Here is a 113875-nt window from a genome sequence, read left to right as displayed (position 1 = left end):
CTGCAGATGTACCCCCAGCGCAACCTGCTGGACCGCGAGACCGCGCTGCGCATGTGGACCGAGAACGTGGCCTGGTTCTCCAACGAGGAAGGCCTGCGCGGCCGCATCCAGGTGGGCCAGCTGGCCGACATGATCGTGCCCAGCAAGGACTACTTCGCCGTGCCCGAGGACGAGATCTCCTTTCTCACCTCCGAGCTCACCGTGGTGGGCGGCCGCGTGGTCTATGGCGCAGGCCCCTTCCAGCAGCATGACGACAACCCGCTGCCGCCGGCCATGCCCGACTGGTCGCCCGTGCGGCGCTTCGGCGGCTACGGCGCCTGGGGCGAGCCCGAGGGCGCGGGCAGGAACTCGCTCAACCCCGCGCGCTACCGCAGCCTGGCGGCGGCCTGCGGCTGCGGCACCAGCTGCGGCATGCACGGCCACCGCCATGCCGACGCCTGGGCATCGAACGTGCCGACCTCGGACCCCCGAAGCTTCTTCGGCGCGCTGGGCTGCTCCTGCTGGATGGCCTGAGGAGCAAGGCCATGTCCATCGATTCCAAGCCGTCTGCCCCAGCTGTTGCCGGCAGTTCCTCCGGCAGCTTCGCGCCGCTGCGACAGCCCGTGTTCGCCGTGCTGTGGGCGGCAACGGTGCTGGGCAACATCGGCAGCTTCATGCGCGATGTGGCCAGCTCCTGGATGGTGACCGAGCTGTCGGCCAGCCCGGCCGCCGTGGCCCTGATCCAGACGGCGGCCACGCTGCCCATCTTCCTGCTGGCGATTCCGGCCGGCGTGCTGTCGGACATCCTGGACCGCCGACGCTTCCTGATCGGCATCCAGATCCTGCTGGCCGCCGTCAGCGCCAGCCTGCTGCTGCTGGCCCGCACCAACACGCTGACCGTGGAGTACCTGGTGGCGCTGACCTTCGTGGGCGGCATAGGCGCGGCGCTGATGGGGCCGACCTGGCAGTCCATCGTGCCCGAGCTGGTGCCGCGCAGCGACCTCAAGAACGCGGTGGCGCTGAACTCGCTGGGCATCAACATCGCACGCGCCCTGGGCCCTGCGGCCGGCGGCCTGCTGCTGGCCAGCTTCGGCGCGGCGGCGGCCTATGGTGCGGACGTGGTCAGCTATGTGTTCGTGATCGCCGCGCTGGTCTGGTGGAAGCGCCCCAAGGCCGAGGCATCGGCGCTGAACGAGCAGTTCTTCGGCGCATTCCGCGCAGGCCTGCGCTATGCCCGCTCCAGCCGCGAGCTGCATGTGGTGCTGCTGCGCGCCGCCGTGTTCTTCCTCTTCGCCAGCTCGGTCTGGGCCCTGCTGCCGCTGGTGGCGCGGCGCATGCTGGGCGGCTCGGCAGGCTTTTACGGCGTGATGCTGGGCGCCGTGGGCGCAGGCGCCATCCTGGGCGCCCTGCTGCTGCCGCGCCTGCGCAAAAGGCTGGATGCCGATGGCCTGGTGCTGCTGTCCTCCGTGCTCAGCGCCGCCGTGATGGCCGCGCTGTCCACCGCGCCGCCGCAATGGGCCGCCGTGCTGCTGATGCTGGTGCTGGGCCTGGGCTGGATCATTGCGCTGACCACGCTCAACGGCGTGGCCCAGGCGGTGCTGCCCAACTGGGTGCGCGGCCGGGGACTGGCCATCTACCTGATGGTGTTCAACGGCGCCATGGCGGGCGGCAGCCTGGCCTGGGGGCTGTTTGCACAGGGCGTGGGCATTCCCACGGCGCTGCTGATCGGCGCGGCGGGCCTGGTGGCGATCTCGCTGGTGTTCCACCGCATCAAGCTGCCCACGGGCGAGGCGGACCTGCAGGCCTCCAACCACTGGCCCGAGCCGCTGCTGGCCGAACCCGTGGCCCATGACCGTGGCCCGGTGATGATCCAGGTGGAGTACCAGGTGCGCCGCGACGACCTGCCAGCCTTCATCGAGGCCATGCAGCATGTGGCGCGCGAGCGGCGGCGCGACGGCGCCTATGCCTGGGGCATTGCCGAGCACACGGGCGAGCCGGGCCGGGTGATCGAGTGGTTCCTGGTGGAGTCCTGGGCCGAGCATCTGCGCCAGCACCAGCGCGTGTCCAGGGCCGATGCCGATCTGCAGGCCCAGGCGCTGCGCTTTCATATCGGCCCCGAGCGGCCCGTGGTCCACCACTTCCTGGCGCTGGATGCCGCCAGTGCCGCGAGCGGGCCTGCGCAGGCACCGGCGCACGGCCACGCCCACTGAAGCGTTGCGGCAGGCCTGCCCCTGGCCTGCGCCCGGCCTGCCAGGACACCTCAGCGGATATCCAGCCGCTCCAGCGCACGCACCAGGTCGGCCAGCGTGCGCACCTGCATCTTGCGCATGGCCTGGCCACGCCGCACCTTCACCGTGATTTCGCTCACGCCCAGGTCTGCCGCGATCTGCTTGTTCAGCAGGCCGCGCACCACGCCCACGACCACTTCCTGCTCGCCGGGCGACAGCGACTGCCAGCAGGCGCGCAGCGCCTGTTCGCCGGCGTCCAGCGCACGGCGCTGGCGGTCCAGGGCAATGCCCTGCTGGATGGCGTCGAGCAGGTCCTGGTCGCGGAAGGGCTTGGTCAGGAACTCGATGGCGCCGGTCTTCATGGCCTCCACGCTCATGGGAATGTCGCCATGGCCGGTGATGAAGATGGTGGGCAGCTTCAGGCCCAGCTCCAGCATCTGGCGCCGGAAGTCCATGCCGCTTTGCCCAGGCATGCGGATGTCCAGCACCAGGCAGGCCGGTCCCTGCGGCGGCTGCCGCTGCCAGTGGTCCAGAAACTCGCGCGTGGCGCCGAAGGCGCGCACGCACAGGCCCACCGAGGCCAGCAGGTCCTCGATGGCTGCGCGCACCGAGGGGTCGTCATCGACGATGTAGACCAGTGCCTCGGCTTCGGCGGTGGAGGGTTCAGCCATGGCGCAATCCCGTGGAAGGCCTGGCGCCCGTGGCCGGGGCGCAGGCGATGGTGACGTGAAAAGCCGTGCCCCCGCGCCCGTCCTCGCGGTCCGTGGCCCAGATGCGGCCGCCGTTGGCCTCGGCCATGTGGCGGCAGATGTTCAGGCCCAGGCCCATGCCGTCGGGCTTGGTGGTCCAGAAGGCATCGAACAGGTGGGTGCGGGCCAGCGGCGACAGGCCTTCGCCCGCATCGGCCACGGTCAGCACCAGCTGCTGGCCCAGGGCCTGCGTGGCGATAGCGATGCGCCGCTGCGCGGCCGGTGTGTGCTGCATGGCGTCCATGGCATTGAGCAGCAGGTTGGCCAGCACCTGCTGGATCTGCACGCGGTCGGCCCAGGCCGGCTGCAGCGCGGTCGCCAGCTGCAGGTCCAGGGCCACGCCGCGCCGGTCCAGCTCTGCGACGGACAGGCGGGCCATTTCGCGCACGGCCTCGTTGAGGTCGAAGGACTGCCGGCTGGGTGCGTCTCCGCGTGCCATGCTGCGGATGCGGGCGATGACATCGCTGGCGCGCTGCGCATCGCCCAGGATGCGCTCCAGCGCCTGGCCGGCCTTGGCGAGGTTGGGCGGCTCCTGGGCCAGCCAGCGCTGGCAGGCGTTGCCGCTGGTGACGATGGCCCCCAGCGGCTGGTTGACCTCATGGGCGATGGAAGCCGTCAACTGCCCCAGGCTGGTGGTCTGGGTGATGCGCATCAGCTGGGTGCGCGCCGCATGGGCCGCGTTCTGGGCCGCCACCATCTTCAGGCCCAGATAGGCCGTGATGGCAATGGCCAGGATGCTGATCACCATGTTGATCAGTCCGGTGCGATAGGCACCGGCAGGCGTGAGCGCAAAGCTGGCCAGGGTCAGCACGATGCACAGCGCCGTGAGGCCGATGACCACGCGCGGGCTGAACCAGCGCACCGCCACCAGGATGATGGCGGTGTGGAACACGGCGGCCGCCACGGCGTAGTCGGTCAGCGTGTCCAGCGCGAAGATCGCGGCCATGGCGACGCCCATGGCCGCCAGGATCAGGGCCCGGGGCCAATGGGGAAAGCGGCGCAGAGCGGTGGTCATGGCGTGCAGGGAAAAGGAATGGACTGTCAGCTGCCAATTCTCATTCAAGAAGCCGCTGCACCTGAATGCAAGCTATACCCGAACCGTACGATACTGGCGCGACCCAAAACAAGGGACACCGAGGAAGGGACGCCCCGCACCGAAGGTGTCGTCCCCCTCCCGCGCAGCGAGAGAGGGGGAAGCCGCGCAGCGGCTCAGGGGGTTCACAACACTGGCCGGCGGCCCACGCTCAGCTGCAGCTCCACCGTGGCCTTGGCCAGCTCGGTCTCTGCCTCCAGCGATCCCAGGTAGGCCTCGTCGGCCGAGCGCTGGGCGGACAGCAGCTCCAGCAGCGAAGCCTCGCCATGCCGGTAGGACAGGCGTATGCCGTCCAGCACGCGCTGCGCATCGCGCAGCACGCCGTCGCGGTAGCGCTGCACGTTCTCGCGCGCGGCGCTCAGGCGAAAGCGGGCGGCGCGCACATCGGCCTCGGCCCGGTTCTGGGCCTGCTGCAGGGCCAGCATGGCCTGGGTGACGGCCGCCTCGGCCTGCACCAGGTCGCCCCGGTCCAGGCGCGACAGCGGCAGCGGCACGCTGACCGAGACCGACAGCGTGCGCGAGCGCCCGCCGCCATCGAAGGGATTGCCCTGGGCGTCCGTGCCACCGGCCGTGGCGGGCACGGCGGCCATGCCCACGGCCAGCGTGGGATTGACCCAGCGGTTGGCCCGGGCCAGGCCCGCGTTGTCGCGCGCATGCTCGAGCGCCGCCTGGGCGATGCGCACCTCGGCGCGCGACTGCAGCGCCTGGGCGACCAGGGCATCGGCATCCTCCAGCCCCGAGTCTTCGGCCAATTGCATGAAGCCGCATTGCAGCGTGTCGCTGGCAAAGACTTCGGACAGGCGGCGCCCCAGCGGGACGGACAGCGCCAGCCGTGCGGTCTGCGCCTCGGCGCGCGCCTGCACCACCTCGGCCTGGAAGCGGTCGCGCTCCACGCGCGACTGCAGCCATTCCACGCCGCCGATGTCGCCGGCCTTGCGCCGCAGCTCGTTGGCCTGCACCACGTCGCCCAGCGCCTTCAGCGTCTGCTGCTTGCGCTCCAGCGCCAGCGAGTCGCGGCAGGCCTGGGTGTAGTCCTGGGCGGCATCGGAGAACAGCTGGCTGCGCACGCCTTCAAGGCCGGCCTCGGACAGGCGCACCTGGCTGCGTGCGGACTGGATGCGCGCGGCGCGCTTGCCGCCCGTCTCCAGCTCCATGCTGATCTCGTAGTTGCGCGTGGTGGGCCGGGGCTGGCCGGTGCGCACCTGTTCGCGCGAGGCGCCCAGCGTGAGGCTGGGGTCGGGGCGTATGCCGGCGATGCCGATGCCGGCACGCGCGGATTCCACGCCCTGCTCCTCCGAGCGCAGCAGCGGGCTGTGCTGCTCCACGGCGTTGAGGTAGTCGGAAAAGCGCAGGCCGGCGGACGGCGCCGTCTGCGCCTGGGCTGCGGCGCCAAGGCACAGCAGCAGGGCCAGGGCCTGCCTGGGGAAGAAAGGGGTCGTTTGCATGGCGACTCGCATCAATGGGGTTGGCTCGTTGCGGTGCGATGCCCGCCCTCGTGCTCGGCGGCATCCGGATCGCCGCTCTCACCGCGTTCAGCGGCACGGCGCTGGCGGCGCTCGGCCGCGCGGGCGGCACGGGCCTCGATCACGTAGTAGAGGTTGGGCAGCAGCAGCAGGGTCAGCAAGGTGGCGCTGAACAGGCCGCAGACCACGACCGTGGCCAGGGGCCGCTGCACGTCGCTGCCCAGGCCCGTGGCCAGCATGGCCGGCGTGAGGCCGAAGGCCGCGACGGTGGCCGTCATCAGCACGGGGCGCATGCGGCTGGAGGCGCCTTCGAGCACGGCTTCGCGCAGGCCCAGGCCGTCCTCGCGGCGCAGCCGGTTGATCTGCGAGACCATGAGCACGCCCGAGAGCACGGCCACGCCGAACAGCGCGATGAAGCCCACGGCGCTGGAGACGTTGAGCGTCATGCCGCGCAGGTGCAGGCCCGCAAAGCCGCCGATCATGGCCAGCGGCACCACGCCCAGCACCAGCAGCGGCTGGCGCAGGTTGCCGAACTCGCCGAACAGCAGCACCAGCATGATGCCCAGCGTCAGCGGCAGGATCATGAGCAGCCGCGCCTCGGCACGCTGCAGGTTCTCGAACTGGCCGCCCCACTCGATGTGCAGCTTCTGGCGGTCGTAGTCCAGGTGCTGGTCGATGGCGGTGTGCGCATCCTTGAGGAAGCCCGCCAGGTCGCGGCCACGCACATTGAGCTTGACGAGGATGTGGCGCTCGCCGCCCTCGCGCACGATGACGCTCTGGCCCACGGTGGTCGTGATGCGCGCCACGTCGGCCAGCGGCACCTGGGCGCCATTGGCCGCCGACAGGCGCAGCGCGCCGATGGCCTCGGGGCTGCTGCGCGTGTCGGGCGTGAAGCGCACGGCCATGTCGTAGCTGCGCTCGCCCACGTAGAGCTGGCCGATGGAGGCCCCGCCCACGCCGGTGGAGATGAGCTGCGCCACCTCGGAGGCATTGATGCCGTAGCGCGCGGCAGCGGCGCGGTCCAGCGCAATGCGCAGGTTGGGCAGCGGCGGCTCCACGTCCACGGCCACGTCGGCCGCGCCGGGCACTTTCTCCAGCACGGCCACCAGGGCATCGGCCACGCGCCGGTCCTCGGCCAGATCCTGGCCGAAGACCTTCACCGTGAGATCGCTGTGCGCGCCGGACAGCTTGTCCTGCACGCCGTCGATCATGGGCTGCATGAAGCCCACGGAATAGCCGGGCAGCTGGTCGAAGCGCGCGGCCATCTTCGCGATCAGCTGCTGCTTGGTCAGGCCCGACTTCCATTCGCCATAGGGATGCAGGCCCACGCTGGCCTCGATGTGCGAGGGCGTCCAGTAGTCCGTGCCGTCATCGTTGCGCCCGGTCTGGGTGACGATGTAGGAGACCTCGGGGAACTCCAGCGCGGCGCTGCGCAGCGCGTCGGCCATGTCGCGCGCCTTGTCCAGCGTGATGCCGGGCGGCATCTGCACCTGCAGCCAGATGGAGCCTTCGTCCAGGTACGGCAGGAAGTCGCGGCCCATGGTGCCGGCCAGCACGCCCAGCGCCAGAAGCGAGGCCACCACCGCCCCCGCCAGCCAGCGCACGCGGCCCACGGCCGCGCCCAGGAAGCGGTCATAGCCCACGCCCAGCCGGTGCAGCACGGGGTTGTGGAAGATCCTGCGCGGCCTGCGGAAGGCCAGCCAGGCCAGGGCCGGCGTGAGCAGCAGGGCCACGGCCAGCGCCCCCACCAGGGCCGCGCCCACGGCGCTGGCCATGGGCGAGAACAGCTTGTACTCGATGCGCTCGAAGGCGAACAGCGGCAGGTAGGCGGCCGCGATCACGCACATGCCGAAGAAGATGGGCCGCGCCACCTGCAGCGTGGCCGTGATGGCGTCCCTGGGCGTGAGCGGCCGGTTCTGGTCGGCCTCGCGGCGCCGCAGGATGTTCTCGACCACGACCACGGCCCCGTCCACCAGGATGCCGAAGTCGATGGCGCCCAGCGACAGCAGGTTGGCCGGAATCTTCGCGTGGTGCATGAAGATGAAGGCCAGCAGCAGCGCCATGGGAATGGTCAGCGCCACGATCAGCGCCGCGCGCGGGCTGCCCAGGAAGACCAGCAGCACCAGGGTGACGACGATCAGGCCTTCGGCCAGGGTCTTGCCCACGGTGTGGGTGGTGCGCTCGATCAGCGTGGTGCGGTCCAGGTAGGGCACGACCTTCACGTCGGGCGGCAGCAGCTTGCCGTTGAGCTCCTCCACGGCGGCGTGGATGCCCTCCAGCGCCTGCGAGGGGTTGGAGCCCTTGAGCAGCAGCACGATGCCCTGCAGGGTGTCGGAGTTGCCGTCCTTGCCCAGGATGCCGCGCCGCTCCACGTTGCCGTAGGTCAGCCGCCCCAGGTCCTTGACCAGCACGGGCGTGCCGCTGTCCGTGGTCTTGACGACCACGTTGCCCATGTCGTCCAGCGAGCCCAGCAGGCCCACGCCGCGCACCACATAGGAGACATCGCCCCGGTCGATGACGCTGCCGCCGCCGCTGGCGTTGTTGGCATTGATGGCCTCGATCACCTGGGACAGCGTCAGCCCGTACTGCAGCAGCCGCGCCGGGTCCAGCTCCAGCATGAACTGCGTGGTCAGGCCGCCGAAGTTGGTCACGTCCACCACGGACTGGGCCTTCTTCAGGCGCGGGATCACCACCCATTGCTGCAGCTCGGACAGCTCGCGCAGGCTGCGCACCGGGCTTTCCAGCGTGTAGCGGTAGACCTCGCCCGTGGGCGAGCTGTAGGGGTCCAGCCCGGCGCGGGCGCCATAGGGCAGCGTGACCTCGTCGATGCGCTCCTTCAGGCGCTGGCGCGCCCAGTAGCCGTCCACGCCGTCCTCGAAGACCACGGTGATCAGCGACAGCGCGAACAGGCTGCGCGAGCGCAGCACGTGCATGCCGGGCGTGGCCAGCAGGGCGCGCTCCAGCGGAATGGTGATCTGCTGCTCTATCTCCTCGGCCGCCAGGCCTGGCACCTGGGTGACGATCTGCGAGGTCACGTCGGCAATGTCGGGATAGGCCTCCAGCGGCAGCTGCTTCCAGCTGAACACGCCATACAGGGCCGCGAAGCAAAAGACCAGCCAGACCACGCCGCGGCGGGAAAAGCCGATGTTGACGATGCGCTCGATCATTGCAGCAGCACTCCCCCGTTGACCACCACGCGCTCGCCGGCCGCCAGGCCCGAGAGGATCTCGGCCTGGCCGTCCTGCTGCGCGCCGACCTGCACGTCGCGCGGCTCGAAGCGCCATGCGCCCTTGTCCACGAACACGCGCGTGCTGACCTGGCCCTGCAGCAGGGCCGCGGCCGGCACCATCACGGCCTGGCGCGCCGGGGCGTCGAAGCCCACGCGCGCAAACATGCCGGGGCGCAGCCGCCCTTCGGGGTTGTCCACGGCCACGCGCACCTTGACGCTGCGCGTGGCGGTGTCCACCAGCTCGCCCACGTACTGCACGCGGCCCTGCAGTTGCAGGTCGGGATAGGCGGCCAGCGCGATGTGGGCCTGCTGGCCCACGTCCACATGGGCCAGGTCGCGCTCGCTGACGCTGGCGCTGAGCCAGACCTTGCGCAGGTCGGCCACGGTCATGACGGAGGCATTCACATCGTTCCAGTAGCCGCCCTGCGAGCCCGCCATCTCCACCACGCGGCCGCTGATGGGCGACTTGACCACGTAGCTGCCGCGCGAGCCTTCCTGCACGGCTGCGCCCAGCTGGGACAGGTGGTCGGAGGCGGCGCGCGCGTCGGCACCTGCTGCGGCCAGCGACTGCTGCGCGGCCTCGTAGTCCTTGCGCGCGGCGATCTCGGCATCGAACAGCAGCTTCTGGCGGTCGAATTCCTGGCGCGCGTGCAGCAGCGCGGCCTGGGACTTGGCGTGCTCGGCACGCACGCTGGAGATCTCGGAGGAGTCCATGGTGATCAGCGCATCGCCGGCCTTCACCGCATCGCCCAACTGGTGGTGCAGGCGCACCAGGCGGCCCGCCACGGGCGGCGTGATGCGGACCAGCTTTTCAGGCTCGGCCTCGATGGTGGCGGGGGCCGACAGGCGAGTCTGCAGCGGCTGCAGCGCGATCTCGGCCACCTGCAGGCGCTCGCGCAGCGGCGAGCCTTCGGGCACCACGATGAGGTTGCCTTCGCGGCGCACGGGAGCCGGCTGCGGAGCGGTGGTGGCTGCATGCGTGGCTGCCGTGGGCTCGGCCGGCCCGTTGCACGCGGCCATGGCCACGCTGATCAGCAACCCACCCACAGGCCAGGCGGCCGCCAGCAAGGGATGGCGCTGGTGCAGGCCATGGGGTCGGCCTGATCGTTCAGAAGCGAGAAAGCGGGTCATCCTGAGGTCTCCGGGTGCCACGGACCCGCGCAGACCTCTCGCCCCTTCAGGCGATCACAGGCCTCCGCCCGGGTCCGGGCAGATCAAGAAATGGAAGAAGGGAAAGACGGAAGGGGGCGGCGCGGCAGCGCCTGGCAGGATCGGGATCGGAATCAGGATCGGGGTCCATGGGGTACTCCTTTGCGTGTGGGTGGCGCAGTCCCCGTGCAGGCCGGGAGCCCTGTTTGCTGCAGTGCAATATGTGCCCGGAATTATCAAAGGCGAAAGTGCCTGCGGCCAGCCTTTGTTGGGAAGGCTGGCCTGTTCATTGGTGGATGCGGGATATACCTTCGTATAGAAGATGGCCGGCACAAGCCCCCCTCGGCCCGGCCCAGCCCGGCCCGGAAAGCAAAAAGCCGCCAGCGCGGAGCGGGCGGCTTGCGGGCGATGGCCTGCGGGAAAGCTCAGTCCACTTTCAGGCCGATGGCTTTCACCAGTTCGCCAAAGCGCTCGCGCTCGGTAGCGTGGTGGTCGATGAAGGCCTTGCGGCTCAGGGGCGCGGGCGTGGCGCCCAGGGTGAGGATGACGTCGTTGACGTTCTTTTGCTCCAGCGCCTTGGCCACGGCAGTGCGAACGGCCTCGATCACCGATTCGGGCGTGCCCGTGGGCGCGTAGATGCCGAACAGCGTGTCCGCATCAAAGCCCGGCAGGCCGCTTTCGGCCAGCGTGGGCACGTTGGGGTACTGCGGCGAGCGGTGCGGGCTGCCGATGGCCAGCAGGCGCAGCTTGCCGGCCTCGACCTGCTTGAGGCCCGGACCCGGGTCGAACCAGAACTGCAGCTGCCCGCTGAGCACGTCGCTGAGCGCCGGGCCCGCGCCCTTGTAGGGGGCGTGCACGGCATCGACGCCGGCCATGCGCTTGAACATCTCGCCGGCCAGGTGCGGCGAGCTGCCCTGGCCCGGCGAGCCGTAGGACAGCTTGCCGGGGTTGGCCTTCAGGTGCTTGATGAACTCGGCCACGTTGGTGGCGGGCACGGCGGGATTGGTCTCCAGGAACACATGCACGCGCGCCACGGCAGCCACGGGCGTCAAATCCTTTTCGGGATTGAAGGCCAGCTTGCTGTAGATCATCGGATTGATGGTGATGGCCCCGCCCGAGCTGAGCAGCAGCGTGTAGCCATCCTTGGGCGCGCGCACGGTTTCGCTGATGCCGATGTTGCCGCCCGCGCCGGGCTTGTTGTCCACCACCACCGACTGGCCCAGCACCTGGGACATGGTGGGCGTGATGGCGCGCGCCAGCACATCGGCCGCACCGCCGGGCGCGAAGTTCACGACCAGGCGCACGGGACGCTCGGGCCATTTGTCGCCGGCCTTCTGCGCCAGCGCAGGGACCGAGGCCGTCGCGCCCAGCAGGGCCAGCAGGCCCAGGCGGCGCCAGCGGCTGAAGGGATTTGTCTTGTGCATGAGCTATGTCTCCTTGGGTTATGAGTTCTTGAAAACGGTGAGGGCGCCTGAAGCAGCAGCGGCGCTACGGTCAATCCAGCCGAATGCCCGCCGACTCGATGACCTGGCCCCAGCGCCGGCTTTCGCTGCGCCAGTAGTCACGCATCTGCGCAGGCGTGCCGGGCAGCGGCTCCAGCGACAGCGCCTCGAAACGCGCCAGCACGGCAGGCGAGCGCAGCGCCTGCTGCAGCGCCACGGACCAGGCCTGTACGGTGGCGTCGTCCGTGCCTGCGGGTGCGACCAGGCCCTGCCATGCATGGGCCTCGAAATCCTTCACGCCCTGCTCGGCCAGCGTGGGCACGCCCGGGTGGCTCTTGAGCCGCTCGGCGCTGGCCACGCCGATGACGCGCAGCTTGCCGGCCGCAATGTGCTGGGCCGCCGCCGCGCTGTCGGCCAGCATGAAGGGGATCTGGCCGCCGATCACATCGATCAGGGCCGGCCCCGCGCCACGATAGGGCACATGGGACATCTTCACGCCCAGGCGCTGGGCCAGCAGTTCGGTGGCCAGGTGGTGCGGCGTGCCCAGGCCCGGGCTGCCATAGCTGACGGGGCCGGGCTGGGCCTTCACCCACTGCGTGAACTCCTGCAGGTTGTGCACCGGCAACGGGTTGCCGACCACGAGGAACAGCGGAAAGCGCGCCAGCAGGCCGATGGGCACGAAGTCCTTCTCGGCGTTGTAGGCCAGCTTGCGAAACAGGTGGGGGTTGGCCGCCAGCGTGGCGAAGTCGGCCGTGAAGACCAGGCTGCCCAGCTCGCGCGTGCGCGCCGCGTATTCGGCGGCGATGTTGGTGCCTGCACCGGGCTTGTTCATGACGACCACGGTGCGGCCCAGGGCCTTGCCAAAGGACTCGCCCACGCCGCGCGCCACGGCGTCCGAGCCGCCGCCTGCGGCAAAGCCCACCACCCATTCGATGGGCTTGCCGGTCTGGGCGTGTGCCGTGCCCATGCCCAGCAGGGGCGGCGCGCCTATGGCCAGTGCGGCCTTGAGTGCTTGTCTGCGCAGCATCTTGTCTCCTTCTTGTAGTGGTTCGTTTTGCCTTGAGCGTTCAGCGCGGCGCGACGGCGCCCGCGTTCTCGGACAGGCTGACCAGTGCATGCAGCGTGCGCGTCACGGGCACGGCAATGCCCAGCCGGTCGGCCACCTGCAGCACGGCGCCATGGATGGCGCCCGTCTCGGTGGCACGGCCGGCCAGCAGGTCCTGCAGCATCGAGGGCTGGTGGCCCCGGTGATGGTCCAGCGCATCGCGCACGGCCGCGCCCACGCGCTCGGCGCTGGCGGCGACGCCATGGGCATGGGCGACGGACAGCACCTCGTCCAGCACGCGCTGCAGCAGGGCCTCGCCCTGCGGATTGGCCAGTCCGTCCACGGTCTGGCGCGTCACGGCGCACACGCCGTTGAAGGCGGCATTGAAGGCCAGCTTCTCCCAGATGGCCTCCTGCACCTGCGGGTCGATGCTGCAATGCATGCCTGCGCGGTTGAGGTCTTCCGCCAGCATGTCGAAGACCGCGCTGCGCTGGCCGTCGCAAGGCATGAAGCGGATACCGCCCTGCCCCATGGAACTGACCTCGCCCGGCGACACCACGCGCGCAGGCCAGGTGGTCACGCCCACGGCGATGCGCTCGGCCGGCACCCGCTCGCGCAGCACGTCGGCATGGCCTATGCCGTTTTGCAGGCTCAGGAAATGCGTGTCCGGCCCGATGAGATGGGCAATGCCCTGCAGCGCGGCCCGCGTATGGGCCGACTTGGTGAAGACCAGCCACATCGCGGGCCCTGCCGTGAGCTGCTCGGCCCGCGCGGCATGCACGCGGGCCTGCAGCAGCCCCTCATCGGTGTGGCAGCGCGCGCCATCGCGGTTCAGGGCCTGCAGCAGTTCGTCGTTCACATCGACCAGGGTCACGTCCAGGCCGATGCGGGCCAGCCGCGCACCGAACAGGGTGCCCATGGCGCCTGCGCCGAGGATGCCTATGCTTCTTGTGTTTTCCATGGCTTTGTCTCCTGTCCCGGGGCCTGCGCTCAGGCGACCTCGACCTCGACCACGATGGGCTTGGGATGGGCCAGCGCGCGGGCCAGCACATCGGCCAGCTCGGCCGCGTTCTCCACATGCACGCCGTCGCAGCCCTGGCCACGGGCCAGCGCCACAAAGTCGATGTCGGGCAGTTCCGTGCCCTCGACCTTCTCGCCCTCGCGGTAGCCGAAGACATGGGCGAAGTCCTGCAGCGCCGCATAGCGGCGGTTCTTGAGGATCACGAAGCTGATGGGCAGGCGCAGCTGGGCTGCACTCCAGAGGGCCTGGATGGCGTACATGGCCGAGCCGTCGCCGATGACGGCGACCACCTTGGCCTCGGGCTTTGCCAGCGCCACGCCCACGGCGGCCGGCATGCTGTGGCCCAGGCCGCCGCTGCACATGGTGTAGAAGGTGCCCGAGTGGAAGATGGGCAGGTAGGTCTGGATGGTGGAGCGCGAGCTGGGCGCCTCTTCCACGACGATGCTGCGCCGGTCACGCACCTGGGCCAGGGTGTGCATGGCAAAGGCCACCGACATGCGCTCGCCTGCGGCGGGCGCGGCCGGCACGGGCGCTGCGGGCCGGGGTGCGGGCGCCTGGCGCGGTGCGGGTGCAGGGCGCTGCAGCAGCTCCTCCACGCCCATGCGCACATTGCCCACGGCGGCCGTGCCCACGGGGGCCCAGGCGGCAATGGCCGGGTCCTCGATCAACTGGTAGAGCGCCGTGCCTTCGGGGATGTGCGGGCCCTCGCCTTCCACGTGGTAGGTGAAGGCGGCCGCGCCCACGGCGAAGACCACGTCATGGCCGGACAGCAGCTGCACGATGCGCTCGCGCATGGCGGGCAGGAAGCCGGCGAACAGCGGATGGTCCTCGGGGAAGCTGCAGCGCCCGCTCATGGGGGCCACGAAGACGCGGGCCTGGTGGCGCTCGGCCAGCGCGACCACGGCATCCCAGCCCTGGGCCCGGTCCACGGCCGCGCCCACGACCAGGGCTGGGGCACGCGCGGCGTCCAGCGCCTGGCCGATGAGGTCCAGCGTGCGCGGATCGGGCCGCGTCTCGAAGCCCACATGGCGCAGCGTGACGGGCTCGGCCGGCTTGTCCCAGTCATCGGCGGGAATGGAGACCAGCACGGGGCCGCGCGGCTCCTGCATGGCGATGTAGTAGGCGCGCGCCAGCGCCTGGGGCACGTCTTCGGCGCGCGCGGGCTCGCAGCTCCACTTCACATAGGGCTTGGGCAGCTCGGCGGCCTGGCTGGAGTGCAGGAAGGGGTCGAACTGCAGCAGCGAGCGCGCCTGCTGGCCCGCCGTGATCACCAGGGGCGTGCGGTTCTTGAAGGCCGTGAAGATGTTGGCCATGGCATGACCCACGCCCGCGGCCGAATGCAGGTTCACGAAGCTGGCATTGCGCGTGGCCTGGGCATGGCCGTCGGCCATGCCCACGACGACGGTTTCCTGCAGGCCCAGCACATAGGAGAAGTCTTCGGGGTAGTCGCGGAACAGCGGCAGCTCGGTCGAGCCCGGGTTGCCGAAGATACGCGTCATGCCCAGCTCGCGCAGCATGGCGATCACGGCATGGCGCACGGTGTAGGTCGCGGTGGAGGTCGCGGTGGAAGAAGATGCCTCGGCGGGCTGGCTGCGCGGTGTGGTGGGTGCTTGCAAGATGGGGTCTCCTGGGAAATGGGCCGGCCGCCCGGTGCGTGCCGCGCGGTGGCCATGGAAGTCGGTGCCCATGGTGCAGGCGCTTATGATTTCCAGCAATTGAATAAACTATCTAAGAGATATTCACCAAATGGATATCAAGAACCTGGACCTCAACCTGCTGCGCGTCTTTGACGCCGTGTACCGCCACTGCAGCGTCAGCCGCGCGGCCGAGGAGCTGGGCATGTCCCAGCCCGCCGCCAGCCAGGCCGTAACGCGGCTGCGCCTGCTGCTGGGCAATCCGCTGTTCGAGCGCGCGCACGCAGGCGTGCGCCCCACGCCGCGTGCCGAGCGCCTGGCGCTGGCCGTGCGCCAGGCGCTGGAGGTGCTCGAAGTCGCCATGTCCGAGGCCCAGAGCTTCGAGCCACTGCAGGCGCGCCAGCGCTTTCGCATCCACCTGAGCGACATCGGCGAGGCGCGCTTTCTGCCGCCGCTGATGCAGGCGCTGCACCAGCGCGCCCCGCATGTGCAGCTGGAGACCCTGCCCATGCCGCTGGACGGCATTGCCGATGCGCTGGACCGGGGCACGCTGGACATCGCCATCGGCTTTCTGCCGGGTGGCACGCGGACCCGGCAGACCGTGCTGCTGTCCGACCACTACGGCGTGCTGCTGCGCAGCGGCCACCCCGCGCTGGCGCACCTGCCCGAAGACGCGCCACTGGCTCTGGCCACGCTGCGCCAGCTGGATTTCGCGGCGGTGCGCTCGCATTCGGAGACGCTGCGCATCCTGCAGGCGCTGCGGCTCGATGAGCGCATCCGCCTGTCGGCCGCACATTTCATGGCCGTGCCCTCCATCGTGGGCAAGACCGACCTGGCGGTGATCATGCCGGCCGAGATTGCGGCCGGCTTTGTCGAGCGCGGCGGCTATGCGGTGCGCGACGCCGACCTGCCCGATCACCGCTTCGACGTGTCGCTGCACTGGAGCTGGCGCTTCGAGCAGGAACCGGCCAAGCGCTGGCTGCGCGAACTGGTCTGCGAGCTGTTCCAGCAGCCCCGGCACCGCGAGGCCGCCGCGCACTGAAGGGCCGGCCGTCACGGCCATGACTTGCGGGCCTGCCGACTCAGTTTCGTCTAAGAAACCGGCGCCAGACTGGTACCTGCGCCGACAAGGGCACGCGGCCGGCCGCGCCGAAGATGGGCACCGGCCTGTTTCATCCACTCTCCAGGAAAGACTCACCATGCAACTCAAGGACAAGGTCGCCTTCATCACCGGCTCGGCCAGCGGCATCGGCAAGGAGATCGCCACGCTGTTCGCCAGCGAGGGCGCGCGCATCGTCATTGCCGACCTCAACAAGGAGGCAGCCGACGCCACGGCGGCCGAGCTGCGCGCCACGGGAGCGCAGGCCATGGGCGTGGCCGTGGACGTGACCGACGAGGCCCAGGTCAACGCCTCGGTCGAGGAGGCCGCCCGGGCCTTCGGCGGCATCGACATCCTGGTCAGCAATGCCGGGATACAGATCGTGCATCCGGTGGAGGAATTCAGCTTTGCCGACTGGAAGAAGATGCTGGCCATCCACCTGGACGGCGCCTTCCTCACCACGCGCGCCTGCCTCAAGCACATGTATGCGCAGGGCCGCGGCGGCAGCGTGATCTACATGGGATCGGTGCACTCCAAGGAGGCCTCGCTGCTCAAGGCGCCCTATGTCACGGCCAAGCACGGCCTGATCGGGCTGGCCAAGACCGTGGCCAAGGAAGGCGCCAAGCACGGCGTGCGCGCCAATGTGATCTGCCCGGGCTTCGTGCGCACGCCGCTGGTGGACAAGCAGATTCCCGAGCAGGCCCGCACGCTGGGCATCAGCGAGGACGAGGTCATCAGGAACGTGATGCTCAAGGAAACCGTGGACGGCGAGTTCACCACCACCGAGGACGTGGCCCGCGTGGCCCTGCTGTTCGCGGGCTTCCCCAGCAATGCGCTGACCGGCCAGTCGCTGGTGGTCAGCCACGGCTGGTTCATGCAGTAAGTCGCCAATCGGCCACTCAATCGGCCTTCAGGCCCAGCGCACGCGTCACGGCGGCATAGCGGTCGATGTCGGCCGCGATCAGCGCCTGGAATTGGCCCGGTGTCTGCCGCGCCAGGGTGTAGCCCTGGTCGCGCAAGCCAGCGCTGACGGCGGGATCGGCCAGCGCCTGCTCCAGCGTGTCATGCAATGCCTGCACCGTGGCCCGGGGCGTGGCGGCAGGTGCCAGCAGGCCATGCCACTGCTCCACCGCAAAGCCCGGCAGGCCGCGCTCGGCCACCGTGGGAACGCCGGCCAGCTGCGGCAGTCGCTGCGGCGCCGTGACGGCCAGGGCGCGCACGCGGCCTGCAGCGATCATGGCCGCAGCACTGCTGGCCGTGACCATGCCCGCCGCCACCTGGCCTGCCGCCACGGCCGTGATGGCCGGGCCGCAGCCCTTGTAGGGCACATGCTGGACAAATCGCTTCGCGTCGCGGGCCAGCATCTCGCCGGCCAGGTGCTGGGGCGTGCCGTTGCCGCAGGAGGCGAACAGCAGCGGCCGTTCCTGGCGCGCCTGGGCCAGCGCATCCTCCAGCGTCTGCAGCGCGCTGTCCGCAGGCACGACCAGCACCGAGGCGATGGAGCCGGCGTTGAACACCGCCGTGAAGTCCTTGCGCGGGTCGAAGTCCAGGCGTTCGTAGACACCGGGGTTGATGGCGAACGAGCTGTTGGCCATCAGCAAGGTGCTGCCGTCCGCTGCGGCCTGGGCCACGGCATGGGCGCCGATGTTGCCGCTGGCGCCGGGACGGTTCTCCACCACCACGGTCTGGCCCAGGCGCTGCTGCAGCTGCTCGCCCAGGCGCCGCGCCAGCAGGTCCGTGCCGCCGCCCGGCGGAAACGTCACGACGATGGTGATGGGCCGCTCCAGGCGCGTGCCGGCCTTGCCCGGCGCCGCCAGCCACAGCCCCGATGCGCCCGCCAGCAGCGCGCAGGCCGCCAGCGTCCAGAGTCTCCGTCGCTTCAAGGTACACCCTTCAAAAAACATGGCAACTGCTCCACTGGGCTAGGTGCAAAAAACCGGCGCAGCCCAACTCAGGGACACCGAGCAAGGGCCTAAGCCGGCCGCGCCGCCCCGCAGCCAGGGTGTCGCCGGTTGCCCGGACGCCCCCCTCCCGCGCAGCGAGAGAGGGCGCCGTGCACACGGGGGAAGCCGCGCAGCGGCTCAGGGGGTGCCTCATTTCAGGTGTCAAGGCCGATGTCGAGAACCCGGGCGCTGTGCGTGATCCAGCCCACGGCGATCTGGTCCACGCCGGTCTCGGCCACGGCGCGCGCCGTCTCGGGCGTGATGCGGCCCGATGCTTCGGTCACCGCGCGCCCGCGCGCCATGGAGACGGCCGTGCGCAGCGTGTCCAGGTCCATGTTGTCCAGCAGCACCACTTCCACGCCCAGGGACAGCGCTACCTCCAGCTGCTCCAGCGTGTCCACCTCCAGCTGGATCTGCACCATGTGGCCCACGCCCGCGCGCGCCCGGGCCAGGGCTTCGGCCACGCCGCCGGCCAGCGCGATGTGGTTGTCCTTGATCAGCACGGCATCGTCCAGGCCGAAGCGGTGATTGCTGCCGCCCCCCACGCGCACCGCGTACTTCTGCAGCGCGCGCAGGCCCGGCATGGTCTTGCGCGTGCAGGTCACGCGTGCGCCCGTGTCGGCGATGGCCCGCGCGATCGATGCCGTGGCCGTGGCCACGCCGCTCAGGTGGCACAGGTAGTTGAGCGCCACGCGCTCGGCGGTGAGGATGGCGCGCGCGCTGCCGTGGATGCGCGCGATCTCCTGGCCGGGCGCCAGTTCGCTACCATCGCGCAGCACCGGCTCGAAACGCGACTGCGCATCCAGCGCACGGAACGCCAGCCGCGCCATGTCCAGCCCGGCCAGCACGCCCTCCTGGCGCGCCACCAGGCGCAGTTCGGCCTGTGCGTCGGCAGGGACGATGGCATCCGTGGTCAGGTCGCCCGCGCGGCCCAGGTCCTCCAGCAGGGCCGAGCGCACCAGCGGCTCCAGCATCAGGTCGGGCAGCGGCGGCACAGGCAGGCGGGCACTGAGGGCATTGGCAATATTAATGCTCATTTTGAGTATATGTAGGTCAAAAAAATGTGGCGCGCGGCCTTGCGGGCTTGAGCGAGGAACTTATGCTAGATACGAGCATAAGTGCTGTCAAGCCATTGTCACAATCGGGCAAGTGCCGTGCGGCTCAGGGAGAACCGTCGATGCCCTTGGCCAGGGGCAGCTTGCTGCCGGAGATGGCGCGCTCCAGCAGCACATCGCTGCGAAAGCGGAACAGCTTGGCCGGCCGGCCCGCCGAGCCCACCGTGAGCTGGCCGGTCTCCTCGACCAGATCCTGCTGCTCGATCAGGCGGCGGAAGTTCTGCTTGTGCAGCCCGCGCCCGGCCAGGGCCTCCACCGTCTGCTGCAGCTGCAGCAGCGTGAACTCGGGTGGCATCAGCTCGAACACCACGGGCCGGTACTTGATCTTGGCGCGCAGCCGCGCCATGCCCGTGGCCAGGATGCGGCGGTGGTCGTGGTGCATGGCCTCGCCGGGCAGCATGGCGGCCGCGCCATGGACGCGGTGGGCCGCCTCCTGCACCAGTCCGGCCTCGTACAGCAGTTCGTAGCGCTGCAGCACCATGTCCTCGTTCCAGGGCCCGCCGTCCAGGCCGAAGGCGATGTCCGCGCGCTGGCGCCGCAGCGCACGCTGGGCGCCGCGCGCCTCGGCCATCCAGGCATGCAGGCGCGGAGCGATGTGGGAGCGCAGCAGGGCCGGCTCGCCGCCGCGCCAGTCTTCCCAGGGAAAGTAGCGGTACCAGTCCTGCCAGACGGCTTGCCCCGCGCTGCGGTCCGCGGATTCGCGCGTCAGCCCCAGGTAGCTGACCGAGATCACGCGCGCCCCGCTGGCATCGGTGCGATCGCCATCGGCAAAGGTGTAGAGCTGCTCCATGTAGCCCAGCGGGTGATGGGTCTGCTCCTCCACCCAGGCGCGCAGGCCGGCCTGCAGCGAACGGTGCCCCACCTCGAACGGCCCCGCCGGCAGCAACTGCCCGTCCGCCGTGGTCAGCACGCGCGGTGTGCCCTGGGTCACCGCCGCCAGCACGGCGACGAGTTCGGCATGGATGGGAGAGGCTGCGGGACTGGTGGGGTGGGGCACGAAGGTGAGGGAGGTCGGTTGGCGGGATGGGTGATTATGGTGGGTTGAAGGGGCGGGGTTGCCCGCGTTCAGGCATGGCGGTCCAAGCTTCCGATGTACTGGTCCACCATGGCCTTGGCCTGTCCCAGGCTGCAGCCATGCTCACTCTGGCAGGCCCTGATGGCCGCCATCTTCTGCAGGGGATCGGCGGCAAGGGTGCGCCAGTCGATCTTTGCGGGCTCTGGCACCAGGCCGGGCTGCGTGCTGCCCTCGTCCGATGAACACACTTCCCAGCGCGCCACGACGGGAAAGGAAAGGTCCACGGCGGGCAGCCGGTCCAGTTCGGCCGCCAGTTCATCTTGTGAAATCAATGAAGCCACCTGGCGAACACGCGCCCGGGGCCCGTCGCGCCAAGGCCTGATCTCCAAGGGACGCCGGCAGAAATCCTGCAGATAGCCTCCCAACTCCTGCGTCATGAAGCGCGTGGTCTGTGCGACATCGGCCCGCAACAATTGCAAAGCCTCCGGCTCCGAGAATTCATCCAGCTGATCGCTCAGGTCCGCAAAGGCCTGCAGAAATCCCGCGCAGACAAAGTCATCGAAGCAGGCGTGCGAAAGGCTGCTGGCCTCGTCATCGTGCAACACCAGCGCCACGCCCACGCCATGCGTGTCCAGCGGCGTCAGGCACCAGGCATCGCCGGCGCCCGACTGGGCGAATGGCAGAAAGCTCCGGCCGTTCTGTGCGCCAGGATGAAGCCAGCCCTCGATGACTTCCCGGCTGGCTTCGGCGTCTATCCATTCGAAGTCCTGCCAACTCATGAACAAGGGCGGGTCCTGCAGGCAGCGCTGGCGCCAGGTATCAGCCCAATCCGGGCCATAGTGGGTCTTTCCCGATGCCAGAAATTCCTTCAACAGTGGCGGCAAGGCAATGCCGGTCTGGGTGGAGAGCGTTTCGTAGTCGATCATCGGGTTCATCCCACATCCATATGCAGCCTATGCTCGCCGCAACGCACGCACCGGAAAAGGCAGCCTGAAATCATGCCGTCCGTGGACATGCGCTCCAGCATCCACTGGGCATCCTTTTTGTAGATGCCTTCGATGTCGGGCAGGACTTCAGCAAGGAAAGGCTCTACGGCCTGCCTGTCGGCGTGACCCAGGAAGACACAGGGCTCGTTGCAGTGCGTGAGCCACACGGGCTGCTGCCAGGCCCTGTAGCCGGGCGTGCGCAGCGCGATCTCCAGTAGCAGTTCCCTGGCGATGGCGGGCTCCGGGTCTGCCGGATCAGGCGACACGCCTTCGATATCGGTGTATCCCACAAGTTCGCCGTCGTATGTCTCGCAAGCCTGCCCGCTGGCAATGCACCAGGGACACAGGTAATCGGGGCTTTGCTGGCTGTAGAACGGGCCTTCGTACTTGAGGCTGCGGTTTTGTCCGCAGCAGGAACACACACCCTCTTCCTGCTCGAAGACGGCTTCGTAGGCACCGGGATGGAATCTGAAATGCGGGCGGTCCATTTCAAGGTCTCTCTTTCCCCAATGGAAAGGCGCCATTGTCCATGGACGTTCGGTGCGTGGGACCGAATCGATCCAGACATGAAAAAACCGCGCAAAAGCGCGGTTTCCTGAGGTGGGCGAGAACTGCTTTTCAGCAGTTCTGCCGCGGCATCCGTTGCCTCAGACGTTGAACAGGAAGTTCATCACGTCGCCATCCTTGACGACATATTCCTTGCCTTCGGCGCGCATCTTGCCCGCGTCCTTGGCGCCTTGCTCGCCCTTGAAGGCGATGAAGTCGTCGAAGGCGATGGTCTGGGCGCGGATGAAGCCGCGCTCGAAGTCGCCGTGGATGACGCCTGCGGCCTGGGGGGCGGTGTCGCCGACCTTGATGGTCCAGGCGCGCACTTCCTTGACGCCGGCCGTGAAGTAGGTCTGCAGGCCCAGCAGGCCGAAGCCGGCGCGGATCAGGCGGTTCAGGCCCGGTTCTTCCAGGCCCAGTTCCTGCAGGAACATGTCGCGGTCCTCGTCGCTCATCTCGGCCATTTCAGCCTCGATCTTGGCGCAGATGGCCACGACGGGAGCGCCCTGCGCCTCGGCATAGGCCTTGAGGCTGTCGAGCAGCGGGTTGTTCTCGAAGCCGTCTTCGCTGACGTTGCCCACGAACATGGCGGGCTTGGCGGTGATCAGGCAGAACTGCTTGAGCAGGGGCGCGTCTTCCTTGGAGACGGGCACCGTGCGTGCGGGCTTGCCCTGGTCCAGCGCAGCCTGGATGGGGGTCAGCAGCGCCACCAGCTTGGCCGCTTCCTTGTCGTTGCCCGACTTGGCGGCCTTGCTGTAGCGGTTCAGCGCCTTCTCGACGGTGGCCAGGTCGGCCAGGCACAGCTCGGTCTGGATGACCTCGATGTCGGCGATGGGGTCCACCTTGTTGGCCACGTGGATGACGTTCGGGTCTTCGAAGCAGCGCACCACGTTGACGATGGCGTCGGTTTCGCGGATGTGGGCCAGGAACTGGTTGCCCAGGCCTTCACCCTTGGAGGCGCCGGCCACCAGGCCGGCGATGTCCACGAATTCGACGATGGCCGGGACGATGCGCTCGGGCGTGATGATGTCGGCCAGCTTCTGCAGGCGCGGATCGGGCACTTCCACCACGCCGGTGTTCGGCTCGATGGTGCAGAAGGGATAGTTCTCGGCGGCGATGCCGGCCTTCGTCAGCGCGTTGAAGAGAGTGGACTTGCCCACATTGGGCAGGCCCACGATGCCGCATTTGAGGCTCATGGCAGGGCTTTCTACAGGGATTCTGGGGACAAACCCCGTATTTTAGTCAACCGGGCATTTCCTGTCGTTTCAGGCGAACTGCCAGTCGCCGGCCACGGACTGGCCAACAGCCAGTTCAGCCCCGTCGTGCAGGCCTTCCAGCACGGCATTCATGCCGAAGGTGATGGCACCATCGACACGGTCGTCCTGGCGGTAGGCACGGATGGCATCACCCACGGCGGTGCCCTGCACGGCCGTGACGGGGTCGATGTCGGGAATGGGGCAGCGTGTGCAGGGCTTGGCCATGCGCAGCCGCAGGCCCCGGGCATCGAGCACGTCGAACCCGTCGACCCGGTCCTCGTCGTGGGCCTCAAGGCCCTCGATCACGATGTTCGGTCGGAAGCGGCGGGCATCGACGGCGGGCTGGCCGGCGGCCTGCAGGCGCTGGTTGAGCTCATCCACGGCCGCCTGGCTCAGCACCAGCAGCGGGTAGCCGTCCGCAAAGTGCACGGGCGCGGCCTCGCCGCCTGTCCAGCGCTCGCTGGTGCGGCGCGGCGCGGCCGGGTCGAAACGCACCAAGGCGCAATCCGCGCCCAGGGCCTGGGTCAGCCAGCGCGCTGCCTCCGGCCCCATGTCCCAGGCCTGGACCCCATCCGACCAGACGCGCGCCTGGCGCACCGGGCCCGTGGCCTGCAGCGGGATGCGCAGGGGCGGGAGCTGGGGGAAATGCAGGACCAGGTGGCCGGCCTCCAGCTCGGGGCGTATCCAGGCCATGCGCGGATGGTCGCGCTGGGTCAGGAATTCGCCGTTGACATCGACCACCATCCAATGGCGGTCCCAGGCCAGGCCCGTGGCGCCGACGCCGCTGCTTTGCAGCGCGATGCCCGCGCAGGATTTGACGGGATATACCCACAACTGGGCAATGCGGCCCTGCACGTCTCTTTCTTGGTCAAACATCGGATAGCTCTTTTTGGGGAAATCTGGAGTGTGTATGCCATCCATGGCGCGAATGGCGCCATGCGATGGGCGGCAATATGCCAGATGGCGACGCAGGCTGCGGCACATCACGCCAATGCCGGAGTTTGCGCCAGTTGGAATCCCCGGCATGGCCCGGACTCCTACAATGCCGGCCATGGCGCAAACCTTTGATGTATGTATACGCGGGGCCGGCATCGCAGGCCGGACCCTGGCTCTCCTGCTGGCCCGGGAACGGCTGCGCGTGGCCCTGGTGGTGGCCGCTCCCACCGGCAACGCGCCCGATGTGCGCGCCTACGCGCTCAATGCCAGCGCACGCGGCCTGCTGGACAGCCTGCGCTGCTGGCCGGACGACGAGCACGCCACGCCCGTGACGCAGATGGAAGTCTTTGGCGACCTGGACGGCCACGTGCTGTTCGACGCTGCCCGCCAGGACGTCGACGCCCTGACCTGGATCGTCGATGTGCCCGCGCTGGAGCAGCGCCTGGCCGAGGCCGTGCGCTACCAGCCCATGGTCGAGGTGGTGCACCAGCCCGTGGCCGCGCCGCTGACGGCCATCTGCGAAGGCCGTGCCAGCCGCACGCGCAGCGAGTTCGGCGTGGACTTCGCCGTCACGCCCTATGCACAGCACGCCATCGCCACCCGGCTGCACTGCGAGCTGCCGCACGGCCAGGTGGCGCGCCAGTGGTTCACGCCCGAAGGCATCCTGGCCCTGCTTCCGCTGGAAGGCCCCCAAGGCCACAGCGTGGCCGTGGTCTGGTCCATCGCCCGCGAGCTGGCCGATGGCTGGCTGGCCGCCGACACGCAGGATTTCACGGCGCGGCTGGAAGCCATCAGCCAGGGCGCGCTGGGGCGGCTGGAGCTGAGCGCACCGCGCATGGCCTGGCCGCTGCAGCAGGCCGTGGCCGACCACTGGTGCGGCTCCATGCCCGACGGCGATGCACGTTCGGCCCGCAGCTGGGTGCTGGTGGGCGACGCGGCCCACAACGTGCACCCGCTGGCAGGCCAGGGCCTGAACCTGGGCCTGGGCGATGTGCAGGCCCTGGCCCGCGTGCTGCAGGAGCGCGGCTACTGGCGCAGCACGGGCGATCTGCGCCTGTTGCGCCGCTACGAACGCGAGCGCAAGGCCGCGCTGGCGCCCATGGGCCTGGCCATGGACGGGCTGCAGCAGCTGTTCAGCCGACCGGAGGTGCCGGTGCAGATGCTACGCAACTGGGGCATGAAGGGCTTCGAGCGCTTCGGCCCGCTCAAGGACTGGATGGCGCGCCAGGCCATGGGCCTGGACCCGCGCAGCGGCGCCTGAGCCCGGCATGCAGGAATGCTTGCCGTTGAACCCTTTGCCGATTTGCGACTCGTACCCGTGCTCCGTGGCGCCCTGCGCTGCGCACTCCCCCCTCAACCACGGCGCGGCCGGCCTGAACGCGGCCCCGCCCACCTCCGCATTGCCATGAAACTCTTCGCCTGCCTGCTGACGGCTGCCAGCCTGACCTGGAGCCTCGGTGTTCACGCCCAGGACGCCAACCTGCGCAAGACGCTGACCGAGCGCATTCCCCAGCTGGAAAAGATCGACGAAATCCGCCCCACGCCCATGTCCGGCCTGTTCGAGGTGCGCATCGGCACGGATCTGTTCTACACGGACGCCAAGGGCAACTACCTGATCCAGGGCGAGCTGATCGACACCAAGGCACGCCGCAACCTCACCGAAGACCGCATGAACCAGCTGACGGCGGTGGACTTCAAGCAGTTGCCGCTCAAGGACGCCGTGACCATCGTCCACGGCAAGGGCGAACGCAAGATGGCCGTGTTCGAGGACCCCAACTGCGGCTACTGCAAGCGCTTCGAACGCGACCTGCAGAACGTGGACAACGTCACCATCTACCTGTTCCTGTACCCCATCCTGAGCCCCGATTCGGCCGAGAAATCGCGCAACATCTGGTGCGCCAAGGACCAGGCCGGTGCATGGGCCGACCACATGCTGCGCGACAAGGTACCGGCCGCTGCCCAATGCGACACCTCGGCCGTGCAGCGCAACCTGGCCTTCGGCCGCAAGTACAAGATCACGGGAACGCCCACCGTCATCTTCACCAACAACACCCGAGTGCCTGGCGCCATCAGCGCCCAGGAAGTCGAGAAGAACCTGGCCGCAGCCGCGCGCTGATCGCCACCTCGCGGGCCTGATGCCGGGCCCGCCCCTCTGATTCCCCTTGGCCGGAGCTTCCCGGCTCCAGCCCGCCGCAGCGGGCCCGGGCAGCCTCCAGGCCACACCTGCAGGAGCCCGAATGACCTCTCCCCTCGCCGCCACCGCCGCTGCCACTGCCGCAGCGGACATCCACTACCGCGTGCAGGCCCTTGATGTGGATGCGCACCTGTTCAGCGTGCAGCTGCACATCGCCCGCCCGGCCGCCGGCCAGACCCTGTCGCTGCCGGTCTGGATTCCCGGCAGCTATCTGGTGCGGGAGTTCTCCAAGAACCTCCAGGACCTGTCTGCCGAGCAGGACGGCCGTCCCGTCGCGCTGGCCCAGCAGGGCAAGAACCTCTGGCAGGCCGACTGCGCAGCCGGCGTGCCGCTGGTGCTCAGCTACCAGTTCTGCGCCTACGACAGCTCGGTGCGCACGGCCTGGCTGGACCGCCGCCGCGGCTTCTTCAACGGCACCAGCCTGTGCCTGCGCGTGCACGGCCAGGAAGACACGCCGCATACGCTGCAGCTGCTTGCATCGGACGCCACGGCATCGTGGCAGGTCGCCACCGGCCTGGACGCCGTGGACGCCGATGCGCGCGGCTGGGGCCTGTACCGCGCTGCCCACTACGACGAACTGGTGGACTGCCCCGTGGAGATGGGCAGCTTCTGGCGTGGCGACTTCGTGGCCGCGGGCGTGCCCCACAGCTTCGTCGTTGCGGGCGCCGCGCCCAGCTTCGACGGCGCGCGCCTGGTTGCCGATGCACGCAGGATCTGCGAGACCGTGCTGGCCTTCTGGCACGGTACGGGCGAGCAGGCCACGCCCGCGCCCATGCAGCGCTATGTGTTCATGCTCAACGTGGTCGATGACGGCTATGGGGGCCTGGAGCACCGCAACTCCACGGCCCTGATCTGCGGCCGGCGCGACCTGCCGCGCGTGGGCGAGCGCAAGGCCGCCGAGGGCTACACCACCTTGCTGGGCCTGATCAGCCACGAGTACTTCCACACCTGGAACGTCAAGCGCCTGCGCCCCGCAGAATTCGCACGCTACGACTACGGGCAGGAGAACTACACCGAGCTGCTGTGGTTCTTCGAAGGCTTCACCAGCTACTACGACGACCTGCTGCTGCGCCGCGCCGGCCTGATCGACAACGCCCAGTACCTCAAGCTGGTCACGCGCACCATCAACCAGGTGCTGCAGACACCGGGCCGCCGCCTGCAGTCCGTGGCCCAGGCCAGCTATGACGCCTGGGTCAAGTACTACCGCCAGGACGAGAACACGCCCAACCAGACCGTCAGCTACTACACCAAGGGCTGCCTGGTCGCGCTGGCCCTGGACCTGCAACTGCGCCGCGAAGGCCGCAGCACGCTGGACGACGTGATGCGCGCGCTGTGGCAGCGCTGCCAGGGCGGCCCCATGCGCGAGGCCGATGTGCTGGCCGTGCTGCAGGAGCTGGGCGGGCGCAGCTTCGCCCCCGAGATCACGCAATGGGTGCACGGCACCGACGACCTGCCGCTGACCGAGCTGCTGGCCGCCCAGGGCGTGCAGGCCAAGGCCGAACCGGCGCAGACTGCCCAGCGGCTGGGCCTGCGCGTACAGGAAAGCCAGGGCATCACCGTCAAGACCGTGCTGCGCGGCAGCCTGGCCGAGCGCGCAGGCTTCATGGCCGGCGACGAATGGCTGGCCATCGAGCTGCCCACCGGGGCCGAGGATGCACAGCCCGCACGCTGGCGCATCACCCGCCTGGACGATGTGGCGCTGTACGCAGGCACGGCGCTGGAGGTCGTGGCCTGGGTGGCCCGCGACCGCCAGATCATGGCCTTCACCCTGCCCTGGGGCTCGGCCCTGCTGAGCGAGGCCGCCATGGTCGAGAAAACGGACAACGGCGATGCAAAAGCTGCCATCTCCAGCGCTCCACAGCTCCCGTCTCCCAGCAACCTCGCCCTGGAAATCACCGACGAAGAGGCCGTGGGACGCTGGCTGGGCGGCCGCGCCGACAGCCCGCAGGCTCCCGGCACGCCGTGAAACGCGGTGCAGGCGCGCACATGCACACACGCGCACCCGCGCCCCTGGCCGGTTATTCTTGAGCATCACGACGACAACCCCAGCAGGAGACTCCCTTGGCCTACGAAATGATTGAAGTTCGCGTCGAAGCCGACAAGGTCGGCATCATCACGCTCAACCGCCCCAAGCAGCTCAACGCGCTCAACGACCAGCTCATGAACGAGCTGGGCCAGGCCCTGCAGGCCTTCGATGCCGACGAGGCCATCGGCTGCATGATCATCACCGGCAGCGAGAAAGCCTTTGCGGCCGGCGCCGATATCGGCGCCATGGCCAAGTACAGCTTTGCCGACGCCTACAAGGGCGACTACATCACGCGCAACTGGGAGACCATCCGCAGCATCCGCAAGCCCGTGATCGCCGCCGTCAGCGGCTTTGCCCTCGGCGGCGGCTGCGAGCTGGCCATGATGTGCGACTTCATCATCGCCGCCGACAATGCGAAGTTCGGCCAGCCGGAAATCAAGCTGGGCGTCATCCCCGGCGCCGGCGGCACGCAGCGCCTGCCACGTGCCGTGGGCAAGTCCAAGGCCATGGACATGGCCCTCACGGCCCGCATGATGGACGCCACCGAGGCCGAGCGCGCCGGTCTGGTCAGCCGCGTCGTGCCCTTCGACAAGCTCATGGACGAAGCCCTGGGCGCCGCCATCATCATCAGCGGCTTCTCGCAGATCGCCGTCATGGCGGCCAAGGAATCGGTGAACCGCGCCTTCGAGGGCTCGCTGGCCGACGGCGTCATGTTCGAGCGCCGCCTGTTCCACGCGCTGTTCGCCACGCAGGACCAGAAGGAAGGCATGGACGCCTTCGTCAACAAGCGCCCCGCAAGCTTCAAACATCTCTGAACCTGCTGAAAGACACGCTAGAATGCGCGTCTTCCGGCAAGGCACTGCAGGCCTCTCGCAAAGAAATTTCGAGAAAATTGCACAACTTCCCGGATCGACCAAAAATTCTGCATATAATTTAGGTCTTACGGCGCTTTAGCTCAGTCGGTTAGAGCGATGGAATCATAATCCACAGGTCCGCGGTTCGAGTCCGTGAAGCGCCACCAAACAAAGAAAAGGGTCTACGTGCAAGCGTAGACCCTTTTTTATTGCCCGACGAACAGAGCGCGGGCACGCCGGGAGCGCACCCTGCTCGGCGCCCTCCCCCGGCTGCTAGCGGCGGCTCTTCAGCTCAATCCAGTGGTTGTCCAGCGCCATTCCAGGCACTGCCACCGTGCGCAACACCTGGCCGCGTTGGCGCAGCTGGGCCTGGCGCGCACCGCCCATCCACAGCGCGGGCTCGGCAGGCAGGGGCCGGCCCTTGGCATCGAGCGAGACACTTGCGTTGGCCACGCAGTACACGCCTGGCATGGCATCGCCACGCAGCCAGCGTCCGCTGGCCTGGCCGTTGCCGGGCACCTGCCACCAGGTGACGGTGTTCACGCGCGGGCAACTGACGGCGAAGAGCTGGCCGTCGCAACCGATGTCGCCGCCATAGCCGGCCAGGGGCTCGTGCCCTTCGGGCAGGGGCACGGCATGCAAACGGTGGCCATCGAACAGGGCCAGCACGGGCGCGGCGGCGCGCGCTTCGGTGTCACGGTGCTCGGCCTGCAGCGCAATGCCCAGCCAGCGGCGCGCGGGCGCGTGGGCGACCTGCGGGCCCCAGGCCAGGTGGCGCAGGCTCAGGCGGTTGTCGTCCAGCTTCCACAGGCCGGCACGGGCGCCGCCTTCTGCCGGCAACAGCCGCGCGATGGACGAGTCCATGTGGTCCAGCTGCAGCTTGCGCCGGCCGGTCTCGGACTGCGTGGGAATGCCGCCGTTGGCGACCATGAGCGTGCCGTCGGCGTCCAGCAGCAGCTGGTGCGGGTCCATGCCGCCCGTGCGCCATTCGGCGATCTTCTCCAAGGTGATGGCATCGCGCACGCCGATCAGGCCCTGGGCATCTTCCAGGTCGGTCTCGGTGGTGTAGAGATGGCGGCCATCGGCACTTTCAACCACGTGGCCGTTGAAGAAGCGGTCGGGCTCTATCCACTGCCACTGCGCATCCTCGGCGGCCTGTCCGGGCTTCAGGCGCACCAGCCAGTCACCGGGGCGGCGGCTGGCAAAGACCACGGAGCCGTCGCGCAGCGCGGCCATGCCATGGGCGCGCGTGGGCACATCCAGGGCCTGCAGCACCTGCAGCGGCCTGTCCACCTGCGCACTGGCCTGCACGATGCCGACACGCATCTGCTCGCCCTGCATCCAGGCCGCAGCCAGCGACCGTGCCGGTCCAGACGGCCTGGCCGCATGGGAGGTTGCCAGCGGCATGGCAGCCAGCAGCCCCATGCCCTGCAGCCAGCGGCGGCGATTCAGCGCCTGCTCAATCCCCGTCGGCATCCGAGAACCCGATGTTGACTTCCAGCGCAGGCGCCACCTCGCCTTCCATGAGGCGCTTGAGGCGCGACAGCGGCTTGGTCGCGGCATCGACGGCCTTGGCACTCGGCTCGGTCAGGGCACGCATGCCGGCATCGGCCTCGTTGACGGCCTTGAGCCAGCGGTCGGCCAGCGGGTTGAGGCCACGGCCGCGCAGGTAGGACTCGATGGGCACGATGTCCACGCCGGGCCGGGGCACCTTGCGGTCCACGCTCACGGCCAGCGTGCGCAGGCCCTGCCAGTGCGCGCGCCAGACCTCAACGGTGCTGCCGCTGGCCAGGTGCTCCCAGGCGGGGGGCTTGCTGCCTGCACTGCCCGCACTGCGCAAGGGCTTTTCCATGTCCGCCCAGCGCAGGCGCTCCAGGCCGCCCACCCACTGGTTGATGAACTCGGCCATGGCTTCGGTGGTGGCATCGCCGTCCTCGGACCAGTCCTGGGCGGCAAGCTTGGCAAAGCCATTGCGGAGGATGCCCATCTCGGCGCCGATTTCCTCGGCCACCAGGGTGGCATAGGCGCAGGCCGGCGTCTGCGGCTCCACGGGCTGGGTCCACAGCAGGTTCTCGAGCGCCGGGTATCCCTTGGCGGGTGCGCCGATGCGCTCCATGGCAGCCAGATCGGCGGGGGCCGACTGTATGGCCTTCTTGAGCAGGGCCGGGCGCATGGGGCGGAAGTCCACCAGGCGTGCCGAGCGGCGCTCCACCAGCGGCCCCAGGGCCACGGCCGAGAGGCTGCTCCACTGCCGCGACGATTGCACATAGGCCTGGCGCGCCGTCTGCAGCGTGGCAGCGGCCGATCCCGCAGGTGCCGCAGGTGCTGCGCAGTGCGCGCGCAGCGCCTGGTTCAGTGCCTGGGCGGATGCCTGCGCGGCCTTGACCTGGGGCGAGAACCATTGGCCATACAGCCCCTGCACGGCATGGGCCGTGTTGTAGAAGGGGATGGCCATGTTGGCCTCCACTTCCTGGGCCTGGGCCGGGGTGGTGGCCAGCAGCGCCAGCGCGGCGGCACAAAGGATTTGGCGAGGGGTCATGCGCATGTCTTGCATCAGAGGGACTCCACAAATTTGACCAGGGCTTCACGGTCTTCGGCGCTGAACTGGCGCACCTGTTCGCGCGCGGCTTCGGCCTCGCCGCCGTGCCAGAGGATGGCTTCCAGCACGCCGCGCGCACGGCCGTCGTGCAGCAGGCGCTGGTGGTTGTTGACATCGGGAAGCAGGCCTATGCCCCACAGCGGCGGCGTGCGCCACTGGCGGCCTGAGGCCTTGAAGTCGGGCCGGCCGTCGGCCAGCGCATCGCCCATGTCGTGCAGCAGCAGATCGGTGTAGGGCGCAATGGTCTGGCCCGACAGCGCCTGGCTGCTGAGCGCCGGCGACAGCGCGGGGAACAGCGCGCCGCCGGTCTTGTACGAAGGCCGGTGGCACTGCGCACATTGGGCTTGGTGAAACAGTGCCTCGCCACGGCGCACGGCCGAGTCGCTGGCGTTGCGCCGTGCAGGCGGCGCCAGCGTGGCCTGGTAGAAGATCACGTCGTCCAGCACGCGGTCCTCGATCTCCACGCCTTCGGCGCCGTTGCCGTTGGGCGCGGCCAGGCAGTCCTTTTGCTCGGGCGTGCAGGTCTGGTGCGGGAAACGCTTCGATGTGATGCCGATATCGCCCAGGAAGGCCGAAGCCGTCTGGTGGGCAATGGAGGCCACGTTGGCCTTCCAGCCGAAGCGGCCCAGCATCATGCGTTCGCCGTAGGCATCCCAGACATAGTTGGGCTGGCCCTTGATGGGACCGCCCAGGGCCGCCTGGGCGGCAGCGTTGGCCAGGATCTCGGACTCCGGGATGTGCTCCAGCAGGCCCAGGCCGATGACCTGGGGCGCAATGCGCGGGCTGGTCATCAGGTTGGCAGCGAGGGGGCCGTAGTTGAGCGCAGCCAGCTCGTAGACCGGCTTTTCCAGCGTGTAGGCCGTGCCGTCGGCAAAGCGGCCATGCACCTGTTCATAGCGGATGCGCAGCTGGCCCTCGCCCTTGACGCCCAGCACGCCCTCGGTGTTGAACTGGTCGCCATAGACCGGGTCCGGCACCGGGCTGCCGTGCGGGCCTTCGCCCGGAATGGACAGCCGCATGAGCAGGCCCGCGAACGGCTGGGGCTTGAGCGGGTTGTGGAAGTCGGGCGGCTGGGCGCGGCCGTCCTGCACATGGCAGCCGCCGCAGGAGCGCGCCAGGAAGTGCGGGCCCAGGCCATCGCGCGCCGTGGTGGAGGCCGGCGCCTGCACCCAGTTGCGCTTGAAGAAGGAGTTGCCGATGACGAAGCGCGTGCGCTCGGCATCGTCCAGGTTGGCGGCAGGCAGCGAGAAGGCGTTGCGGCCCGTGGCGTGGACCGTGGTCTGGCCACCCGGGGGCAGCGGCTCGCCCGGTGCCGCGAACAGCAGTTGCGCCGCAGGCGTGGACGCGGGCATCGGCTCTGGCGGCGCGGCAGCCTTGGACTCCTGCTGTTGCGCCGAGCAACCCAGCAGACTCAGGCAGGCTGCGGCCAGCAGGAATGGGGAAAATTTCATGGTGAGGGCGACCCTGCAAATGCCATGGCCGCCGAACCCTTTCGGGGGCGGCGGCCTTGGCGCATGGGCGTGAGAGGGGTTGGACGCTTGGGGTGAATGTTCTTTTAGTTGGCCTTGGGGTCCACCAGGTTGAGCTGGGTGATGCCGACGGCATTGGCCGCCTCCACCAGGTCCTTGCTCTGCTGGACCAGGCTGTCGATGGTGGCCTGGATCTTGGCGCGCGAGGCCGAGTCGCGCGCGCCCTGGATGGCCTGGTCGAACGGCGCGGGAATGGCCTGGGCCGCCTGCACCGACTGCGTGATCTGGCGCGTGGTCCTGTCGGCCAGCGCGCTGTCCTTGGAGGCCACCCAGTCCCTGATGCCCGGGCCTTGCAGCTCGCTGCCGTCCAGGCGCTTGTAGCTGCCCTGCCAGACGTTGAGGATGCCCTGGGCATTGGTCACGGCATCGCGGTGCGTGTTGTCCGAGAAGCAGGAGTGCTCGTCTTCCTGGTCGCGGCTGGCCAGCGCCACTTCCAGGCGCTCGCCGGCCAGCTCGCCGCGCGACAGCGAACCCAGGCCCACGAAGATGCGGCGCAGCGCGTCGTCGGGCTTTTTCTCGAACTGGGCGCGGAAATTCTTGGGCGAGCCGGGCTTCCACTGGTCGGCCACCGACTGCAGATCCTCGATCAGCAACTCGGTCACCACCTTCAGGTACTCACGGCGGCGGTCGGCATTGGACTTCTTGCCATCGACGAAGTCGGTGTAGGGACGCGCGCCCGGTCCCTTGTCATTCAGGTCCTGGCCCCAGAGCATGAACTCGATGGCGTGCCAGCCGGTGGAAACGTTCTCCTCGCCGTCATGCTCGTTGAGCTCGGCCAGGCGCTTCTTGGTGATGGCTTCCTTGCGGTTGTTGATGATGCCGGCATTGGGGTTGCCTTCCACATAGTCCACATAGGACTCGTCCATGGGCCAGGCGTTGATCTGGCCTTCGGGTCCTTCATCGTTGTCGATAGGACCGGCGTAGAAGCGGAAGGCCTCGGTCTGGCCGTAGTACTCGCGTGCATCCAGCCAGGCCTTGCGCGCATTGTTCAAGCCCTGTTCGCTGGGTGATGCGAGAAAGGCCCCGATGGCTTTCTGCATGGTCTTGGCCGAGCTGATGGAATCCGAGTAATTGGCGTGCACCAGGGTGCCGTAATGCTTGACCACCTCTGCAACGGAGAGGTTCTTCTTCACGGGCTGTTGAACGGTGCCGGCGGCTGCGGCCTGGCTCATCGGGGCGGCCGCGCCCAAAGCGAGGGCGGCTGCAATCAGGATGGGATGCATGGCAGAAAGGATCGGAGGTTGGAGAACTCGGAATGCCAAACTGTAATGAGAATTGTTTTTATTGGCAAAACCTGCGAGATATCGCCGCACTGCACCGCAAGGTCATAGACGGACCCGGGCGGCCAACGGGCAGTGAACGGACGGCAATGGGAGCGCTTGCGGCGCACGGGCCGCAGCGGGCGCCAGCCTAGCACGGCGCCCTTGGCGCCAGGGCCAAAGACCCCGCGCTGGCGCAGCGCGGGCCGGGCCTCAGAACTTGTAGTTCAGGCTGACATTCACCGAGCGCGGCTCGCCCCAGGTGTAGGTGCTGTAGTAGCTGAAGATGGTGTAGTACTTCTTGTCCAGCAGGTTGCGCACGTTGACGGTGGCCGACAGCTGTTTGCTGAACTCGTAGCGCGCCATCATGTCCAGCAGCCAGTAGCCCTTGACGGTGTGAACGGCCGTGCCGCCCGATGGCGTGGAGATGTCGCCCCAGGTCTTGTCCTGCCAGCGCGCGCCGCCGCCCACCGTCAGGCCGGAAAGCGGGCCGTCCAGCCTGTAGCTGGTATGCAGGCTGAACTGGTTGGAGGGCGTGAGCGTGGCCACGCGCTTGCCTTGGTCGCGCGAAATGGCATGCGAGAAACCGGCCTGCAGTTGCCAGGCGGGCGTGATCTGGCCGGATAGCTCCGCCTCGAAGCCGCGCGTCCTGACGCCATCGACGGCCCGGTAGGCCGTGGCGCCGCCGGGCGTCAGGCCGCCGGTCTCGATACCGAAGTTGTCTTGCTGAAGCTGGAACAGCGCCGCCGATGCATTGAGGCGGCCGTCCATGAAGGCCGCCTTGACGCCGACCTCGGCGTTGTTGCCGCGCAGCGGGTCCAGCGCCTTGCCGCTCTCGTTTTGCTTGGACTGCGGGCTGAAGATGCTGGTGTAGCTGGCGTAGACCGAATAGTTGCCATTGAGGTCGTAGATCGCGCCCACATAGGGCACGAAAACGCCGGTCTCGCGCTGACCCTGCACCTGGTTGCGATAGTTGGACCAGCGCCCGCCCGTGATCAGCTTGAGGTCGGCCGCCAGGTTCCAGCGCGCCGCCGTGTACAAGCCCTGCTCCTTGGTCACTTCGCTGTTCACGTAGTCGGGTGAGGCGCCCCACACCGGCAGGCGCGAATCGCCATTCCAGTGGTAGTAGTCATTGACCGTGGACACATAGTCGGCGGGCAGTTGCCAGTAGCCATCGTTCTTCCAGTGGCGCCTCGCTACGCTGGCGCCCAGCACCAGTTCGTGCTCGCGCCCGCCCAGCGAGAAGGGCCCGCTGGCGTAGGCATCGAGCGCATTGCTGGTGGTGCGGCCTATGTACTGGCCGCGCCACAGCGACACGCCGGAGCCATCGGCCGGGTTGGGGAAGCCCGCAGCCGCCGCGCCCAGGTTGGCGTTGTAGCCGTTGATCTGGTGGTTGAACTGCGCCTTGGCCACCCAGCCGTTGCCGAAGCTGTGCTCCAGCGTGGCAAAGGCCGTGCGCGTGTACTGGTCCCAACGGCTCCAGCGCGTGCCGTTGTTGTGCGAGCGAGGCATGTCATTGAATTGGCCATCGGCATTGAGCAGCGGAATGCCGCCCCAGGTGGAGTTGACCGGACGGTTGTTCTGCGCATCGCCGCCCAGCGTCAGCAAAGTGCGTGGCGTCAGGTCCATTTCCACAATGCCGTACAGCGTCGCGGTCTTGCGCGAATAGCGGTCCATGAACGAGTCCTTGTCCTGGTAGGCGGCCACGCCACGCGCGCGCACGCTGCCGCTTGCATTGAGTGCGCCGCCCACATCCACCTCGGTGCGGTAGTTGCTCCAGCTGCCCGCAGAGATGGACGCATGCCCGCGGAAATCGCGCGTGGGCTTCTTGCGGATCAGGTTGATGGTCGCGCCCGGAGTGCCGCTGCCCGTGAGCAGGCCGGTTGCGCCCTTGAGCACCTCGACGCGGTCATAGATCGCCATGTCGCTGAGGGTGTTGCCGGCCGAGTACGCGGAGTCGCGCATCATCGGAATGCCGTCGTACTGGAAGTTCTGGATGGCGAAGCCGCGGGCGTAGTACTCGGTGCGCTCGCTGTCATAGGTGACGATGCTGATGCCGGGCGTGTGCTCCATCACCTGGTCGATGGATGTGAGGTTGAAGTCATCCATCTTCTGGCGTGTGACCACGCTGATGGACTGCGGCGTCTCGCGCGGCGTCAGCACCATGCGCGTGGCTGTGGCAATGGTGCCCGGCGTATAGGAGCCCGAGCCTTCGGTCACCTCGCCCAACTGGTTGGAGATCACGTTGACCGTGGGCAGCGTGGCCGGGTTCTGCGTGTCCGGCAATGCCTGAGCCTGGGCGGACAGAGTGCCGATGGCAAGGGAGATGGCCAGCGCAAGAGGCGCAGGGCGATGGCCGGGTCGAAGGCGATGCAGTGGCATGAAAAGCTCCGGGAGAACAGCAATACGGCAATAAAAAAACTTCCTCGCCATGCCCTCCGATGGGTCGAAGGGCACGAAGAGAAAGCGAATGCGATTTGTTCTCATTATCGTTTCTTCAATTGTCTGGGCCATCGGCAGCACAGGGGCTGCTGCATCCGCGCAACACCCGAATCCGTCCCGCGCCCGCCGGGCAGTACCAGCCGTCCATGCCGTAGAAGCTGTCTGGCAAGACTGCCCTACTTGCCTTGTCCGGCCACTTCCCTTACCATTGCGCCCGCCCGCATGGGAGCGCCCTTTTCACCGGGCCTGCCCGCAGCCTCCAAGCCCTGATCGCCCAGCCGATTCAGGGCTTTCGCTTTTTGCAGAAGCGGTCTTTTGGCGCTGCACCTTGCGCTCTGTCTTTGCGCGCAGCCCCTGCCATGCTCCGGCATGCCGGCCGCCCAGCTTGTTTTCCCACCAGGACTCCCGTGCCCATCGCCTTCCCAGGATGCAGCACACGCGCAGCGTGCCCGCACGCCGGCTCAGCCGGCGGCGCAGGCGTTTTGCGTGGTGCCGCACCCCAGCGAGAGCGCGCGCCGTCCTGGCTTTCAAGGATCTTCACGTGACCACCACTTCCTCCGGGGCGCTCGCAGCCAATGCTGCCGGCGCCAGCACAGACACGCATGCCGGCGCCCATGCCACCCAGGTCAATGGCTACAGCTGGAAGGCCCTGGCCGGCTCGGCCGTCGGCTATGCCATGGACGGCTTCGACCTGCTGATCCTGGGCTTCATGCTGTCGGCCATCTCGGCCGACCTGCACCTCACGCCGGGCCAGGCCGGCTCGCTGGTGACCTGGACGCTGATAGGGGCCGTGTTCGGCGGCATCTTCTTCGGCCTGCTCAGCGACCGCTACGGACGCATCCGCGTGCTGACCTGGACCATCATGCTGTTCGCCGTGTTCACGGGCCTGTGCGCCTTCGCGCAGGGCTACTGGGACCTGCTGGCCTACCGCACGATTGCGGGCATCGGCCTGGGCGGCGAGTTCGGCATCGGCATGGCACTGGCCGCCGAGGCCTGGCCTGCCCGCCACCGCGCGCGCGTCTCGTCCTACGTGGCCCTGGGCTGGCAGATGGGCGTGCTGGGCGCGGCGCTGCTGACGCCGCTGCTGCTGCCCCTCATAGGCTGGCGCGGCATGTTCCTGGTGGGCGTGATCCCGGCCGTGGTGGCCTGGGTGATCCGCAACAAGCTGCACGAGCCCGAGGTCTTCGTGAAGCGCCAGCAGTCCGCCACGCCGTCGGCCCGCGTGCCGGTGCTGCAAAGCCTGAAGCTGCTGGTGAAGGACCGCGCCACGGCCAAGGTCAGCCTGGGTGTGATCGTGCTGACCTCGGTCCAGAACTTCGGCTACTACGGCATCATGATCTGGATGCCCAGCTTCCTGTCCAAGCAACTGGGCTTCAGCCTGACCAAGTCCTCGATATGGACTGCCGTGACCGTGGTGGGAATGATGGTCGGCATCTGGGTCTTCGGCCAGCTGGCCGACCGCATCGGCCGCAAGCCCAGCTTTCTGATCTTCCAGCTGGGCTCGGTCATCATGGTCGTGCTCTATTCACAGCTGTCCGACCCTGCGGCCATGCTCTGGGCGGGGGCCCTCATGGGCCTGTTCGTCAATGGAATGATGGGCGGCTACGGCGCCGTGATGAGCGAGGCCTATCCCACCGAGGCGCGCGCCACCGCGCAGAACGTGCTGTTCAACATCGGCCGCGCCGTGGGCGGACTGGGCCCGGTGGTGATCGGTGCGCTGGCCATGAGCTATTCGTTCCAGGTGGCGATCGCCCTGCTGGCGGCCATCTATGTGCTGGACATGCTGGCCACGGCCTTTCTGATCCCCGAACTCAAGGGTCGCGAGCTGTCCTGAGCGGCTCAGATCCTCCGGCTCAGAACGATGCCCCACAATGCAAAGAGCTGCCGATGGCAGCTCTTTTTTTTGTCCGGCAACCGGCGTGTCCAGGCTCAGCCGCCTTCGCTGCACTCCAGGTTTTCGATGCGGTCTGCCGCCTCTCGGATGTCTTCCTGGAACATCTGGTCGCCCAGCATCACGGAAACCTGGCCCTCAAAGCCGCGCAGCTTGACCAGCGCTGCCTCGTAGCCGCCGCTGCCCATGCGCTTGAGCCCGCACAGCGCATAGAGCTTGGCCACGGGCGAGCTTCGCGGATCGTCGATCACCGACAGCAGGACGGCATTGGCCTCGGGCCGCCTGAGCATGGCCTCCAGATGCCGCTCCGCTGGCGAAATCTCGCCGGCAAGGCCGACCAGTCCCAGGTTGAACTGCGAGGCATCCAGCGGCGCCGGGTCCAGCGGACGGGCCAGGGCCGGGGCAGACAGGAACAGGCAGATCAGGGCGGCGGACAGGGTGGTCTTCATGGCAGGGGCAAGGCCGTGTGAGGCCTGGGAGGCAGTCGCAAAGGCTCTTCGACGCAAAGCATTGCGGCAGGTTCCCCTTCGGCACCATCGCGATCATCGACCGCCAAACAGCCAGCCTGCGACCAGCGTGCCGCCATAGAACAGGAGCAGGGTGACCGGCACCAGGTGCCAGCCCCAGACTCTGAACCACCAGTGATTGAACAGGGTCACCACGGCGCCGATGACGATGCAGATGGCCAGCGCACCCAGTCGCTGCTCCAGACTGTCCGCCACGTCCTGGGACGCGAAGAAGATGAACGCCGCGACGGACGAACACAGCAAGGCGGTGTAGAACGCCACTTTCTCTTGCCTGCGCAATTTCAGGATGCTCATGGGGGCCAGGGAGGTTTCGATGGATCGGTCGCCGGGAAAGCCTGCGCCACCGGAGCGCGCAGGTTGCGCTGCGGCACAATTTTTCGTATCCCACCCGGGATGCGCCATAAGACCCGTCCGAATCTGCAGCCACTGCAGCGCACGCGCAACGCGCTGCGGCCTTCTCGACGCCCAATCGGCCCAATCAGCTCAATCGACCCTGTCAGGTCAGTCGTGTCAGTCGGCCACGGCCAGCACCACGGCGGACTCCGGCACCGACAGCCAGACCTTGCGTCCTGTGCGCAGCGTCCAGGGCTCGCCTTGCGCCTGCTGCGCCGCATACCCCACGCCGCTGCCCCCCCAGGGCAGCCTGGCCACCACTTCGCGCGGTCCGTCCCCCTCGGCACGGGCCAGGCGTTGCACCTTGGCAGGCCAGGCATTGGCCAGGCCCTGCGCACCGGCCAGCGGCGCCACTGGCAGCACCTGGACGGCAGTGGCCTTGCACAACGCCATCACGGGCAGGCCAGGGGCCAGGCCCAGCAACTGGGCGCTTTCGGCGGTGATGCGTGCGGCAATGCCTGGTGCATCGCCACCGCCATCGGGCAGCATCCAGACGCGGACCTGGGCACCCTGCGCCTGCAGGGCCCCGACCCGGCAAGGCCACAGATTGCGCATGCTGGTGCGCAGGCCCAGCCCCAGTCCGGGAGCCGCCGAGGAAACGCCGGCCGGCCCGCCAAAGCGCTGCAGCACCTGTGCACGGGCCTGCTCCAGCGCATCGGCCATGGCCAGCAGGGACTGCCCGGCTGCGGTGATGCGCGCGCCGCCGCCGCCGGCGCCGCCGACCGAGCGCTCCACCAGGGCACAGCCCGCGAGATTGGTCAGCACATCCAGCGCCTGCCATGCCGCCTTGTAGCTGACGCCGGCCTCGCGCGCCGCCTGTGAAATCGAATGCCCTGCTGCGATATGGCGCAGGATGGCGAGGCGGCGGTCAGCCAGGTCATGGCCCAGCGCGGGCGCCAGATCGGAGGGTGAAGCAGGAGCGTCGGCAGTCATGCGCGACATCATGCCCGCCAAGCGTTATTTCCCGCCAAGCAAAACGCCTGCACCCTGCATGCGCATTTTCAGGTCGCTACACTGCGCTATTCACCAACGGAATAGCGAGAGACCCATGAACGTGAACCAGCCCCTGCGTGCCACCGCCTTTGCCGCCCTTGCCCTGTTGGGCGGTGTCGCTGCGCAGGCTGCCGAAGTGTCGGTGGCCGTTGCCGCCAACTTCACGGCGCCCATGCAGAAGATCGCCGCCGAGTTCGAGAAGGACACCGGGCACAAGGCCCTGCTGTCCTTCGGCGCCACGGGCAAGTTCTATGCGCAGATCGTCAACGGCGCGCCCTTCCAGATCCTGCTGGCCGCCGACGACACCACGCCCGGAAAGATCGTCAAGGAAGGCCGTGGCCTGCCCGACTCGCGCTTCACCTACGCCATCGGCCAGCTCGTGCTGTGGAGCCCCAAGCCCGGCTATGTGGACGACAAGGGCGAGGTCCTCAAGACCGGCGACTACAGGCACATCGCCGTGGCCAACCCCAAGCTCGCGCCCTACGGCACGGCCGCCATGGAAGTGCTGGACAAGCTGGGCATCACGGCCCAGGTGCAGCCGCGCATCGTCATGGGCGAGAACATCGCCCAGACCTACCAGTTCGCGGCCACGGGCAATGCCCAGCTGGGCTTCGTGGCCCTGTCGCAGGTGATGGAAAACGGCAAGCTGCGCGAAGGCTCGGCCTGGCAGGTGCCCGCCGCCATGCACGAATCCATCCGCCAGGACGCCATCGTGCTCAACAGCGGCAAGGACAACGAAGCCGCCACCGAGCTGATGAAGTACCTGCGTGCTGATAAAGCGCGTGCCATCATTCGCTCCTACGGCTACGGGCTCTAGGCTCCCCCTGAGGCGCTGACGCGCCTTCCCCCCTCCCGCTGCGCGGTAGGGGGACGACGCCAGCGCTGCGAACCACTGAATTCTTCCAGCATGATTCTTACCGCCGACGACTACGCCGCCATACGTCTGACGCTGAAACTTGCCAGCGTGACCACGGTGCTGCTGCTGGCGCTGTGCACGCCGCTGGCCTGGTGGCTGGCCCATACGCGCTCGCGCTGGCGCGGCCCGATTGGCGCCGTGGTGGCGCTGCCCCTGGTGCTGCCACCCACGGTGATCGGCTTCTACCTGCTGGTGACCATGGGGCCCAATGGCCCCGTGGGCCAGTTGACTCAGGCGCTGGGGCTGGGCACCCTGCCCTTCACCTTTGCAGGCCTGGTCATCGGGTCCCTGGTGTATTCCCTGCCGTTCACGGTGCAGCCGCTGCAGCGCGCCTTCGAGTCGCTGGGCACGCGCCCCATGGAGGCCGCGGCCAGCCTGGGCGCGGGGCCGCTGGACCGCTTCTTCACCGTGGCGCTGCCGTTGGCGCGCCCGGGCTTCATCACCGCAGCCGTGCTGACCTTCGCGCACACCGTGGGCGAGTTCGGCGTGGTGCTGATGCTGGGCGGCAATATCCCCGGCGTGACGCGCGTGGTCTCGGTGCAGATCTACGACCATGTGGAAGCCATGGAGTACGCCCACGCCCACTGGCTGGCCGGCGGCATGGTGGTGTTCTCCTTCCTGGTGCTGCTGGCCCTGCACCTGTTGCAGCCGCGCGAGGAGCGCCGCGCATGATGACTGACTTCTCTCCCGTTGCTTCGGCCGGCGCCGTGCCCGCCGCGAGCCCTTCGCAAATCCTTGCTGCGCTGGCGCTGGAGCGTGCCGACTTCCGCCTCGATGTGCTGCTGCAGCTGCCCGGGCGCGGCGTCACGGCCCTGTTCGGCCCTTCGGGCTGCGGCAAGACCACCTGCCTGCGCGCGCTGGCGGGGCTGGAGCGCGCACGGGGCCGTGTCGCCGTCAATGGGGAGGTCTGGCAGGACGATGCGGCCAGCCAGTGGCTGCCCACGCACCGCCGCGCACTGGGCTATGTGTTCCAGGAAGCCAGCCTGTTCCCGCACCTGAGCGTGCAGCGCAACATCGACTACGGCATGCGGCGCACGCCCGCCGAGCGGCGCAAGGTGTCCCAGGACCAGGCCGTGTCCCTGCTGGGCATAGGCCATTTGATGGACCGCATGCCCTCCACCCTGTCGGGCGGCGAGCGCCAGCGCGTGGCCATTGCGCGCGCCCTGGCCACCAGCCCCCGCGTGCTGCTCATGGACGAACCGCTGGCCGCGCTGGACGCCCAGCGCAAGGCCGAGGTCCTGCCCTACCTGGACCAGCTGCGCCGTGAACTCGACATTCCCGTGGTCTATGTCAGCCACTCCATCGACGAGGTAGCGCGCCTGGCCCAGCACCTGGTGCTGCTCAAGGCAGGCGGCATCGTCGCGGCCGGCGCCACCAGCGAACTGCTGGCACGGCTGGACCTGCCGCTGAGCATGGGCGACACGGCAGCGGCCATGCTCAGTGCGCAGATCCGGCAGCACGATCCGGATGCCCACCTGAGCACGCTGTCCTTCGACGGCGGGCGCCTTCGCCTTGTCATGGCCCGCCCGCGCCCCATCGGCGAGAGCGTGCAGCTGCGCGTGCAGGCGCGCGATGTGAGCCTGAGCCTGCAGCACCCGCAAGACAGCAGCATCCTCAACATCCTGGCGGCCACCGTGCAGGATCTGCGCGAGGACGGCCCGGGCCAGGTCATGGTCTCGCTGCAGCTGGGCCCATCCCGCCTGCTGGCGCGCATCACCCTGCATTCCGCCCGGCAGCTGGGCATTGCGCCGGGCATGCATGTCTTCGCCCAGATCAAGGGCATGGCATTGCTGGACTGAAGCTGCGCGGCGGCACCGATATCATGCGCAGGCCGCCTGCGCGGCCCACGCCATGAACGCCACCACCGAACACGCTCCCGCACCCGCCCCGGACTCGGGCCCGGCAGATGCTGCCTGCGCCACCGCGCCCGCCATTGCCGCACTGCGCACGCATGCGGTGGTGCGCCACCGGATCGCCGGTGGCGGCGCCGTCAGCATCCAGGCCGAGCCGCAGGTGCTGGCCAGCGAAGTCCCCATCGCCCTGGTGTTCAATGGCATCTCGCATGCCGTGATGATGGGTACGCCCTCGGACCTGGAAGACTTTGCGCTGGGTTTTGCGCTCACCGAAGGCATTCTGGACAGCGCTGCCGACTGCTACGGCATCGAGGTGCGCACCGTGGCTGCACAGGCCGCAGGCCTTCCGTCCGGCATGGACGGCATCGAGGTGCAGCTGGACGTGGCCTCGCGCTGCTTCACGCGCCTCAAGGACCGGCGCCGCAGCATGAGCGGGCGCACAGGCTGCGGCGTCTGCGGCGTGGACAGCTTCGCGGCGCTGGACCTGTCCTTCGACCCGCTGCCCGCGCACGACTGGATCGCCCGTGTCGATGCCACCACGGTGTGCGCTGCCATCGATGCCCTGCCGCCGCTGCAGCGGCTCAACGCCGAAGCCGGCGCCGTGCATGCCGCAGGCTGGGCAGGGCTGGACGGGCAACTGACGGATGTGCTCGAGGACGTGGGCCGCCACAACGCGCTGGACAAGCTGGTCGGCCGCCTCTCGCGCACAGGCCGCCTGGGCGAGGCCGGCTTTGTCGTGCTCTCCAGCCGGGGCAGCCATGAGCTGGTGCGCAAATGCGCCAGGGTCGGCATCGCCGCCCTGGCCACCATCTCCGCCCCCACGGCCATGGGTGTGCAGATGGCCGAGCTGACCGGCCTGCGCTTCTGGGGCCTGTGCCGGCCGCCCAAGGCCGTGCTGTATGCGCCGGGCCGCGCCTGACCCAATGCCCGAGTGCCGCGCCCGCGCAGCGGCAAGTTCGTAGAATCGCGGGTTCAGCCCCTGGATGTACACCATGAACCGCTGCAAGCCCCATTTCTCCGCCGTCCGCCGCCTGTGCGCCGGCGCCCTGCTCGCCGGCCTGGCCTGCGCCAGCCTGGGCGCGGCCGCGCAGGGCCTGCCCTCCAACGAGACACGCAACTTCCCGCCGCAGGCCCAGTTCGGCGAGCTGGTCGTGACCGCGCAGTTTCCCGTGGTCGAAATCGACGGCAAGACCATTCGCACCAGCCCGGGCTTTCGCCTGTTCAGCCCCGAGCGCACGCTGGTGCAGGCCATCAACTACCAGGGCAGCAAGCTCGTGGTGGGCTATGTGATCGAGCCGCAGACGCAGTGGCTGCACCAGGCCTGGATCCTGACCAAGGCCGAGGCCGACAAGCACTACAAGCCCAAGTCGATGCTGCACCGCTTCTTCAACTGAGGCCGGCGCACACCGCACGCACACGATGGATGCGGCCCGCAGCTTGCGGGGCGCAGCGGCTCGGGCCAGGGAGCACAGCGCCCGCCCTGGCCCGGCCATCTTCTTTTTTTGCAGACCGCCGCTTGCAGTGCGGCGGCTGCCTGACGGAACCCCACCATGTCCAAGAAAGTCTTTATCAAAACCTTCGGCTGCCAGATGAACGAGTACGACTCGGACAAGATGGCCGATGTGCTGGGCGCCGCCCAGGGCTACGAGTCCACCGACGACCCGGAGCAGGCCGACCTGATCCTGTTCAACACCTGCTCGGTGCGCGAGAAGGCACAGGAGAAGGTGTTCAGCGACCTGGGCCGCTACAAGCACCTGAAGGAACGCGGCGTGCTCATCGGCGTGGGCGGCTGCGTGGCCAGCCAGGAGGGCGAGGAAATCATCAAGCGCGCGCCCTATGTGGACGTGGTCTTCGGCCCGCAGACCCTGCACCGCCTGCCCGAGCTGCTCAATGCACGCGCCGCCAGGCACAAGCCCCAGGTCGATATCAGCTTTCCCGAGATCGAGAAATTCGACCACCTGCCACCGGCGCGCGTGGAAGGCTCCTCGGCCTTTGTCTCCATCATGGAAGGCTGCTCCAAGTACTGCAGCTACTGCGTCGTGCCCTATACGCGCGGCGAGGAAGTCAGCCGCCCGTTCGAGGACGTGCTGGTCGAGGTCGCGGGCCTGGCCGACCAGGGCGTGAAGGAGGTCACGCTGCTGGGCCAGAACGTGAACGCCTACCTGGGCAAGATGGGTGACACGGCCGAGATCGCCGACTTTGCCCTGCTGCTGGAATACGTGTCCGAGATCCCCGGCATCGAGCGGATCCGCTACACCACCAGCCATCCCAACGAATTCACGCCGCGCCTGATCGAGGCCTACGCTCGGCTGCCCAAGCTGGTCAGCCACCTGCACCTGCCCGTGCAGCACGGCAGCGACAAGATACTCATGGCCATGAAGCGCGGCTACACGGCCATGGAATACAAGAGCACCATCCGCAAGCTGCGTGCCATCCGGCCCGAGATGGCCATGAGCAGCGACTTCATCGTGGGCTTCCCCGGCGAGACCGAGGAAGACTTCCAGAAGATGATGAAGCTCATCCACGACGTGCGCTTCGACAACAGCTTCAGCTTCATCTTCAGCCCCCGCCCCGGCACGCCGGCCGCCAACCTGCACGACGACACGCCGCACGAGGTCAAGCTGCGCCGCCTGCAGGAGCTGCAGGCCGTGATCAACAACAACATCAAGGACATCAGCGACGAGCGCGTGGGCACGGTGCAGCGCCTGCTGGTGGAAGGACTGTCCAAGCGCGATGGCAGCGAACTCATGGGCCGCACCGAGTGCAACCGCGTGGTCAACTTCCCGGGCAACGAACGCCTGATCGGCCAGATGATCGATGTGAAGATCACCGAGGCACGCACCTTCACGCTGCGCGGCGAAGTCGTGGTGCGCCACTGATCCCAACCCGATCCCTGCGGCCCCGGTGGCCCAGCGACCTCTTGCGTAACGAAAGCCCGGCAATGCCGGGCTTTTTGCATGTAACAGGACGTGAAAACATCCCGGCCACACTGGCCTGGCGCGGGCCGGCCCGCTAGCATCGCGGGTTGCCGCCCTGAGGTCTGTCGGCCTGCATGGCTTTTCCAGCTTCGCTTGCTTGCTATCGATTCCATGAACACCTCCCAGCCCGCCAACGCCCAGGCCATCCTTGAGGGCGAAGCCCTGCATGCCTTCATGGACCAGGCGCACGACCTGCTGCAACAGGAAGATGAAACCAGCCCCATCGCCCCGGCCGAACGCCAGGCGGCCGTCATGGAGCTGCTCTCGCAGCAGCGCTTCGCGCCGGCCACGGTGAGCGAGCTGGAGCGTCTGCACGATCTCTGGCTCGACCTGGAACGGCCCGAGACCGCCAACGCCCTGCTGCGCGAGCACCGCGATGCCACGCTGCAGCACCTGCAGGGTGACAACCGCCTGCTGGCCACGGCCAGCCTGGCGCTCAGCGACATCCAGAGCCGGCTGCGCTTTGACCGCGAAGGCGGCGTGGCCCTGCTCGCGCCTGCCGCCGATCTCATGGGCCGGCTGCCGCACACCGGCGAGCCCTATCGCTACTGGAATGGCTGGCACTACCTGGCCCGCGAGGCCCAGGCCTGGGAACTGGCCGAGCAAGGCGTGGACCTGCAGCGCAGCCACGAGCGCAGCGACCCCGACGGCGAGGCATCCCCCGCGCGCCGCGACGCGCGTGCCAGCCTGCGCAAGGCCGAGCTGGCCCGCCTGCGCGGCGATGTGCCGGCCACCGTGCGCCATGTGCAGGCCGCCACGGCGCAGTTGGCCCTGGCAGACGCCGACCAGAACGTGGACTTCGACGACTGGCTGCACCTTGCGCGCGAAGTGCTGCCGCTGGCCCCGCAAAGCGTTCCGGCCGTGCTGATGGCGGCGCAGCAGCACCTGGCCCGCACGGAAAGCCCCGCCGCATCGCAGGCGGTGCGCGCGCACCGCAAGGTCCATGAGGCACGGCTGCAGGCCATGGCCTGCCATGCCATGGGCCAGCCAGAGGCCGCGCTGCAGCTGGCCGAGCTGGGCCGCTTCGGCCTGGTGGACGACTCCGACGACGCCTCCAGCGGCCTGGTGCTGCAATGGCTGCAAGAGGCGGGCCGCCTGGCCGATGCGGCGGACCTGGCGCTGGAGAGCGTGCTGCACAGCCGCCCCGGATCGGCCCGCCAGGGCTATGAGCTGGCACTGCGCATGGTGGACAGCGACACCGCCCACGCCCCCGCCTGGGCGCTGATCCTGGCCTGGGCCGGCCTGGACTCCGACATGCAGGAGATCCTGGAAGACAGCCCGGCTGCTGCGCGCAGCGCCGACGACTACCTGGCCCTGGCGCGTGCCCAGGCGCCCGGCCATCCGCTGCTGGACATGATCGACGGCTGGCGCCTGGCCAGGAACCACCAATGGGAACAGGCCCTGCCGCTGCTCGAGCGCGGCGTGGGCGAGCAGCCCCGGCACGCCAACTCCGAGCTGCTGCCCATGCTCTGGGCCGCGCGCTTCGCCGTGCTGCCCGCCGCGCAGGCGCTGCAGCGCCCCTTTGCGCAGGGCCATGGCGCCCACTGGTGCTATGCAGCGGGCGTGACCCTGGACGACGAGGACGACCTGGCCGCCCTCATGGGCGAAGGCCGTCAGGTGCCGGACGACGAGGTGCGCGAGCCGCTGGTGCAGCGCTACTACGAAGAGGGCCTGGCCCGCTTCGAAGCCTTCTGGGCCAGCGGCCAGGGCAGGTACAAGGACGCGCACCTGCACGTCTACTCCATGCTCTGCAACAACCTTGCCATCAAGTACCGCTCGCAGCAGCGCTATGAAGAGGCTGCAGCCCTGCACCACAAGGGACTGTCCAGCAGCCCCTTCGCCGAGCACCATGACGGCCTGCTGTGGTGTGCCATCCGCCGTGACGACCGACCCGGCATCGTCACGGCGGCCGAGCAGCTGTGGCACTTCACCCAGGACTACGGCTACAGCCGCCACTGCCCCACCGACTACTTCCCCAGCGTGGCGCTGGCGCTCTACCAGCTCGGCCGCGCGGGCGAGATCGGCATCTGGCTGGAACGCCTGGACCAGTGGTTCGAGGAACTGGACGCAGACGAGCAGCGCGAACAGCGGCGCGACTACCTGGCGGCCCTGATGTCCCTGCTCGACTTCTTCTCCGAAAGCCATGGCGACGTGGTGCGCCCCCGCCTGGAGGCCCTGCTGCCCGAAGTGCGCGCCCTGGGCGAGTGCTACACGCTGCGCCGCCTGGCCTGCGCCATGGAAAGCTGCGGCCCCATCGATCAGGCCGTGGCCCTGCACCGCGAGGCCATCGCCAAGCTCACCCCCGATGACAGCGAGGCCGAGCACAAGATGGCCAGGGACGGCCTCCAGCGCTGCCTCAAGCTGCGCTCGGACAGCAAGCCCTGGTGGAAGCTGTGGTGAACCCGGGAGCCGCCACGGCAGCCAGCGCCTACCGCCCGCGCGACGTGGTCAATGCGCCGGACATCAAGCAGCGCATACGTGAGCGCAGCGCGGCGCGCGGCGACAGTCAGGAGATCGCGGCCTGGCTGGCCAACCACTTCTACCGCCACGTGATCGGCAACCTCGACGCCGATCCGCCGGCCGTTCAGCCCATCTCCACGCAGGCCGAGCTGCTGCGCCTGCACCGGCGCACCGAGCCTGCCGCCTGGGCGCTGGAGCGCCTGCGCGCGCATGCGGCCCGCCAGCCACCGCTACAGGACAGCCCTGGGGCCGGCGCCAGCGCACCGCTGTGGTGGGTGGAGCCTGACAGCGCCCCGCTGCTGGCGCTGGAAAGCCGGCTGCTGGAGTTCCTGTCCACCCGGCGCGGCACGGCGCTTGAGGGCAAGCTGCAGCGCATCAACTGCCCGCAGGCCCTGGCGCGCTGGACGCTGGAGCACCTGGCCTTCACCAGAAAAAGCGAAAGCGGCTGGGCCGAGCACCGGCCCGGCGCCGTGCGTCCGCTGCTGCGCGGCCAGTTGGGCGTGTTCGTGGAATTCGATGCCCAAAGCCCGGACCTGCGCGCCGAAATGGCCTATGAAAGCCAGATGATGCGGCACTGCCTGGGCCAGTTCAGCGCGCGCGGCGCGCTGCGCGGCGGCTACGGCGAGCACTACGCCGAAGCCTGCAAGCAGGGCCGGCTGCGCCTGTTCAGCTACCGCACGGGCACGGCCCAGCCGCGCATCACCGTCAGCGCCCAGGTGCTTGACGGCGGGCGGCTGCGCATCGACCAGATCAAGGGCAAGCAGAACCGCCCGCCGATTGCGCGCTACCTGGCCGACGTGCTGGCCCTGCTCAACCACCTCGATGCCGATGGCGAGGCGCCAGCGGATGCCCTTGCCATGGGCATCGTGCGCCGTCCGGCGCATCTGCTGGCCTCGGGCCACACCGGCGCCTGGTGCGCGGCCAGCGAGCTGCACACCGAAGCCGAGCAATTGTGGCTGCTCCAGGCCCACCCGGCGCTGCTGGAGCAGCTGGATATCCGGTCGCCCCTGATGCAATGGCTGGTCGCGGCACGCCGCGACACCGTGCCCGTGCCCGCCTTCGAGCGCATGCCGCGCAGCGCGGCCCTGCAGCAGTCGCTGGAGCTGGCGCGGCGCCGGGCAGGATCGCCGGGCAGGACAGGAAATCCGCGATGAACGCCTTCACTCTTGTTGTGCTGTCTGCATTGGTCTGGTGGGCAGTGCGCGCCGGCCTGCGCCGCAGGCGTGCGGCGTGCCAGCGCGGCGACTTCAGCAGCTACCGCAGCGGCGATGCGGCGCTGGACTGGGCCCTGGCCCTGGCCCATCCCATGGCCTTTCACGCCATCCAGGGCGGCTTTGCAGACCGGCAGCTCCATGGTGCCGACGACGCCCTGACCACCCAGCTGCGCCCCATGGTGCTGCACCACCTGGGCCTGCGCACCGACCTGGACGATGCCCAGATCGCACGCCAGTTGCCCGACGGCCTGCGCCAGCGCTGGTTCACGCTGGACCTGCAGCGCCTGCAGGCCGGCGACGATCCCCATGCCGCCATGGCTTTTGCCTGCGCGCGCGTGGCCTTCCACGTGCGATGTGCCTGGCTGCTGGGCTGGCTGGACGAGGCCCTGCACCAGCAGATCCTTCACCTGAACGCATGCCGCGCGCGGGATTGCTTTGACAGCTGGCAGGCCTTCGGCCAGGCCTATGCGCGGGGCCGCAGCCAATGGCTGGCCCGTGGCCGGGCCGACGTGCTGGGCCGCAGCGTGACGCCCGAGGAGGTGCAGCAATGGGTGGCCGATCCGCGCCATCCCTGGCATGCCATGCCCTGGCAGCCGCAGGCGGTGCGGTGACGGCTGCCAGGTGGCCCGGCCCTCAGCCTTCGCCGTGCACCTTGGCGAAGGTCAGGATCACCTCCCGCACCACCTGGCGTTGCGGCGCGGGCAGCCTCAGAAAGGCGTCGAAGGTTTCGCGTTCAAGATAGCCCACGCCCGGTTCCTGGCATTCGTGCTGAGGCGGCAGTGACCGCTGGGCAGGGTCGCCAAAGCGCAGCACTTCGGGCTCGATCCTGAGCAGCTCGGCCAGCAGCACCAGCTTGTCCTGCTCGGGCACGGCCTCGCCGTTGAGCCAGCGCGCAACCGCCTGGAACGAAATCGGCCGACCCCAGTAACTGGAATTGAACAGATTCAGCAGCACGCTGGGCCGCGGCTCCAGACCCGCAGCCTCGATGGCCTGGCGCAGGCGCTGTGCGAATTCGAGCTTGTTATCCATTCCGAAACCCTGGATTTCTATGGAGCTCTCATTGGACCATCGATTCAAGAGCCGGCGCCAAGCCCGGCGCCTTGCCTGGCAGGCGCTCAGGCGAAGATGCTGCGCGCTTCGGTGAAGCGCCTGGCGAAATAGGGATTGTCCATGCGCACGCGCTGCACCGTGCCGCCGCTGGACGGCGCATGCACGAACTGGCCGTTGCCCACAAAGATGCCCATGTGCGAATAGCGCGAGCCCAGGGTGTTGAAGAACACGAAGTCGCCGCGCTGCAAGCTGCGGCTGCCCACGGGATTGCTGAACTGCGCCCACTGGGCCGTGGTGCGCGGCAGGCGGCTTTCGGTAATGCCGCCCACGGCCCACTGGATCAGGCCGCTGCAGTCGAAACCGCCGTCGGGCGAATTGCCGCCGTAGGTATACGGCGTGTTGACCACGAGCATGGTGCGCGCCAGCAGGGCCTCGCGCAACTCGCCATCCAGGTTCAGGGCCTGCGGCGAAGGAGCAGGCCCGGGACCCGCGCCCTTGCGGGGAGCAGACGAGCAGCCGGCCAGCAGCGCAGCCGCCGCCAGCAGGCCCCAGTCACGGCGAGACAGCCGCGATGCAGTCACGCGGGAAGCCGCAAGGGAAGTCGAAACGCCAGCCTTCATGGCGCCGCATGTTCTCACAAAGCCCCGCAGCGGCCAAAGAAAAGCCGCAGGCTGTGCTGCGGCTTGACTGTCCATCGGCGGGGCCCGGCCCGCTCAGAACGGCAGCTTGGGCATGCCGCCGCCACCGCCCATCATTCCCTTCATGGCCTTCATGCCGCCCATGCGCTTCATCATCTTCATGAGGCCGCCGCCCTTCATCTTCTTCATCATCTCCTGCATCTGCTCGAACTCCTTGAGCAGGCGGTTGACTTCCTGGACCTGCACGCCCGCGCCGTCGGCAATGCGCTTCTTGCGCGTGGCCTTGATGATCTCGGGCTTCTTGCGCTCCTTGGCAGTCATCGAGCAGATGATGCCTTCCTTGCGGCGGATCTCGCGCTCGGCCTTGTCCATGTCCACCTGGCCGGCCTTGGCGGTGAGCTGTGCCGGCAGCTTGTCCATGAGGTTGGACAGGCCGCCCATCTGCTTCATCTGCTGGATCTGGGCCAGGAAGTCGTTGAGGTCGAAGCCGTCACCGCTCTTGACCTTCTCGGCCAGCTTCTGGGCGGCCTCCATGTCCACGCCCTTGGTGACCTGCTCGACCAGGGCCACGATGTCGCCCATGCCCAGCACGCGCTGCGCGTGGCGGTCGGCGTCGAAGACTTCCAGGCCGTCGATCTTCTCGGACACGCCGGCGAACTTGATGGGCGCGCCCGTGATCTGGCGCACCGACAGCGCCGCGCCGCCGCGCGAGTCACCATCGAGCTTGGTGAGCACGATGCCGGTCAGGGGCAGGGCCTCCTTGAAGGCCTTGGCCGTGTTGATCGCATCCTGGCCCTGCATGGCATCGACGACGAACAGGGTCTCGACCGGCTTGAGCGTGGCGTGCAGATCCTTGATCTCGGCCATCAGCAGCTCGTCGATGGCCAGGCGGCCGGCCGTATCGACCAGCAGCACGTCAAAGAAGTGGCGCTTGGCGTAGTCCAGCGCGGCCACGGCAATGTCGTGGGGCTTCTGGTCTGGCGTGGAGGGGAACCACTCGGCGCCAGCCTGGCCGGTCACGGTCTTGAGCTGCTCGATGGCGGCCGGGCGGTACACGTCGCCCGACACGGTCAGCACCTTTTTCTTGCGCTTTTCAATCAAGTGCTTGGCCAGCTTGGCCGTGGTCGTGGTCTTGCCGGCGCCCTGCAGGCCGGCCATGAGGATGACGGCAGGCGGCTGGGCGTTGAGATTGATGTCGGCCACGCCCTCGCCCATGGTGGCGGCCAGTTCCTTGTTGACGATGGACACCAGCAGCTGGCCGGGCTGCAGGGAGCCCAGCACCTCCTGGCCCAGCGCTTTTTCCTTGACGCGCGCAACGAAGTCGCGCACCACGGGCAGGGCCACGTCGGCCTCGAGCAGGGCCATGCGCACTTCGCGCAGCATGTCCTGTACGTTGGATTCGGTGATGCGGGCCTGGCCGCGCATCTCCTTGACGAGTCGCGAAAGTTTGTCGGTCAGAGCGGAGGCCATAAGCGGGGAGGAACTGGAGTCGTCGGAAAGGAAAAGGTGTGCTGCAGCGAGCCAGCCGGGGCCAGGTTGCCGAATGGGGCCAGGCGGGGCCGGGTCGCGGCACGGACCCTGCAGATCCCGACGATTCTACCCGCTGCCCCTGCAGGGGTAAGTACCGGCCTTCCCTGCCGCGCAGCGGGCACCGGCCGGCAGTAACATCCACACTGTTTCCATAGATTATGGCTATCGCCCTGTGCAGTGCCGGCTTGCTACCGCCTAGGAGTCTTCATGCCCGATACGCCGTATGGCCAGTTCCTGGACCGTGTCCCCGACGGTTTTCTTCTGTTTGACGAGCAGGGCTGCCTGCTCGATGCCCATGCCTGCGCCAGCCTGGGCCATCACAAGGCCGCCATGCTGGGGCTGGGCATCATGGACGTGTGGCCCGACGCGGACGGACTGAGGCGCGGTCCCTGGCAGGACATGGCCGTGGACAGCCAGGCCCATCTCTGCGGCCGACTGATCCGCCGCGACGGCACCAGCTTCCCCGCCGAGCTCCATATCTATTGCCAGTCGCTGGCGGGCAGGCGGCTTTTCTTCACCACCTGGCACGAGCTCAGCGAGCGCACCGGCCAGGACGAGCCGATCGGCCAGCCCGATGCGCAGCTGGAGCCGCTCCTGCGAAAAAGTACCGGGCCGTGGCAGGATTCGACGCGCCTGCTGGAAGCCGTGATGCACGAAACGCCCGACCTGGTCTTCGCCAAGGACCGGCAGGGCCGCTACACCTTCGTCAACCCCGCCGCCGCGCGCTTTTCCGGGCGCACGCCCGAAGACATCGTGGGCAAGACCGACCAGGAACTGTTCCCCGACAGCAGCTTCACCCACAGCGACCGCCGGGTGCTGGACAGCGACGCCCCCGTGGTGTCGGAGGATCATTTGCTGGTCAACGGGCAGCGCCGCCTCTTCCAGTCCACCAAAATTCCTTACCGCAATGACGAGGGCCGGACCGTGGGCGTGCTGGGCATTGCGCGCGACATCACCCTCATGCGCCAGACCGAGTCCCAGCTGCAAAAAAGCTACGACGTGCTGCGCCAGGCCGAACAGCTGGCGCGCCTGGGCAGCTGGACATGGGAGCTGGACACCGAGCACTTCCAGGCCTCGGAGATGATGTATGTGATGAACGGCCTGGACCCCCAGGGTCCGCCGCTGACGCGCCATGCCCTGCGCGCCATGCTCGGACCGCAGGATCTTGCCCGGCTCACCGCTGCCGTGCAGCTGTGCATCGGCACCGGCCAGTCCTACAGCCTCGATGTCGTGCACCACTGCCCGGACGGACGGAGGTTCGCGGCCCGCCTCATGGGCCGCGCCCTGCGCGACGAGCAAGGCCGCATCGTCGCGCTCAGCGGCACGCTGCAGGACCTGTCCGAACGCGAGGACGCACGCATGCGCCTCGAAGCCCTGGCCGACAACCTGCCCAGCGGCGCCATCTACCGCCTGGAAGGCGGCCTGGCGCAACTGCGGCTCAGCTACATCAGTGCCGGCATAGAGAACCTGATCGGCGTGCCGGCCCACGCCATCATGGCCGACCGTCAGGCCTACCTGAATGCCATCCATCCCGAGGACCTGCCGCACTACCAGCAGATGCTGCAGTGCTCGGTCGATACGCTGCGGGTCTTCGACTGCCGCTTCCGCGTGATCAGGCCCGATGGAGAGATCCGCTGGCTGCGCTGCCGATCGGCCCCCCGGAGCAGCCACGAGGGCATGGTCTGGGACGGCATCATGCTGGACATCACCCGCGAGCGCGAGGCCGAGCAGGCGCTGCAGCAGGCCAAGGAGGCCGCAGAAGCGGCCGAACGGGCCAAGTCGGATTTCCTGGCCATCATGAGCCACGAAATCCGCACCCCCATGAACACCGTCATCGGCATGACGCGCCTGGTACAGCAGACCGCGCTGACATCACGCCAGCGCGGCTACCTGGAGAAGGTGGAGCGCTCGGCCAGCGCCCTGCTGGCCGTGATCAACGACGTCCTCGACTTTTCCAAGATAGAGGCGGGCATGCTGGCGCTGGAGGAAGTGGATTTCGCCCTTGACGATGTGCTGGAGACCGTCTCGGCCTCCACGGCGCTGCGCGCAGAGGAAAAGGGGCTGGAAGTGGTCTATGCGCTGGACCCGCACCTGCCGCCCCGGTTGCGCGGCGACCCGCTGCGCCTGGGCCAGGTGCTGACCAACCTGGTCGGCAATGCCATCAAGTTCACCGAGCATGGCGAGGTGGTGATCTCCCTGCATCTGGAGCCGCCGCTGGCGTGCGCGCCGGTGGAGGCCGACGCGCACGCCACGGCAGCGCCCCTGCACCACCTGTGCGTGAACGTGCGCGACACCGGCATAGGCCTGGATGCATCGCGGGCCGAACGGCTGTTCCAGCCTTTCACCCAGGCCGACATCCAGACCACGCGCCGCCACGGCGGCACCGGCCTGGGCCTGGCCATCTGCCACAGGCTGGTGCAGCTCATGGGCGGCGAGATCAGCGTCTGCAGCCAGCCCGGCCAGGGCAGCAACTTCCGCTTCACGGCCAAGGTCCGGCCTGCCACGGATGCGCCGCTGGACGGCCACGACAACCTGGGCAGCACCGGCGTTCTCATCGTCGATGACAACGCCAGCGCGCGCGAGGCCCTGGCCGCCATGGTGCGCAAACTGGGCATGCGCTGCGATACGGCGGCGGACGGCATGCAGGCGCTGCACATGCTGCAAGAGGCCGCACGCCAGGAATCCCCCTACGGCCTGGCCCTGCTGGACTGGCGCATGCCCGGCATGGACGGGCTGGACCTGGCACGCCGCATGCGCGAGCAGCAGGACCTGGCCAAGACCCCGGCTGCGCTCATGGTCACGGCCTTCGGGCGCGACGAAGTGCAGCTGCAGGCCGCGCAGTTGGGCCCGCGGGGCCTGCTGATCAAGCCCTTGACCGCATCGGCACTGCGCTCGTGCATCCGGGAGGCACTGCGGGACCCCGAATCGCCCCCGCCGGAAAGCCCGGCGGCCGGCCCCTCGCCACAGCAGCGCTACCCGGGCCTGCCTGGGCGCAGGGTGCTGGTGGTGGATGACAACGTACTCAACCGCGAGGTGGCCACCGAGCTGCTGGAGCAGGCCGGCATATCGGTACAGACTGCGCAGGACGGTCTGCAGGCGCTGCAGCTGCTGGACACCCAGCCTTTCGATGCCGTGCTCATGGACGTGCACATGCCCGGCATGGACGGCCTCAGTGTCACGCGCACCATCCGCACGCGCAGCGCGCTGCGGCATCTTCCGGTGATCGCGCTGACTGCGCAGGCCTATGTCGAGGAGCGCGCCCGGATCGAGGCCGCAGGCATGAATGCCCATCTGACCAAACCCGTTGACGATGTGCTGCTGTACGAGACACTGCAGCGCTGCCTGCGCGCGGGCCCTCCTCCAACGGCAGCGCTTGCGCCGGCCGCGCCCTTGCAGCCGACGCCGTCAAGCCCTGCCCAGGCCTGGGATCCGGCACGGCTGCGGCAACGCCTTGCCGGCCAATCGCCGCGCATGCTCCACGCCATCGAAGGCTTTGCCCAGGACTTTGCCGATGCGCCGCAACGGCTGCGCGATGCCGTGCGCAGCGGCCATTGGGACACCGTGGCAACGCTGGTGCACACCTTCAAGGGCAGTCTGGGCTACCTGGGCGCGGACCTGCTGGAGCAATGGTCGGCCATGGCCGAGACCGGTGCGCAAGCCTGCCTGTCAGGCGACGGCAATGGCGGCAACGCCCGGCCCGGCGCCGATCTGCAATCCCTGGTCCAGGCGCTGGCCGATGGACTGCAGGGCCTGCTGGCGGAAATCGCCCGGCGGTCCGGGCAGACGGCCGTAGTGGCCGTGGCGTCCGCGGCCGCCGTGACCGCCGTGACCACTGCCGCGCCCCCCCCGCAGCGGCAGCCGATGACCGCGGAAGAAGTCTCGTCCACCCTGGCTCGGCTGCGGCTGCAGATTGCCGACAGCGACTATGCCGCCATGGCCGAACTGGATCGGCTGCGGCCCCTGGTCGACGGGCGCCATGCGTCCGTGCTGCAGCGCATCCAGCGCTGCACCGAGTCCCTGGAAACCGAGGCGGCGCTGCAGGCGCTCGAACAGCTGGCGCGGAGCATGGCCATGAACCGGACGGTCCTACAGGGAGCTGCAGATGTTTGAAGCCTTGACCGGGCCGGAACTGCCCACGGTCCTCATCGTTGACGACGAACGGCTGAACCGCAGCATGCTGGCCGAGCTGCTGAGCCCCCACTACCGTGTGCTGCTGGCCAAGGACGGCCCGGGTGCGCTGGTGATCGCCCAGCGCGAAGCCCACCGGCTGCAGCTGATCCTGCTGGACCTGGCCATGCCCGGCATGAACGGCTACGAGGTGCTGGGTGCGTTGCGCGCCCAGGAGCGCACCGCCCATATCGCCGTCATCTTCATCACCGGCCAGAGCAATGCCCAGGCCGAGGAATACGGCCTGCGCCTGGGCGCGGCCGACTATGTCTCCAAGCCCATACGTCCCGCCGTGGTCGAGGTGCGCGTGCGCAACCAGATACGCCTGGCCCTGCAGCGCCAGGCCCTGGAGCGCCTGGCCATGGTGGACGGACTGACAGGGCTGGCCAACCGCCGCCACTTCGACGACATGCTGGAGCGCTCCCACCGCCGCAGCCTGCGCACGGGCGAGTCCGTGGGCCTGGCTCTCATTGATATAGACCACTTCAAGCAATACAACGACTGCTATGGCCATGTGCAGGGGGACGAGGCGCTCAAGGCAGTGGCCGCCACGCTGCAGCGCCATGCGCGCCGGCCCTACGACCTGGCAGCGCGCTTTGGCGGCGAGGAATTCGCGCTCATCCTCCCTGGCGAAAGCGACGCCCAGGTCATGGCCGAGAATTTCCGCCAGGAAGTGCTGCGCCTGTCCATCGCCCACGCCGCCTCTCCCACGGCGCCGCTGCTCACCGTCAGTTGCGGCGTACTCACCGTGCGGCAGCCGTCTGCCGCGCCTTTGGAAACCTGGCTGCAGAAGGTGGACGGCCTGCTCTACCAGGCCAAGGCCCTGGGGCGCAATCGCACCGAGGCAGCCATCGAGCCCTGAAGAAAATGCGCTCCGAACCACGGCACGGCGCCCGGATTCTGAGCCTGCACAACCGGCGGCAGGAAAGCCACAGCTATCATAGAAAGATGCTCTCCGTCCCCCTGATTTCCGCCAACGCATCGCCCCTGGGCTGGATGCTGGCGCTTGCCGCAGCCGTGGCCTATGCCGTGCCGGCCGCCGGTGCCCGACGCATCAGCCATGCTGGCGCCCGCGCCGCATTGCGCCTGGCCTGGGTGCTCCACGCCCTGGCCCTGGCCTGGGGCCTGCTCGGGGAACAGCCGCACTTCGGGTTCGCGCCAGCACTGTCCATGACGGCCTGGCTGGTGCTCACCGTCTATGGGGTCGAACAGCAGTTGTTCCCCAAGATGCGCGCGCAATTGGCGCTGTCAGCGCTGGGCACGGCCGCCGTGCTCCTGGCCGCGCTGTTTCCGGGAACGCCCCTGCATGTCAACGCCTCGCCCTGGCTGCCGCTGCACCTGGCGCTGGGCATTGCCTCCTACGGACTGTTCGCCGCCGCCGTGGTCCATGCCTCGCTGATGACACGCGCCGAGCAGCACATGCGGCTGGGCGGCGGCGGGCATGACAGCGGCCTGCCCCTTCTCACGCTGGAGCGCCTGACCTTCCGCTTCGTGTCCGCAGGCTTTGTGCTGCTCACGGCCACGCTGGCCGCAGGCTGGCTGTTCGGCGAACAGCTCTACGGCAAGGCCTGGGTCTGGAACCACAAGTCGGTGTTCTCGCTGCTGTCGTGGCTGACCTTTGCCGTGCTGCTGATCGGCCGTGCGCGCTTTGGCTGGCGTGGCCGCAGCGCCGTGCGCGTGCTCTACGCAGGCGCCGCGCTGCTGCTGCTGGCCTATGCGGGATCACGCTTCGTAATGGAAGTGCTGCTGGAGCGCGCCGCATGAAGTACCTGCTGGTCCTGATCGTCATCGTCATTGCCGTCGGCGTCTGGCGCGGCCAGCGCCGCACCGAGGCCCGTGAGCGGCGCCAGGCGGCTGCGCCGCGCAACCCGGCCAACCCGGCCAACGCGCCGCTGGCGGCTCCACAGGACATGGTCGAATGCGCGCACTGCGGACTGCACCTGCCGCGCAGCGAAGCCATCGAGGCCGCAGGCCGCAGCTATTGCAGCGCCGAGCACCGGGCCCTGGCGCAACGGCGCTGAGCATGCAGGACGCCGCCCGCTCCCCGCCGCCCACCATCGACGAGGCCACGGCGCAGTCGCCGCACGACGCCAACGCCCCCTTCGTCCGGCTGTGGCAGGGATTTCTGACGGGCCGTGTTCTCATCGCCACTGCGCTGCTGCTGCTGCAGCTGGCGCTGCTCAGCGTGCAGCCCGGCGGCAATCCCCTGGTCTGGCTGGTCTGCCTGGGCTACCTGGGGCTGACGCTGCTGGTGCGGCTGACCGCACGCGAGCAGCCGCCCTCTGCCCGCGCCGGCGTGCACTGGCTGCCCGTGATCGGCGTGGACATCGCGGCCATCTGCCTGCTGCAGGTGTTGCAGACAGGCCCGCTCAACTACTCGGCCCTGCTGGCCATCCCCATCCTGATTTCGGCCGTGCTGGGCAATCTGACGCTGGCGCTGGCCACCACGGCCAGCGTCACGCTGCTGACCCTGGGCTGGGTCGCATGGCAGGACCTGGTGGGCCGCATAGAAAGTACCCAGGCCTACTACCAGGCCAGCTTTGCCTGCGCAGGCTATTTCGCCGTGGCCTATCTGACGCACGAGCTGGCGCGCCGCGTGCGGCGCGAGCGGCACTTGGCACAGCACAGCAGCCGCAAGGCCCAGGCCCAGGAGCAGGTCAATGCCCTGGTGATCCGCCACCTGGGCGAAGGCGTGCTGGTGGTTGATCCCCAATTCCGCGTGCAGCAGGCCAACCCGGCCGCGCTGCACCTGCTGGGACTGGCCGACGCGCATGCCCTGCCCTTCGCACTCAAGGAGCACGCCGGCTGGCAGCGGCTGCAGGATGCCGTGGCCCAGAGCTTTGCCCAGAACCTGCCGATATCGGCCGCCATCCATCTGCAGTCCATCGGCCAGGAAGGCATGACGGGACTGCATCTGCGCACCTGGCTGACCGAGGTCGCCACCCCGTCCGACGCCACCGATGCCGCCGAGCCCGCGCTGCTGCAGCAGCTGTGCGTGGTCTTTCTGCACGACCTGCGCGAATTGGAGGCGCGGCTGCGCACGGAAAAGCTGGCCTCCATGGGCCGCATGTCCGCCGCCGTGGCCCATGAGATCCGCAATCCGCTGGCCGCCATCACCCAGGCCAACGCCCTGCTGGCAGAAGATCTGGCGCAGAACCCGGCCCAGCAGCAGCTGTGCCGCATCGTGGGCCAGAACGCCGAGCGGCTGGCGCGCACCGTCGAGGACGTGCTCAACATCGCGCGGGCCCAGCAGCACATTGGCGAGGCCCACGCCGGCCTGCTGGACCTGGACCAGCATGTGGCCCAGGCCTGCCAGGAGTGGCAGGCCCAGGGCCAGCCTGCGCGCAGCATCCAGCTGCTGCTGGACGCGCGCGCAAGGACCGTGGTGTTCGACGGCGAGCACCTGCGCCGCATCCTGGTGAACCTGCTGGACAACGCCCAGCGCTACCGCAGCAACGCCCAGCAGCCGCATACGCTGCAGGTGCTGACCGGCGCGCCGGCCGCAGGCCAGATCTGGCTGCAGGTCTGGAGCGACGGCGCCGCACTGGAGCCCACGGTGCAGCGCCATCTGTTCGAGCCCTTCTTCTCGTCGGAAAGCCGCTCCAGCGGCCTGGGCCTGTACATCTGCCGCGAGCTGTGCCAGCGCTACGATGCAGGCATCAGCTACCAGCGGCTGTCGCGGCCTGCGCCGCACGGCCCTGTCGAGGGCAATGCCTTCAGCATCGTGTTCCGCGCCGGCGCCGCATCGGCTCTGCCGGCCTCCCTGTTTGACCAGATTGTGGTGTGATGCCCTTGAACTCCCTGCCCGCTGCCGCATCGATTCTTGTCGTGGACGACGAGCCGGATCTGCGCACTCTCTATGAACTGACCCTGCTGCGCGAAGGCTACCGCGTGGAAACCGCCGCCAGCGTGGGCGAGGCGCGCGAACAGCTGCAGACCCAGCGCTTCGACGTGGTCATCACCGACATGCGCCTGCCCGACGGCATGGGAATGGAGCTGCTGCAGGACCTGCGCAACCAGCAGCGGCGAGAACGCTGCGTGGTCATGACCGCCTACGGCTCGGCCGAAAATGCCGTCGAAGCCCTGCGCTCGGGCGCCTTCGACTATCTGACCAAGCCCGTGGACCTCAAGCAGTTCCGCCTGGTCGTGGCCTCGGCCGCCCAGGGCGTGGGCGGCGTGCCGCCCCCCGGCGTGATGCCGGCGCGCAGCCCCTCGGCGGCGTCGGCCGCAAGCCCCGTGCTCAGCGGCGGCGGGGCGCTCGACGCCATGGTTGGGGAGTCGCCCGCCATGCAGGCCGTCAAGCAGCGCATTGCCAAGGTGGCGCGCGGCATGGCGCCGGTGCTGGTGCACGGCGAGTCGGGCACGGGCAAGGAGCTGGTGGCGCGCGCCCTGCACGCCTGCAGCCAGCGCGCCCACGGCCCCATGGTGGCCGTGAACTGCGGCGCCATTCCCGAAAACCTGCTGGAGGCCGAGTTCTTCGGCGCCCGCAAGGGCTCCTATACCGGAGCCACCCAGGACCGCGACGGCTATTTCCAGGCGGCACGCGGCGGCACCCTGTTCCTCGACGAAATCGGCGACCTGCCGCTGCCCATGCAGGCCAAGCTGTTGCGCGCCATCCAGGAACGCCGCGTGCGCCCCCTGGGCTCGGCGCAGGAGGAAGCGGCCGACGTGCGCATCGTCAGCGCCACCCACCGCGACCTGGCCGCCGACGTGCAGGCAGGACGTTTTCGCCAGGACCTGTACTACCGCCTCAACGTCATCGAAGTACTTCTTCCGCCGCTGCGCGAGCGCCGCGAGGACCTGCCCGCGCTGTGCCGTGCATTGCTGGCACGGCTGTCGCAGGAGTCGGGCCTGCCCATGCCCGAGATCGACGAGCGTTCCCTGGAGCAGATCGCCCGCCTGCCCCTGCCCGGCAATGTGCGTGAACTGGAGAACCTGCTGCACCGCGCCATCACGCTGGGCGAGGAAGGGCCGCTGCGCATAGACCCCGAGATGCAGCTGCCCTGCGGCACTCCGCCGGCTCCACCCGCATCGACGCAGACCCAGGCGCACGACGGCGCCGCACCGCCGCCGGAGCCTGCCGACATGGAGCTGCCCCGCGACCTGCAGGCCTGGCTGGACGAGCGCGAGCGCGGCATCCTGGTGCAGGCGCTGCAGGAAAACGGCTTCAACCGCACGGCCACGGCCGCGCGCCTGGGGCTGAGCCTGCGCCAGATCCGCTACCGCATCGACCGGCTGAACATCGCCCTGCCCGGCGACGCCAGCGCCGAGGCGGACGGAGGCGGCCATGGCGAAGCCTGATCCGCAGGCACCAGCCACCACGACCATGGGCCCGGCCTGGACCTGGCAAGGCGGCTGGCTGCAACAGGCACGCCACCTGCCCTCGCCCAACTTCGGCGAGCGCCCGGCCCAGGCCCTGGTCGATCTGGTCGTCGTGCACTCCATCAGCCTGCCCCCCGGCGAGTACGGCACGGGGGCGGTCCAGCAACTGTTCACCAACCAGCTCGACTGGGACGCCCATCCTTACTACCAGGGCATACGCGGCCTGGAGGTGTCGACCCATTTCTTCGTCACGCGCCTGGGCGAGGTCTGGCAATTTGTGGACTGTGACGCGCGCGCCTGGCATGCGGGCGCCTCCAGCTGGCGCGGCAAGGACCGCTGCAACGACGACTCCATCGGCATAGAGCTGGAGGGCCTGGAGGGACTGCCGTTCGAGCCGGCGCAATATGCGGCCCTGGAGAACCTGTGCGAAGCCATCGCCGCACGCTACCCCGTCGCCCATCTCGCAGGCCATGAGCACATTGCGCCCGGCCGCAAACGCGATCCCGGCCCCGGCTTCGACTGGCCCCGGCTGCGCGGGCTGCTGTCCCGTCACCAGGCCACGGCGAACTGGCAGCTGCCGCCCCGCGCCGGCCAGCCCTCCACGTAAGCACACACCCTCCTGCCGGACTGCGCCAGGCCTTGCACGCAGGCCGGCTTGTCCACAGGCCCAGGAAAAGTGCGCTGTCAATCCAGAAAGCAACCCATGTGGCGCGCAGGCGCACGCCGGGCCGGCCTGATCTTTTTTTACAAATTCACGCATGTGTCGCAGCCCCACTGTTCATGGGGCTTTCGGCGGTCCGACCGGCGCAGCGGCAAGGCTGTAGCGGCTTGCGACAGGCCATCGCCCGCCAGCCACCGCGCAGCGGTGATCTGCTGCTATGGGCTTGCATGCTGGGCACTGTTTTGGCGCAGCGCAAACAGCGGTTTTCCGGCCGTGAGTACCCCGTGTACATGAGACGGCGATACACTACAGGTAGTGCCTGAGAGCACGCCGGACACCATATCTAGTGTTCACAAGCTGTGCACACCCTGTGAAAACGGTGTGCACATCCGGCCATCGATTCCATCTCCCAGCAAGCCTGCCCCCAGTGCAGGTCCGCGTCCGTTCTATCCACAAACACCCGTTGAGGAAACTCATGCAAGAAGCACTGAATTCTTTGGCTCCCGCTGCGCACGGTGATGCTGCCAATCCTTCCTCCGCCCATCACCTGTCCGTGCAGGACGGCTACCAGATCATCCGCCGCAGCGGCGACGTGGTGCCCTTCACCCCGCAAAAGATCGCCGTCGCGCTGACCAAGGCCTTCCTGGCCGTGCGCGGCGCCCAGGGCGCTGCCTCCGCCAGCGTGCGCGAGACCGTGGACGAGCTCACCCAGGCCGTGGTGCGCGCCCTGCTGCGCTCGCGTCCGGGCGGCGGCACCTTCCATATTGAAGACGTGCAGGACCAGGTCGAGCTGGGCCTGATGCGCGGCGGCCACCACGACGTGGCGCGCGCCTACGTGCTGTACCGCGACCGCCGCAACCAGGAGCGTGCCGAGCAGAAGAAGGCCGCCGAGGCCGCTGCCGCCGCTGCGGCCGCGCCCGCCCCCGTGCTGCATGTGACCGACAACGGCCAGCGCGTTCCTCTGGACCAGGCCCGCCTGCTGGCCCTGATCGAGGCCTCCTGCCGCAACCTCAATGCCGACATCCAGGCCGCGCCCATCGTTGCCGAGACGCTGCGCAACCTGTACGACGGCGTGCCGATCGAAGAAGTCTTCAAGGCCTCCATCCTGGCCGCGCGCACGCTGATCGAAAAGGACCCCGACTACACCTACGTCACCGCCCGCCTGCTGCTGCACACCATCGTGCGCGAGGTCATGGGCCATGACGTGCAGCCTGCCGACATCCAGTCGGCCTACGCCGCCTACTTCCCCGGCTTCATCCAGAAGGGCGTGGACAACGAGCTGCTCAACCCCGAGCTGCTGAACTACGACCTGCCCCGCCTGGCTGCCGCCCTCAAGGCCGAACGCGACCAGCAGTTCGACTACCTGGGCCTGCAGACCCTGTACGACCGCTACTTCCTGCACGTGCGCAAGACGCGCATCGAGCTGCCCCAGTCCTTCTTCATGCGCGTGGCCATGGGCCTGGCGCTGCAGGAAGAGGACCGCAACGCGCGCGCCATCGAGTTCTACGAACTGCTGTCTTCCTTCGACTTCATGAGCAGCACGCCCACGCTGTTCAACAGCGGCACGCTGCGCTCGCAGCTGTCTTCGTGCTACCTGACCACGGTGCCCGACGATCTGGACGGCATCTATGAGTCGATCAAGGAAAACGCCCTGCTGTCCAAGTTCGCCGGCGGCCTGGGCAATGACTGGACGCGCGTGCGCGCCCTGGGTTCGCGCATCAAGGGCACGAACGGCGAGTCGCAGGGCGTGGTGCCCTTCCTCAAGGTGGTCAACGACACGGCCGTGGCCGTGAACCAGGGCGGCAAGCGCAAGGGCGCCGTCTGCACGTACCTGGAGACCTGGCACCTGGACATCGAGGAATTCCTCGAGCTGCGCAAGAACACGGGTGACGACCGCCGCCGCACGCACGACATGAACACGGCGAACTGGATTCCCGACCTGTTCATGAAGCGCGTCATGGAAAAGGGCCAGTGGACCCTGTTCTCGCCCTCCGATGTCGGCGACCTGCACGACCTCTTCGGCGCAGCCTTCGAGCGCGCCTACACGGCCTACGAAACCAAGGCCGACACCGGCGAGCTCAAGCTGTTCAAGCGCATCCCGGCCGTGGACCTGTGGCGCAAGATGCTGTCCATGCTGTTCGAGACCGGCCACCCCTGGGTCACCTTCAAGGACCCCTGCAACGTGCGCTCGCCCCAGCAGCACGCCGGCGTGGTGCACTCGTCCAACCTGTGCACCGAGATCACGCTGAACACCAGCGACACCGAGACCGCCGTCTGCAACCTGGGCTCGGTCAACCTGGCGCGCCACATCACCAACGGCGCCATCGACCACGGCAAGCTGCGCAAGACCATCACCACGGCCATGCGCATGCTGGACAACGTGATCGACATCAACTACTACGCCGTGCAGAAGGCCAAGGACTCCAACCTGCGCCATCGCCCCGTGGGCCTGGGCCTGATGGGCTTCCAGGATGCGCTCTATGAAATGCGCATCGCCTACGCCAGCGACGCGGCCGTCGAGTTCGCCGACCAGTCGATGGAAGCCATCTGCTACTACGCCTACTGGGCCTCCACCGAACTGGCCAGGGAACGCGGCCAGTACTCCAGCTACAAGGGCTCGCTGTGGGACCAGGGCATCCTGCCGCTGGACACGCTGAACCTGCTGGAGAAGGCCCGCGGCGGCTACGTGGAAGTGGACCGTTCCTCGCGCCTGGACTGGGATGCGCTGCGCGCCAAGATCGGCCAGCACGGCATGCGCAACTCCAACTGCGTGGCCATCGCCCCCACGGCGACCATCTCCAACATCGTCGGCGTCGATGCCTCCATCGAGCCTTCGTTCGGCAACCTGTCGGTCAAGTCCAACCTGTCCGGCGAGTTCACCGTCATCAACCAGTACCTGGTGCGCGACCTGAAGCGCCTGGGCCTGTGGGACGACGTGATGGTCATGGACCTCAAGCATTTCGACGGCTCGCTGCGCCCCATCGACCGCGTGCCCCAGGACGTCAAGAACCTGTACGCCACCGCCTTCGAGGTCGAGCCCACCTGGCTGGTCGAGGCCGCTGCACGCCGCCAGAAGTGGATCGACCAGGCCCAGAGCCTGAACATCTACATGGCCGGCGCCTCGGGCAAGAAGCTGGACGACACCTACAAGCTGGCCTGGCTGCGTGGCCTGAAGACCACCTACTACCTGCGCACCACCAGCGCCACCAACATCGAGAAGTCCACGGTGCAAAGCCGCGTGCTCAACGCAGTGCCCACGGCTGCCGCCCAGCCCGCTGCCGTGAGCACCTCCAGCGCCCTGGAAGCCGCGGCAGCCGCCGCACGCGCCCAGGCCCCGGCGACGGACATCAAGTTCTGCGCCATCGACGATCCCGGCTGCGAAGCCTGCCAGTAAGCCGCGCAGCGCGGGGCCTCGCCACGGCGCAGGCCCCGCGCCCTGCCCGCCAGCCAGCGCCATGCGCAGGATCTTCGCCATGGACCTTGGGCCTGCTCAACATGCCAGGCCACCCATGGTCCTACATTGACCGGAGCAGAAAGAGAGGCCTCTTTCGCACCGAATGAACTGAACATATGCCTCAGGGCATGCCGGAGAAAATTGCAATGCTGACCTTTGACGACGACGCCACCCTCTCGAACACGCCGACCGGCGCAGGAGCTGCCCCCGCCACCGGCACACACCAGCGCGTCAACGCCGCCGACAAGCGAATCATCAACGCCAAGACCGACGTCAACCAGCTGGTGCCCTTCAAGTACAAGTGGGCCTGGGAAAAGTACCTGGCCACCTGCGCCAACCACTGGATGCCGCAGGAAGTGAACATGAACCGCGACATCGCCCTGTGGAAGGACCCCAACGGCCTGACCGAGGACGAGCGCCGCATCGTCAAGCGCAACCTGGGCTTCTTCGTGACGGCCGACTCGCTGGCTGCCAACAACATCGTGCTGGGCACCTACCGCCACATCACCGCACCCGAGTGCCGCCAGTTCCTGCTGCGCCAGGCCTTCGAGGAAGCCATCCACACCCACGCCTACCAGTACATCGTGGAGTCGCTGGGCCTGGATGAAGGCGAGATCTTCAACGCCTATCTCGAGGTTCCCTCCATCCGCGACAAGGACGAATTCCTGATCCCCTTCATCGAGGCGATCATGGACCCCAGCTTCAAGACCGGCACCTTCGAGACCGACCAGACGCTGCTGAAGTCGCTCATCGTTTTCGCCTGCCTGATGGAGGGCCTGTTCTTCTACGTGGGCTTCACGCAGATCCTGGCCCTGGGGCGTCAGAACAAGATGACCGGCGCTGCCGAGCAGTACCAGTACATCCTGCGCGACGAGTCCATGCACTGCAACTTCGGCATCGACCTGATCAACCAGCTCAAGCTCGAAAATCCGCAGCTGTGGACACCCGAATTCAAGGAAGAAATCACGGCGCTTTTCGTCAAGGCCGTCGAGCTGGAATACCGCTACGCAGAGGACACCATGCCGCGCGGCGTGCTGGGCATGAACGCATCGATGTTCAAGGGCTACCTGCGCTACATCGCCAACCGCCGCGCCACGCAGATCGGCCTGGAGGCCCTGTTCCCCAACGAGGAAAACCCGTTCCCCTGGATGAGCGAGATGATCGATTTGAAGAAGGAACGTAACTTCTTTGAGACACGCGTCATCGAGTATCAAACCGGAGGCGCACTTTCCTGGGATTAATCGCTTCTCTGCAGGCACAATGCGAACCATGACGCGCTTCACGCTTTTGCAATACCGATGGTGTTGCGGCGTGGGGCGTCTCCGTGTTCATTGCGATGCGTCACTCCACATCGCATTGAATCGCTTCGGAGCCCCGTACCCCGAAGTGTTTTGTGCAAATCAACGAAGGAGAAGATGATGGCAACTGCGAAGAAGACGGCCTCTACCAAGGCCCCCACCGACAAGAAGACCACCGCCAAAAAGGCGGCCGCCCCCAAGGCTGAAGCCGTGAAGAAAGCCACGGCCACTACTGCCAAGGCAGCGCCCGCCAAGAAGGCTGCGGCTCCTGCTGCAAAGAAGGCTGCCGCTCCCGCCAAGAAGGCTGCGGCTCCTGCTGCAAAGAAGGCTGCTGCGCCTGCTGCGAAGAAGGCCGCTGCTCCCGCCAAGAAGGCTGCTGCTCCTGCTGCCAAGAAGGCCGCCGCTCCTGCCAAGAAGGCTGCTGCGCCTGCTGCAAAGAAGGCCGCTGCTCCCGCCAAGAAGGCTGCTGCTCCTGCTGCAAAGAAGGCCGCTGCTCCCGCCAAGAAGGCTGCTGCTCCTGCTGCCAAGAAGGCCGCCGCTCCCGCCAAGAAGGCCGCTGCGCCTGCTGCAAAGAAGGCCGCCGCTCCTGCCAAGAAGGCTGCTGCTCCTGCTGCAAAGAAGGCCGCTGCTCCCGCCAAGAAGGCTGCTGCTCCTGCTGCCAAGAAGGCCGCAGCTCCTGCCAAGAAGGCTGCTGCGCCTGCTGCCAAGAAGGCCGCAGCGCCCGCCAAGAAGGCTGCTGCTCCTGCTGCAAAGAAGGCTGCCGCGCCTGCCAAGAAGGCTGCTGCTCCTGCCGCCAAGAAGGCCGCAGCTCCCGCCAAGAAGGCTGCAGCTCCTGCGGCCAAGAAGCCCGCCGCTGCACCGGCTGCCAAGCCCGCAGCAGCACCCGCCAAGGCTGCAGCAGCTCCTGGCGCTCCCGCCAAGAAGGCTGCAGCGCCGAAGAAGGCCGCTGCTCCCAAGAAGGCCGCAGCAGCTCCCGCCGCTGCCGCGCCTGCAGCTCCCGCTGCCGCACCCGCGCCCATCGCGCAAACCCGCCTGGCACCCCAAGCCGCATGGCCCTTCCCCACAGGCAGCAAGCCCTGAGACTTCTCCGGTCTCAAAGCAAAAAGCCCGGCTCTTTCGAGTCGGGCTTTTTTCATTGCGACGATGGCGGCTGTACCGCCACCCGGCGATCACCGCCTCAGGGCTTGGCGAAGTCCAGCACGTAGTTCTGCGGGCCGCGGCTGGCAATCTTGAGCGCACCCAGGCGGTTGCCCAGTTCTGCACAACGCACCAGATCCCAGCCACGCTCCAGGCCGAAAAGCAGGGCGCCACGCCACGCGTCGCCACAGCCCGTGGGGTCGACCACGGCAGCGGGCTGCACAGGCGCCACCGGGGTCCTGGTGCCTTGCACCCAGACCTCGCAGCCTTGCGCGCCCAGCGTCACCACCAGGCCCTGCACCTGCCCTGAAATCTGCTCCAGGCTCCAGCCCGTGCGCTCGCTGAGCATGCGGGCTTCATAGTCGTTCACGGCCACCCAGTCGGCCTGCTCGATGAAGCGGCGCAGATCCTGCCCGTCGAACATGGGCAGGCCCTGGCCCGGATCGAAGACGAAGGGAATGCCTGCAGCCTTGAACTGCTGGGCATGCTCGATCATGGCCTCGCGGCCATCGGGAGCGATGATGCCCACGCGCACCTGCTCCCTGAGTTCGGGCGTGATGCGGTTGCCGTGGGCCTGCATCATGGCGCCCGGGTGGAAGGCCGTGATCTGGTTGTTGTCGCGGTCGGTCATGATCATGCACTGGGCCGTGTGCGTGTCCTGCAACTGGCCGATGTGCGCCGTGTGCACGCCCAGATCCTGCAGGCGCTGCACATAGTCGGCACCGTCACTGCCCACCATGGCCATGGGCCAGGCATCGCCCCCCAGCAGCCTCAGCGCATAGGCGATGTTGCCCGCGCACCCGCCGAAATCGCGGCGCAGCGTGGGCACCAGGAAGGACACATTGAGGATGTGCAACTGGTCAGGCAGGATCTGGTCGGCAAACCTTCCGTCGAAGGTCATGATGTTGTCGAACGCAAGCGATCCGCAGATGAGAGCGGCCATGGTGTGTCTCGGCTTTCTTGAAGAGTCAGGGGAATCAGGGATAAAAAACCAGGGCGCGGTAACCGGCAACGGCGGACTCCAGGCCCTGCACTTCGACCGGGGCGGTCACGCTCCATTCGCCATGGCCCTCGATCTGCGCGGGGGCACCGAACTGGTCGAGCCGGATCACGCGCCGCAGCAGCAGCTTGTCCTGCGCATCGGTGAGCGTGAGTTCGACAGCGGGCATGGCCACGGGGAAGTCGGAACGGTTCTCCAGGGTCAGGCTCCATTGGTACTGGCCGTTGCGCGGCAGCTGCCGAAAACCCGAACTGCCGATCACCACATCGCCGATCTGTCGGCGCGGCTGCAGCTCGCAGCCCGCCATGGCGCACAGGGTCTGCAGCGTGGGCGCCAGCGAAGGATGCTGCACGGCCAGCGCATCGCGCCGGCCCCACATCACCTGGCCTGCCAAAGCGCCCGCGCCCAGCAGGCAGCCCAGCACAAGGGCCACGCGTACGGCAGGCCGGCGCCAGAAGGCCTTGCGCCGCGCCTGACGCACAAAGCCGGGCTCGGCCTCGGGCAGCGCAGGCTGGTCGTCGCTGCCACCCTCGCCGTCGCTGTCGGGCCAGCGGGAGAACTCCGGCGAAGGCACGGATACCTGCGCCTGCCGCTCCGATTCACGGACCAGGCCCGTCGGGACGGACAGCGAAGGCGCATCGGCTTTCTGGGACGGCACGGCACCGTCCACCTTGTGCGGCGATGGCGCGGAAACAGGCTTGTGTTCAGGCTCGGGCTGGGGTTCAGGCTCGGGTTCGGGCTCCAGGCCGGACGGGGACGCCACCGCCGGCCCATGCCGCGCGTCAGGCTGGGGCTGCGCCGCTGGTGCAGCCACAGACGCCGCCAGGATCTCGTCCACCAGCGACGCGCCAGGCAGCTCGCGGCCCGGATCGTCGGCGGCAAAAGCCGAAGGGGTCTGCGCAGGCGGTGCCGGGGACGCGGGCGCGGGCGCCTGCGGAGCCGCAGCTTCGGCAGGCGGCACGGCAGGCGAAGGCTCGACCCTGGCAGCAGGCGCCGTGCTTGCAGCAGTTGCCGTGGCTGCAGCCGGTGCCGGAGCACCCCGCCCCGGCAGCCCCACGGGCGCCGTCGGCAGCCACATGGACTCCCGGAATTCGCGGATGTCATCGTCCTCGAATTCCGGCCCATCGAGCGATGCCCCGCCCGCCACGGGATTGCCGGCGGCATGCGCAGGCGTGGCCGGCAGGGGCTGCAGATCCTCGGAGGCATCGAACACTTCATGGCAGACGCCGCAGCGCACCCACCCCTGCGAAATTCGCAGCTGGTCGGCCACCACTTTGAAGCGGGTTCCACAGGCAGGACAGCGGGTGACTTGGCTCATCAGCGATCGATTGTAGGCAGCTGCTCGCGGCCCGCGCCATGAAGGCGGCAGCCGCGCAGGGACTCGTGGCGCAAATCAGGCCGCGCGGCGCGCGGTCATCAGGATCCAGCCATCTTCGCTGTCGGCGACTTCGAGTGCCAGGTACGGCGCGTAGGCCTGCTTGAGTTCGTCGGCCTGGCGCTCCAGGATGCCGGCCAGCACCAGGCTTCCACCCTCCGCCACGCGGGCGCACAGCAGCGGCGCCAGCACCTTGAGCGGCGTGGCCAGGATGTTGGCCAGCACGGTGCTGTATTCACCCGTCACGGCATCGGGCAGGCCGGCCTTCAACTGCACGGCGTTGGCATCGGCGTTGTAGCGCGTGGACTCCACGGCAGCCGGGTCGATGTCCACCGCGTCGATGTCGGTGGCACCGAACTTGGCCGCACCGATGGCCAGGATGCCGGAGCCGCAGCCGTAGTCCAGCGTGCGCCCCAGGCTGCCCTCGGGCTGGCGTGCGATCCAGCGCAGGCACATGCGCGTGGTCGGGTGCGTACCCGTGCCGAAGGCCAGGCCCGGGTCCAGGCGGATGCTCACGCGCGCCTGCGGCGGCAGCTCGTGCCAGGTGGGAACAATCCAGAATTCGGGGGTGATGTCCACGGGGGCGAACTGCGACTGCGTCAGGCGCACCCAGTCCTGCTCGGGCACCTGCTTGACGGCGATGATGCTGCAGCCCTCGAAGAAGTCCTGGGGCAGCAGCAGATCACGTGCCTCTTCGGCCGCTTGCTGCGTGGGGAACAGCGCCACCAGGCGGCTGCGCTGCCAGCCGTCCTTGGGTGGCGGCATGCCGGGCTCGCCGAACAGGGCCTGCTCGGCCTCGGTCTGCGCGTCGGCGTCCTCGACCGATACGCTCAGGGCGTCCAGCGCATCCAGTGCATCGCTGATGGTTTCGACCCGGTCTTCCGGGCACAGCAGGCTCAACTCGAACATGGGCCCATCCTTTTCTAAGCAATCAATGAAAAATGCCGGCCGCCGTCGCCGGGGGCCAGCATGCATGGTCGATCGGGTGACCCGCTCAACGCTTGTTGGCGTTGCGGTGCGCCAGCCACTCTTCCAGGTAGTGGATGTTGGTGCCGCCTTCCATGAACTTGGCGTCCACCATCAGGTCCTGGTGCAGCGGGATGTTGGTCTTGATGCCTTCGACCACGGTCTCCAGCAGCGCAGTGCGCATGCGTGCCAGCGCCTGCTCGCGCGTGTCGCCGTGAACGATGATCTTGCCGATCATGGAGTCGTAGTTCGGCGGCACGAAGTAGTTGTTGTAGACGTGCGAGTCCACGCGCACGCCCGGGCCACCGGGCGCATGCCACATGGTGATGCGGCCTGGCGAAGGCATGAAGTTGTAGGGGTCCTCGGCATTCACGCGGCATTCGATCGCATGGCCCTTGAGCTGGGCATTGATCTGGCGCTGCGTGAAAGGCAGCTTCTCGCCTGCGGCCACCATGATCTGGGTGCGAACGATGTCCACGCCCGTGATCAGTTCCGTCACCGGATGCTCCACCTGCACGCGCGTGTTCATCTCGATGAAGTAGAACTCGCCGTTTTCGTAGAGGAACTCAAAGGTGCCTGCGCCACGGTAGCCCAGCTTCTTGCAGGCTGCAGCGCAGCGCTCGCCGATCTTCTCGACCAGGCGGCGGGGAATGCCGGGAGCCGGCGCTTCCTCGATGACCTTCTGGTGGCGGCGCTGCATGGAGCAGTCGCGCTCGCCCAGGTAGACGGCATTGCGATGGTTGTCGGCCAGGATCTGGATTTCCACATGGCGCGGGTTCTGCAGGAACTTCTCCATGTAGACGGCCGGATTGCCGAAGGCCGCACCGGCCTCGGCCTTGGTCATCTGCACGGCATTGATCAGCGCCGCCTCGGTATGCACCACGCGCATGCCACGGCCACCGCCGCCGCCTGCGGCCTTGATGATCACCGGATAGCCCACGGCCTTGGCGATGCGGCGGATCTGCACCGGATCGTCGGGCAGTTCGCCGTCCGAGCCCGGCACGCAGGGCACGCCCGCCTTGATCATGGCCTGCTTGGCCGAGACCTTGTCACCCATGGTGCGGATGTTGTCGGGCGTGGGGCCGATGAAGGTGAAGCCGCTCTTTTCCACGCGCTCGGCAAAGTCGGCGTTCTCGCTGAGAAAGCCGTAGCCAGGGTGGATCGCCTCGGCGTCGGTCACCTCGGCGGCCGAGATGATGGCCGGCATGTTGAGGTAGCTCAGCGGCGAAGGAGCGGGGCCGATGCACACGGCCTCGTCGGCCAGCTTGACGTACTTTGCGTCACGGTCGGCCTCGGAATACACCATCACCGCCTTGATGCCCAGTTCACGGCAGGCGCGCTGGATGCGCAGGGCGATCTCGCCCCGGTTGGCAACCAAAATTTTCTTAAACATGAAGGTCCTCGCGGCTTGGTGCCTGCGGCGGTACGCAGGCCGAAGCCGTCAGTTGAGCCAATTGCTCTGTCGCGCCGCGGCATGCGTTCGCGCCAGGGCGTCGTGCCGCTTGCGGCATCGCTCGCCTGCAGGTTACTCGATCACGAACAGGGGCTGGCCGTACTCGACGGCCTGGCCGTTTTCACCCAGGATGCGGGTAATGGTGCCGCTCTTGTCGGCCTCGATCTCGTTGAGAATCTTCATCGCTTCGATGATGCAGATGGTCTCGCCTTCCTTGACCTGGTTGCCCACTTCCACGAAAGGCTTGCCGCCAGGGCTGGATGCGCGGTAGAAGGTGCCGACCATGGGCGACTTCACCACATGTCCCGCGACGGCTGCCTCGGCAGGGGCTGCCATGGGCGCTGCTGCGGGAGCGGCCACAGGTGCTGCCACGGGCGCAGCCATCGGAGCCTGCATGGGCGCAGCCACGTAGTGCTGCACCACGGCGCCTTCGCTCTTGACGATCCGGACCTTGCCCTCTGCTTCGGTGATCTCCAGTTCCGACACGTTCGATTCGGACACCAGATCAATGAGGGTCTTGAGTTTTCGCAAATCCATGGGAGCTCCAGCGGCTAACAACTAAATAGGGCGCGAATTTACTCCAATTTCGCCCTTCTGCGTGCTTTGAGGCATATTTTTCATCAACGTCGCCATGGAATTCGGGGGATTTCCTGAGCCTGCACAGGCTCGGTCGCTGCGGAAATCAGCCTTTTGCGCTCCAGGAAGCCAGATCTTCGGTAGTAAGCTCACCTATTTTACGTTGCCGCATCAGGCCATCCTCGCCGAGCAGCACGGTGAAGGGCAGTCCGCCCTGCAGATTGCCGAGCGAGCGGGTCAGGCCCAGACCGCCTTCCACCGCCAGCGCCACGGGGAAACGCAGGGGTGTGCGGCCCAGAAAGCGCTGCACTGCCTCGGGCTTGTCCACGGCCAGGCCAATGACCTGAATGCCATGCTGGTCTTGGCGTGCCGAGAAGGCATCCAGCATGGGCAGTTCGCGCACGCACGGCGGGCACCAGGTGGCCCAGAAATTGACCAGCACCGGCTTGCCACGCCAGCGCGACAGCGTCATGGCCGAGCCATCCGGCGTGATGAAACGCTGCTGCCACAGCAGCTCTTCGGCGCTGGACTCCATGGCATGGGGCTGAAATCGCCACCAGGCCAATCCGGCGCCACCCAGTCCCGCAGCGGCGGCAACGCCGCCCATCAGCCAGCGGCGGCGGGAAGATGTGTTTTGACCTGCATCCACGGAATCAGCCACGGTCGGCCTCCCCTTCGTCCTGGTTCAACAGCTTGCGCAATGCCTCTGCGCTGCCACGCGGGCTGCGCCCCTGTCCATCGGGCTTGAGCGCGCCGCGCAGATCGTCAAGATCATGGACCAGCAGGTGCACACCCACATCCTCGTTCAGCGGGCGGCAGAAGGCATGGATGCTCAGCGCCTCCACGCTCTGGCCGGTGAATCCCGTCACGGTGCTGGGTTCGTAGTTCACATGCTGGTTGATCAGTGCGATCTCTGCCGATTTGGGGTCGTCGCAGAACAGTTGCAGATAAATATCGGACAGGCGCGTGGCCGTGCCGCGCCAGACGGCGCCGGCCAAGTGGGGACGGAACTCGGCCAGGCGATCCATCCATTGCAGAGCCAGCTCGCGCAGGGCCTGCAGTTCCTGGGGCTGGGTGTCGGCGCAGAACAGGGCGATGTATTCGCGCACAGCCTCTTCCACCAGGTCATTGCCCGGCAGCGCAGTGCGCGAGGGCAGTCCCAGCTGGCGCACAGCGCGGTGCTTGGCAGGCCCCCATTCCAGACCTTCCTCGACCACGAGGCGGGCCGCAGTCTGGGCAATTTCGGCAGTGGCTTGGTCCATGGCTTTACGATCCGCTGTATCCCTACATATATATAAGAGGCCTTCCCTGCGGATGGCCCCGGGCCATTGTGACCCAAGCCGCAGCAACGCCGGCCGCTGACGGGCTTTGCATGCTCCCGCCAGCGCCTTGCACCGGCGATTTCGCAACCTTGTGTTTCCGGGACCCGGTGCCTGCTGGGCCGCAAGCTCCTGTTTTTGCAGGCCAGCCATCCCGGACATGGCGGCAACCGTAGAATGCCCGGCCATGCACATACATATTCTGGGCATCTGCGGCACCTTCATGGGCGGACTGGCCGCGCTGGCGCGCGAGGCTGGGCACCGCGTCACAGGCTGCGACGCCGGCGTCTACCCGCCGATGAGCGATCAGCTGCGTGCACTGGGCATCGAGCTGATCGAGGGCTACGGCGCCGACCAGATGACCCTGCAACCCGACATGTATGTCGTAGGCAACGTGGTCAGCCGCGCGCGCCTGCCCGACGGCAGCCCCAAGTTCCCACTGATGGAGGCAATCCTCGAAAGCGGCGCTCCCTACACCAGCGGGCCGCAATGGCTTTGCGAACATGTGCTGCACCATCCGTCCTGCCCGCGCCATGTGCTGGCCGTGGCCGGCACGCATGGCAAGACGACCACGACGTCGATGCTGGCCTGGATTCTCGAATGCGCAGGCCTGGCCCCGGGCTTTCTGGTCGGCGGCGTGCCGCTGGACTTCGGCGTCTCTGCCCGCCTGGGTGCATCCAGGCGCCCGACGCCAGGCGAGGGCCCGGCCGGCGCGGAGCCCGTCTTCGTCATCGAGGCCGATGAATACGACACGGCCTTCTTCGACAAGCGCAGCAAGTTCGTGCACTACCGCCCGCGCACGGCCGTGCTCAACAACCTGGAGTTCGATCACGCCGACATCTTCGAGGATCTCGGTGCCATCGAACGCCAGTTCCACCATCTGGTGCGCACCGTCCCCGCTTCGGGCCGGCTTGTTGTCAACGGCATCGAGGAAAGCATCACCCGCGTGCTGCACCAGGGCTGCTGGAGCGAGGTTTCCAGCTTCGGGGCGGTGGTCAGCGACTTCAGCGCAGAGGGCGATCCGAGCGCCTTCGACGTGCTGCACCGTGGCCGCAAGGTGGCCCGCCTGGAATGGGCGCTGACCGGGGAACACAACCAGCTCAACGCGCTGGCCGCCATTGCGGCAGCCGAGCACGTGGGCGTGACGCCGGCACAGGCCTGCGAGGCGCTGGCGCGCTTTCAGAACGTCAAGCGACGCATGGAGCTGCGCGGCATGGCGGGCGGCGTATCCGTCTACGACGACTTCGCCCACCACCCCACGGCCATACGCACCACGCTGGACGGCCTGCGCCGCAAACTCGGCAGCCAGGCACGCATCCTTGCGGTGTTCGAGCCGCGCAGCAACACCATGAAGCTGGGCACCATGAAGTCGCAACTGCCCTGGTCCCTGGAAAGCGCCGATCTGGTGTTCTGCCACACGGCCGGCCTGGACTGGGACGCCGCCGAGGCGCTGCATCCCCTGGGCGTGGGCCCTGGCCGCAAGGCGCAGGTGGCAGGCGACATGGACACGCTGATCGGACAGATCCTCGCAGCCGCCCGGCCGGGCGACCATGTGGTGTGCATGAGCAACGGCGGCTTCGGCGGCATACATCCCAAGCTGCTGGCTGCCCTGCAGGCCGCAGGCTGAACAAAGCGCAAGCAAGCCCCACCCCAATGAAAGAAGCCCGGGACATGCCCGGGCTTCTTTCATGTGCCTTCGCCTGTCAGCCGTCAGTAGCTGATGGACATGGCGGGCACGTCGACACGGATCAGCGGCTTGGACAGCACGGCCTGGGCTGCAACGGCATAGCTGTTGCGCCACTGCTCGTCGTCGAACAGCCCGGCACGCGAACGCGCCGCGCGCGCCACCACCACCAGCTTGTCGGCCAGCAGTACCTTGCCGCTGGCACGCAGGGGTTCGCAGTCCATGGAGATGAACTGCTGGTCCAGCCAATGCCGTCCTTCATCGGAACTCATGGGGGTGAGCCCGTTGGTGTCCGTGCGGTACTCTTTTCCGGCATCCAACACCACAATCACTTCGCTGCGCATGGAACTCCTCTCGTCATTACTGGATACAACCCCGTGCCTGCTCGCGCGGACAGGGCCGTTACTCATACCGCGAGCTTAACCGCAAGCGCCTTTTCCACACCCCGGGCAAGCTGACATGGCGCAAGCGCCGCAGCCTGGGGCTGGCACTGCCAGCAGCAGGTGTTTCATGGCGGCACGGCGCCCGCTTCAAGGTGCAAACGTACAATCGCCTGCAGATTGGACCCCGAATCTTCATCAACCGCATCGCATGACGACCGACACCACACACCAGAAACTGCTTGACCAACTGCAGCAGCTCGAAGATGAGCTGCGCAGCCAGAGCCTCTGGTCGGCCGTGGCGCCAAGCCCCGAGGCCATGGCGTCGACCATGCCCTTCATGTACGACACGCTCAAGCTGCAGCAATGGCTGCAGTGGGTTTTCCTGCCCCGGCTGCGTGCCGTGATCGAGGCCGGCGGCCAGCTGCCCTGCCAAAGCCACGTGCATCCGCTGGCCGAACATGAGTGGAGCCAGCCCGTGGAATTCGACAAGCGCCAGTTGCTGGCCCTGCTGCAGGGCATAGACGACACGCTGAACCAGTGCGGTCTGACTCCGCCGAACGCCACATCGTCCCACTGACCACGGAGCGGCCAGGCACGAAAAACGGGGCGCAGACGCCCCGTTTTCTTTTGCGCCTCAGGCAGCCACCAAGGCTGCTGCCGCCTCGGTCTGCTTGACGCGGCGCTGCAGCACGGCGTCGGACAGCTCGGCCAGCGTGGCCAGGGAATCATCCCAGCCCAGGCAGGCGTCGGTAATGCTCTGGCCGTAGGTCAGGGCAGCCACTTCGTCCTTGCCGGGCGTGAACTTCTGGGCGCCGCCCACGAGATGGCCTTCGATCATCACGCCGAACACGCTGCGCGAGCCGCCGCTGATCTGTCCGGCGATGTCGCGGGCCACGTCCTTCTGGCGCTCATGCTGCTTGGAGCTGTTGGCGTGACTGCAGTCGACCATCAGCGTGGGCGTCAGGCCCGCCTTTTCGAGGTCCTCGCAGGCAGCGGCCACGTTGGCGGCGTCGTAGTTGGGAGTCTTGCCGCCGCGCAGGATGACGTGGCAATCCTGGTTGCCCGCCGTGTTCACGATGGCAACCTGGCCATTCTTGTGCACCGACAGGAAGTGGTGGCCACGGCTGGCCGACTGGATGGCGTCGGTGGCGATGCGGATGTTGCCGTCCGTGCCGTTCTTGAAGCCGATGGGCGCCGAGATGCCCGAGGCCAGTTCACGGTGGACCTGGCTTTCCGTGGTGCGCGCACCGATGGCGCCCCAGCTGATCAGATCGGCGATGTACTGGGGAGAGATCACATCCAGGAACTCGCTGGCGGCCGGCACGCCCAGGCGGTTGATGTCGATCAGCAGTTGCCGCGCAATACGCAGGCCCTCGTCGATGCGGTAGCTCTGGTCCAGGTAGGGATCGTTGATCAGCCCCTTCCAGCCCACGGTGGTGCGCGGCTTTTCGAAGTACACGCGCATCACGATCTCCAGCGTGTCCTTGTACTGCTCGCGTATGGGCGCCAGGCGGCGCGCGTACTCGATGGCGGCCGCCGGATCGTGGATGGAGCAGGGGCCGACGATGACCAGCAGGCGGTCATCCTCGCCAGCCATGATGTTGTGGATGGTGCGGCGGGTATCGCCGATCAGGGTTTCGACGGCCGTACCGCGGATGGGGAAGAAGCGAATGAGGTGCTCGGGAGGGGGCAACACGGTGATGTCCTTGATACGTGCGTCGTCGGTTTGGCCAGTCTTTTGGGAACCGCCGCGATACCAGGAATCGGCGAGGGAAGCTTGATGAGCAGTCATTGCTTGCTTTCGTGAGGAAAGATGGATCGTGGAAAACGGAGCGAAGAATCGGGAGGGGAAAAACAAAAAACCGCCGGGCTCTGCAGCTTCGGCGGTTCTGAGGGAGGTTTGTTCGGGTGCGCGCGCTTACCTCTCTTCCGCCGGGGAGGAGAACCAAAAGTAAAAGTAGAAGGAGGTACGGGCTTGCATGGGAACTGAATGTAGCACAGTCATTTTTCGCAGTGCAACATGGCCATGGCAGCACGGGGGGCGCACTTCACAGTGCCACAGAGAGAAACCTCAAAATCCTCCACGCACTTAAACTGCTTTTTTAACCGTTCAACGCAAAAATACTTCGTCAAAACGGATAAATACACGATGGCATGCAGTTTTCTTGCATTCACCTTTGAAAACGTGCAAACCCCAGAAAATGACGCTTCCGCGCATCGCGGCAGGCCCGCCTCAACGCCGCAGCAAGGAGTCGCGCAGCCTGCGCAGTGCTCGGCGCAGGGCGCTCCAGGGACGCCAGCGACGCGTCCGGTACCAAGGCTGCATTGCGGCGGCATCGAACCCGCCGGCCACAGCGGCGGATTCCGCAAACATGTCTATCAACAGGCACGCATCTCCCAGCAGGCGCCAGCCCAGACGCTCGCAGCGGCGGAAATGCTCGGGCTCCTGGGCATCGCCCACCAGCACGGACTGCTGCCAGGCGTGCACGACCTCCCTGAATCCCTTGAGCAGGCGCTGGTAGGCGGGAAATTCGTAGAGGGCGTGCCATACCGCCCCCAGCGTGGTGAGGAAGTGCTGGTGGTCCAGCACGGCCAGGTCGAGTTGCTGTATGGCCTCTTCCACGGCAGGGCGTGCACTGCCCGCATAGCGCACGCGCACGGCCTCGTCCAGCGCAACGGCCAGCAAGGCCAGTTGCTGGTGCATGGGCTGCAGGTCGCCCACGATCAACTCGTTCAGCCAGACGCGGTTCAGCCGCGACTCGCCGGCCCAGGTGCGCCAGTGTTCCGGCAGGCTGCGCAGGGGATGGGCAGAAGTCTGCAGGCCTGGCCGGGAAGGAAAGGAAAGCTGGGTCATGGAATCGGCGCCGGGCGGCGCCCACGGAGCGCGGCGGGCCGCGTCAGGCAGGACAGAGGACCCGCCCCCTGCCATGCAGGGCGCGGGCATGCGACGGTCAGGCCGTGCCGCCCACCGTCAGGCCGTCGATGCGCAGCGTAGGCTGACCCACGCCCACGGGCACGCTCTGGCCTTCCTTGCCGCAGGTGCCCACACCGCTGTCCAGGCGCATGTCGTTGCCGATCATGGTGATGTGCTTGAGCGATTCCGGGCCGCTGCCCACGATGGTCGCGCCCTTGACGGGGTACTGGATCTTGCCGTTCTCGACCCAATAGGCCTCGCTGGCGGAGAACACGAACTTGCCGCTGGTGATGTCGACCTGCCCGCCGCCGAAGTTGGTGGCGTACAGGCCCTTCTTGATCGAGGCCACGATTTCCTGCGGATCCTTGTCGCCACCTAGCATGTAGGTGTTGGTCATGCGCGGCATGGGGATGTGGGCATAGCTTTCGCGGCGGCCGTTGCCCGTGGGCTTGACGCCCATCAGGCGGGCGTTCATTGCGTCCTGGATGTAGCCCTTGAGGATGCCGTCCTCGATCAGCACATTGCTCTGGCTGGTGCAGCCCTCGTCATCGACGTTGAGCGAACCGCGGCGATCGGCCAGCGTGCCGTCGTCCAGCACGGTGACGCCCTTGGCCGCCACGCGCTGGCCGATGCGGCCGCTGAAGGCGCTGGCGCCCTTGCGGTTGAAGTCGCCTTCCAGGCCGTGGCCCACGGCTTCGTGCAGCAGCACGCCGGGCCAGCCGGGGCCAAGCACCACGGTCATTTCGCCTGCCGGCGCGGGGCGCGACTGCAGGTTGGTGAGGGCCGCGCTCACGGCTTCGTCCACATATTGCGTGATCTGCTCATCGCTGAAATAGGCCAGGCCAAAACGGCCACCACCGCCGGCCGAACCCACTTCGCGCCGACCCTTTTGCTCGGCGATCACGGTGACGGAAAGACGCACCAGCGGCCGCACATCGGCAGCCAACGTGCCATCGGCGCGGGCGACCAGCACCACGTCGTACTCGCTGGCCAGGCCGGCCATGACCTGGACGACACGCGGGTCCTTGGCGCGGGCCAGGGTTTCGACCTTGCCCAGCAGCTCGACCTTGGCCGTGCTGTCCAGCGTGGCAATGGGATCCAGCCCCGGATACAGCGAGCGGCTTTGCGCGATCTTGGACGCGTTGGCGCGCACGCGCTTGCTCTGGGCCGCGCCCGAGATGGAGCGCACGGTGCGTGCCGCATCCAGCAGGGAGGCTTCGGAAATATCGTCGGAATAGGCAAAGGCCGTCTTCTCGCCGCTGACCGCCCGCACGCCCACACCCTGGTCGATGCTGAAGCTGCCGGTTTTGACGATGCCCTCTTCCAGGCTCCAGCCTTCGGCGCGGGTGTACTGGAAGTAGAGGTCGGCGTCGTCGACCTGGTGGCTGCGGATCTCGGCCAGTGCGCGCGCGAGATGGGTTTCATCGAGCCCGAAGGGCTCAAGCAGCAACTGGCGCGCTGTGGCCAGGCGTTCAATGGTGGGTTCGCGGGAGATCATTCGCCCATTGTAGAGAGCCGGCCATGCCCTCGCCGTGCAACGGGGGCAGCCAACGGCTCATGGGCCTGCAAAAAAGAACGGAATGCCGCCCCACCAGGCTGAGCGGCATTCCGTAGGCATGCATCCGCGTGGATGGCGAACATGCTGGCCCATGTCCGCGCTTGCTTTGTAGCGCGCCTCGGCGTCCGTGGCAAGTGCACGGTCATCCCGCAGACGTTATGGAAACAGGAGCATGCCAGTCTCATGCAGGCTTGGCTTGCTCGCCAAATCATGGAGAGAAACGGAGCTTTCCGGCAGCAGGCATCCAGACTATTTGACATTTGCAGGCGCCTTGGGCGCCGCAAACTGGTGTTCAGAGCGGGCCGCCGCCCTCGCCCGGCAGTTGCCGCTGCGAACGCGCCACCGACATCAGCACCCCCAGCGCCAGCCCCAGCGTGACCATGGCCGTGCCGCCGTAGCTGATGAAGGGAAGCGGCACGCCGACCACGGGCAGGATGCCGCTGACCATGCCCATGTTCACGAAGGCATAGGTGAAGAAGATCATGGCCACGGCCGCCGCCATGAGCCGCGCGAACAGCGTGTTGGCCTGGATGGCGATGGCCAGCCCGCGCCAGACCAGCAGCAGGAAGGAGACGATGATGAACAGGTTGCCGACCAGGCCGAACTCCTCGGAATAGGCGGCGAAGATGAAGTCGGTCGTGCGCTCGGGGATGAACTCCAGGTGGGTTTGCGTGCCTGCCATGAATCCCTTGCCCCAGACGCCACCGGAGCCGATGGCGATCATGCCCTGGATGATGTGGAACCCCTTGCCCAGGGGGTCGCGCGTGGGGTCCAGCAGGGTGCAGACACGGGTCTGCTGGTATTCATGCAGCACGGGCCAGCGCACGCCGTCGGCGCACAGCTGGGGTTCGTACCAGACGATGAGGGTGATGCCGATCACACCGGCCAGCACGGGCGGAACGATGAGTTTCCAGGGCAGGCCCGCGAAGAAGATCACCGACAGGCCGGCCGCCATCACCAGCAGCGAGGTCCCCAGGTCGGGCTGCTTCATGATCAGCCCGACAGGCACCATGAGCAGCACCATGGCGATCACGAAGTCCGTGCCGCGCAGCTGGCCCTCGCGGCGCTGGAACCACCAGGCCAGCATCAGCGGCGTGGCGATCTTCAGAAGCTCGCTGGGCTGGATCACCACACCCACGTTGACCCAGCGCTGAGCCCCCTTCTTGGTGATGCCGAACAGCGCCACCGCCACCAGCAGCGCCACGCCCAGCATGTACAGCGGCACGGCCACCTTCATGAGCTGCTGCGGGGGAATCTGGGCCACGACAAAGAGGATGGCCGCCGCGATCAGCATGTTGCGCCCGTGGTCGGTGAAGCGCGTGCCGTGGTCGAAGCCCGAGGAGTACATGGCGATCAGCCCCGCCGACGCCAGCATGCCCACGAACAGCAGCAACCAGAAGTCAAAGCCCCGCAGCAGCGGGGCAACACGTTGCCAGAGGGAGGGCTTGTCGAATTCGGTCACGGGGATGGTCGGTCGCGGGCACGGGCCGCCATTATCCCGTGGCGCATGCGGCCCAGCCCGGCGCAGGGTTGCCCACGGAGGCGGTTGTCATCCAGCTGTCGGCCCGGGCCTTCCCTGCTGGGCGCCGCCCGCCGCAGCGGCCACAATGGGCCATGAGCCGTCCGGGCCGCATCCGGCGCCCGGCCCCAGCAACGCAAAGGAGAGCGCCCGCCATGACCACCACCCATTTGCTGTATCTGCACGGCTTTCGCTCCTCACCCCAATCCACCAAGGCCCGGCGCATGGCCGAACATGTGGCCACGCGCCATCCCCATGTGCGCTGGTGGAGCCCGCAATTGCCGCCATCCCCGCGCGAGGCGGCCGCCTTGATTGCCGACGGCATAGGCAGCTGGCCGCGAGAGACCATGGCCGTGATCGGCTCCTCGCTGGGCGGCTACTACGCCAGCTGGGTGGCCCAGCTGGCGCGCTGCCGCAGCGTGATGATCAACCCGGCCGTGAACCCGGCGCGCGATCTTGAAAAGTACATTGGCGAGCAGACGTCCTGGCACAACCCCGAGGAACGCTTTTTCTTTCGCCGCGAGTACATGGAAGAGCTGCGCGCGCTGGACACGCGCTCCATGACACCGGCCGCGCCCGAGATGCTGCTGGCGGCCGAGGGCGACGAAGTTCTGGACTGGCGCGAGATGAGCGCGCGCTACCCGCATGCGCTGCAGATCATCCAGGAAGGCGGCGATCACGCGCTGAGCAACTTCGAGGAGTACCTGCCCCAGCTCGACGAGTTCCTGAATCTGGCCTGATGCCGCACACGCCTGCGCGGCAGCTGCCAGCCGCAGCGTGGGAGAATATCGGGCTATGCACGCATTGTTTGAAGAAGCCGGCAAGTTCCTGGCCGGCCGCATCCTCTCCGAAGCCGACACCTCCGCCCAGGTGGAACTGGACTCGGGCAAACGGGTCAAGGTCAAGTCCGCCAACATCCTGCTCAAGTTCGACAAGCCGGCGCCTGCCGAGCTGATCGCCCAGGGCCAGGCAATGGCCGCCGAGATCGATCTGGACCTGGCCTGGGAATTCGCCCCCGAGGAGGAATTCGGCTTCGCCGACCTGGCACGCGACTATTTCTCGGACAATGCCACGCTGGCCCAGCAGGCCGGCGCGCTGTTTCGCATCTACGAGGCGCCGCACTACTTTCGCCGCGCCGGCAAGGGCCGCTTCAAGAAGGCGCCGGCCGAAATCCTGCAGCAGGCGCTGGCCGGCATAGAGAAGAAAAAGCAGATCCAGGCCCAGATCACGGCCTGGGCCGAGCAGCTGGGCGCTGGCGAATGCCCCGGCCCCATCCGCGAACAGCTCTACAAGATCCTGTTCCGCCCCGACAAGAACGCCGCCGAATACAAGGCCGTGGTCGAGGCCAGCCGCGCCACGCGCCTGGCACCGCTGGATCTGCTGCACAGGGCCGGCGCCATTGAATCGGCCTACGAATTCCACTGGAAGCGCTTCCTCTTCGACCACTTCCCCAAGGGCACGCAATTTCCGCCGCTGGAGGCGCCCCAGCCTCCGGCAGAGCTGCCGCTGGCCGATGTCCAGGCGTTTTCCATCGACGACTCGGCCACCACCGAGATCGATGACGCGCTGTCGGTGCGCGGCCTGGGCACGGGCACGGTCACCGTGGGCATCCACATCGCGGCCCCCGGCCTGGCCATCGTGCCGGGCACGCCGCTGGACCAGCTCGGCCGCTCGCGCCTGTCCACCGTCTACATGCCCGGCTACAAGATCACCATGCTGCCCAACGAGGTGGTGCAGATCTACACGCTGGACGAAGGCCGCGCCAACCCCGCCGTGTCGCTGTACGTCACCGTGGACGAGGCCACGCTGGAGACCACGGCCAGCGAGACGCGCCTGGAACGCGTGCCCGTGCAGGTCAACTTCCGCCATGACAAGCTGGACCACATCGTCACCGAGCAGTGGCTGGCCGACCCGTCCATCGAGGTCGAGGGCACGCCCGAAGTGCTGCAGGGCAAGCGCGCCGAACTGACGTTCCTGCAGCGCTGGGCCAGGCACCTGAAGGCCGGGCGCGAACTGGTGCGGGGCAAGCCCGAGAACTTCAACCGTCCCGACTACAACTTCCGCCTGGTGGGCAACGGCAGCGCCGAGCCCCGCGGCAACGAGCAGGTCGAGATCACCGTGCGCAAGCGCGGCGCACCGCTGGACCTGATCGTGGCAGAGGCCGCCATCGTGGCCAACAGCACCTGGGGCGGCTGGATGGCCGATCTGGGCGTGCCCGGCATCTACCGCAGCCAGGCCAGCCTGGCCCCCGGCATCAAGGTGCGCATGTCCACCAAGGCGCTTCCCCATGCGGGCATCGGCGTCAAGAGCTATGCCTGGGCCACCTCGCCGCTGCGCCGCTATGTGGACCTGGTCAACCAGTGGCAGATCATTGCCTGCGCGCGCCACGGCAAGACCGCCGCACTGGCCGCGCCGTTCAAGCCCAAGGATGCCGAGCTGTTCGGCATCATCAGCAGCTTTGACGGCGCCTACAGCGCCTACAACGGCTACCAGGCAGGCATGGAGCGCTTCTGGACGCTCAAGTACCTGCAGCAGAACGCCATCACCGAGCTGACGGCCACCGTCATCAAGGAAGGCATGGGCGGCGGCCTGCTGGTGCGCGCCGACGACCTGCCGCTGGTCTTCCCCGTGCTGGGCGTCACCGGCCTGCCGCGCGGTGCCCATGTGCGCGTGCGCCTGGGCGAGATCGACGAGATCGCGCTCGATGTCTCGGGCACGCTGATCGAGCGCCTGGACAGCGACGCCGCCGCTGCCGACGATGGAGCGGAGGACGACGAGGAGGCCGTGGCCGGCCCCATCGCCATCGCCGTGGACATGAACGAGACCGACGGCACGCCCGCGGCCGATCCTGCCCAGCCCTGATCTGCCCGCGCCCCTGCCTCGCATCCAAGCCACTGCCTTAGATCTGACGTGAAACTGCCTACCGCCTTCCGTTCCCTGAGTACGCTGCAGTTGGCACTGGGTGTCTCCATTGCCCTGCATGCCGGGTTGCTCTCGTTCCGGTTCATCGATCCGGAACGCTTCGACCGCGTGTTCCAGGACACGCCGCTGGAAGTCATCCTGGTCAATGCCCGCGCCAACGAGCAGCCCGACAAGGCGCAGGCCATCGCGCAGACCTCGCTGGCCGGCGGCGGCGAAGCCGACAAGGGCCGGGCCTCCAGCCCCATGCCCTACTCGGCACTCACGGCCGTGGGCGACGACTTCGAGGAGCGCCAGCGCCAGATCGACTCCATGCAGGAGCAGCAGACCGTCTTGCTGACGCAGTTGCGCAAGCAGGTCGCGGCCCTGCCGCCGCTGGACCCGCGCGAGGCGGCCAAGCAGACCAAGGAGCAGCAGGCCCAGCAGGAAAAGCGCCAGCAGCTGGTCAAGCTGCTGGCCGAGATCGAAAAACGCATCAACGAAGAAAACGCCCGCCCCAAGAAGCGCTACATCAGCCCGTCCACGCGCGAGGCCGTCTACGCCATCTACTACGACGGCCTGCGCCGCAAGGTCGAGGACAAGGGCACGGAGAACTTTCCCGAGCAGGCCGGCAAGAAGCTCTATGGCGAGCTGGTCATGATCCTCACCGTCAACCACGACGGCCGCGTGCTGTCCACCGAGATCGTGCAGGGCTCGGGCAACCGCCTGCTGGACACCCGCGCCGAAGCCATCGCGCGTGCGGCCGGCCCCTTCGGCCACTTCGGCCCCGCCATGCGCGCCAAGGCCGACCAGATCGCCGTGGTCTCGCGCTTCAAGTTCACGCGTGAGCAGACGCTGCAGACCACGGTCCAGTAGCCCAGTAGCGCCCCGCCCTCTTCGCACTCCATTTTTTCGACATGACTTCCGTTGCCGCCACCTCCTCCGACCGCTACTGCGTCATGGGCAACCCCGTCGCGCACAGCCGTTCGCCCTGGATCCATGCCCGCTTTGCCGAACTGTGCAGGCAGGACCTGCGCTACGAGCGCCAGCATGTGGAGCTGGATGGCTTTGCCGAGGCCGTGCGCGGCTTCTTCGCGGCAGGCGGACGCGGCTGCAATGTCACCGTACCCTTCAAGCTGGAAGCCGCACAGCTGGCCACCACCTCCAGCGAGCGCGTGCAACTGGCCGGCGCCGCCAACACCCTGGTGCTGGCGGCGGACGGTATCCATGCCGACAACACCGACGGCCTGGGCCTGGTGGCCGACATCGTGCGCAATGCGGGCGTGCCGCTGGCCGGGCGCGACCTGCTGCTGCTGGGCGCGGGTGGCGCCGCAGCCGGCGCACTGGGCTCGCTGCTTGCCGAGCGCCCGCGCCGCATCGCCGTGGTCAACCGCACCTTCGAGCGCGCCCAGGCCCTGGTGCAGCGCCATGCCGCCATTGCCGCGCAACATGGCGTGGAACTGGTGGCGCTGGAGCAGCAGGCCGTGGATGAGGATTTCGACGTGGTCATCAACGCCACCGCCAGCAGCCTGGCCGGTGCCGAGGTGCCCGTGCCGGCCCGCGTGCTGCGCACTGGCAGCCTGGCCTACGACATGATGTACGGCCCCGCGGCCCAGGGCTTCATGCAGTGGGCCGAACAGCACGGCGCCACGGCCCGCGACGGGCTGGGCATGCTGGTGGAGCAGGCGGCCGAATCGTTTGCGCTGTGGCGCGGCGTGCGCCCGCCCTCGGCCCAGGTGCTGAACGAGCTGCGCGCCCATATTGCTCAAGGCGGCTGAGCGCTTCATGAAATCCCTGGCACGCGCCCTGCTGCTGGTGCTGTGCGCCGGCCTGCTGCTGCAGCTGTTCTTCGTGCTGCGCATTGCGCTGATGGTGGTGGTCGATCCCGAGTCCACAGCCTTCCAGCGCTCCGAAGCCTGGCAGATGCTGCGCAGCTCCGAAGGCCTGCACTGGAGCCAGCAATGGCTGCCCTATGACCGCATCGCGCCCACGCTCAAGCGCGCCGTCATTGCCTCCGAAGACGGCAGCTTCACCGAACACCACGGGGTGCAATGGGAAGCCATCGAGAAAGCCTGGCAGCGCAACCAGCGCGCCGAAGCCCGGGCCATGAAGGCCGACAACGGCAAGGCGCCCAAGATCTATGGCGGCTCCACCATCACGCAGCAGCTGGCCAAGAACCTGCTGCTGTCGGGCGAACGCAGCCTGCTGCGCAAGGGGCAGGAACTGGTGCTGACCCAGCTGCTGGAACTGATGCTGAGCAAGCAGCGCATCCTGGAGATCTACCTCAACAGCGTGGAATGGGGCCAGGGCGTGTTCGGCGCCGAGGCGGCCGCTCGCCACTACTTTCGCAAGAGCGCCTCCCAGCTCAGCGCCGCCGAGGCCGCGCGCCTGGCCGTGATGCTGCCCCAGCCCAAGCGCTTCGAGAAGCTGCCCAACTCCGGCTATCTGCTGCAGCGCACGCGCACGGTCATGCAGAGAATGCCCAGCGCCGTCGTCCCCTGAACAGCTACATTCACCCCATGCGCATCCTTGGAATCGACCCCGGTCTGCAGACCACGGGATTCGGCGTGATCGACGTCGACGGCCACCGCCTGGCCTATGTGGCCAGCGGCACCATCCGCACCACGGGCATCGCGCTCGGCGACCTGCCGGGCCGGCTCAAGCTGCTGTTCGACGGCATCTCGGAAGTCGCCAGCCGCTACCAGCCCGACACCTCGGCCGTGGAAATCGTCTTCGTCAACGTCAATCCCCAATCCACCCTGCTGCTGGGCCAGGCACGCGGCGCCGCGCTCACGGCCCTGGTCAACGCCGGCCTGCCGGTGGCCGAGTACACGGCACTGCAGATGAAGAAGGCCATGACCGGCCATGGCCGTGCGGCCAAGAGCCAGATCCAGGAAATGGTGCGCCGCCTGCTGCAACTGCCCGGCCTGCCCGGCACCGATGCCGCCGACGCCCTGGGCCTGGCCATCACCCACGCCCATGCAGGCGCCGCCATGACGAAGATGGCCGAGGTCACGCAGCTGCAGCGCCGCCAGCATGCGGTCTACAAAGGTGGGCGCGTCTACTAGGACACCAGTGCTTGGCCACCCTGCTCGGCCCTGAGCCTGATCCATTGCGCGATCCGGGGGAACACATCGGATTGCGCATTGCCGGCCATCAGCAACCTGCTGTGGCTGTAGTCTTCGACAAAACCGGCGGCCTTGCCGCACAGCACGAACTCCACATCCGTCCCGCCGAAGGCGCTTGCCAGCGCTTCGCACCCCTGCCAGGGTGCAATCAGGCGGTCTCCAGCACCCGCCAGCGCCAGAACGGGAATACGCACCTGGGAGAGTGCCTGCAGATAGTTCATGCCGTCATGTCCCACAAATCGGCGCTGGAGATTCCACTGACACCACTGGCGCATCAGTTGGCCGCTTTCCGCCTCGGGCCCCACCATGCGGTTGGCTGCCAGCCAGTTCCGGCGGCCTATCCACGCCAGGTAACCCCGGATCCTGGCCCAGGCCAGCGGTGTGGAGGCAGCATGGGTGGCCTGGGCGGCCAGCAGCACGACACCGGCCAGATGGTCCCGGGCCACATCGGGATTGCGAGCGGCCCAGATGGCTGCCGCAATGCCGCCCCCGCTGTGGCCTATCAGGGTCAAAGGCCGGCCCTGCTCCTCGCTGCGGATGGCCTCGATGGCACTGGCGATGTCATGCCTGGCCACGGCTTCCAGATCATGGCCATGGCCGCAGGCCGGGTTCCGTCCATGGCCGCGCCAGTCGAAGAGCCAAGTGCCGAATCCCTGCGCCGCCAGATACGCGCCGAGCCGGTCGCAGGATGCGGTGCCGGAGAAGGTGCCGTGCGTGATGGCCACGACAGGCCCCTGGACGCAGCCGCTGCGCACCAGCACAAGGGTGTGGCCGTCGCCGGCCCGGATCCGAATTTCCTTCATGGCGGCCCGGCAGTCTCCGCAATGGCGGCAGCGCAGCCCATTCAGGACCTCAGACGATGCGTCCAAAGAACAGCACGGCGAAGAAGGTCACGCCGGCAATCACGGTCCACTTGAGGATGATGAAGCCCCAGCGCTTGTAGCGGGGCTGGCCCGTGCCCAGGTAGAACGCAAAGGACACGGCTGACGCCAGCAGCAGCACGGTGGCCAGCCAGCGGAAGATCAGCATGGCGGCGCCCGCCTCACCAGGCCCGCGCGGGCTGGGCGAAGCCCTTGGGCGCCTGGCGCTCGCTGTCGAAGCTGACCAGTTCCCAGGCGTCGGGCTGGGCCAGCAGGGCACGCAGCAGCTGGTTGTTCATGCCGTGGCCCGAGCGGAAGGCGCTGTAGGCGGCCAGCAGGGGCCTGCCGATCAGGTACAGGTCGCCGATGGCGTCCAGGATCTTGTGCTTGGCGAACTCGTCGTCATAGCGCAGGCCATCGCTGTTGAGCACCTTGTAGTCGTCCATGACGATGGCGTTGTCCATGCCGCCGCCCAGCGCCAGGCCGTGGCTGCGCAGCATTTCCACGTCCTTGGTGAAGCCGAAGGTGCGCGCGCGCGCGATGTCGCGCGTGTAGTTGTCCTCGCCCATGTCGAACTCCACGCACTGGCCCGTGGAGTCCACGGCAGGATGGGCGAAGTCGATCTCGAAGCGCAGCTTGAAGCCGTGGTACGGGTCGAAGCGTGCCCACTTGAGGTTCTGGCCCTCGCCCTCGCGCACCTCGACGGGGCGGATGACGCGGATGAAGCGCTTGGGCGCCTTCTGCAGCTCGATGCCCGCGCTTTGCAGCAGGAATACGAAGGAGGCGGAGGAGCCGTCGAGGATGGGCACTTCCTCGGCGGTGATGTCTATGTAGATGTTGTCGAGCCCGAGGCCGGCGATGGCCGACATCAGGTGCTCCACGGTATGCACCTTGGCGCCGCCCGTGCCGATGGTCGAGGCCATGCGCGTGTCGGTGACGGCTTCGGCGGAGATCGGGATGTCCACGGGCTCCGGCAGGTCCACGCGACGGAACACGATGCCGGTGTCGGGCTGCGCGGGACGCAGCGTCAATTCGACGCGCTGGCCGCTGTGCAGACCCACGCCCACGGCACGGGTGATCGTCTTGATGGTGCGTTGTTGGAGCATCCGGCTATTTTAAAGTGCGGCAGCCGTGCGCAGGGCATGGCCCTGGCACGGCATTCGCTATCACAACCATGCAGCGACCGTATCGGCCGCTGCTCAGTCAGCCTGCTTGCGCAGGAAGGCCGGGATTTCCAGATCGTCCATGCCGCCGGAGGCCAGGGCATCGACGCGGGCAGCGGCCTGCGTGCGGTTGGTACGCCAGACGCTGGGCACCGACATGTTGTTGGCATAGTCGGCGCCGCCAGCGGCACCGCCGACCAGGCCGCCGGCTGCCGTTGCGGCACCCATGGAGGCCGAGGGCAGCTGGTAGCTCATGTTGTCGGTACCGGTGCGCAGGCCGCCCTGCACCACCTGCATGTTCTGGCGGCGTGCGCTGGGGCGCGACAGGCCGGTGGCCACCACGGTGACGCGGATCTCGTCACCCAGGCTGTCGTCGTAGGCAGCGCCGTAGATCACATGCGCATCGGGCGAGGCGTAGGCATTGATGGTGCTCATGGCCAGGCGCGACTCGGACAGCTTGAGGCTGCCCTTGGCGGCCGTGACCAGCACCAGCACGCCCTTGGCGCCCGACAGGTCGATGCCCTCCAGCAGCGGGCAGGCCACGGCCTGCTCGGCAGCGATGCGCGCGCGGTCGGGGCCGGCGGCCTTGGCCGTGCCCATCATGGCCTTGCCGGGTTCGCCCATGACGGTGCGCACGTCTTCGAAGTCGACGTTCACATGGCCGTACTCGTTGATGATTTCGGCAATGCCGCCCACGGCGTTCTTGAGAACGTCGTTGGCATGGGCAAAGGCCTCGTCCTGCGAGATGTCGTCGCCCAGCACGTCCAGCAGCTTCTCGTTGAGCACGACGATCAGCGAATCGACGTTGGCTTCGAGTTCGCTCAGGCCGCTGTCGGCGTTGGCCATGCGTCGGCCGCCTTCCCACTCGAAGGGCTTGGTGACCACGCCCACGGTGAGGATGCCCATTTCCTTGGCCACGCGCGCGATCACGGGCGCAGCGCCCGTGCCCGTGCCGCCGCCCATGCCGGCCGTGATGAACAGCATGTGCGCGCCTTCGATGGCAGTGCGGATGTCGTCCTCGGCCAGCTCGGCGGCTTCGCGGCCCTTGTCGGGCTTGCTGCCCGCACCCAGGCCGCTGCCACCGAGCTGGATGGTGCGGTGGGCGCTGCTGCGCCGCAGCGCCTGCGCGTCGGTGTTGGCGCAGACGAACTCCACGCCCTGCACGTTGCGCGCAATCATGTGCTCGACGGCATTGCCGCCGCCGCCGCCAACGCCGATCACCTTGATCTGCGTACCCTGGTTGAATTCTTCAACTTCAATCATGTCGATGGGCATGTTGGTTCTCCTGTAGCTCTCTGTAAGTGGTCACCACCGTCTGGGGAAAATTCTGTCTTCTGTCCGGTATTCGGAAGCCGGTGGGCGGGCCGGTAATGCGCAGTCGATGAAAGCACATATCAAAAGTTCCCCACGATGAAGTCTTTGAAACGGCCAAAAGCGGTCTTCATCGACCCACTCTTTTGTGCCACCTTGAAACCGCGCAGGCGAGCCAGGCGGGCCTCTTCGAGCAATCCCATCACGGTGGCGGCGCGGGGTTGAGCCACCATGTCAGCCAATGCGCTCGAATACTTGGGGATGCCGCGGCGCACGGGCTTGAGGAAGATGTCCTCGCCCAGTTCCACCATGCCCGGCATGACGGCGCTGCCGCCGGTCAGCACGATGCCCGAGGACAGCACTTCCTCGTAGCCTGAATCGCGCACCACCTGCTGCACCAAAGAAAAGATCTCTTCCACGCGCGGCTCGATCACGCCGGCCAGCGCCTGCTTGCTGATCATGCGCGGGCTGCGGTCGCCCAGGCCCGGCACTTCGACCTGGGCGTCGGGGTCGGCCAGCAGCTGCTTGGCATAGCCGCTTTCGACCTTGATGTCCTCGGCGTCCTTGGTGGGCGTGCGCAGCGCCATGGCGATGTCGCTGGTGATCAGGTCGCCCGCGATGGGAATCACGGCCGTGTGCCGGATGGCGCCGCCCGTGAAGATGGCCACGTCGGTGGCGCCCGCGCCGATATCGACCACGGCCACGCCCAGCTCGCGCTCGTCATCGGTGAGCACGGCCTGGCTCGATGCCAGCGGGTTGAGCAGCAGCTGCTCGACCTCCAGGCCGCAGCGGCGCACGCACTTGATGATGTTCTCGGCCGCGCTCTGCGCGCCCGTGACGATGTGGATCTTGGCCTCCAGGCGGATGCCGCTCATGCCGATGGGCTCGCGCACTTCCTGGCCGTCGATCACGAATTCCTGCGGCTCGACCAGCAGCAGCCGCTGGTCCGAGGAGATGTTGATGGCCTTGGCCGTCTCCATCACCCGCGCCACGTCGGTGGCCGTGACTTCCTTGTCCTTGATGGCCACCATGCCGCTGGAGTTCAGGCCGCGGATGTGGCTGCCGGTGATGCCGGTGCACACGCGCTGGATCTTGCAGTCGGCCATCAGCTCGGCCTCCTTCAGCGCCTGCTGGATGCTCTGCACCGTGGCGTCGATGTTGACCACCACGCCACGCTTGAGTCCGTTGCTCGGGGCCACGCCGAGGCCTGCGAGCTTGAGTTCGCCGTTGTACAGGACCTCGGCGACCACGACCATGACCTTGGCCGTGCCGATGTCCAGTCCGACGATCACATCTTTGTATTCTCTTGCCATATCAGCATCCGCCCCCGGTTGGTTCTGTCCTGTCGCTGTGTCGCTGCTTGGTGTGCATGTACATAGGTCTGTCCTCCCTCGTCTTCAGCGTCGGGGACGCACTGCAGCCGGCGCCTTGGCCGTGCCGGTGGTCACACCGCGCAGCCTCAGCGCATATCCGTCTTCGTAGCGCAGGTCGGCCGACTCGATGGCGTCGGCCTTGCGCTTGTATTGGGTCGTGATCTGGGGCAGCGTGCGCACGAAGCGCTGCACGCGTTGCAGCACGGCCTCCACGCTGCCGCCACCCAGTTCGATCTGTGCGTCGTTGGCCAGCCTGAGCTGCCAGCTGCCGCGCGCATTGAGCGTCAGCCCGTCGATCTCCACATCCAGCGGCCCCAGCGCCGGCACCAGCAGCCGGTACATCTGCAGCATCTGCGGGGCGCTGTCCTCTGGGCCCTGCAGGCGCGGCAGGCCGTCGCGGTCCAGCTCGCCCAGGTTGGCCTCGAAGACCTCGCCGAAGCTGTTGACCAGGCCGGTGCCCGAATCAGGCCCCCAGAAGGCCTCGGCCACATGCTCGTGCAGGATGACGCGCAGGCTGTTGGGATAGTCGCGGCGCACCTGCGCCTCCCGCACCCAGGGCACCTGCTCGAACGCCGCCTTGGCGGCCTTGAGATCCACGGTGAAGAAGTTGCCCGTGAGCACCGGCGCCACATTGGCGCGCAGCGTCACCGCGTTGTTGTGCACCAGCTCGCCCTCGACCACGATGCGGCCGATATTGAAGGCCGGATGGCGCAGCGCCCACCAGCTCACCGCTGCCAGCCCCAGCGCAGCCACGCCCACGAACAGGACCGTGGCGGTCACGTTCATGAGCTTGACGTCGAAGGGGGCCGGCAGGGAGTAGCTCATGCGTGCTCCTGCTCCGGTTGCGCGTCCAGCGCGGCGCTGGCCAGGATGCCCAGGCAGAGGTTCTCGTAGCTCACGCCGATGGCGCGGGCCGACATGGGCACCAGCGAGTGGCCCGTCATGCCCGGCGAGGTGTTGATCTCCAGCAGGAAGGGCTTGCGGTCGCTGGCGCGGATCATGATGTCGGCGCGCGACCAGCCGCGGCAGCCCAGCGTGCGGAAGGCCCGCACGACGATGCGCCGGATCTCGGCCTCTTCCTCGGCAGGCAGGCCGCTGGGGCAGTGGTACTGGGTGTCGTCGGTGAAGTACTTGTTCTGGTAGTCGTAGTTGCCTTCGGGCGCGACGATGCGGATCACGGGCAGGGCGTGGGCGCCCTCGCCGGTTCCGAGCACGGGGCAGGTGGTCTCGTCGCCTTCGATGAACTCTTCGCAGAGCACTTCGGGGTCGTACCGGGAGGCCAGCACATAGGCCTGCTCGCATTCCTCGGCTGTCCAGACCTTGGTCAGGCCGATGGTCGAGCCCTCGCGCGAGGGCTTGACGATCATGGGCGCGCCCAGCGCCTGCAGCGCGGCGCGGGTCTCGTCGGCGCTGGCGACCAGCCGCCAGTCGGGTGTGGGCAGACCCTCGAAGCGCCAGATGCGCTTGGTCATGATCTTGTCCATGGCGATGCTGGAGGCCATCACGCCGGGGCCCGTGTACGGGATGCCCAGCAGCTCCAGCGCGCCCTGCACCGTGCCGTCCTCACCGTAGCGGCCATGCAGCGCGATGAAGCAGCGGTCGAAACCGTCCTTCTTCAACTCGCCCAGGTCCCGCTCGGCGGGGTCGAAGGCATGGGCATCCACGCCCTGCGACAGCAGGGCCTTGAGCACGCCCGTGCCCGACATCAGCGAGACCTCGCGCTCGGCCGAGCGGCCGCCCAACAGCACGGCCACCTTGCCCAGGGCCTTGACATCGATCTGGGTGCCGAAGCTGCTCATTGCGCAGCTCCCTGCTGCGCCTGCAGCTCTTGTTTCTGAAGCATTTCAACCAACTTTCCGGGCACGGCGCCAATCGAGCCGGCCCCCATGCACAACAGCACGTCGCCATCGCGGGCGTGGGCGGCCAGGGCCGCCGGCAGCTCGGCAACGTCTTCCACAAAGACCGGCTCGACCCGGCCGGCCACGCGCAGGGCGCGCGCCAACGAGCGGCCATCGGCCGCCACCACCGGCGCCTCGCCGGCCGCATAGACCTCGGTCAGCAGCACGGCATCGGCCAGGCCGATGACCTTGACGAAATCCTCGAAGCAATCGCGCGTGCGGCTGTAGCGGTGCGGCTGGAAGGCCAGCACCAGGCGGCGGCCCGGGAAGGCGCCGCGCGCAGCAGCCAGCGTGGCCGCCATCTCGACAGGGTGGTGCCCGTAGTCGTCGATGACGGTGAAGATGCCACCGTCCGCTGCAGGGAGTTCGCCATAGCGCTGGAAGCGCCGGCCCACGCCCTTGAAGCTTTCGAAGGCGCGCAGCAGCGCCTCGTCGGCAATCTCCAGCTCCATGGCGACGGCCACGGCCGACAGCGCGTTGAGCACGTTGTGCTCGCCCGGCAGGCTCAGCACCACGTCCAGGTCGGGATAGCTTTGGCCGTTGCTGCGGCGCACCGTGAAATGCATGCGGCCGGCCTCGGCGCGCACGTTGAGGGCGCGCACCTGGGCGTCCTCGGCAAAGCCGTAGGTGGTCACGGGGCGGGCCACCTGGGACAGGATCTCGCGCACGGCCGGGCTGTCCACGCAGACGATGGCGCGGCCGTAGAACGGCATGCGGTGCAGGAAGTCGACGAAGGCGCCCTTGAGCCGGCCGAAGTCATGGCCGTAGGTTTCCATGTGGTCGGCGTCGATGTTGGTGACGACGGCCATCACGGGCAGCAGGTTCAGGAAGGAGGCGTCGGACTCGTCCGCCTCGACCACGATGTAGTCGCCCTGGCCCAGCTTGGCGTTGGCGCCCGCGCTGTTGAGCTTGCCGCCGATGACGAAGGTCGGGTCCAGCCCGGCCTCGGCCAGCACGCTGGTCACCAGGCTGGTGGTCGTGGTCTTGCCGTGGGCTCCTGCGATGGCGATGCCCTGCTTGAAGCGCATCAGCTCGGCCAGCATGAGTGCACGCGGCACGACGGGGATCTTGTGCGTGCGCGCAGCGACCACCTCGGGGTTGTCGGACTGCACGGCGGTGGAGGTGACGACGGCGTCAGCCCCCTCGATGTTCGCGGCCGCATGGCCGACGTGGGTGGCAATGCCCAGGCCTGCGAGCCGGCGCAGCGTGGCGCTGTCGGACAGGTCCGAGCCCGAGACGGCGTAACCCAGGTTGTGCAGCACCTCGGCGATGCCGCTCATTCCGGCGCCGCCGATGCCGACGAAATGGATGTGATGAATGGCGTGCTTCATGCGGCCAGTTCCTCACAGGCGGCGACCACCTCGGCGGTGGCTTCGGTCTTTTGCATTTTCTTGGCTTTTCCAGCGCGCTCCAGCAGCGTCGCACGCTGCATATTTTGTAGCATTTCGGCCAGGCTTTGGGCAGTCAGTGCGCTTTGTTGCATCAACCATCCACCACCGGCATCGACCAGGAAACGCGCGTTCGCGGTCTGGTGGTCGTCCACGGCGGCCGGGAAAGGCACATAGATGGCGGCTGCGCCCACGGCCGCGATCTCGGTGACCGTGCTGGCACCGGCGCGGCAGACGATGACATCGGCCTCGGCAAAGGCGCGCGCCGTATCGTCGATGAAGGGCGTCAGCTCGGCCTGCACGCCTGCCGCCGCGTAGTTGGCGCGCAGGGCGTCGATCTGTGCGGCGCCGCTTTGGTGGAGCACGACGGGGCGCACATCGGCCGGAATCAGGGCCAGCGCCTGCGGCACGATCTCGTTGAGCGCCTTGGCGCCCAGGCTGCCGCCCACCACCAGCAGGCGCAGCGGTCCGCTGCGGCCCGCAAAGCGCTGCTCGGGCGCGGGCTGCTCGGTGAAGGCCTGGCGCAAGGGGTTGCCGACCCAGCGGCCCTTGGGGAACACGTTGGGGAAGGCGGTGAAGATGCGGTGGGAGACGCTGGCCAGCACCTTGTTGGCCATGCCGGCCACGGAGTTCTGCTCATGCAGCACCAGGGGCTTGCCGGCCAGCACGGCCATCATTCCACCGGGGAAGCTGATGTAGCCGCCCAGGCCCACGACCACGTCGGGCTTGACGCGGCGCACCACGGCCAGCGCCTGCCAGAAGGCACGCAGCAGGCGCATGGGCAAAAAGGCCAGGGTCATGATGCCCTTGCCGCGCACGCCCGAGAACTCGATGGTCTCCAGCGGGAAGCCCTGGGCCGGCACGATGCGCGACTCCATGGAGCCGGGGGCGCCCAGCCAGCGCACGTTCCAGCCGCGCTCGCGCAGCGCCTGGGCCACGGCCAGGCCCGGGAAGATATGGCCGCCCGTGCCGCCGGCCATGATCAGGGCCGTGCGCTGGCGTTGCGTGCCTTGAGAGGTGGACTGCGTCATGCATGCCCTCCCTTCATCAGCAACTTGTTCTCGTAGTCCACCCTTAACACCACCGCTATCGCTATCAGATTCATGAGGATGGCCGACCCGCCGAAGCTCATCAGGGGCAGCGTCAGTCCCTTGGTCGGCAGCGCGCCCAGGTTCACGCCCATGTTGATGAAGGCCTGGAAGCCCATCCAGATCGCAATGCCCTCGGCCACCAGGCCGGAGAACACCCGGTCCAGCGCAATGGCCTGCCGCCCTATGAGCATGATGCGGCGCGTGAGCCACAGGAAGGTGACGGCGATCAGGAGCACGCCGACCAGGCCGAATTCCTCGCCGATCACGGCCAGCAGAAAGTCGGTGTGCGCCTCGGGCAGCCAGTGCAGCTTTTCGACGCTGCGGCCCAGGCCCACGCCGAAGATCTCGCCGCGCCCGATGGCGATCAACGCATGCGACAGCTGGTAGCCCTTGCCCAGGGCATGCTTTTCATCCCAGGGATTGAGGTAGGCAAAGATGCGCTCGCGCCGCCATTCGGAGGTGGCGATGATGAGCACGAAGGCCAGCACCACCAGGGCCGCGATCAGGAAGAACATGCGCGCGTTCACGCCGCCCAGGAACAGGATGCCCATGGCGATCACCACGATCACCATGAAGGCGCCCATGTCGGGCTCGGCCAGCAGCAGCACCCCGACCAGCACCACGGCCAGCCCCATGGGCAGCACGGCGCGGAAGAAGCGCTCCTTGACCTCCATCTTGCGCACCATGTAGTCGGCCGCATAGATGAGCACGGCGAACTTGGCCAGCTCGGACGGCTGGAAGTTCATGATGCCCAGGGACAGCCAGCGCCGCGCGCCGTTGACCACGGTGCCCACGTGCGGGATCAGCACGGCCACCAGCAGGACCAGGGACACCAGGAAGAGCTTGCGCGCCATGCGCTCCCAGGTGGCCATGGACACCTGGAAGGCCAGCAGCGCGCCGACGAAGGCCATGCCTATGGACATGGCATGGCGCATCAGGAAATGGGTGGGCGCGATCTTGCCGAAGCGCGGATTGTCCGGCATGGCGATCGATGCCGAATACACCATGACCAGGCTCCAGGCCAGCAGGCCTATGACCACCCAGATCAGGGCCTGGTCCAGGCCGAGCACGCTGGCCGGCGTCTGCGTGGGCCGGTGGTACTGGGGACCGCCCAGGCGCACGGGCAGCACGTCGATGGCCTTTTCCTGCGCGCCTCCGAACCAGGAGCGCATGCGGCCCAGGGCCTGGTTCATGGCGTTCATCGCGCTCATGCAGCACCTCCGAGTTCATGCCCGGCATCCAGCGCCAGCGCGCGCACGGCATCGACGAACTGGTGGGCCCGGTCCTCGTAGTTGCGGAACATGTCCAGGCTGGCGCAGGCGGGCGACAGCAGCACGGCGTCGCCTTCATGGGCGCGCGAGGCGGCCAGCTCCACGGCATCGGCCATGGTGGTGGCATCGACCAGGGGCACGCCGCAGTCCTGCAGCGCAGCGCGGATGCGGCCCGCGTCGCGGCCGATCAGCACGGCGGCGCGCACGTGGCGCGACACGGGTGCGGCCAGCGGAGAGAAATCCTGGCCCTTGCCGTCACCGCCCAGGATGACCACGATGCGGTGGTCAGGCCCCAGGCCCGACAGCGCGGCCACGGTGGCGCCCACGTTCGTGCCCTTGCTGTCGTCGTAGTACTCCACGCCGTTGACGCGGCCGATGGGCTGGACGCGGTGAGGCTCGCCCCGGTACTCGCGCAGGCCGTAGAGCAGGGGCGCCAGCGTGCAGCCGCCCGCGCTGGCCAGGGCCAGGGCGGACAGGGCATTGATGGCGTTGTGCCGGCCGCGGATGCGCAGCGCGTCGGCGGGCATCAGGCGCTGGATGTACAGGTCTTCGGCGTTCTTGCCCTTGGCGGTTTCGTCGGCCTCATGGGCGCGCACCAGCCACGTCATGCCGCTGACCACTTCCAGACCGAAGTCGCCGGGGCGGCGCGGCATGTCGCCGCCGAAGGTGATGTGGGCGCGCTGCTGGGGCTTTTGGCGCTTGCCCGGCGGCACCACGGGTGCCGGCAGCATGCGCATGACCTCGGGGTCCTCGCGGTTGAGCACCATGATGCCGCTGCTGCCGAAGATACAGGCCTTGGCATCGGCATAGGCGCGCAGGCTGCCGTGCCAGTCCAGGTGGTCCTGGGTGATATTGAGGACGGCGGCGGCCGTGGGCTCGAACATCTGCACGCCATCGAGCTGGAAGCTGGACAGCTCCAGCACCCAGGCCTGGGGCAGCGTTTCGGCATCGATGGCCTGGGTCAGCGTGTCCAGCAGCGTGGGGCCGATATTGCCCGCCACCGCCACGCGCAGGCCGGCATGCTCCAGCAGTTGGCCGGTCAGCGAGGTGACCGTGGTCTTGCCATTGGTCCCGGTAATGCCCAGCACGGTGGGACGGTAGCCATGGGCTGCGGCCAGGGCCTTGAGCGCCATGGCGAAGAGATCGAGTTCGCCGCCCACGGGCAGGCCCTGGGCCCGGGCCGTGTCGACCACGGGCGCCACGGCGGCCGGGCTCAGGCCGGGCGAGCGGTAGACCAGCCCCAGGCTCTGGCCGTCCACCAGCTGGGCCGTGAAATCTCCGGGCACGAAGCGCGCCTGGGGCAGTTCGGCGGACAGCTGTTGCAGCTGGGGCGGCGCCTGCCGCGTATCGGCCACGATGACTTCGGCGCCGCAGCGCACGCACCAGCGCGCCATGGCCAGGCCCGAGGCGCCCAGGCCCAGGATGAGCACGCGCTGGCCCTGCAGGTGCTGGGCCTGCTCGCCGGGCCAGCCGGCAGCCACGGGTGGCAGTACCTGTTCGGCTTCAACCGCCTCTTCGGTGGCGACCGGGGTGACCTCGGCGTCGGAGGAATCCGAGATGCTGGGGTCGGCAAAGATCTGGGCCACGAAGGCAGCGGCATCCCTGGCTGCCGTCAGCGTGGAGATGTCGGGCACAGGCTCGGTCATCGCCGCAGGGGCCGGGGCTGCCTCAAGCCCGAGCGCCTGCGAAGGCTCCGCAGCCAGCGGCTGCTCTGCGCCTTCCAGAGCCGCAGCCGGCGAATCGTCCAGGACCGGATCCGCGACCGGCTCGTCCGCCCGCTCGCCGGCAGACTCCGAGGCAAAGTCGGCCCCCTTGGCCAGTTCGGCATGCAGCGCCGGGACAGCGGGCTCGCCAGCCGGCAGCGCAGGAGGTTCGGTCTTGAAGTCTTCGGTGTTCATGGACTCACCTCAGCTTCAGCGTGGACAGGCCCAGCAGGCACAGCAGCATGGTGATGATCCAGAAGCGGATCACGACCTGGGTTTCCTTCCAGCCGCTCTTCTCGAAATGGTGGTGCAGCGGCGCCATCTTGAGCAGGCGACGGCCTTCGCCATAGCGCTTCTTGGTGAACTTGAACCAGGTGACCTGCAGCATCACCGACAGCGCCTCGACCACGAAGATGCCGCCCATGATGGCCAGCACGATTTCCTGGCGAACGATCACGGCGATGGTGCCCAGCGAAGCGCCCAGCGCCAGCGCGCCCACGTCGCCCATGAAGACCTGGGCCGGATGGGCGTTGAACCACAGAAAGGCCAGACCCGCTCCGGCCATCGCCGCGCAATACACCAGCAGCTCGCCCGAGCCCGGGATGTGCGGGAACAGCAGGTACTTGGCGTAGCCGGCGTTGCCGGTGACGTAGGCAAAGATGCCCAGGGCCGAGCCCACCATGATCACGGGCATGATGGCCAGGCCGTCCAGGCCATCGGTCAGGTTCACCGCATTGCTGGCGCCCACGATGACCAGGTAGGTCATGACCACGAAGCCGAGCACGCCCAGCGGGTAGCTGACTTCCTTGAAGAAGGGAACAAGCAGGCCGGCCTTGGGCGGCAGGTCCAGCGAAAAGCCCGACTGCACCCAGGTCACGAACAGCTCGAAGACCTGGGCATTGGTGTTCTCCGAAATGCAGAACACCAGGTAGAGCGCGGCCAGCAGTCCGATGACGGACTGCCAGAAATACTTCTCGCCCGAGCGCATGCCCTCGGGGTCCTTGTTGACCACCTTGCGCCAGTCATCGACCCAGCCGATGGTGCCGAAGCCCAGGGTGACCAGCAGCACGATCCAGACGAAGCGGTTGGACAGGTCGAACCACAGCAGCGTGGACACGGCGATGGACAGCAGGATCAGCGCCCCGCCCATGGTGGGCGTGCCGCTCTTGGCCAGATGGGTTTCCATGCCGTAGCCGCGCACGGGCTGGCCGATCTTGAGCGAGGTCAGCATGCGGATCAGGCGCGGCCCGGCCAGCAGGCCGATGACCAGGGCCGTGAGCGCGGCCATCACGGCGCGCATCGTGAGGTACTGGAAGACGCGCAGAAAGCCGAACTCGGGGGACAGGCCCTGCAGCCATTGGGACAGCATCAGCAGCATGCGGCCTCCTTCTTGCAACCGTCATCCTTGCCGGCCGCCTCGACCGCCTGAACCACCTGCTCCATCTTCATGAACCTCGAACCCTTGACCAGAATGCTACCCACCTCGGGCAGCGCGGCACAGGCTGCCTGTTGCAGCGAGGCCATGTCTTCGAAATGCCGGGCACCTGCACCGAATGCGGTGGCGGCGGATGTGCTTTGCGCGCCCAGCGTGAACAGCCGGGCAATGCCCAGGCTGCGCGCCAGCGCGCCCGCCTCGGCATGGAATTGCGGCCCCTGGTCGCCGACCTCGCCCATGTCGCCCAGCACCAGCAGCTGGGGAGCGGGCAGTTCGCGCAGCACCTCGATGGCCGCGGCCACCGAATCGGGATTGGCGTTGTAGCTGTCGTCGATCACGGTGACCGGGCGGCCTTGCACCGAAACGCTCAGCGCGCGCGAGCGGCCCTGCACGGGCTCGAACACGCTCAGGCCGCGTGCGATGTCGGCCAGCGGCACGCCGGCAGCCTGGGCGCAGGCCGCTGCGGCCAGCGCGTTGCGCACGTTGTGGCGGCCGGCGATGTGCAGGCGCACCGGCGCCTCGCCCTCGGGCGTGGCCAGGGTGAACTGCCAGGCATCGCCCAGCCACAGCGCGTCACGCGCGTGGATATGGGCGCCGTCGCCAGACTCGCCGAACAGCAGGCATTGGCGGGCGCCCGCCAGCTCACGCCACAGCGGCGTGTAGGTGTCGCCTGCGGGGAACACGGCCACGCCGTCGGCGGGCAGGGCCAGCAGCACGCTGCCGTTTTCGCGCGCCACGGCCTCGACCGTGTGCATGAATTCCTGGTGCTCGCGCTGGGCGTTGTTGACCAGGGCCACCGTGGGTTGGCCGATGGCGGCCAGCTCGGCAATCTCGCCGGGATGGTTCATGCCCATCTCCAGCACGGCCACGCGGTGCTGGCCGGTCATGCGCATCAGGCTCAGCGGCAGGCCGATGGAGTTGTTGAAGTTGCCGCGCGTGGCCAGCGCCGCCTCGCCCGCATGGGCACGCAGGATGGAGGCCACCATCTGCGTGACCGTGGTCTTGCCGTTGCTGCCGGTGACGGCGATCAGCGGCAGCGCGAAGCGCGCGCGCCAGGCCGTGGCCAGCGCGCCCAGGGCGGCCAGCGAATCAGGCACTTCGATGCCGGACAGGCCTGCAGCCTCCAGGCCGCCATGGGCCAGGGCTGCGGCGGCACCGGCCTCGCGGGCCTGGACCAGGAACTGGTTGGCATCGAAACGCTCGCCCTTCAAGGCGACGAACAGATCCCCGGCCTGCAGCGTGCGGGTGTCGGTGTGCACGCGCGTGAGCACGGTCTGGCCGTTGCCGACCAGCCGTGCCTGGGGGATATGCGACTGGGTCAGCTCCAGCGCTTGTTGCAAGGTCATCATGACCGCTTCTTTCCTTCACGGGCCGCCAGCGCCTTGCGCGCCTCGGCCATGTCGGAGAACGGATGGCGCTGGCCTGCCGTCTCCTGGTAGTCCTCATGTCCCTTGCCGGCGATCAGCACCACGTCGCGTTCGCTGGCGTGCGCGATCGCCTGGGCGATGGCCGCCGCGCGATCGGCCTGGGACTGCAGGTTCTCGCCCGGCTGCATGCCGGCCAGGATCTGGTCGATGATGCGGTCGGGCACTTCGCTGCGCGGGTTGTCGCTGGTGACCAGCACGCAGTCGGCATTCTTCTGGGCGGCCTGCCCCATGAGCGGCCGCTTGGTGGCATCGCGGTCTCCACCGCAGCCGAACACGCACCACAGCCGGCCCTGGCGCTGCTCGGCGGCCGGGCGCAAGGCGCGCAGGGCCTTGTCCAGCGCGTCAGGCGTGTGGGCGTAGTCCACGGCCACCAGCGGCTGGCCGGGCTGGACGATCTGCTGCATGCGGCCGGGCACGGGCTCCAGGTGGGCGCAGGCAGCGACGGCCTGGTCCAGGCTCAGGCCCAGGCAGCGCAGCGCTGCCAGCACACCCAGCAGGTTGGATACGTTGTACTGGCCCACCATGCGCGTGTGCATGCGCAGGCTGTGGCCGGCCTCGATCACGGTGAAGCTCAGGCCCTCGGCGCCCAGCGCGATGTCCTTGGCCTGCAGGCGCGCCGCGCCTTCGATGGAAATGCTCCAGACATCGAGCGCGGCAGAGGATGGGCGCGACTGCAGCGTGGCCCACAGGCGCGCGCCGTGCGCGTCGTCCACATTGACGACGGCGGCCTGCAGGCCGGGCCAGTCGAACAGCGCGGCCTTGGCATCCCAGTAGGCCTGCATGCTGCCGTGGTAGTCGAGATGGTCCTGCGTGAAATTGGTGAACATCGCCACGCGGATGCGCGTGCCGTCCAGCCGGTGCTCGACGATGCCGATGGACGAGGCCTCGATGGCGCAGGCCGCCAGGCCCGCATCGGCGTACTCGCGGAATGCGCGCTGCAGCCGCACCGGGTCGGGCGTGGTCATGCCCGTGGATTCCAGGGCGGGCGGGATGCCCACGCCCAGCGTGCCCACCAGGGCGCAGCCGCTGCGTTCCTGCAGCTTCACCTGGGCCAGCGCATGCGCCAGCCACCAGGCCGTGGTGGTCTTTCCGTTGGTGCCGGTGACGGCCAGCACGTCGATCCGGGCGCTGGGATGCTGGAACCACTGGTCGGCGATCAGGCCCGTGGCGGCCTTGAGGCCAGGCAAGGCCGCGATGTGCTCGCCGGAAAAACCGAAGCGCTCGACGCCCTGCGCTTCGACCAGGCAGGCCACGGCGCCGCGCTCCAGGGCCGAGGCCACATGGGCGCGGCCATCGGTGGCCGCGCCGGGCCAGGCAATGAAGGCATCGCCGGGCCGGACCTTGCGGCTGTCGGTCTGCAGCGTGCCGCTGCCTTGCAGGCGGGCGGCCAGCCATTGGACAGCCTCGGTGGCCGACGACAGCATCAGCAGGGCTTGGGAGGAACTCATAGCGAGGGCTCCTCCACGGGATTGGCGACGATCAAGGGCTTGACTTCCATATCGGGCTGCACGCCCATCAGGCGCAGCGTCTGCTGCACCACTTCGCTGAACACGGGTGCCGCCACGGTGCCGCCGTAGATGGTGCCGGCACTGGGCTCGTCCACCATCACGGCGACGATGATGCGCGGGTTCTCGATGGGCGCCATGCCCGTGAACCAGGCGCGGTACTTGCCGGCGGCATAGCCCTTGCCCTGCTGCTTGCGGGCCGTGCCCGACTTGCCGCCCACCGAGTAGCCGATGGTCTGGGCGCGCTGGCCCGTGCCGCCGGGGCCGGCCGCCAGGGCCAGCATCTTGCGCACCTCGTTGGCCGTGCGCGGAGAGAACACGGGCACGCCCACGGGCGGCTCGTCGGTCTTGACCATGGTGGCCGGGATCACGCGCCCGCCGTTGGCAAAGACGGTGTAGCTGCGCGTCATCTGCAGCAGGCTGGCAGACAGGCCGTAGCCATAGCCCATGGTGGCCTGCTCCACCGGCCTCCAGGTCTTGTAGGGACGCAGGCGACCGCTGGCGGCGCCGGGGAAGGAGATCTGCGGCTTCTGGCCGAAGCCCACGGCCGAGAAGGTTTCCCACATTTCCTTGGCCGGCATCTGCAGGGCGATCTTGGTCGTGCCCACGTTGCTGGACTTCTGGATCACGCCGGCCACGGTGAGCAGGCCGTAGTTGTGGGTGTCGGAAATCGTCGAGCCCGTGACGTTGACGCGGCCCGGCGTGGTGTCGATGGGCGTTTCCGGCTTGAAGCGGCCCGACTCCAGCGCCAGGCCGATGGTGATGGGCTTCATGGTCGAGCCGGGCTCGAAGGTGTCGGTGATGGCGCGGTTGCGCAGCTGCTCGCCCGTCAGGTTCTTGCGCTTGTCGGGCACGTAGCTGGGGTAGTTGGCCAGGGCCAGCAATTCGCCGGTGTGTGCATCCATGACCACCACGCTGCCCGCCTTGGCCTTGTGCGCGATGACCTGCTCCTTGAGCTTCTGGTAGGCGAAGTACTGGACCTTGCTGTCCACGGACAGCTGGATGTCGCGGCCGTCCTGAGGCGGCACTTCCTCGCCCACGCCCTCGACCACGCGGCCCAGGCGGTCCTTGATCACGCGGCGCGAGCCGGGCTTGCCGCCCAGCTCCTTGTCGAAGGCCAGCTCCATGCCTTCCTGGCCATGGTCTTCCACATTGGTGAAGCCCACGATGTGGGCGGCCGATTCGCCTTCCGGGTACTGGCGCTTGTATTCCTTGCGCTGGTAGATGCCCTTGATGTTGAGGGCATGGATCTGCTGGCCCACGTCCCAGTCGAGCTGGCGCTTGATCCAGACGAAGGTCTTGTCCTCGTCGGCCAGCTTTTCCATCAGCGCGGGCAGCGGCATCTCCATGAGCGCGGCCAGCTGCTTGAGCTTGGCCTTGACCTCGGGGTCATCCTGCTCGACATCTTCGGGAATGGCCCAGATGCTGGCGGCCGGCACGCTGGAGGCCAGGATCAGTCCATTGCGGTCCAGCAGGCGGCCGCGGTTGGCCGGCAACTCCAGCGTGCGCGCAAAACGCACCTGGCCCTGGCGCTGGAAGAAGTCGTTGCCGAACACCTGCACGTAGGCTGCGCGCGCGCCCAGGCCGACAAAGCCCAGGCCCAGCATGGCCACGATCATCTTGCTGCGCCACAGGGGTGTCTTGGACGCCAGCAAGGGGCTGGAGGTGTAGAGCACGCTGCGCGTCATGGAGCCACTCCCGTGCGCGCATCGTCATTGACGTACTGGGCGATGGCCGGCGTGGCCGGCTTCATCTGCAGGCGCTCGCGCGCCATGACCTCGATGCGCTGTGGCGTGGCCTGGGCGCGCTTTTCCACCTGCAGGCGCTGCTGCTCGGTGGCCAGGCGGCGCGATTCGGCCACGGCGCGGTCCAGTTCGGTGAACAGCCGGCGCGACTCGTACTGGTTGTGCACCAGGAAGATGGCGCTGGCCATCACCGCCAGCAGCAGCACGAGGTTCAGGCGCAGCATGCCACGCCCTCCTCTTGCGCCAGACGGTGCGTGCGCTTCATGCAGGCACCTCGGTGCGGCGGGCCACGCGCATCACGGCCGAGCGCGAACGTGCATTGGCGGCGACCTCGGCCTCGCTGGGCTTGATGCGGCCCAGGGCTTCAAGGCGCATGGGTGTGGGCGCGGCAAAGGGTGCGCGCCGGTCATAGACTTCCTTGGAATGCCTGGCAATGAACTGCTTGACGATGCGGTCTTCCAGCGAGTGGAAGCTGATCACCACCAGGCGCCCGCCCGGCGCGAGCACGCGCAGGCTGGCCTCTAGCGCCTGTTCGAGTTCTTCAAGCTCGGCATTGATGAAAATCCGAAGAGCCTGGAATGTGCGTGTCGCTGGGTTCTGCCCAGCCTCGCGGGTCCGGACCGCGCCAGCCACGAGCTCGGCAAGCTCCGCGGTATTGCGAAGGGGCCCCTGGCTTTCGCGCCGAGCAACAATCGCCTTTGCAATGGGGCCAGCAAACCGTTCTTCGCCGTAGTCACGTATCACCTCCGCAATCTGCTGGGCATCGGCTTCCGCCAGCCAGTCCGCCACGCTCTGACCGCGCGTGGTGTCCATGCGCATGTCCAGCGGACCCTCGAAGCGGAAGCTGAAGCCACGCTCGGGGTTGTCGATCTGGGGAGAGCTCACCCCCAGGTCCATCAGCACGCCCTGCACGCTGCCGGCCGGCAACTCGCCCAGGTGGCGAAACCCTTCGTGCCGAATCGAAAAACGCGCATCGGTGATGCGCGCTGCCTCTTCGATCGCGTCCGGGTCCTTGTCGAACGCCAGCAAGGTCCCGCCCGGCCCTAGCCGCTGGAGGATGCGCCGGGAATGCCCGCCTCGCCCGAACGTCGCGTCCACCCATTGCCCGGCAACGGGCTGCGCGGCGCCGCCCAGCAGCGCATCGACGGCCTCGTCGAGCAAAACGGTGATGTGTTGCAACGGCTGATTCAAGAGAACGCCTCTTTCCTAGAAAGCAAAATCCTGGAAGGCCGCAGGCATCTCTTCCTGCATGGCCTTCGCTTCATGTGCCTCATAAGTGGCCTTGTCCCACAGCTCGAAATGGTTGCCCATGCCCAGCAGCACGACCTCCTTGGTCAGACCCACGGCGTCGCGCAACTCGGGCGACACCAGCACACGGCCGGTGGCATCCATGTCCACGTCCATGGCGTTGCCCAGGAAGATGCGCTTCCACCACTGCGCCGACATGGGCAGCTGCGCGATCCGCTCGCGGAACTGCAGCCACTCCGTGCGCGGGAACAGCATCAGGCAACCATGGGGGTGTTTGGTGAGGGTGACCTGGCCCTGCGCCATGGCCAGGAGGGCGTCACGATGCCGGGTCGGCACAGACAGCCGCCCCTTGCCATCGAGATTCAGCGAGGACGCCCCTTGAAACACGGTCAGTCACCCCGGTCGGTTGGAGCCATCGCGTCCCGGAAATCGGGGCACAAAGGCAACTTTCACCACTTAATTGCACTTTTTTGCACTGTAGCAGCAATTTGGTGTTTCACAACCCGGGAATGGACAATTATTTGCAATGAAATCAACAACTTAGAGATCGAATGCAATGTGAGTGATGACAAAAAACCGAGACTTTACAAGCACTTAGGGGAGTGATTGCAAGTGAACTCTCAATCCCGGCAGGCAATTGCAACGATTCAATTCGCTGGCGACGGGGTGCAACTCGGGCCGGCCTCCTACAAAAAGTGACTGCCCGGCAATGCGGGCAGTCACTTCGATGGCGGCCGCTCGGCCGCCGGGGCAGGCTTCAGAGGATGAAGCGAGACAGGTCTTCGTCCTGGCTCAGGGACTGCAGGCGCTGGTCCACGTAGGCCGCGTCGATGGTGACGGTCTGCCCCGAAAGCTTGGCCGCATCGAAGCTGACCTCGTCCAGCAGCCGCTCGAGCACGGTGGACAGGCGGCGCGCGCCGATGTTCTCGGTGCGCTCGTTGACCTCGAAGGCGATGCCGGCCAGCCGGGTGATGCCTTCGGGCGTGAACTCCAGCGTGACGCCTTCGGTGGCCAGCAGCGCCTGGTACTGCTTGACCAGGGAGGCATGGGTCTGGGTGAGGATGGCCTCAAAGTCCTGGACCGACAGCGACTCCAGCTCCACGCGGATCGGAAAGCGGCCCTGCAGCTCGGGGATGAGGTCGCTGGGCTTGGACAGGTGGAAGGCGCCCGAGGCGATGAACAGGATGTGGTCGGTCTTGACCACGCCGTACTTGGTGGAGACGCTGGTGCCCTCGACCAGGGGCAGCAGGTCGCGCTGCACGCCCTGGCGCGAAATGTCGGAGCCGCTGCTTTCCTGGCGCGTGGCGACCTTGTCGATCTCGTCGATGAAGACGATGCCGTTTTGCTCCGCATTGGCAATGGCGCGCGTGCGCACGTCTTCCTCGTTGACGAGCTTGGCCGCTTCCTCGTCGGTCAGCAGCTTCATGGCCTCGGCAATGCGCAGCTTGCGCGTCTTGCGCTTTTCCTGGCCCATGTGGCTGAACATGCCGCGCAGCTGCTCGGCCATCTCCTCCATGCCCTGCGGGCCCATGATCTGCACCTGAGGCGGCGCGTCGGCCACGTCGATATCGATTTCCTTGTCGTCGAGCTGGCCTTCGCGCAGCTTCTTGCGAAAGACCTGGCGGGCCGTGCTGTCGGCAGCCACCTCGCCGCTGCGGGCCTGGGGCACGAGCACGTCGAGGATGCGGTCCTCTGCAGCGTCTTCGGCGCGCAGGCGCAGCTTCTTCATGTCGGCCTCGCGCGTCTGCTTGACGGCGACCTCGGCCAGATCGCGGATGATGGCGTCCACGTCCTTGCCCACGTAGCCCACTTCGGTGAACTTGGTGGCCTCGACCTTGATGAAGGGCGCATCGGCCAGCCGCGCCAGGCGGCGCGCGATCTCGGTCTTGCCCACGCCGGTGGGGCCGATCATGAGGATGTTCTTGGGCGTGATTTCCTGGCGCAGGCCGTCGGCCACGTTCTGGCGGCGCCAGCGGTTGCGCAAAGCGATGGCCACGGCGCGCTTGGCACCGGTCTGGCCGACGATGTGGCGGTCCAGTTCGGAGACGATCTCCTGGGGGGTCATGGCAGAGGACATGGTGTGTATTCGAAGCATTGCGCCGCCAGCCCCGCTTCCGTTACCTGGCCGCTGGCGGCTATCCGTTTCAATGGCCGGGCAAGAACCGCCCGCGCCGCGAGGGTCTCAGAGCGTCTCGACCGTGTGATGCATGTTGGTGTAGATGCACAGCTCGCCGGCAATCGCCAGCGACTTGCGCACGATCTCCTCCGCCGACAGCTCGGTGTTGGTCAGCAGCGCCTTGGCCGCCGAGTGCGCGTAGGCGCCACCCGATCCGATGGCCACGATGCCCTGCTCGGGCTCCAGCACATCGCCGTTGCCGGTGATGATCAGCGAGGCCGATGCATCGGCCACGGCCAGCATGGCCTCCAGCCGGCGCAGCACGCGGTCGGTGCGCCAGTCCTTGGTCAGCTCGATGGCCGCGCGCGTCAGATGGCCCTGGTGCTTTTCCAGCTTGGCCTCGAAGCGCTCGAACAGCGTGAAGGCGTCGGCCGTGGCGCCGGCAAAGCCGGCCAGCACCTTGCCGTGGTAGAGCTTGCGCACCTTGCGCGCCGTACCCTTGACGACGATGTTGCCCAATGTGACCTGGCCATCGCCACCGATGGCGACCTGCACGCCTTCGGGGGTCTGCCGGCGCACGCTGATGATGGTGGTGCCGTGATACTGTTCCATAGCGGTGCCAGATGAGGGCGGCTCCCGTCTTCTCAAGAGCCCCTCCAAAGAATGCCGCCGCTCGGCAGGTCAGTCCCGTCTCGGCGTTACCTGCGCATGCTCCTGGATGCCGATCACATTGAAGAATACGGCCACCAGCTGGTGCAGCTGGCCGAACTGCAGCACATGGCCCAGCGACTGCATGTGGGCCGCCCAGTTGAGCACGGAGCCGGCCGCCGCAAAGTCCATGCGCACCAGCTGGGTGCAGTCGATGAACACCGGCTCGCCCAGGCTGGCGCCTTCCTGCACCGGGTCCAGCCAGGTGGAGGCATCGCCTTCGATGGTGCCGGACAGCGCAAATCGCACGGTATCCGCCGGGGCGGCAGCGCCCGGCTGCACAGGGGCTTGTGCACCGCCGGACTCGACGGCTTGCGTCAGGCACTGGCAGACCGGGTCCACCCATGCAGGTGGCGAGACTTCGTAGGTCACGCAGTAGTCCAGGGCCACCAGCTCGAAATCATCCTGCCGGTTCATCAGGCGCAGCACGGCCATGCGCAGGCGCCACCACAGCGTATCCACAGCGGAGTCGCCCGACGGAGCCAGCGCGCCCAGCAGCGCCTGCAGCCGGTCCGCGTTGAGCAGCACGAATACGCCCTGGGAATCGGCCCATTGCTGAAGCAGCGCCTCCAAGGCGGTGGCTGCCGCCTCGTCGATGTGGGTCACGGCAGCCCAGTCCAGGGTCCAGGGACCGGCGGCCTTGGCCTGGGAGGCCTTCAGCGCCGTGACGGCGCTGGGCGTGACCTGGGCGGGAGCACTCCAGCGCCAGCCGCGCCCTGCCGCTGCGCCGGGAAGGGGCGCCATCGCGGCGGTGCGCTGCTGCGGCATCGCGAACCACTGGGGAGCGGAGCGGCCGAAGCGCGCCGCGAATTCAATGCCGGCCTTGTCGAACTGCAGCGGGCGATCGGCCGCGCGGTACAGGTCCAGCAAGGCCAGCCAGACCGGCAGCTGCGCAGGCACATCGCGCCGCTCGATCAGCTCCAGCATGCCCTGCTCGGCGCCGTCCACGTCGCCATTGGCAAAGAGGATGGCCGGCTCTTCGAGGTCGGGATCGTGCTCGAACACCACGAAGGATGGCGGCACCATGTCCATGGGCTGCGGGGCAGAGACCTCGGTGGCCGCGAAGGCGGGCAGAAAATCGGTGGCCCCTTCCAATGGCCGCAGGGGGCGGGCCATGGGCATGGAATCCATGAGGGGAGCCGTGGAGACGGACGGCACCTGCGGCGCAGGTGCCAGGCTCATGGGCAAGGTGGTGGCAAAGGCCGCCACATCGCCGGCCGAGGCGATGGCCGCAGGCACCACGTCGCTGAGCATGGGGATCTGGCCCGGCGGCGGCTGCTTGCGAAACGACGCCGGCGCGGGGTTGCCGCCAGCGGGCAGCGCCATGGGAATGGTGGTTGCATCGGCCGCCTGCTTGCCCCGCCACCATTGCTGGGACATCTGGGCCTCGATCTCGTCGATCTTCTTGAGCGTGACGGCGCGCTCGCCGGAGGATTTGGAGCTCAGCAGGCTGCTGAGGAATTGCGAGCCCTGCGCAGCCGGTCCGGGCACGCCGACACCGACAGATGCGCTGCCCGGCCGGGAGGCCTGTTGCAACTCGGCCTGGC

At 67.9% G+C, this 113875-nt stretch carries 96 protein-coding genes and 1 tRNA gene (2 of these 97 cut by a window edge); 37 read left to right on the top strand and 60 right to left on the bottom strand.

All coding sequences use genetic code 11. The features are described 5' to 3' along the window. Positions 1 to 513, top strand: the final stretch of a protein-coding gene (locus ACF8ME_RS18815) for an amidohydrolase (RefSeq protein ID WP_392417777.1). It extends 1386 nt beyond the left edge of the window; the window shows 513 of its 1899 coding nt (coding positions 1387-1899); the start codon falls outside the window, past its left edge; it ends in the stop codon at positions 511 to 513. 11 nt (positions 514 to 524) lie between these two features. Then, positions 525 to 2189 carry an MFS transporter gene (locus ACF8ME_RS18810; protein WP_392417776.1) on the top strand — a complete coding sequence of 555 codons (1665 nt, stop codon included), beginning with the start codon at positions 525 to 527 and terminating at the stop codon, positions 2187 to 2189. A 50-nt stretch (positions 2190 to 2239) separates the two neighbouring features. Here ACF8ME_RS18810 and ACF8ME_RS18805 read toward each other — a convergent pair whose 3' ends face one another. The 9 genes from ACF8ME_RS18805 to mdlC all read right to left on the bottom strand — a co-directional run bounded on the left by ACF8ME_RS18805 (position 2240) and on the right by mdlC (position 15014). Continuing rightward, positions 2240 to 2878, bottom strand: coding sequence for a response regulator transcription factor (locus ACF8ME_RS18805; protein WP_047326096.1), 639 nt, complete (start codon positions 2876 to 2878; stop codon positions 2240 to 2242). Then, a complete protein-coding gene (locus ACF8ME_RS18800; RefSeq protein ID WP_392417774.1) occupies positions 2871 to 3971 on the bottom strand; it encodes a sensor histidine kinase in 1101 nt (366 codons plus the stop codon). Before ACF8ME_RS18800 ends, ACF8ME_RS18805 begins: the two co-directional genes overlap by 8 nt. A gap of 203 nt (positions 3972 to 4174) precedes the next feature. Beyond that, a complete protein-coding gene (locus ACF8ME_RS18795; protein ID WP_392417772.1) occupies positions 4175 to 5494 on the bottom strand; it encodes a TolC family protein in 1320 nt (439 codons plus the stop codon). An 11-nt stretch (positions 5495 to 5505) separates the two neighbouring features. Continuing rightward, the gene (locus ACF8ME_RS18790; protein ID WP_392417771.1) at positions 5506 to 8679 is read right to left on the bottom strand and encodes an efflux RND transporter permease subunit; all 3174 of its coding nucleotides are present in this window, start codon (positions 8677 to 8679) and stop codon (positions 5506 to 5508) included. After that, on the bottom strand, positions 8676 to 9872 hold the full coding sequence (locus ACF8ME_RS18785) for an efflux RND transporter periplasmic adaptor subunit (protein WP_392417769.1): 1197 nt from the start codon (positions 9870 to 9872) through the stop codon (positions 8676 to 8678). The genes ACF8ME_RS18790 and ACF8ME_RS18785 overlap by 4 nt, the downstream gene beginning before the upstream one ends. 443 nt (positions 9873 to 10315) lie before the next feature. Beyond that, positions 10316 to 11314: a tripartite tricarboxylate transporter substrate binding protein gene (locus tag ACF8ME_RS18780; RefSeq protein ID WP_126312465.1), complete on the bottom strand. Its 999-nt coding sequence runs from the start codon at positions 11312 to 11314 to the stop codon at positions 10316 to 10318. 70 nt (positions 11315 to 11384) lie between these two features. After that, a complete protein-coding gene (locus ACF8ME_RS18775) occupies positions 11385 to 12359 on the bottom strand; it encodes a Bug family tripartite tricarboxylate transporter substrate binding protein (protein WP_392417768.1) in 975 nt (324 codons plus the stop codon). Between the two features lie 40 nt (positions 12360 to 12399). Beyond that, a complete protein-coding gene (locus ACF8ME_RS18770) occupies positions 12400 to 13338 on the bottom strand; it encodes a ketopantoate reductase family protein (RefSeq protein WP_392417767.1) in 939 nt (312 codons plus the stop codon). Between the two features lie 29 nt (positions 13339 to 13367). Further along, complete coding sequence (gene mdlC / locus ACF8ME_RS18765; RefSeq protein ID WP_392417766.1) at positions 13368 to 15014, bottom strand: benzoylformate decarboxylase; 1647 nt, start codon at positions 15012 to 15014, stop codon at positions 13368 to 13370. A 130-nt stretch (positions 15015 to 15144) separates the two neighbouring features. On the opposite strand from mdlC, the gene ACF8ME_RS18760 reads away from it, so the two are divergent. Together ACF8ME_RS18760 and ACF8ME_RS18755 are read left to right on the top strand one after the other, a co-directional pair. Next, positions 15145 to 16074, top strand: coding sequence for a LysR family transcriptional regulator (locus tag ACF8ME_RS18760; protein ID WP_016447962.1), 930 nt, complete (start codon positions 15145 to 15147; stop codon positions 16072 to 16074). Positions 16075 to 16231: 157 nt separating this feature from the next. Continuing rightward, entirely contained in the window at positions 16232 to 17014 is a 783-nt protein-coding gene (locus tag ACF8ME_RS18755; protein ID WP_392417763.1) for a 3-hydroxybutyrate dehydrogenase, read from the top strand. 16 nt (positions 17015 to 17030) lie between these two features. Here ACF8ME_RS18755 and ACF8ME_RS18750 read toward each other — a convergent pair whose 3' ends face one another. From ACF8ME_RS18750 to ACF8ME_RS18720, 7 genes are all read right to left on the bottom strand, one after another. Further along, a complete protein-coding gene (locus tag ACF8ME_RS18750) occupies positions 17031 to 18035 on the bottom strand; it encodes a tripartite tricarboxylate transporter substrate-binding protein (protein WP_392417762.1) in 1005 nt (334 codons plus the stop codon). A 194-nt stretch (positions 18036 to 18229) separates the two neighbouring features. Continuing rightward, positions 18230 to 19111, bottom strand: coding sequence for a carboxylating nicotinate-nucleotide diphosphorylase (gene nadC / locus ACF8ME_RS18745; RefSeq protein WP_016447964.1), 882 nt, complete (start codon positions 19109 to 19111; stop codon positions 18230 to 18232). A gap of 124 nt (positions 19112 to 19235) precedes the next feature. Further along, positions 19236 to 20186, bottom strand: coding sequence for a membrane protein (locus ACF8ME_RS18740; RefSeq protein ID WP_013804059.1), 951 nt, complete (start codon positions 20184 to 20186; stop codon positions 19236 to 19238). Positions 20187 to 20254: 68 nt separating this feature from the next. Continuing rightward, a complete protein-coding gene (locus ACF8ME_RS18735; protein ID WP_392417928.1) occupies positions 20255 to 21130 on the bottom strand; it encodes an SMI1/KNR4 family protein in 876 nt (291 codons plus the stop codon). A 5-nt stretch (positions 21131 to 21135) separates the two neighbouring features. Beyond that, positions 21136 to 21678 (bottom strand): CbrC family protein, encoded by a 543-nt coding sequence (locus tag ACF8ME_RS18730; RefSeq protein WP_392417760.1) that lies wholly within the window; start codon positions 21676 to 21678, stop codon positions 21136 to 21138. 159 nt (positions 21679 to 21837) lie between these two features. Next, a complete protein-coding gene (ychF, locus tag ACF8ME_RS18725; protein ID WP_016447967.1) occupies positions 21838 to 22932 on the bottom strand; it encodes a redox-regulated ATPase YchF in 1095 nt (364 codons plus the stop codon). 69 nt (positions 22933 to 23001) lie between these two features. Next, positions 23002 to 23868 carry an MOSC domain-containing protein gene (locus tag ACF8ME_RS18720; RefSeq protein WP_193726171.1) on the bottom strand — a complete coding sequence of 289 codons (867 nt, stop codon included), beginning with the start codon at positions 23866 to 23868 and terminating at the stop codon, positions 23002 to 23004. 175 nt (positions 23869 to 24043) lie between these two features. On the opposite strand from ACF8ME_RS18720, the gene ACF8ME_RS18715 reads away from it, so the two are divergent. From ACF8ME_RS18715 to ACF8ME_RS18695, 5 genes are all read left to right on the top strand, one after another. Continuing rightward, positions 24044 to 25189 carry an FAD-dependent monooxygenase gene (locus ACF8ME_RS18715; protein ID WP_026062153.1) on the top strand — a complete coding sequence of 382 codons (1146 nt, stop codon included), beginning with the start codon at positions 24044 to 24046 and terminating at the stop codon, positions 25187 to 25189. 144 nt (positions 25190 to 25333) lie between these two features. Then, the gene (locus ACF8ME_RS18710; RefSeq protein WP_034364245.1) at positions 25334 to 26044 is read left to right on the top strand and encodes a DsbC family protein; all 711 of its coding nucleotides are present in this window, start codon (positions 25334 to 25336) and stop codon (positions 26042 to 26044) included. Between the two features lie 121 nt (positions 26045 to 26165). Beyond that, positions 26166 to 28088, top strand: a complete 1923-nt coding sequence (locus tag ACF8ME_RS18705; protein WP_392417758.1) for a M61 family metallopeptidase — start codon at positions 26166 to 26168, stop codon at positions 28086 to 28088. Positions 28089 to 28183: 95 nt separating this feature from the next. Then, the gene (locus tag ACF8ME_RS18700) at positions 28184 to 28963 is read left to right on the top strand and encodes an enoyl-CoA hydratase (RefSeq protein ID WP_392417757.1); all 780 of its coding nucleotides are present in this window, start codon (positions 28184 to 28186) and stop codon (positions 28961 to 28963) included. Positions 28964 to 29092: 129 nt separating this feature from the next. Then, positions 29093 to 29169: transfer RNA gene (locus ACF8ME_RS18695), tRNA-Met, on the top strand. A 106-nt stretch (positions 29170 to 29275) separates the two neighbouring features. Here the strand turns inward: ACF8ME_RS18695 and ACF8ME_RS18690 are convergent. The 5 genes from ACF8ME_RS18690 to ACF8ME_RS18670 form a co-directional block, all read right to left on the bottom strand. Further along, positions 29276 to 30478 (bottom strand): DUF1513 domain-containing protein, encoded by a 1203-nt coding sequence (locus tag ACF8ME_RS18690; protein ID WP_392417756.1) that lies wholly within the window; start codon positions 30476 to 30478, stop codon positions 29276 to 29278. Next, positions 30462 to 31556 carry an imelysin family protein gene (locus tag ACF8ME_RS18685; RefSeq protein WP_392417755.1) on the bottom strand — a complete coding sequence of 365 codons (1095 nt, stop codon included), beginning with the start codon at positions 31554 to 31556 and terminating at the stop codon, positions 30462 to 30464. The genes ACF8ME_RS18690 and ACF8ME_RS18685 overlap by 17 nt, the downstream gene beginning before the upstream one ends. After that, entirely contained in the window at positions 31556 to 33052 is a 1497-nt protein-coding gene (locus ACF8ME_RS18680) for a di-heme oxidoredictase family protein (RefSeq protein WP_392417754.1), read from the bottom strand. The genes ACF8ME_RS18685 and ACF8ME_RS18680 overlap by 1 nt, the downstream gene beginning before the upstream one ends. 104 nt (positions 33053 to 33156) lie before the next feature. Beyond that, complete coding sequence (locus ACF8ME_RS18675) at positions 33157 to 34353, bottom strand: imelysin family protein (RefSeq protein ID WP_312840199.1); 1197 nt, start codon at positions 34351 to 34353, stop codon at positions 33157 to 33159. Positions 34354 to 34602: 249 nt separating this feature from the next. Further along, entirely contained in the window at positions 34603 to 36771 is a 2169-nt protein-coding gene (locus ACF8ME_RS18670) for a TonB-dependent siderophore receptor (RefSeq protein WP_392417752.1), read from the bottom strand. Positions 36772 to 37507: 736 nt separating this feature from the next. Here ACF8ME_RS18670 and ACF8ME_RS18665 point away from each other — a divergent pair. Further along, positions 37508 to 38665: an MFS transporter gene (locus tag ACF8ME_RS18665; RefSeq protein ID WP_227468451.1), complete on the top strand. Its 1158-nt coding sequence runs from the start codon at positions 37508 to 37510 to the stop codon at positions 38663 to 38665. Between the two features lie 95 nt (positions 38666 to 38760). On the opposite strand, the gene ACF8ME_RS18660 is transcribed toward ACF8ME_RS18665, so the two are convergent. The 3 genes from ACF8ME_RS18660 to ACF8ME_RS18650 form a co-directional block, all read right to left on the bottom strand. Next, the gene (locus tag ACF8ME_RS18660) at positions 38761 to 39171 is read right to left on the bottom strand and encodes a hypothetical protein (RefSeq protein WP_017404479.1); all 411 of its coding nucleotides are present in this window, start codon (positions 39169 to 39171) and stop codon (positions 38761 to 38763) included. A 93-nt stretch (positions 39172 to 39264) separates the two neighbouring features. Further along, on the bottom strand, positions 39265 to 39543 hold the full coding sequence (locus ACF8ME_RS18655) for a hypothetical protein (RefSeq protein ID WP_016447980.1): 279 nt from the start codon (positions 39541 to 39543) through the stop codon (positions 39265 to 39267). 216 nt (positions 39544 to 39759) lie between these two features. Continuing rightward, a complete protein-coding gene (locus ACF8ME_RS18650; RefSeq protein WP_016447981.1) occupies positions 39760 to 40587 on the bottom strand; it encodes a TOBE domain-containing protein in 828 nt (275 codons plus the stop codon). Positions 40588 to 40690: 103 nt separating this feature from the next. Here ACF8ME_RS18650 and modA point away from each other — a divergent pair, with 103 nt between their 5' ends. From modA to ACF8ME_RS18605, 9 genes are all read left to right on the top strand, one after another. Next, positions 40691 to 41452 (top strand): molybdate ABC transporter substrate-binding protein, encoded by a 762-nt coding sequence (gene modA, locus ACF8ME_RS18645; RefSeq protein ID WP_392405978.1) that lies wholly within the window; start codon positions 40691 to 40693, stop codon positions 41450 to 41452. Positions 41453 to 41542: 90 nt separating this feature from the next. After that, positions 41543 to 42223 (top strand): molybdate ABC transporter permease subunit, encoded by a 681-nt coding sequence (gene modB / locus ACF8ME_RS18640; protein ID WP_016453156.1) that lies wholly within the window; start codon positions 41543 to 41545, stop codon positions 42221 to 42223. Beyond that, positions 42220 to 43350 carry a molybdenum ABC transporter ATP-binding protein gene (gene modC / locus ACF8ME_RS18635; RefSeq protein ID WP_392417750.1) on the top strand — a complete coding sequence of 377 codons (1131 nt, stop codon included), beginning with the start codon at positions 42220 to 42222 and terminating at the stop codon, positions 43348 to 43350. The genes modB and modC overlap by 4 nt, the downstream gene beginning before the upstream one ends. A gap of 52 nt (positions 43351 to 43402) precedes the next feature. Beyond that, a complete protein-coding gene (gene fdhD, locus ACF8ME_RS18630; RefSeq protein ID WP_392417748.1) occupies positions 43403 to 44323 on the top strand; it encodes a formate dehydrogenase accessory sulfurtransferase FdhD in 921 nt (306 codons plus the stop codon). Positions 44324 to 44396: 73 nt separating this feature from the next. Beyond that, the gene (locus ACF8ME_RS18625) at positions 44397 to 44798 is read left to right on the top strand and encodes a hypothetical protein (protein ID WP_016447986.1); all 402 of its coding nucleotides are present in this window, start codon (positions 44397 to 44399) and stop codon (positions 44796 to 44798) included. Between the two features lie 156 nt (positions 44799 to 44954). Further along, positions 44955 to 46283, top strand: a complete 1329-nt coding sequence (gene miaB / locus ACF8ME_RS18620) for a tRNA (N6-isopentenyl adenosine(37)-C2)-methylthiotransferase MiaB (protein WP_016447987.1) — start codon at positions 44955 to 44957, stop codon at positions 46281 to 46283. A 210-nt stretch (positions 46284 to 46493) separates the two neighbouring features. Beyond that, positions 46494 to 48782: a hypothetical protein gene (locus ACF8ME_RS18615; protein WP_392417746.1), complete on the top strand. Its 2289-nt coding sequence runs from the start codon at positions 46494 to 46496 to the stop codon at positions 48780 to 48782. Continuing rightward, entirely contained in the window at positions 48779 to 49996 is a 1218-nt protein-coding gene (locus tag ACF8ME_RS18610; protein WP_392417744.1) for a hypothetical protein, read from the top strand. The genes ACF8ME_RS18615 and ACF8ME_RS18610 overlap by 4 nt, the downstream gene beginning before the upstream one ends. Further along, positions 49993 to 50667, top strand: a complete 675-nt coding sequence (locus ACF8ME_RS18605) for a DUF1266 domain-containing protein (protein ID WP_392417742.1) — start codon at positions 49993 to 49995, stop codon at positions 50665 to 50667. Before ACF8ME_RS18610 ends, ACF8ME_RS18605 begins: the two co-directional genes overlap by 4 nt. Before the next feature lie 22 nt (positions 50668 to 50689). Here ACF8ME_RS18605 and ACF8ME_RS18600 read toward each other — a convergent pair whose 3' ends face one another. The 3 genes from ACF8ME_RS18600 to ffh all read right to left on the bottom strand — a co-directional run bounded on the left by ACF8ME_RS18600 (position 50690) and on the right by ffh (position 53214). Continuing rightward, the gene (locus ACF8ME_RS18600; RefSeq protein ID WP_016447991.1) at positions 50690 to 51085 is read right to left on the bottom strand and encodes a helix-turn-helix domain-containing protein; all 396 of its coding nucleotides are present in this window, start codon (positions 51083 to 51085) and stop codon (positions 50690 to 50692) included. An 86-nt stretch (positions 51086 to 51171) separates the two neighbouring features. Continuing rightward, positions 51172 to 51726: a C40 family peptidase gene (locus tag ACF8ME_RS18595; RefSeq protein ID WP_016447992.1), complete on the bottom strand. Its 555-nt coding sequence runs from the start codon at positions 51724 to 51726 to the stop codon at positions 51172 to 51174. Between the two features lie 93 nt (positions 51727 to 51819). Next, positions 51820 to 53214, bottom strand: coding sequence for a signal recognition particle protein (gene ffh / locus ACF8ME_RS18590; protein ID WP_016447993.1), 1395 nt, complete (start codon positions 53212 to 53214; stop codon positions 51820 to 51822). Positions 53215 to 53481: 267 nt separating this feature from the next. Between ffh and ACF8ME_RS18585 the strand changes: the two genes are divergently transcribed. The 10 genes from ACF8ME_RS18585 to ACF8ME_RS18540 all read left to right on the top strand — a co-directional run bounded on the left by ACF8ME_RS18585 (position 53482) and on the right by ACF8ME_RS18540 (position 69256). Beyond that, positions 53482 to 57384 (top strand): response regulator, encoded by a 3903-nt coding sequence (locus ACF8ME_RS18585; protein WP_392417740.1) that lies wholly within the window; start codon positions 53482 to 53484, stop codon positions 57382 to 57384. Next, positions 57377 to 58303, top strand: a complete 927-nt coding sequence (locus ACF8ME_RS18580) for a diguanylate cyclase (protein WP_392417738.1) — start codon at positions 57377 to 57379, stop codon at positions 58301 to 58303. Before ACF8ME_RS18585 ends, ACF8ME_RS18580 begins: the two co-directional genes overlap by 8 nt. Positions 58304 to 58389: 86 nt before the next feature. Further along, positions 58390 to 59205 (top strand): inner membrane protein YpjD, encoded by an 816-nt coding sequence (locus ACF8ME_RS18575; protein WP_017407444.1) that lies wholly within the window; start codon positions 58390 to 58392, stop codon positions 59203 to 59205. Next, positions 59202 to 59462 carry a PP0621 family protein gene (locus ACF8ME_RS18570; RefSeq protein WP_016453148.1) on the top strand — a complete coding sequence of 87 codons (261 nt, stop codon included), beginning with the start codon at positions 59202 to 59204 and terminating at the stop codon, positions 59460 to 59462. Before ACF8ME_RS18575 ends, ACF8ME_RS18570 begins: the two co-directional genes overlap by 4 nt. Positions 59463 to 59464: 2 nt before the next feature. Next, the gene (locus ACF8ME_RS18565) at positions 59465 to 61228 is read left to right on the top strand and encodes a PAS domain-containing sensor histidine kinase (RefSeq protein ID WP_312840208.1); all 1764 of its coding nucleotides are present in this window, start codon (positions 59465 to 59467) and stop codon (positions 61226 to 61228) included. Further along, complete coding sequence (locus ACF8ME_RS18560) at positions 61228 to 62742, top strand: sigma-54 dependent transcriptional regulator (RefSeq protein ID WP_017407447.1); 1515 nt, start codon at positions 61228 to 61230, stop codon at positions 62740 to 62742. The genes ACF8ME_RS18565 and ACF8ME_RS18560 overlap by 1 nt, the downstream gene beginning before the upstream one ends. Then, the gene (ampD, locus tag ACF8ME_RS18555) at positions 62729 to 63370 is read left to right on the top strand and encodes a 1,6-anhydro-N-acetylmuramyl-L-alanine amidase AmpD (protein WP_392417736.1); all 642 of its coding nucleotides are present in this window, start codon (positions 62729 to 62731) and stop codon (positions 63368 to 63370) included. The genes ACF8ME_RS18560 and ampD overlap by 14 nt, the downstream gene beginning before the upstream one ends. Before the next feature lie 529 nt (positions 63371 to 63899). Beyond that, entirely contained in the window at positions 63900 to 66818 is a 2919-nt protein-coding gene (locus ACF8ME_RS18550) for a ribonucleoside-diphosphate reductase subunit alpha (RefSeq protein ID WP_016448001.1), read from the top strand. Between the two features lie 206 nt (positions 66819 to 67024). Continuing rightward, on the top strand, positions 67025 to 68119 hold the full coding sequence (locus ACF8ME_RS18545; RefSeq protein ID WP_016448002.1) for a ribonucleotide-diphosphate reductase subunit beta: 1095 nt from the start codon (positions 67025 to 67027) through the stop codon (positions 68117 to 68119). Between the two features lie 177 nt (positions 68120 to 68296). Further along, positions 68297 to 69256, top strand: a complete 960-nt coding sequence (locus tag ACF8ME_RS18540; protein WP_392417734.1) for a hypothetical protein — start codon at positions 68297 to 68299, stop codon at positions 69254 to 69256. 97 nt (positions 69257 to 69353) lie between these two features. Here the strand turns inward: ACF8ME_RS18540 and ACF8ME_RS18535 are convergent, their stop codons facing one another. From ACF8ME_RS18535 to ACF8ME_RS18505, 7 genes are all read right to left on the bottom strand, one after another. Beyond that, positions 69354 to 70256 (bottom strand): carbohydrate kinase family protein, encoded by a 903-nt coding sequence (locus ACF8ME_RS18535; RefSeq protein WP_160852018.1) that lies wholly within the window; start codon positions 70254 to 70256, stop codon positions 69354 to 69356. A gap of 34 nt (positions 70257 to 70290) precedes the next feature. After that, positions 70291 to 71631: a zinc-ribbon and DUF3426 domain-containing protein gene (locus tag ACF8ME_RS18530; protein WP_392417732.1), complete on the bottom strand. Its 1341-nt coding sequence runs from the start codon at positions 71629 to 71631 to the stop codon at positions 70291 to 70293. Positions 71632 to 71706: 75 nt separating this feature from the next. Continuing rightward, complete coding sequence (prmA, locus tag ACF8ME_RS18525) at positions 71707 to 72597, bottom strand: 50S ribosomal protein L11 methyltransferase (protein ID WP_047217452.1); 891 nt, start codon at positions 72595 to 72597, stop codon at positions 71707 to 71709. Positions 72598 to 72682: 85 nt separating this feature from the next. Beyond that, positions 72683 to 74047 (bottom strand): acetyl-CoA carboxylase biotin carboxylase subunit, encoded by a 1365-nt coding sequence (accC, locus tag ACF8ME_RS18520; protein WP_016448007.1) that lies wholly within the window; start codon positions 74045 to 74047, stop codon positions 72683 to 72685. Positions 74048 to 74179: 132 nt separating this feature from the next. Then, positions 74180 to 74644 carry an acetyl-CoA carboxylase biotin carboxyl carrier protein gene (accB, locus tag ACF8ME_RS18515; protein WP_392417731.1) on the bottom strand — a complete coding sequence of 155 codons (465 nt, stop codon included), beginning with the start codon at positions 74642 to 74644 and terminating at the stop codon, positions 74180 to 74182. Positions 74645 to 74789: 145 nt separating this feature from the next. Continuing rightward, a complete protein-coding gene (locus ACF8ME_RS18510) occupies positions 74790 to 75290 on the bottom strand; it encodes a TlpA family protein disulfide reductase (protein WP_392417926.1) in 501 nt (166 codons plus the stop codon). 46 nt (positions 75291 to 75336) lie between these two features. Then, positions 75337 to 75945, bottom strand: coding sequence for a hypothetical protein (locus ACF8ME_RS18505; protein ID WP_016448010.1), 609 nt, complete (start codon positions 75943 to 75945; stop codon positions 75337 to 75339). A 244-nt stretch (positions 75946 to 76189) separates the two neighbouring features. Between ACF8ME_RS18505 and mpl the strand changes: the two genes are divergently transcribed. Next, complete coding sequence (mpl, locus tag ACF8ME_RS18500) at positions 76190 to 77629, top strand: UDP-N-acetylmuramate:L-alanyl-gamma-D-glutamyl-meso-diaminopimelate ligase (RefSeq protein WP_061288105.1); 1440 nt, start codon at positions 76190 to 76192, stop codon at positions 77627 to 77629. 83 nt (positions 77630 to 77712) lie between these two features. On the opposite strand, the gene ACF8ME_RS18495 is transcribed toward mpl, so the two are convergent. Then, on the bottom strand, positions 77713 to 78030 hold the full coding sequence (locus ACF8ME_RS18495) for a hypothetical protein (protein ID WP_016448012.1): 318 nt from the start codon (positions 78028 to 78030) through the stop codon (positions 77713 to 77715). Positions 78031 to 78277: 247 nt separating this feature from the next. On the opposite strand from ACF8ME_RS18495, the gene ACF8ME_RS18490 reads away from it, so the two are divergent. Further along, a complete protein-coding gene (locus ACF8ME_RS18490) occupies positions 78278 to 78646 on the top strand; it encodes a YqcC family protein (protein WP_392417729.1) in 369 nt (122 codons plus the stop codon). 57 nt (positions 78647 to 78703) lie between these two features. On the opposite strand, the gene ACF8ME_RS18485 is transcribed toward ACF8ME_RS18490, so the two are convergent. From ACF8ME_RS18485 to rodA, 4 genes are all read right to left on the bottom strand, one after another. After that, positions 78704 to 79861 (bottom strand): 3-deoxy-7-phosphoheptulonate synthase, encoded by a 1158-nt coding sequence (locus ACF8ME_RS18485; RefSeq protein WP_016453139.1) that lies wholly within the window; start codon positions 79859 to 79861, stop codon positions 78704 to 78706. A 441-nt stretch (positions 79862 to 80302) separates the two neighbouring features. After that, positions 80303 to 80923: a hypothetical protein gene (locus ACF8ME_RS18480; protein ID WP_016448015.1), complete on the bottom strand. Its 621-nt coding sequence runs from the start codon at positions 80921 to 80923 to the stop codon at positions 80303 to 80305. Between the two features lie 97 nt (positions 80924 to 81020). Next, on the bottom strand, positions 81021 to 82481 hold the full coding sequence (tldD, locus tag ACF8ME_RS18475) for a metalloprotease TldD (RefSeq protein WP_017404622.1): 1461 nt from the start codon (positions 82479 to 82481) through the stop codon (positions 81021 to 81023). 352 nt (positions 82482 to 82833) lie between these two features. Next, entirely contained in the window at positions 82834 to 84003 is a 1170-nt protein-coding gene (gene rodA, locus ACF8ME_RS18470; protein WP_016448017.1) for a rod shape-determining protein RodA, read from the bottom strand. Positions 84004 to 84215: 212 nt separating this feature from the next. On the opposite strand from rodA, the gene ACF8ME_RS18465 reads away from it, so the two are divergent. From ACF8ME_RS18465 to ruvC, 6 genes are read left to right on the top strand one after another with little or no spacing between them, the layout of a single operon-like run. Then, on the top strand, positions 84216 to 84800 hold the full coding sequence (locus tag ACF8ME_RS18465) for a YqiA/YcfP family alpha/beta fold hydrolase (protein ID WP_016448018.1): 585 nt from the start codon (positions 84216 to 84218) through the stop codon (positions 84798 to 84800). 55 nt (positions 84801 to 84855) lie between these two features. After that, positions 84856 to 86922 carry a ribonuclease catalytic domain-containing protein gene (locus ACF8ME_RS18460; protein WP_046983931.1) on the top strand — a complete coding sequence of 689 codons (2067 nt, stop codon included), beginning with the start codon at positions 84856 to 84858 and terminating at the stop codon, positions 86920 to 86922. Positions 86923 to 86970: 48 nt separating this feature from the next. Next, on the top strand, positions 86971 to 87834 hold the full coding sequence (locus ACF8ME_RS18455) for an energy transducer TonB (RefSeq protein ID WP_016448020.1): 864 nt from the start codon (positions 86971 to 86973) through the stop codon (positions 87832 to 87834). A 41-nt stretch (positions 87835 to 87875) separates the two neighbouring features. Then, entirely contained in the window at positions 87876 to 88736 is an 861-nt protein-coding gene (gene aroE / locus ACF8ME_RS18450; protein ID WP_392417727.1) for a shikimate dehydrogenase, read from the top strand. 7 nt (positions 88737 to 88743) lie between these two features. Continuing rightward, positions 88744 to 89460, top strand: a complete 717-nt coding sequence (gene mtgA, locus ACF8ME_RS18445) for a monofunctional biosynthetic peptidoglycan transglycosylase (RefSeq protein ID WP_392417725.1) — start codon at positions 88744 to 88746, stop codon at positions 89458 to 89460. A 17-nt stretch (positions 89461 to 89477) separates the two neighbouring features. Beyond that, a complete protein-coding gene (gene ruvC, locus ACF8ME_RS18440) occupies positions 89478 to 90026 on the top strand; it encodes a crossover junction endodeoxyribonuclease RuvC (protein WP_016448023.1) in 549 nt (182 codons plus the stop codon). Here the strand turns inward: ruvC and ACF8ME_RS18435 are convergent. The 21 genes from ACF8ME_RS18435 to ACF8ME_RS18335 form a co-directional block, all read right to left on the bottom strand. Next, complete coding sequence (locus tag ACF8ME_RS18435) at positions 90023 to 90889, bottom strand: alpha/beta fold hydrolase (RefSeq protein ID WP_392417723.1); 867 nt, start codon at positions 90887 to 90889, stop codon at positions 90023 to 90025. The genes ruvC and ACF8ME_RS18435 overlap by 4 nt on opposite strands. 49 nt (positions 90890 to 90938) lie before the next feature. Then, positions 90939 to 91115, bottom strand: coding sequence for a hypothetical protein (locus tag ACF8ME_RS18430; RefSeq protein WP_016448025.1), 177 nt, complete (start codon positions 91113 to 91115; stop codon positions 90939 to 90941). A 13-nt stretch (positions 91116 to 91128) separates the two neighbouring features. Then, complete coding sequence (gene lpxC, locus ACF8ME_RS18425) at positions 91129 to 92052, bottom strand: UDP-3-O-acyl-N-acetylglucosamine deacetylase (RefSeq protein ID WP_012203406.1); 924 nt, start codon at positions 92050 to 92052, stop codon at positions 91129 to 91131. Between the two features lie 93 nt (positions 92053 to 92145). Next, positions 92146 to 93384, bottom strand: coding sequence for a cell division protein FtsZ (ftsZ, locus tag ACF8ME_RS18420; protein ID WP_392417722.1), 1239 nt, complete (start codon positions 93382 to 93384; stop codon positions 92146 to 92148). 119 nt (positions 93385 to 93503) lie between these two features. Further along, a complete protein-coding gene (ftsA, locus tag ACF8ME_RS18415) occupies positions 93504 to 94733 on the bottom strand; it encodes a cell division protein FtsA (protein ID WP_012203404.1) in 1230 nt (409 codons plus the stop codon). A gap of 84 nt (positions 94734 to 94817) precedes the next feature. Further along, on the bottom strand, positions 94818 to 95618 hold the full coding sequence (locus ACF8ME_RS18410) for a cell division protein FtsQ/DivIB (protein ID WP_016448028.1): 801 nt from the start codon (positions 95616 to 95618) through the stop codon (positions 94818 to 94820). Beyond that, positions 95615 to 96592 (bottom strand): D-alanine--D-alanine ligase, encoded by a 978-nt coding sequence (locus tag ACF8ME_RS18405; RefSeq protein WP_017404614.1) that lies wholly within the window; start codon positions 96590 to 96592, stop codon positions 95615 to 95617. Before ACF8ME_RS18405 ends, ACF8ME_RS18410 begins: the two co-directional genes overlap by 4 nt. Next, positions 96589 to 98022, bottom strand: a complete 1434-nt coding sequence (gene murC / locus ACF8ME_RS18400) for a UDP-N-acetylmuramate--L-alanine ligase (protein ID WP_016453132.1) — start codon at positions 98020 to 98022, stop codon at positions 96589 to 96591. The genes ACF8ME_RS18405 and murC overlap by 4 nt, the downstream gene beginning before the upstream one ends. Next, on the bottom strand, positions 98019 to 99110 hold the full coding sequence (murG, locus tag ACF8ME_RS18395; RefSeq protein ID WP_016448031.1) for an undecaprenyldiphospho-muramoylpentapeptide beta-N-acetylglucosaminyltransferase: 1092 nt from the start codon (positions 99108 to 99110) through the stop codon (positions 98019 to 98021). Before murG ends, murC begins: the two co-directional genes overlap by 4 nt. After that, complete coding sequence (gene ftsW, locus ACF8ME_RS18390; RefSeq protein WP_017404612.1) at positions 99107 to 100372, bottom strand: putative lipid II flippase FtsW; 1266 nt, start codon at positions 100370 to 100372, stop codon at positions 99107 to 99109. Before ftsW ends, murG begins: the two co-directional genes overlap by 4 nt. Before the next feature lie 5 nt (positions 100373 to 100377). Then, positions 100378 to 102339: a UDP-N-acetylmuramoyl-L-alanine--D-glutamate ligase gene (gene murD, locus ACF8ME_RS18385; protein WP_046983934.1), complete on the bottom strand. Its 1962-nt coding sequence runs from the start codon at positions 102337 to 102339 to the stop codon at positions 100378 to 100380. Positions 102340 to 102343: 4 nt separating this feature from the next. After that, positions 102344 to 103522 carry a phospho-N-acetylmuramoyl-pentapeptide-transferase gene (gene mraY, locus ACF8ME_RS18380; RefSeq protein WP_016448034.1) on the bottom strand — a complete coding sequence of 393 codons (1179 nt, stop codon included), beginning with the start codon at positions 103520 to 103522 and terminating at the stop codon, positions 102344 to 102346. Then, entirely contained in the window at positions 103513 to 104928 is a 1416-nt protein-coding gene (gene murF / locus ACF8ME_RS18375) for a UDP-N-acetylmuramoyl-tripeptide--D-alanyl-D-alanine ligase (protein WP_392417719.1), read from the bottom strand. The genes mraY and murF overlap by 10 nt, the downstream gene beginning before the upstream one ends. Further along, the gene (locus ACF8ME_RS18370) at positions 104925 to 106454 is read right to left on the bottom strand and encodes a UDP-N-acetylmuramoyl-L-alanyl-D-glutamate--2,6-diaminopimelate ligase (RefSeq protein WP_392417717.1); all 1530 of its coding nucleotides are present in this window, start codon (positions 106452 to 106454) and stop codon (positions 104925 to 104927) included. Before ACF8ME_RS18370 ends, murF begins: the two co-directional genes overlap by 4 nt. Continuing rightward, complete coding sequence (locus ACF8ME_RS18365; protein ID WP_013804112.1) at positions 106451 to 108199, bottom strand: penicillin-binding protein 2; 1749 nt, start codon at positions 108197 to 108199, stop codon at positions 106451 to 106453. Before ACF8ME_RS18365 ends, ACF8ME_RS18370 begins: the two co-directional genes overlap by 4 nt. Next, positions 108196 to 108480: a cell division protein FtsL gene (ftsL, locus tag ACF8ME_RS18360; protein WP_012203393.1), complete on the bottom strand. Its 285-nt coding sequence runs from the start codon at positions 108478 to 108480 to the stop codon at positions 108196 to 108198. The genes ACF8ME_RS18365 and ftsL overlap by 4 nt, the downstream gene beginning before the upstream one ends. Positions 108481 to 108517: 37 nt before the next feature. Then, positions 108518 to 109447, bottom strand: coding sequence for a 16S rRNA (cytosine(1402)-N(4))-methyltransferase RsmH (rsmH, locus tag ACF8ME_RS18355; RefSeq protein ID WP_034366292.1), 930 nt, complete (start codon positions 109445 to 109447; stop codon positions 108518 to 108520). A 15-nt stretch (positions 109448 to 109462) separates the two neighbouring features. Beyond that, the gene (mraZ, locus tag ACF8ME_RS18350) at positions 109463 to 109891 is read right to left on the bottom strand and encodes a division/cell wall cluster transcriptional repressor MraZ (RefSeq protein ID WP_026062826.1); all 429 of its coding nucleotides are present in this window, start codon (positions 109889 to 109891) and stop codon (positions 109463 to 109465) included. Positions 109892 to 110261: 370 nt separating this feature from the next. Continuing rightward, positions 110262 to 111581, bottom strand: coding sequence for an ATP-dependent protease ATPase subunit HslU (gene hslU, locus ACF8ME_RS18345; RefSeq protein ID WP_193616008.1), 1320 nt, complete (start codon positions 111579 to 111581; stop codon positions 110262 to 110264). A gap of 105 nt (positions 111582 to 111686) precedes the next feature. Then, positions 111687 to 112232: an ATP-dependent protease subunit HslV gene (hslV, locus tag ACF8ME_RS18340; RefSeq protein ID WP_016448040.1), complete on the bottom strand. Its 546-nt coding sequence runs from the start codon at positions 112230 to 112232 to the stop codon at positions 111687 to 111689. A gap of 69 nt (positions 112233 to 112301) precedes the next feature. Continuing rightward, on the bottom strand, positions 112302 to 113875 hold the 3' portion of the coding sequence (locus ACF8ME_RS18335) for an STAS domain-containing protein (protein WP_034366288.1). Its footprint extends 211 nt past the window's final position; 1574 of the gene's 1785 nt are visible here — the last part of the coding sequence; its start codon lies beyond the right edge, outside the window — the gene reads right to left on this strand; its stop codon occupies positions 112302 to 112304.

Origin of the sequence: Delftia sp. WSY_7, assembly GCF_043104845.1 — a bacterium.
Taxonomy (GTDB): Bacteria; Pseudomonadota; Gammaproteobacteria; order Burkholderiales; family Burkholderiaceae_C; genus Comamonas; species Comamonas tsuruhatensis.
Note: the sequence above shows the minus strand (reverse complement) of the source record. Positions and strands in the feature narration are given on the sequence as shown.

What these genes read in the sequence shown, in the direction of transcription:
- ACF8ME_RS18585 (WP_392417740.1), top strand. Translation starts at nt 53,482, where the DNA reads ATGCCCGATACGCCGTATGGCCAGTTCCTGGACCGTGTCCCCGACGGT.
- ACF8ME_RS18805 (WP_047326096.1), bottom strand. Translation starts at nt 2,878, where the DNA reads ATGGCTGAACCCTCCACCGCCGAAGCCGAGGCACTGGTCTACATCGTC.
- ACF8ME_RS18405 (WP_017404614.1), bottom strand. Translation starts at nt 96,592, where the DNA reads ATGAGCAGCTTCGGCACCCAGATCGATGTCAAGGCCCTGGGCAAGGTG.
- ACF8ME_RS18790 (WP_392417771.1), bottom strand. Translation starts at nt 8,679, where the DNA reads ATGATCGAGCGCATCGTCAACATCGGCTTTTCCCGCCGCGGCGTGGTC.
- nadC (WP_016447964.1), bottom strand. Translation starts at nt 19,111, where the DNA reads ATGAGCATTAATATTGCCAATGCCCTCAGTGCCCGCCTGCCTGTGCCG.
- hslV (WP_016448040.1), bottom strand. Translation starts at nt 112,232, where the DNA reads ATGGAACAGTATCACGGCACCACCATCATCAGCGTGCGCCGGCAGACC.
- mpl (WP_061288105.1), top strand. Translation starts at nt 76,190, where the DNA reads ATGCACATACATATTCTGGGCATCTGCGGCACCTTCATGGGCGGACTG.
- ACF8ME_RS18775 (WP_392417768.1), bottom strand. Translation starts at nt 12,359, where the DNA reads ATGCTGCGCAGACAAGCACTCAAGGCCGCACTGGCCATAGGCGCGCCG.
- mtgA (WP_392417725.1), top strand. Translation starts at nt 88,744, where the DNA reads ATGAAATCCCTGGCACGCGCCCTGCTGCTGGTGCTGTGCGCCGGCCTG.
- ACF8ME_RS18680 (WP_392417754.1), bottom strand. Translation starts at nt 33,052, where the DNA reads ATGAAATTTTCCCCATTCCTGCTGGCCGCAGCCTGCCTGAGTCTGCTG.
- ACF8ME_RS18495 (WP_016448012.1), bottom strand. Translation starts at nt 78,030, where the DNA reads ATGCGCAGCGAAGTGATTGTGGTGTTGGATGCCGGAAAAGAGTACCGC.
- mraY (WP_016448034.1), bottom strand. Translation starts at nt 103,522, where the DNA reads ATGCTGCTGATGCTGTCCCAATGGCTGCAGGGCCTGTCCCCCGAGTTC.
- ACF8ME_RS18540 (WP_392417734.1), top strand. Translation starts at nt 68,297, where the DNA reads ATGGCAACTGCGAAGAAGACGGCCTCTACCAAGGCCCCCACCGACAAG.
- ruvC (WP_016448023.1), top strand. Translation starts at nt 89,478, where the DNA reads ATGCGCATCCTTGGAATCGACCCCGGTCTGCAGACCACGGGATTCGGC.
- ACF8ME_RS18690 (WP_392417756.1), bottom strand. Translation starts at nt 30,478, where the DNA reads ATGCCGACGGGGATTGAGCAGGCGCTGAATCGCCGCCGCTGGCTGCAG.
- ACF8ME_RS18530 (WP_392417732.1), bottom strand. Translation starts at nt 71,631, where the DNA reads ATGAGCCAAGTCACCCGCTGTCCTGCCTGTGGAACCCGCTTCAAAGTG.
- ACF8ME_RS18595 (WP_016447992.1), bottom strand. Translation starts at nt 51,726, where the DNA reads ATGAAGGCTGGCGTTTCGACTTCCCTTGCGGCTTCCCGCGTGACTGCA.
- ACF8ME_RS18370 (WP_392417717.1), bottom strand. Translation starts at nt 106,454, where the DNA reads ATGAGTTCCTCCCAAGCCCTGCTGATGCTGTCGTCGGCCACCGAGGCT.
- ACF8ME_RS18580 (WP_392417738.1), top strand. Translation starts at nt 57,377, where the DNA reads ATGTTTGAAGCCTTGACCGGGCCGGAACTGCCCACGGTCCTCATCGTT.
- ACF8ME_RS18660 (WP_017404479.1), bottom strand. Translation starts at nt 39,171, where the DNA reads ATGAAGACCACCCTGTCCGCCGCCCTGATCTGCCTGTTCCTGTCTGCC.
- ACF8ME_RS18730 (WP_392417760.1), bottom strand. Translation starts at nt 21,678, where the DNA reads ATGGACCGCCCGCATTTCAGATTCCATCCCGGTGCCTACGAAGCCGTC.
- ACF8ME_RS18575 (WP_017407444.1), top strand. Translation starts at nt 58,390, where the DNA reads ATGCTCTCCGTCCCCCTGATTTCCGCCAACGCATCGCCCCTGGGCTGG.
- murF (WP_392417719.1), bottom strand. Translation starts at nt 104,928, where the DNA reads ATGATGACCTTGCAACAAGCGCTGGAGCTGACCCAGTCGCATATCCCC.
- ACF8ME_RS18435 (WP_392417723.1), bottom strand. Translation starts at nt 90,889, where the DNA reads ATGAAGGAAATTCGGATCCGGGCCGGCGACGGCCACACCCTTGTGCTG.
- ACF8ME_RS18485 (WP_016453139.1), bottom strand. Translation starts at nt 79,861, where the DNA reads ATGACTGCTCATCAAGCTTCCCTCGCCGATTCCTGGTATCGCGGCGGT.
- ftsL (WP_012203393.1), bottom strand. Translation starts at nt 108,480, where the DNA reads ATGCTGCGCCTGAACCTCGTGCTGCTGCTGGCGGTGATGGCCAGCGCC.
- ACF8ME_RS18430 (WP_016448025.1), bottom strand. Translation starts at nt 91,115, where the DNA reads ATGCTGATCTTCCGCTGGCTGGCCACCGTGCTGCTGCTGGCGTCAGCC.
- miaB (WP_016447987.1), top strand. Translation starts at nt 44,955, where the DNA reads ATGTCCAAGAAAGTCTTTATCAAAACCTTCGGCTGCCAGATGAACGAG.
- ACF8ME_RS18810 (WP_392417776.1), top strand. Translation starts at nt 525, where the DNA reads ATGTCCATCGATTCCAAGCCGTCTGCCCCAGCTGTTGCCGGCAGTTCC.
- ACF8ME_RS18685 (WP_392417755.1), bottom strand. Translation starts at nt 31,556, where the DNA reads ATGCAAGACATGCGCATGACCCCTCGCCAAATCCTTTGTGCCGCCGCG.
- ACF8ME_RS18565 (WP_312840208.1), top strand. Translation starts at nt 59,465, where the DNA reads ATGCAGGACGCCGCCCGCTCCCCGCCGCCCACCATCGACGAGGCCACG.
- ACF8ME_RS18650 (WP_016447981.1), bottom strand. Translation starts at nt 40,587, where the DNA reads ATGATGTCGCGCATGACTGCCGACGCTCCTGCTTCACCCTCCGATCTG.
- ACF8ME_RS18665 (WP_227468451.1), top strand. Translation starts at nt 37,508, where the DNA reads ATGGACGGCTTCGACCTGCTGATCCTGGGCTTCATGCTGTCGGCCATC.
- prmA (WP_047217452.1), bottom strand. Translation starts at nt 72,597, where the DNA reads ATGTTCGAGTTGAGCCTGCTGTGCCCGGAAGACCGGGTCGAAACCATC.
- accB (WP_392417731.1), bottom strand. Translation starts at nt 74,644, where the DNA reads ATGGATTTGCGAAAACTCAAGACCCTCATTGATCTGGTGTCCGAATCG.
- ACF8ME_RS18625 (WP_016447986.1), top strand. Translation starts at nt 44,397, where the DNA reads ATGAACCGCTGCAAGCCCCATTTCTCCGCCGTCCGCCGCCTGTGCGCC.
- ampD (WP_392417736.1), top strand. Translation starts at nt 62,729, where the DNA reads ATGGCGAAGCCTGATCCGCAGGCACCAGCCACCACGACCATGGGCCCG.
- accC (WP_016448007.1), bottom strand. Translation starts at nt 74,047, where the DNA reads ATGTTTAAGAAAATTTTGGTTGCCAACCGGGGCGAGATCGCCCTGCGC.
- ACF8ME_RS18550 (WP_016448001.1), top strand. Translation starts at nt 63,900, where the DNA reads ATGCAAGAAGCACTGAATTCTTTGGCTCCCGCTGCGCACGGTGATGCT.
- ftsZ (WP_392417722.1), bottom strand. Translation starts at nt 93,384, where the DNA reads ATGCCCATCGACATGATTGAAGTTGAAGAATTCAACCAGGGTACGCAG.
- ACF8ME_RS18710 (WP_034364245.1), top strand. Translation starts at nt 25,334, where the DNA reads ATGAAACTCTTCGCCTGCCTGCTGACGGCTGCCAGCCTGACCTGGAGC.
- ACF8ME_RS18655 (WP_016447980.1), bottom strand. Translation starts at nt 39,543, where the DNA reads ATGAGCATCCTGAAATTGCGCAGGCAAGAGAAAGTGGCGTTCTACACC.
- ACF8ME_RS18490 (WP_392417729.1), top strand. Translation starts at nt 78,278, where the DNA reads ATGACGACCGACACCACACACCAGAAACTGCTTGACCAACTGCAGCAG.
- ACF8ME_RS18480 (WP_016448015.1), bottom strand. Translation starts at nt 80,923, where the DNA reads ATGACCCAGCTTTCCTTTCCTTCCCGGCCAGGCCTGCAGACTTCTGCC.
- ACF8ME_RS18560 (WP_017407447.1), top strand. Translation starts at nt 61,228, where the DNA reads ATGCCCTTGAACTCCCTGCCCGCTGCCGCATCGATTCTTGTCGTGGAC.
- murC (WP_016453132.1), bottom strand. Translation starts at nt 98,022, where the DNA reads ATGAAGCACGCCATTCATCACATCCATTTCGTCGGCATCGGCGGCGCC.
- ACF8ME_RS18780 (WP_126312465.1), bottom strand. Translation starts at nt 11,314, where the DNA reads ATGCACAAGACAAATCCCTTCAGCCGCTGGCGCCGCCTGGGCCTGCTG.
- ychF (WP_016447967.1), bottom strand. Translation starts at nt 22,932, where the DNA reads ATGAGCCTCAAATGCGGCATCGTGGGCCTGCCCAATGTGGGCAAGTCC.
- ACF8ME_RS18535 (WP_160852018.1), bottom strand. Translation starts at nt 70,256, where the DNA reads ATGGCCGCTCTCATCTGCGGATCGCTTGCGTTCGACAACATCATGACC.
- ACF8ME_RS18795 (WP_392417772.1), bottom strand. Translation starts at nt 5,494, where the DNA reads ATGCAAACGACCCCTTTCTTCCCCAGGCAGGCCCTGGCCCTGCTGCTG.
- fdhD (WP_392417748.1), top strand. Translation starts at nt 43,403, where the DNA reads ATGAACGCCACCACCGAACACGCTCCCGCACCCGCCCCGGACTCGGGC.
- ACF8ME_RS18755 (WP_392417763.1), top strand. Translation starts at nt 16,232, where the DNA reads ATGCAACTCAAGGACAAGGTCGCCTTCATCACCGGCTCGGCCAGCGGC.
- ACF8ME_RS18510 (WP_392417926.1), bottom strand. Translation starts at nt 75,290, where the DNA reads ATGGGCGGCGTTGCCGCCGCTGCGGGACTGGGTGGCGCCGGATTGGCC.
- modC (WP_392417750.1), top strand. Translation starts at nt 42,220, where the DNA reads ATGATGACTGACTTCTCTCCCGTTGCTTCGGCCGGCGCCGTGCCCGCC.
- ACF8ME_RS18735 (WP_392417928.1), bottom strand. Translation starts at nt 21,130, where the DNA reads ATGATCGACTACGAAACGCTCTCCACCCAGACCGGCATTGCCTTGCCG.
- ACF8ME_RS18460 (WP_046983931.1), top strand. Translation starts at nt 84,856, where the DNA reads ATGCACGCATTGTTTGAAGAAGCCGGCAAGTTCCTGGCCGGCCGCATC.
- ACF8ME_RS18800 (WP_392417774.1), bottom strand. Translation starts at nt 3,971, where the DNA reads ATGACCACCGCTCTGCGCCGCTTTCCCCATTGGCCCCGGGCCCTGATC.
- ACF8ME_RS18720 (WP_193726171.1), bottom strand. Translation starts at nt 23,868, where the DNA reads ATGTTTGACCAAGAAAGAGACGTGCAGGGCCGCATTGCCCAGTTGTGG.
- ACF8ME_RS18545 (WP_016448002.1), top strand. Translation starts at nt 67,025, where the DNA reads ATGCTGACCTTTGACGACGACGCCACCCTCTCGAACACGCCGACCGGC.
- lpxC (WP_012203406.1), bottom strand. Translation starts at nt 92,052, where the DNA reads ATGCTCCAACAACGCACCATCAAGACGATCACCCGTGCCGTGGGCGTG.
- modB (WP_016453156.1), top strand. Translation starts at nt 41,543, where the DNA reads ATGATTCTTACCGCCGACGACTACGCCGCCATACGTCTGACGCTGAAA.
- murD (WP_046983934.1), bottom strand. Translation starts at nt 102,339, where the DNA reads ATGAACACCGAAGACTTCAAGACCGAACCTCCTGCGCTGCCGGCTGGC.
- aroE (WP_392417727.1), top strand. Translation starts at nt 87,876, where the DNA reads ATGACTTCCGTTGCCGCCACCTCCTCCGACCGCTACTGCGTCATGGGC.
- ACF8ME_RS18675 (WP_312840199.1), bottom strand. Translation starts at nt 34,353, where the DNA reads ATGCATCCCATCCTGATTGCAGCCGCCCTCGCTTTGGGCGCGGCCGCC.
- ACF8ME_RS18410 (WP_016448028.1), bottom strand. Translation starts at nt 95,618, where the DNA reads ATGAGCTACTCCCTGCCGGCCCCCTTCGACGTCAAGCTCATGAACGTG.
- ACF8ME_RS18505 (WP_016448010.1), bottom strand. Translation starts at nt 75,945, where the DNA reads ATGGACCAAGCCACTGCCGAAATTGCCCAGACTGCGGCCCGCCTCGTG.
- ACF8ME_RS18715 (WP_026062153.1), top strand. Translation starts at nt 24,044, where the DNA reads ATGGCGCAAACCTTTGATGTATGTATACGCGGGGCCGGCATCGCAGGC.
- ftsA (WP_012203404.1), bottom strand. Translation starts at nt 94,733, where the DNA reads ATGGCAAGAGAATACAAAGATGTGATCGTCGGACTGGACATCGGCACG.
- hslU (WP_193616008.1), bottom strand. Translation starts at nt 111,581, where the DNA reads ATGTCCTCTGCCATGACCCCCCAGGAGATCGTCTCCGAACTGGACCGC.
- ACF8ME_RS18605 (WP_392417742.1), top strand. Translation starts at nt 49,993, where the DNA reads ATGAACGCCTTCACTCTTGTTGTGCTGTCTGCATTGGTCTGGTGGGCA.
- ACF8ME_RS18465 (WP_016448018.1), top strand. Translation starts at nt 84,216, where the DNA reads ATGACCACCACCCATTTGCTGTATCTGCACGGCTTTCGCTCCTCACCC.
- tldD (WP_017404622.1), bottom strand. Translation starts at nt 82,481, where the DNA reads ATGATCTCCCGCGAACCCACCATTGAACGCCTGGCCACAGCGCGCCAG.
- ACF8ME_RS18570 (WP_016453148.1), top strand. Translation starts at nt 59,202, where the DNA reads ATGAAGTACCTGCTGGTCCTGATCGTCATCGTCATTGCCGTCGGCGTC.
- ACF8ME_RS18615 (WP_392417746.1), top strand. Translation starts at nt 46,494, where the DNA reads ATGAACACCTCCCAGCCCGCCAACGCCCAGGCCATCCTTGAGGGCGAA.
- ACF8ME_RS18770 (WP_392417767.1), bottom strand. Translation starts at nt 13,338, where the DNA reads ATGGAAAACACAAGAAGCATAGGCATCCTCGGCGCAGGCGCCATGGGC.
- ftsW (WP_017404612.1), bottom strand. Translation starts at nt 100,372, where the DNA reads ATGAACGCCATGAACCAGGCCCTGGGCCGCATGCGCTCCTGGTTCGGA.
- ACF8ME_RS18760 (WP_016447962.1), top strand. Translation starts at nt 15,145, where the DNA reads ATGGATATCAAGAACCTGGACCTCAACCTGCTGCGCGTCTTTGACGCC.
- ffh (WP_016447993.1), bottom strand. Translation starts at nt 53,214, where the DNA reads ATGGCCTCCGCTCTGACCGACAAACTTTCGCGACTCGTCAAGGAGATG.
- ACF8ME_RS18600 (WP_016447991.1), bottom strand. Translation starts at nt 51,085, where the DNA reads ATGGATAACAAGCTCGAATTCGCACAGCGCCTGCGCCAGGCCATCGAG.
- ACF8ME_RS18750 (WP_392417762.1), bottom strand. Translation starts at nt 18,035, where the DNA reads ATGTTTTTTGAAGGGTGTACCTTGAAGCGACGGAGACTCTGGACGCTG.
- ACF8ME_RS18365 (WP_013804112.1), bottom strand. Translation starts at nt 108,199, where the DNA reads ATGACGCGCAGCGTGCTCTACACCTCCAGCCCCTTGCTGGCGTCCAAG.
- ACF8ME_RS18705 (WP_392417758.1), top strand. Translation starts at nt 26,166, where the DNA reads ATGACCTCTCCCCTCGCCGCCACCGCCGCTGCCACTGCCGCAGCGGAC.
- ACF8ME_RS18785 (WP_392417769.1), bottom strand. Translation starts at nt 9,872, where the DNA reads ATGACCCGCTTTCTCGCTTCTGAACGATCAGGCCGACCCCATGGCCTG.
- modA (WP_392405978.1), top strand. Translation starts at nt 40,691, where the DNA reads ATGAACGTGAACCAGCCCCTGCGTGCCACCGCCTTTGCCGCCCTTGCC.
- murG (WP_016448031.1), bottom strand. Translation starts at nt 99,110, where the DNA reads ATGACGCAGTCCACCTCTCAAGGCACGCAACGCCAGCGCACGGCCCTG.
- ACF8ME_RS18670 (WP_392417752.1), bottom strand. Translation starts at nt 36,771, where the DNA reads ATGCCACTGCATCGCCTTCGACCCGGCCATCGCCCTGCGCCTCTTGCG.